The sequence below is a fragment of the Blautia sp. MCC269 genome, from assembly GCF_018785655.1.
Lineage (GTDB): Bacteria > Bacillota > Clostridia > Lachnospirales > Lachnospiraceae > Blautia_A.
Genome location: NZ_WQQE01000025.1, coordinates 1 through 115,343 on the forward strand (window position 1 = coordinate 1; position 115,343 = coordinate 115,343).

Sequence of the window (115,343 nt, forward strand, 5' to 3'; positions counted from 1 at the left end):
TGGGGCGGAGCAAGCTTGCTTGTGGAGAACCATTTATGATGCAGACTGAACATTTGCGAAGCAAATGACATCGAACGACGGAGTCGTGAGATGACCACCGCTGGAGTAGCCTACAAAACAGGCGATGCAGCTTTAGCTGCGAGCCCGTGAAAAAAAGGCAAATCGGCACGCAGGTTAAAATTGATTCAAAACGATTAACCATCAACAAACATGTATGTAGTTTTGAGAGTACAATGTAAGAGAATTTGTGGCCAACAGCCACTTTTTCTTGTATATAGGGGATTGGTCAAATGGTATGATAGGGGTCTCCAAAACCTTTGGTGGGAGTTCGATTCTCTCATCCCCTGCTATGATAGAAAGCTGGAAAGTCTTGTTAAATCAAGATTTTTCAGCTTTTTTGTTTTATCAGAGAATATTAATACGAAACTGGACGGCAGGAACCGTGTATGTTATATTGATTTTATAAAAATAACAGTACATAACGAAAGAAAAACAGGTGAACGATGAAAACAAAAGCAAAAAAAGTCATAAAGATCACAGGAATTATTTTGCTGGCACTTGTTATTGTGCTGGCGGCGTATATTATTTATCTTTATGCAAGTTATCACAGGATTCCTGATAATCAGGAGCTTCAGGTGGAAGAAATCTCCCAAAACACAGAAGCAGGAAATGAGCTGACAACAGAGAAAAATTACTCCGCACTTACATATAATATTGGATTCGGAGCTTATACGCCGGATTTCAGTTTCTTCATGGATGGTGGAAAATCTTCCTGGGCTAAGAGTAAGGACAGCGTAAAGGAAACGATTAAAGGTGCCGGTGAGTTAGTTGCGTCCAAAGATCCGGATTTTGCGCTGGTCCAGGAGATCGATCTGGATGCTACCAGAAGTTATCATGTGAATGAGTATTCTATATTGAAGGAAAACATCCCGGCTTATAACTGCGTATTTGCACAGAATTATGATTCCGCGTTTCTGTTTTATCCGTTTACACAGCCTCATGGAAAAAGCAAAGCCGGACTTGCCCTGTTTTCGAAATATCCGATTACGGGATCTCTGAGAAGAAGTTTTCCTATATCAACATCTTTTACGAAATTTTTTGACCTGGACAGGTGTTACAGTATTTCTAGAGTGCCGGTAGATAACGGAAAAGAGCTGGTAATCTTTGAGCTGCATATGTCTGCTTACGGAAACAGTGATGCCATCCGGGAAGGACAGATCCGGATGCTCAGTGAAGACATGCAGAAGGAATATGAAGCTGGAAATTATGTGATCTGCGGCGGAGATTTCAATCATGATCTAAAGGCTGCGGATACACAGTCAAAAGCATCCGATGCAAGTAACAATACCCAAACAGATTCCGGGGATTCCGCAGAACCTGAATCCTGGGCTTACCCATTTCCACGTTCAGAACTCCCGGAGCATTTTTCCTTCTGCCTGGATCAGCTGTCTGAAGATGAAAAAAACAATCTCTGGAACAGTGCCCGCAACGCAGATATGGAATATGTACCCGGTGAGACCTATACCGTGACGCTGGACGGATTTATCATTTCCGATAATGTGGAATGTACAAAATACGAAAATGTAAATACCGGCTATTCCTATTCAGACCACGATCCTGTATATATGGAATTTCAGTTGAAAAAATAAAAAATGACAGTAAATATTTTTATTCCAGATAACCGAAACTGCAAAGCAATTATTCGCAGCTCATTGACTTTCCCGGGAAAAAGGCTTAAATTAGATGAGAAAAATAATCATATATTGCAAATAAGGAATGGAGGCTTTTTAAAATGTCTGGAGTAGCGGAGGACAGTCATTTGCAAAGTAACAAAAAATTACCGGTGATCAGAGGAGAACTGGCTCTGGTAATCGTGATTCTGATCAACAGCCTGGGAGTAGTGCTTATGCTTTATTCCGGGTCGGGCATTTCGGCGATATCGAGTGTGCCCTATGCTTTTTCGGAAGTATTTCCACATGTTACACTTGGAACCTGGACGTATATTTTTCAGGGACTTCTGATTTTATCACTGATGATCATGCGGAAGAGATTCGTGGTACCGTATTTATTCAGTTTTGTTGTGGGATTTGCATTCAGTGAGATGCTGGATCTTTATGAAGCGGAGATCAATATACTGCCGACGGCAATGGGATTCAGAGTGCTTTATTTTGTGATCAGTTATCTTCTGATCTGTTTTGGAATTGCTCTTTCCAACCGGTGCGGTCTGCCGATCATCCCAACCGATCTGTTTCCGAGAGAACTTTCGGATATCACGAAATTCAAATATTCCAAAATTAAGGTCAGCTTCGATGTTACCTGCCTTGCAGTAACCGGATTTATGACAGGAATTATCCTTGGTCATCTGGACGGACTTGGGATCGGAACGATCCTTGCGGCTTTTACCATGGGAAAAGTGATCGGATTAATAGGGGACGAGTTGGATCGTCATGTGAGATTTGAGTCTTTTCTGACGAAGAAAGCATAATAATAAAACAGAAAAAAGGTCTGAATTTCAGCTTCCATAAAACAAATGGAAGCCGGAATTCAGGCTTTTTTTATATGTACCATCCTGTTTTAGCTATATCCGCCCACAAAATTGCTCGAATTATATATTTTTTTGTGAAAAACACCAAAAAACACTCGACTTTACGCTACGTTAATGCTATACTTATACAGCTGTTTAAAGCTTTAAAGTGAAAAATAAAAGTAAAAATACAGGAAAGAAGATAGAAAATGAAAATCGTTGTATGTATGAAACAGGTACCGGCGACTTCCAAGGTTGATATTGATCCGGAAACCGGTGCCATGAAACGTATGTCCGGTGAGACAAGAACAAATCCATATGACCTGTTTGCGCTGGAAACAGCCCTTGCGATCCGGGAAAAAACAGGCGGAACGGTAACCGTTCTGACCATGGGACCGCCACAGGCGGAAGAGATGATCCGGGATGCCTACACCATGGGTGCAGACGAAGGCGTGATCCTTTCAGACCGGAAATTTGCAGGAGCGGATGTACTGGCAACTTCCTATGCACTGGCACAGGGAATCCAGGTGATCGGTGGAGCAGATCTGATTATCTGCGGAAGACAGACCACAGATGGCGATACTGCCCAGGTAGGACCGGCTATTGCAGAACATCTGACCATTCCACACGCTGCATGGGTAGCAGAGATCATGGATGTCAATGAAAAAAGCATTCAGGTCCGTCAGGATCTTGTAAGTATTTCTCAGGTTTCCGAGATCCCCTATCCATGTCTGCTGACTATTGACAAGGATACCTGCGTGCCACGTCTGCCGTCCTACTTATTAAAGAAAGCAACTGCAGACCGTCCGGTACGGATCTTAAGCTTTGAAGATATGCCGGATCAGGATCTGAGCCGTTACGGACTGATCGGTTCCCCCACCTCTGTAGAAAAAATGTTTGCGCCGGAGGAAAGCGAAAAACAGGTTTATCTGGAAGGAACTGCAAAGGAAAAAGCAGACAAGCTTGTTGCTCTTCTGACCGGAAAGAAGATCATATAGGGGGAAGCGGAACATGGAATTTTTAAAATTTGATATAAACAAATGCGTGCTCTGCGGAGTATGCGTGGAAAAATGTCCTTTTGGAGCCCTTACCATAGAGGGAAAAGGAATTGTTGTAGGTGATGCCTGTCGTATGTGCGGACTTTGCGTTCGTAACTGCCCGGAAAAAGCAATCCAGTTTGAGCAGAAGGCGAAATCTTTTGACAAGGATAAATGGAAAAACTTTCTTATTTATGTGGAGCAGGAGAGAGGCGAGATCCATCCGGTTACATTCGAGCTGATCGGAGAGGCAAGAAAAATGGCAGTCAAAGTCGGTTATCAGGTCAACTGTGTGATCGTCGGAGGCGCAGGAACAAAAGAAAACGCAGAGAAACTTCTCCCATATGGCGTAGACAATGTGTATGTGTATGAGCACGAAGGTTTTGAAGGTTTCCGCGCAGACTGTTACACGGATGCAGTTGCAGACTGTATTGCAGCCAACAAACCAAGTTCTGTTCTGATCGGAGCCACTGCTCTGGGACGTTCCCTTGCACCGAGACTTTCCACCAGATTCCATACAGGACTGACTGCAGACTGTACCACACTGGATATCCGTTCCAATACCGATATGATTCAGATCCGCCCGGCTTTTGGCGGAAATATCATGGCGCAGATCGGAATCACCAAATCAAGACCGCAGTTTGCCACTGTCCGTTATAAAGTTATGGATAAGGCAGAAAAGGTAAAAGATCCTCACGGACAGGTAGTTGTATGTCCGGTAAATGAAAAGATGGCAGATTCCAGGATCAAAATTCTTTCATCCAAAGTTATTGATAAGGTAAAGAGCCTTGAGGAAGAGGATGTTCTGGTTGTTGCAGGCCGTGGCGTCCGGAACGAAAAAGACGTGGAAATGTGCCGGGAACTGGCAGAAGCCCTTGGAGGCCAGCTTGCTTTTACCCGTCCGATGGTAGAAAATGGATTCGGAGATGTTGCCCATCAGATCGGACTTTCTGGAAGAACCGTCCGTCCGAAGCTGATTATCACCTGTGGTGTATCCGGAGCCATCCAGTTTACTTCCTGTATGACAGGATCAGACTGTATCGTAGCGATCAATAATGATCCGGAAGCACAGATCTTTAATGTTGCGGATTACTGTATTGTAGATGATCTGTATCAGGTTGTGCCGGAGCTGACAGAACTGATCAGGAATCGGAAGGAGGATTAAGTCATGGCATATCCATATAAAAAAATGACATCAGAAGATTTTGACTACATCCGTTCTGTGACTGCTTCAGATCGTGTATGGGTCGGCGATGAGATCGCAAAAGAATATTACCGTGATGAGATGCCGGAGTACGGAGTTTTTCCTCCGGAACTCTATGTGGAGGTTCTGAATAAAGAAGAGATCTCTGCCATCATGGCTTACGCATACAAAGAAAATATTCCGGTTGTATGCCGTGGAGCAGGAACCGGACTGGCAGGTGGAGCTACTTGTAAATATGGCGGAATCATGCTGTCCGTCATGAGAATGAACAAGATTTTTCCAATTGACAGAAAGAACCAGACCATCACAGCTGAGCCGGGAGCACTTCTTATCGATATTCAGGCGGCAGCAGCGGCAGGCGGACTTTTTTACCCACCGGATCCGGGCGAAAAAACAGCTTCCATCGGCGGCAATGTTATCACAAATGCTGGTGGTATGAAAGCGGTACGATATGGACTGACCAGGGATTTCGTCCGCTGTATCGAGGCAGTTATGCCGGATGGTTCCATCATGAATTTTTCATCCAACGTTGTGAAGAACACAACGGGATATGATGTAAAAGATCTGGTGATCGGCTCAGAGGGAACCTTATGTATCCTGACTCAGGTAACGCTGAAGCTTCTTCCCGCACCGACCTGCACCTGTACTCTTGTAATGCCGTTCAGGAGTCTTGAGGAATGTGCAGACATGGTCCCGAAGGTTCTGGAGCTGCCGTTTGTGCCAACAGCCATCGAGTTTCTGGAAAGAGAACTGATCGATATCGTAGAACGTAATCTGAACAAAATGTTCCCAGTAAAACAAGGAGAAGCAGTGCTGATCGTTATGTATGATGCTTCCAGTAAGCAGGAACTTGACAACGCAGTAGAGGCAGCAGCGGAAGCAGCTCTGGCAAACGGAGCCCTGGACTGCTGTATCGCAGGAACGCCGGAGCGTGCCGGAGCCGTATGGAGTGTCCGGGGCGGGATCCTGGAAGGAATGAAAGCAGATTCTGTCGCACAGGAGGAGTGTGACGTGGTTGTTCCGCGTGCAAGGATCGCAGAGTATGTAAAAGCAGCCAAAAAGATTGCAAGTGCACATGGTATCCGTGTAGAGCCCTGCGGACATTGCGGAGACGGAAACATCCATACAGAGATGCTCCGTGGACCGGAAATGAGTGACCAGGAGTGGAAGGAAGCCACTCACGCAAGTCTGGTAGAGCTGTATGCACTGTCCAAGGAACTGGGCGGACAGCTTTCCGGTGAGCATGGCATCGGAAACGGACGTCTGGAATTTCTGGAAGAATTTGCGGGACCGAGAATGATCGCTCTTTATAAAGCCATCAAACTGGCTTTCGATGATAAACTGATCCTGAATCCGGGAAAAGTCATCGAATATAATAAATAAAAAATGGGGGAAAGAGAGATGAGTCAGAATAAATCATTACAAAGTAAAATGCCTCTGGCTATGGGACTTGCGTTCGTCGCATTTACCACACAGTTCGGAGGCGGATTCGCATCAGGAGCGCAGATCTATCAGTACTTTATCAACTACGGTATCTGGTGTCTGATCCTGCCGGCAGTGACACAGGGATTGTATGCATTGTTTTTCTGGTATGGAATGCGCTATGCTTATAAACACAAAACCTACGATTACAGAAGCTTTTCCGACAGTCTTTACGGAAAAACGAAACCGGTTATGTCCAATCTCTATGAGATCTGTTACCTGATCATGATCGGAACTGCATCTGCAGCAGCCTTTGCAACCGGCGGTTCCACACTGCAGACACTGTTCGGGATCCCATACTGGCTCTGTACACTGATCATTGCAGCATTTATCTTTGTGATCGCGCTTTTCGGAACCAATGTTGTAAGAAAATGTGCTTCTACCTTAAGTGTGCTGATCATCATCGGTCTTGTACTGGTACTTGTTCCGAATATCATTGCACAGTGGGGAGATATCACAGCTTCCATCCATACTATGTCTTCCGGAGAAATGACTGTACTTTCCTCCGAGAGCGGAGCCTTTGGACCGGCGCTCTATTCAGCAGTCCTTTATTTCTTCTTCCAGCTGGCATCTGTTTCTGTTATGTACCAGCACATGGAGGATGTAACGGACGAAAAACAGATCAACAAAGCAGCGATCTGGATGTTTGTATGCAATTTCTGTGCAATGGAGCTTTCCATCCTCGGACTTCTTGCCATTGCATATGTAAATGAACTGGCATCTGCATCGGTACCGATGCTGGTACTGGTCCAGAACGGTGTAGGCGCCGGTATCCTGACACCGATCATTTCTCTGCTGATCATCCTTGGAGCTATCTCCACAGCAGTAAATATGATCTCCGGTATTGTGACCCGCTGTGTAAATGCAGTGGAGCGCCGTATGGACAGCTCGGCGAAAAAAGCGCAGGGACACCTTGGAAGAAATGCAGTTTTTACAGCGATCTTTACATTCCTGGCATTTGCCATTGCACAGTTCGGTCTGATGACAGTTGTTAAAAAGGGATATGCATACCTTGGATATGCGGCGTTTATTACATTGTTTGTACCGTTTGTTGTACATGCCGTTGCGACAAAGGGAAAAGAGATCTGAAGAATAAAAAGCTGAACAGAAAATCCCCCGTTGATCCGTATGGCAGGATCATCAGGGGATTTTGTCAAAGTTCACAAAAATATTATAAATATTTTATTAAATATTCCAGATAGACAACATATATTTTTTCTGATATTATTACGTACAGTTATTAAATAGTTACGAATCAGAAGGATTGTTACTGAAATATTGATTTATCGTCAGGCAAGACCTTATAGTAGTATAGGAATAGGTTTTCTATATACTGTAATGGTCTTTTTTTATTTGTTTGGCAGCGGGGGAACAGGACTATGGTTATCCATAAGATTTTGAATAATAATCTGATACTGTCCAGGGATGGACAGGGACATGAAGTTATTGTAAAGGGCTGCGGAATTGCCTTTCAGAAAAAGAAAGGACAGCAAGTGGAGGAGTCCAGGATCGAGAAGATCTTTACTGCGGAAAATGCCCAGATCAGCAAGGAGATACAGGGTTATCTGACTGCTATTCCGGAAAAATATCTGGATTTTGTGGAAGCTTTTGTAAATGAAGTGAAGGAAAAAGAGGGGATGAAATTAAATGACAGTATTTATTTTTCCCTTAGCGACCATATCATGGGTGCGATCTCCAGACTTGAAAACGGGATCCGCCTTCAGAATATGCTGCTTCTGGATATCAAGCAGCTTTATCATAAGGAATATGAGATCGGCTTGGAATTACTGAAAAAGGTAAATGAGATGTTCGAGGTAGATCTTTCTGCAGATGAAGCAGGATTTTTTGCATTGCATTTTGTGAATGCGGAAGATGGCGGCAAGACGGACAGCTATCAGATTTCCATTATCGTACATCAGATCCTGGACATCGTGGAGAAGTATTATGACAATATGGAATTTCAGGAGGATAATCTGTATTATCAGCGGTTTCTCACGCATCTGAAATATTTTGCCCAGAGATTCCTTCATAAAGAGCTTCACTATGATGAGAATCAGGAGCTTTTCAAGATCATCAAGGAGCAGTACAGAGAAGCTTACGGCTGTGTAAAAATGATCTATCTTATGATGGAAGAGGAATATAAATACGCTATGACTGAGGATGAAATGCTGTATCTGACGATTCATATCCAGAAGATCACAGAAGACCATAAACGTCTGAAAAATCTGTGAAAAGAGATTGTTTTATAAATTAGGTGTTAATGGATTGTTACTGAAATACGTGCCATGTGCGTATCTTTTCAGGCAAGACCTTTAATATAAATTTCAATATTTATTATTAAAGGAGGTCCCCAAATGAAAAAGGACTATGCAAAAACTGCAGACACACTGATTGCAGCGCTGGGCGGAAAAGATAATATCACCCGTCTGTTCCACTGCATGACAAGGCTTCGTTTCTATGTGAAAGACAGATCGAAGATCAACGAGAAAGAGATCTTAAAGCTTTCTGAGATCTCCGGCGTTAACTGGCATGAAGATCAGTTCCAGGTTATCGCAGGAAACGAAGTAAACGCTGTTTACAAGGCATTGGAAGACAAAGGCGTTCCTACCGATGATGCACCGGCAGCGAACTCTGACAGCTCAAAGAGTGTTGTTTCAAAAGTTATCGATGCCATCACCGGATGTATGACCCCGATGATCCCTGCCCTGACTGCAGCCGGTATGATCAAAGTTGTACTTACCCTGCTGACAACTTTTCATCTGGTATCAGAAACAAGCAGTACCTACCAGGTGATCAGTTTTATCGGAGATGTTACTTTCTACTTCATGCCGTTCCTGATCGCAGCAAATGCTGCCAAGGTTTTCCGCGTGAACCAGTCACTGGCGCTGTTTATTGCCGGTGTTTACTTAAGCCCTACCTTTGTAACTATGGTAGCTGGTGATGCGGCCATCACACTGTTTGGTCTGCCGATCACAAAAGCAACTTATTCTTATTCCGTTATTCCGGTTATCCTGATGGTATGGATCACACATTATATTGAGATTCTGGTTGATAAGATCACACCGAAAATGGTAAAACTGATCCTGAACCCGACACTGGTAATTCTGATCAGTGCACCGATCGCCCTGATCGTAGTTGGACCGATCGGAACAATTATTGGTAACGGACTTGCGGTAGCCATCAACTTCCTGTCCGTAAAACTTGGTTTCATTATTGTAGGTATCCTTGCAGCAACCTTCCCGTTCATCGTTATGACCGGTATGCACCATGCGCTGACACCGATCGGACTGAATGCTATTGCAACCGGTGGTACCGATACACTGATCTTTGTATCTCAGGTATGCTCTAACCTTGCACAGTCCGGAGCTTCTCTTGCAGTAGCTGTAAGATCCAAGGACAGCAACATGAAACAGCTGGCAAGTGCAGCAGGTGTTTCCGCTCTTATGGGTATCACAGAGCCTGCTCTGTATGGTGTTACACTGAAACTGAAAAGACCGGTTGTAGCAGCTTCTATCGCAGCCGGAATCGGTGGTATCGTAGGAGGACTTCTTCAGGTTTCTCTTTACATTGCACAGAATTGTATCATGGCGATCCCGGCGTTTATCGGCGAGAAGGGATTAATCAATCTGATTTATGGAATCATTATGATCGTGGTATCTTTTGTAGCTGCTTTTGTTCTTACGCTTATCTTCGGATTTGAGGATGTAAAGGCTGAGACAGAGGATGAAGTACAGAACACAGATACAGAAAAACAGCCGGCACAGCAGAACGCTCCGCTTGTAGATAAGATCGAGCTTTGTGCACCGGTAGCAGGAACTGTAAAAGCACTTTCCGATGTTCCGGATAAAACTTTTGCGGATAAGGTTTTAGGTGACGGAGCAGCAATCGTTCCATCAGAAGGAAAGGTTTATGCACCGGCAGATGGTACGGTGGCAAATATCATGGACAGCAAACATGGAATCATGTTTGTGACAGAAAGTGGAGCAGAAATTCTGATCCACATCGGACTTGATACTGTAAATTTAAATGGTAAATATTTTAAATCCCATGTTTCTGATGGAGATAAGGTAAAAAAAGGAAAGCTTCTTGTGGAATTCGATATGGATGCCATTAAGAAAGAAGGATATGATCTGATCACACCGGTTGTTGTGACCAATATTTCTGATTATATCAAAGCAGTATGCATGGAAAAAGAAGATGCAGCTGTAAATGCAGGAGATAAATTCCTGACTATTGTATAAGAATAACAACGAAACATCAGGCGGAGATAACAGATCCGCCTGATGTTTATAAAAAGGAGAAAATTAAAATATGAAAAATTATAACCGTATGCCGGAAAACTTTCTCTGGGGCGGAGCAACCGCTGCAAACCAGTATGAAGGCGGTTGGGATGAGGATGGCAGAGGCCCGTCCATTGCAGATATCCTGACAGGAGGAAGTGTGGATAAGGAACGTCGTCTTACACCGCCGGCACCGTTACCGGAAGAATTTTATCCCAATCACCAGGCGACTGATTTTTATCATCACTGGAAAGAGGATATTGCTCTTTTTGCAGAGATGGGATTTAAGGTATATCGTTTTTCTATTTCTTGGTCCAGAGTGTTCCCAAATGGGGATGAGGAAACTCCAAATGAGGAAGGCCTTAAGTTCTACGACAATGTGATCGACGAACTGAGAAAATATAACATTGAGCCGCTGATAACGATCTCTCATTATGAGAATCCCCTTCATCTTTCTCTGGAGTATGGCGGATGGAAAAATCGTAAGATGATCGATTTCTATCTTCGATTTGCAAAGGTTTTATTTGAGAGATATAAAGGTAAGGTAAAATACTGGCTGACTTTTAATGAGATCAATATGCTGACGCAGGACTTTGGTGCGGTATTCTGTGCAGGAATGCTGGACCCGAAGGATGTATGTGAGCAGAGCCGTTATCAGGCAATGCATCACCAGCTGGTAGCAAGTGCACTTGCAGTTTCCATGGCTCATGAGATCGATCCGGAGTTTATGCTTGGCTGTATGCTTGCTTATCACAATGGTTATCCATATACTTGCCATCCGGATGATATCTTATATGCACAGCAGTTTGGGCAGATCCACAATTCCATTGCCGGTGATGTTCATGTAAGAGGATATTATCCGGGATTTGCAGCGAGATACTTTGAGGAGCACGGAATCCAGCTGGAGGTTCTTCAGGAGGATAAAGAGATCCTCAAGAAGGGTACGGTGGACTTTTTCACTATCAGCTATTATTCCAGTAGCTGTGTCAGCGTGACAAAGGACGGAGAGAAAACGGCCGGAAATGGAAGTGACAATCTGAAAAATCCATATCTGAAAGCTTCCGACTGGGGCTGGCAGATCGATGCAACTGGTCTTCGCTATGTTCTGAACCAGATCTATGACCGCTATCAGATTCCGATCATGATCGTGGAAAATGGTCTTGGGGCGGTGGATCAGCTGACAGAGGATGGAAAGATTCACGATGATTACCGTATTGAATATATGCGCCGCCATATAGAGCAGATGAAGGAAGCAATCCATGACGGAGTAGATCTGATCGGCTACACCTGCTGGGGCTGTACAGATCTTGTCAGTGCCTCCACTGGAGAATTCAAGAAGCGTTATGGGCTTATCTATGTAAATAAAAATGATGACGGGACCGGAGACTTTTCCAGAATCCGCAAAGATTCTTTTTACTGGTACAAAAAAGTGATTGAATCCTGCGGGGAAGAGATTTAACTGAATCAACTGCGAAGCAGTTATCTGGTGTAGAATTATGTAGCGAATGCGGTTGCTTTTATCCGGTTGACGACAAAATCCTGGAGTATGACAATGTACTCCGGGATTTTTTTGAAAGGTTGACTTTTACACGGTAAAGTGTAATACTTATTGTAAGTGACGAATGTGAGGAGTGTTTTTTATGCCGGATGAAAAAGTACTGCAGGTAGCGATACTTATATGGGGATGTGCATTTTGTGCCATAGCTGCATTATGTATATTTCTGAGCAGTAATTATGACAGGGAAAAGCGTCGGTATCTTATCCTGATGGAGAGTTTTGCTTCTCTATTATTGCTGATGGATGCCATGGCGCATATTTTCATCGGATATCCCGGAGTTCCGGGCAGTATGATGGTCCGTATCTCGAGTTTTCTCGTATTCCTTTTAAGTGACGTAGTCCTGCTGTGTTTTCACATTTATGTGTGTGTTTATCTGTTTTCGAAGAGGGAGCGGAGAACATTAAAAAGAGTAAAAGCCGGATATGTTATTGCTGCCGCAGAGGTTGCTTTTGTGGTGATCTCGCAGTTTACTCACTGGTATTATTACATAGATGGGGATAATTGTTATCATCGGGCACCGTTATATATTATGTCAATTCTTCTTTCGGCAGCAGGCTTGCTCATTGATCTTACGCTTCTGCTCCAGTACAAAAAGAGAGTCAGCAGGAAGCTCCTGTTCTCTATGCTGTCATGCATTGTACTTCCGGCAGTGGCGGCAGCTGTGCAGGCATTCTGGTATGGAATATCGCTGATCGAGTTTTCTGTTGGTATCTCCATGATCATTATGTTTATCGTGACGATGACGGAGCTGAATCAGGAAATGTATGAGCTGATAAGCAGAGAGGGCAAGATAAAGGAAAGACTTGAGATCGCAACGATACTGAATAAATGCATTGCTGAGTTGATATCAGGAGAAGATGAAGATGCGGCAATCTCCAATCTGCTGCGTATTATCAGTGGGTATTTTGACGGAGATCGCAGTTATATTGTTCAGATCGATGAAAAGAGGAATGTCTGTACAAATACCTATGAGTATGCCATGAACGGAGTGACTGCTGAGAAGGATAATCTTCAGGAGGTTCCCATGGAAATGCTGGATATCTGGATGGACAGCTTTCGGAAAAATGGCCTGTATTATATTCCGGATATTGAGGAGGAGCAGGGGCAGCCGTATTATGAGACTCTGAAGATGCAGGACATTACCAGGCTGCTGGCCGTTCCTTTAAACAGTGACGGAAAGATCATAGGATTTCTCGGGGTAGATAATCCGAGGTTGCATTATGAGGATCATACGCTGCTGTCATCCATACAGTACTTTTTAACGGACAGCCTGAAAGCCAAGGAGCGTAAGGCGTGTCTGCAGTACATGAGCTACCGTGATATGCTGACGACCTTGTATAACAGGAACAGGTATATTCAGGTTTTGGAAGGCATGCAGGCAAAAACAGTGATAAAAACAGGCGTAGCATATATTGATATCAATGGTCTGAAACGGGTGAATGATCTTTACGGACATGAGGCCGGAGACAGGCTGATCATAAATACAGCGCGTTCCATGCTTGCGATTCTGCCGGAAAATGCTTACCGGGTAGGTGGCGATGAATTTGTACTCATCTGTTTTGATATGGATGAGAAGATTTTTCGGAGTAAGGTTCGGGATATCTGTGACAGCATTGCTGCTAAAAGGATCAGTGTTTCTGTTGGCGTTGTCTGGGAGGAAAGCTCTTCGGAGCTTGAGACAATGCTGAGAAGAGCAGATGATCTTATGTATGCGGAAAAAAAGAAATATTATGAAAAGCATGGAACGATGTGAAGGTATGCAGCAGAGTGTAAGAGGAGGTCAGAAGAAAATTCTGACAATGCTGTGCCCGGTATTTTTATACCGGGCATTTCGTTTGTGCTAAAAGAAACACCGGAATAAAAATATCGGACGAAATTTTGAAAAATTTTCTGTAACATTTTTGAGATCAGTGCGTCTTATAAGTGAGAAGGGAGGAAAGAGAAAAACCGATGAACATAGAGGAACTTTACCGGACATATTTTGACATTGTATATCGGTATATCCGTTCTGTCTCACGGGATGGAGCGCTGGCTGAGGAAGTGACCCAGGAGACATTTTTTAAGGCGCTGAAAAAAGCAGATCAGTTCCGTGATGACTGCGATGTGCGGGTGTGGCTTTGCCAGATTGCAAAGAATACGTTGTACGACCATCTGAAAAAGCAGAAAAAGCAACTTCCCGGAGAGGAGCAGCCGGAAACAGCAGAAAGCCATGGTGGAGAAATTTTTGAGGAAAAGCTGGCACAGCGGAGTCAGGCTATGGAGATCCACAAAGTTTTGCATGGCCTTTCGGAACCGTATAAAGAAGTTTTTTCCCTGCGGACATTCGGAGAGCTTAAGTTTAGTGAGATCGGAATGCTTTTTGGAAAAAGTGAAAACTGGGCGAGGGTGACTTATTATCGTGCAAGAGTAAAGATCAGAGAGGAGCTGGAACATGAAGATCACATGTGATGTAATACAGGATCTGATGCCGTCTTATATAGATGGGATATTAAGCGAAGACAGTCGGGCGCTGGTGGAAGAACATATGGGAACCTGTCAGGAATGCAGAAAAATGTTGGAGATCATGAAAGAGGAGCAGGGAAAAGAGCAGGCTCGGATAAAATCATCTGTAGCCTCCACAGCAGGATATGGAGCCGGCAGGACGGAAAATACTGAAAGTAATGCAAATGCCGGAAGCGTTGCCGCACTGAAAAAAATTCGAAAAAAACTTCTGGTACGCAGAGTTCTGACAGCGGCAGTGGCCGTTGTCCTGACACTTATCGTTGCGGCAGCAGGCTACAACCACTGGTATTTCAACGAAAAATATATGACCCTGGAGGACAGTGGAATGTACGTAAAAGACAACTGCCTGTATTCTTCCAATAATCTCATCAACCGAATGAAAGTACAATACACAGAAGATGGAAAAACAGAGTTTGTCTACGCCATTGACGCACCCTATGCAGGAACTCTGGAACTGAAAGGTAATGATATGCTGCTTCAGGATTTTTCCAAAAAGACAGAGGAGCTATCACCGGAGGATGACAGCACCCCGGAGACGGTAAAAGAAGTTTATTATATGAGCGAGGAAGCCCAAAAGAAGAGCCTGGAATTAACGGAGCTGGAAGCAAAAGGGGATCTGGATGCAGCGGAGAAAATTGTGGATGAGATGAAGCAGGAATCGGAACTGATCTGGGCGGAATAACAGGATAGAAAAACATCAACATCTATGTTAAAATAAACCTCAGACAGCACTGGGAAAAAGTTCCATAAAAATTCCATATTCCATGCTGTAAGTAAAAAACAGACAGTAGTGATTTCCATATTTACTGCTGAAAGACAGGGGGACATAACATGTTATTTGTATGCTATCCAAAATGCAGTACCTGCAAAAAAGCCCAGAAATGGCTGGACGAGAGTGGCGCAGAATATACGCTGCGTGATATTAAAACGGACAATCCAACAGCGGAGGAACTGAAAACCTGGTGGGAAAAAAGCGGCCTTCCGCTGAAGCGTTTTTTTAATACCAGCGGAAATATTTATAAAGAGATGAAACTGAAAGATAAACTTCCGGAGATGAGCGAAGAGGAACAGCTTGCACTTCTTGCAACAGACGGAATGCTTGTGAAACGTCCGATTCTTGTAGCAGAGGATAAAATTCTGGTCGGTGCCAAAGAAAAAGAGTGGGAAGAGTATCTGATGCCATGAAAAAGAAACTGAATTATATAAATATCATCAAAGAAACGGTGATTCTGACCGTGGCAGTGGTGATCATCGCAGCGGCGGTATATTTTTTCCTGGTACCAAGCCATACATCAGTCAGCAGTATTTCCGGTCTTGGAATCGTGCTTTCCAACTTTGTGCCGCTGCAGCTGTCGGCTATTACCATGATCCTGAATGTGGTATTGCTGATCATTGGATTTATTACCTGTGGAAGAGAGTTTGGAGTTAAGACGGTTTATACCAGTGTGATGCTGCCGTTGTTTCTGGGATTGTTTGAGATCATTTTTCCAAATTTCGGTTCCATGACAGATAGTCAGGAACTGGATGTTCTGTGTTATATTCTGGTAGTGAGTGTGGGACTTAGCATTCTTTTTAACCGGAATGCATCCTCAGGCGGACTGGATATCGTGGCGAAGATCATGAATAAGTATCTCCACATGGAGCTTGGAAAAGCCATGTCCCTTTCCGGTATGTGCGTGGCACTTTCCGCGGCGCTTGTGTATGATAAAAAGACGGTAGTCTTAAGTATTCTGGGAACGTATTTTAACGGAATCGTTCTGGATCATTTTATTTTTGACCATAATATCAAACGGCGTGTCTGCATTATCACGAAGAAGGAAGAGGAGCTGAGGCAGTTTATCATCCACGACCTGCACAGCGGAGCCACGATCTATGAAGCCATCGGAGCTTATAATATGGAAAAACGCCGTGAGATCATCACCATCGTAGATAAAGGTGAATATCAGAAGCTGATGAAGTTTATAAACCAGGAGGACCCGAAAGCGTTTATCACGGTTTATAATGTATCGAATATGCGGTATCAGCCGAAGAAATAAAAATATTTTGCTGGAATAAAAAAACTCCCGGGACAAAAGGCCCGGGAATTTTTTTGCCATATTTTACAGGAAAATATATTTCAGGATAAACAGCACTGCCAGTACATACATCAGAGCACTGATCTTCTTTTCTTTGGCTTTGCCTGTGATCAGGTTGATGGCTACGTATGTGATAACTCCCATGGAGATACCTTCGGAAATGCTGTAGAAGAACGGCATTGCGATGATACATACATAACACGGGATCGCTTCGGCCATGTCGCTGAAGTCAATGCTGATTACGTTGCTGAGCATGTACAGACCAACGATGATCAGTGCCGGAGCTGTGGCGAAGGACGGGATTGCCAGGAAGATCGGGGACAGGAACAGGGACAGACCAAATAAGATGGCTGTTGTCACTGCGGTAAGTCCGGTTCTTCCTCCTTCAGATACACCGGAAGCACTCTCTACGAAAGTTGTAGTTGTGGATGTACCAAGAACTGCACCAGCAGTTGTAGCAACTGCATCTGCAAGAAGAGCACCCTTGATGTTCGGGAGCTTGCCTTCTTCGTCCAGCATGCCGGCTTTGGAAGATACACCAACGAGAGTTCCAAGAGTATCAAAAAGATCTACAAATAAAAACGCAAACAGGATAACAAGGAAATCCAGTGAGAAAACTCCGTCAAACTGCAGTTTTGCAAAGATCGGAGAAAGACTCGGGATGGAAAGTCCGTTGCTGAAATCCGGAAGCAGGTTGTAGAAACCAATCTCCGGGTTCGGAACATAAAGTCCGGCGAACTGACAGATGATGCCAAGACCCCATGTGATCAGGATACCCCAGAGGATGTTTCCTTTGACATTTTTTACAACAAGGATTCCTGTTACGATGATACCGATCAGAGCCAGGATAACGGTGATTCCAACATTGTTAAAGGAAGCCTCCACGCCTTTGGCTGCGTTATAACCTTCTACGGAGAAAAGCTGCAGCAGTGTGGAACCGCCGATTACGATGTTGGCGTTCTGTAATCCGACAAATGCAATGAAAAGACCGATACCAACACTGACTGCGGATTTCAGGTTCATCGGGATTGCATTGAAGATTGCTTCACGGATGTTAGTAAGTGAAAGAATGATAAATACGATACCTTCTGCAAAAACTGCAGTCAGTGCATACTGCCAGCTGTATCCCATTCCGATAACAACGGTGTAGGCAAAGTATGCGTTCAGTCCCATTCCGGGTGCCAGTGCGAACGGGTAGTTGGCGAAGATTGCCATCAGCAGCGTTCCAAGGAAGGCTGCCAGTGCGGTAGCTGTGAATACAGCTCCGGAATCCATGCCGGTCGCAGACAGGATGTTCGGGTTAACTGCCAGGATATACGCCATTGTCATGAAGGTGGTGATACCTGCCAGAACCTCAGTTTTGGCGTCCGTTTTGTTTGCGGACAGCTTGAAGATTTTTTCTAACATATTTCTTTCCCTTTCTTAAATATGTTTTTGGACAACATGTCTATTTTATCATATAAAAATTTTGTGTGCAATCGTTAGTGCTTAACAGATAATGTTATGTAAGGTGATTTTTGGCAAAATACTTTTACAAGCAGGCAATTTGTGTGTAAAATACAGGAAAGAGAGTATTCGATCTGCAGACAGGTTTATTTTGTGATGAAGGGAGAGTGGATAATGTCTGAGAAAAAACTGCGGAATATTACAGATGTGCTCTGTTTTCTGATGATCCTTGGGTACGTGATGTACCTTGTAGCTACCTGGGGAAATCTGCCGGAGAGGGTGCCGATCCATTTTAATGCGCATGGGATCCCGGACCGGTATGGGAAGAAGGGCAGCCTTCTTCTGGAGCCGATTTTGGGGCTGCTGATCCTGGCACTTCTGATGTTCTGTCAGAGATTTCCACAGTGGTGGAATTATCCGGTTGAGGTGACAGAGGAAAACAGAGAGCATATCTTTGAAATCGCGTCAAAAATGATGTCTGTGATCAAGCTGTTATCCATTGGAGTATGTCTTGATGCCGGGATCAGCGGGAATCTGGGAACGGCACCTATGTGGCCGGTGTGGATACTGATCACAGGGATTTTCGTGACATTGATCCTGGGGATCCGGGGGATATATAAGGCTGGTAAAGAAACTGGCATGGATGAGGATGATAAATCGTGAAGCGGTTACGTTTGTGATCATGCAGAAGAGTGGAAGGGAAATGTTCGATTTATTGTACTGAATATGGATGGAACCAGCGAAAGCGGATCGCGAATATCCGCTTGGCGAAATTATAATAAAAACAGGAAAGGAATCTCAGGAGCATATGGCAGATACAAGAACAGATGAGCTTTACAGAGCGCTTCAGTATAAGGGCTATCCCGATGAGCTGTGCCGGGAAATCGCCTATAAACATATGAATACCGATTACACAGCTACACGGATGCTGGGGTATTTATACAGGGTGACAAGTCCCAGAGTGGAGGATGTGATCGATGAGATGCTGGCGATCTTAAGTGACAGGGAAGCCATCGTCCGGAAGAAAGAGCTGGAGCACGCCCAGGCTACGATCAACAGCGTGTATCGGGAGGGTTTGTAACGGAAATCCCGGAGCTGTGCCAGTGCTGGCGGATCAGAAGCTTCATCCTTTAAGGAAAATCAGGAGATCATGGCTCTGGAGCATCATCTCCTTCCGCAGAAATTCATCATTGATAACTACATCAATATGAACGCACACTTTAATTTTATCCGTTTCTTTTAAACAGTATTGTTATTACGGTAGTGATTACTCTGATCGTAATTTATGCAAGTAATTGAAGATGGACAAAATAGTAATTGTATTAACTGATAAACCATAGTATAATACAAATATGAACACAACATATAAATCAAACAACAATGTCGTCTATTCCTGTAAATACCACCATGTAGTATGGTGTCCAAAGTATAGACGAAAAGTATTAATTAACGGTGTGGACGTCCGGCTGAAGGAGCTGCTCACAGAGTATGCTGCAAATCTTTCTGTAGACATTCTGGAGATGGAGATCATGCCAGACCATGTTCATATGCTTTTGGAAGTAGATCCTCAGTTTGGCATCCACAAAGCTGTAAAGTCATTTAAAGGCTATACGTCCAGAATTTTAAGACAGGAATTTCCCTATCTTAAAACGAAAATGCCGACTCTCTGGACAAACAGCTATTTTGTATCGACGGTAGGCGGTGCTCCGCAGGAAACAGTAAAACAGTATATTGAAAACCAGAAAACATCGCAGAGACAAAAGGATAAGATGGGATAATGCAAAAAGGAATTAAATTTAGGATCTACCCGAACAGAGAACAGAAAAACTTCATCCATCAGACCCTGGGATGTTGCCGGTTCATCTACAACCGGGGACTTGCCATGCGTAAGGAAGGCTATGAAAATGGGGAAAAGATCGGCTATTCCCAGACTTCCGCCATGCTGACTGAACTGAAAAAGCAAGAGGAGTTTGCCTTTCTGAAAGCAGCAGATTCCATTGCATTACAGCAGTCTTTGCGGGATCTCGACCGGGGATTTGTGAATTTCTTTGAGAAACGGGCTTCCTATCCAACCTTCAAAAGCAAACATAACCGGTTCCAGTCATACAGAACGGTAAATCAAAAAGATAATATTCGTATTGTGGGAAGATATATCAAACTTCCGAAACTTGGATTTGTTAAAATACGGCAGTCGATGGAAGTGGAAAAGATTAATCACGTGATCATTGAGCACACACCGGCTGGAAAATATTTTGCGGTTTTAAATGTTGATTTTGAACCGGAACCACGCTCAAATGCTGGCGGAACGATAGGGATTGATGTCGGGATCAAAGCGTTCTACTCCGACAGTAATGGAAATACGGTATCAAATCCCAGATATCTGGAACGCTCAATGCGAAAACTCATAAGAGAACAGCGCAGGCTTTCCCGAAAACAAAAAGATTCCCATAACCGCGAGAAGCAGCGGATCAGGGTGCCAAGAGTGTATGAGAAAGTAACCAATCAGCGGAATGATTTCCTGCAGAAACAGTCAACGATGCTGGTGCGTGAAAACCAAACCATCTGTATTGAAGATCTGAATGTTAAGGGGATGATCCGGAATCATAAACTGTCAAAATCGATAGCGAGTGTTTCCTGGGCAAAATTTTTTGAAATGCTGGAATATAAAGCTGGCTGGTATGGAAATGAAATTCACAGAGTACCAACGATGTATCCGAGCAGTCAGACCTGCAGCTGTTGTGGCTACAGAAATCCACGGATAAAAAATCTGGGCATTCGTATCTGGGAGTGTCCCAAATGCCATGCGGTTCATGACCGGGATACGAATGCAAGTATCAATATTCTGAAAAAAGGACTGCAGATGCAGTCTGCATAAAGATAAAAACTGTACCGTAGGGCATACGGGAACAGTATAAATATAGCTTGTGGACACTGTGTAAGACATTGCAGTACGGAGTGTCAAACAGGTCTGCGCTATGAGGGCGGAAGAATGGTGGATATGTACCGTACTCTGGACAGTATCCCGGTTCTTGCAAAAGCAGGCGGTATTCTGGTGATGACCGATGAGATCCGTGGAACAGAGGCGGAAAAGAATCCGGAAAGCCTGAATATCCGGGTATTCCCGGGTGCTGACGGAAGCTTCAGATTGTATGAGGATGACAACGAAACCTGTGCTTACGAAAATGGTGCCTGTGTATTTACGGAAATGGATTATAAGGAAAAGGATCAGGGAGTGTTTACCATTCATCCCGCACAGGGAAAAACAGAGCTGATCCCGGCAAAGAGAGCTTATACCGTGGAGTTCTGTAATTTTGCAAAAACAGGAACAGATACTGTGAAGGTTCTGGTTAACGGAGCAGAGACTGAGGCTGCTGTAAAATATGAAGAGAAGCTTCAGAAGATCTGTGTGGAAGTGGAAGCAGACACAGCGGCAGAGGTGCAGATCATTCTCGCTGGCGAAGTGGCAGATAATCAGACAAAAGAGCGTGTCTTTGATTTCCTGAACCAGGCAGAGATCGGTTTTGTACTGAAGGACAGATTATATCAGCTGATCACAGCAGGAAAGAAGCTGCCGGTTCTTTTATCTGAGCTTCAGTCCATGGAGCTGGACAAGGATCTTTATGGAGCACTGATGGAGATACTGACTGCGTAAAATATGAATAAAATCGCGTTTCCAAACCATACTATCATTATTATCAAAAGAAAGGATGATCATAATGATATTAAAGGAAAAAGAGCGCACAGTGATCCAGGATCTTCAGACACAGGAAAAAAGCTGCATTGAAAAATATGGAAAATATGCACAGCAGGCCAGGGATCCGGAGCTTAAAAGCTTATTTCAGACTCTTCAGAAAAAAGAGCAGGAGCATTACGATTCCCTGAGCCAGGTGCTTTCCGGTACAGTTCCACAGGTAAACTGTAATGACAGTGACGGCCGTGATTACCAGCCCAAGGCTGCTTACACATCGGTGATGTCCTCAGAGGATAAGGAACACGATGCTTTTCTTGCAACAGACTGTATCGGAACAGAAAAGCTGATTTCCGGAGAATACAACTCGGATGTTTTTGCTTTTGAAGACAGTGGTGTGCGGAAGCTTCTGGCAGATATCCAGGTGGAAGAGCAGAACCATGCGGAGATGCTTTACAAATATAAGACTGTGAACGGAATGTTCTGATATATAAAAAAGAGGGAGGATTTCAGTAATGGAATTCTTCCTTTTTTTGTTATATAATCAGGAGAACAGCAGGGAGAAATACTTTCCTGCAAAGAGAGGAGAATAAATATGAAGGGAACCAGCTGCGAATACTGTGCAAACTATACATATGATGAAGAGTGCGACGAATATTACTGTGATGTCAATCTGGATGAGGATGAATATTATCGTTTTGTGAGCAGTGATTACAAGGAATGTCCGTATTATCGTTCCGGAGATGAATATAAGGTGGTACGTCATCAGATGTGATACAGAGTAACGGAAAAAATAGAGCAGAAGATAATGTGATAAGACAAATGCAGGTTTTCCACGAAAAGGAATGCGAGTTTTGTGGAAAATCTGCATTTTGATGTTTTGATATGTGTAAAAGGATTCAAATTTGTAAAAATTGGCGTGTTTACATTTGAAAAAAATATCTTTATAATAAAAATATTGGTCTGACAGGTGGAACCTTTATATCATCCAGACGATGATAATGCTACAGGATTTTGTCTGAGACAAAATTTCGGGTAAGCGTCTGACAGACTTATAATAGATTTTTTGATTTGACGGAGGATGTGACAGATTGGATATTATAAAGAAATTCGGGGATATGGTGGGAGAGAGATCCATCAGGGATCCGGAAAAAGCACGAAAACTTCTTCTCACTGGATACCGGCTTCAGGAAAAACGTCTGCAGCTTTTTCCTGACAGGAAGCTTCCGGCTTCGGGACAGTATGTAGCCCGTGTAGTCATGCAGAATATTATCAAAGCCCTTGCAAAACCGGACGATACCGCTCTGGTGAGCATTTTTGTACCAGGAGAGCTTCTGACAGCAGCAGGGATCACTCCGTATTCCGTGGAGGCAATGTCCTGCTTCATCGCCGGAACCAGATGTGAGCAGGCATTTCTGGCACAGACGGAATCAGAGGGCTTTCCGGAAACCATGTGCTCCTATCACAGAGTTTTTCTGGGAGCGTCCATGACAGGATTGGTACCGAAGCCCAAATGTACCATCTACACAAACCTTGCCTGCGATGGAAACATGATGACGTTTCCTTATCTGAAACAGAAATATCAGATCCCGGGCTTTTATATTGACGTACCCTATGAAAAAAATCAGGATTCCATCAGCTATGTTGCAGATCAGCTCCGTGAGCTGAAGAAATTCCTGGAGGATGTAGGCGGGAAAAAAATCTCCGAGCAGTCGGTACAGCGTGCAGTTGCCAACAGCAATGAAGCGGCCTCCTATTACAGTAGCCAGCTTGCCCTCAGAAAGGATCACGATCCGGTGACTTCCCTGACAAATGAGCTGTATGCGATCTTTATGTGCCATCTTCTGGCGGGCTCAGAGGAATCCCTGAAATACACAAAAATGCTTCTTGAGGATGTGAAGAAGGCACCAAAGGGGGAAGGTCTTCATATTTTGTGGATGCATATGATGCCGTTTTTGCAGGAGCCGGTAAAGGATGTATTTAATTACAGCCAGAACGTGCATATCCGTGCCTGTGATTTTGTTGCAGACGGTTTTCAGCGGATGCAGGCCTCGGATCCTTATGAGGCCCTTGCGGAAAAAATGGTCAACTGCATTTACAACGGAAGTGTGAAGCAGAGGATCCGGCGTGCCCAGGAGCTGGCGAACCTTACAGAGGCAGACGGCGGGATCCTTTTTGCGCATTGGGGCTGCAAGGGAACCATCGGAGCTTCCAGCCTGATCAAAAATTCTCTGGAAAATGCAGGACTTCCAACCATGGTCCTGGACGGTGACGGCTGTAATCCGGCCAATTCCAGTGACGGCCAGGTATCCACACGACTTCAGGCATATCTGGAAATGCTGTCAGAAGGTAAGGAGGAAAAACGGTCATGATACATTACGTCTGTAAATATACACCGCTGGAGCTGTTTAAGGGCTTTGGCGAGGAATGTGCGGTTCTTGAGGAAATGCCGGAGAATTTTGAGCTTTCGGACCAGATCGCCCATGCTAATCTCTGCGGCTTCGGAAAATCTGTGATCCAGGCAGTGCTGGAGGGAAAGGTAGAGCAGCTTGTTCTTGTTAACTGCTGTGATTCCATGCGCCGTGTGTACGACATTGTGGAAAGTACCGGTAAATGTAAATTTCTGTACATGCTGGACATGCCTCATGAGGATAACGACTGTGAAAAGGTGAAGCTTGCCCAGGGCATCCACCGTCTGAAGAAAGCTTATGAGAAATTTTCGGGGAAAACCTTCGACAGAAGTGGATTTCTGAATGCTTTTTCCCATGAGCCTGTGGATAACCAGCCGTATATCGGTGTTCTGGGTGTCCGTGTCAGCGGCATCCTGGAAAAAATGATCCGGGATAATATCCGCATGGATGTGGAAAACCTGACCTGTACAGGTGGAAGACGTCTTGCAGTGATCCGTGAGGAGCTGGAAAAAATGGAAGACGATGCCATGTTCCTGGCTTATGCGGATGCACTTCTTTCCCAGATGCCCTGCTTTCGTATGAACAACAGCACCCGAAGAAACCGGCTGTATTTGGATCCGAACCTGAAGGGAATCATTTATCATACTATTAAATTCTGCGACTATTACGGATTTGAGTATGCAAGCATCAAGCGTGATATCAAGGTTCCGCTTCTGAAGATCGAGACAGATTTTACAAGCCAGAGTGCAGGACAGCTCCTTACCAGAGTGCAGGCTTTTGCGGAGACCCTGGAAGGCTCTGAGGATATGGACCCATCAAAAGGAATCAGCGAGGAGATAAGGAAAAAAATGGAATCAGGAGTTTATTATGTGGCAGGGATCGACAGCGGTTCCACAAGTACGGATGTTGTGATCCTGGATAAAGACGGAAAAATTAAATCGACCATGATCATTCCCACAGGCGGCGGCGCTATGATGAGTGCAGAGAAGAGCCTGGAGATGGCCGTGGAAAAAGCAGGGATCAGGAAAGAAGATATCGTGCGTATCGTTACTACCGGATATGGACGTGCCTATATTGACAGTGGTGATGACAGTATCACAGAGATTACCTGTCACGCAAAGGGCGCCCATTATCTGAATCCGAATGTGCGTACAGTTATCGACATCGGCGGTCAGGATATCAAGGCGATCAGCATTGACGAGAACGGTGCGGTAAAAAATTTCCTGATGAACGATAAATGTGCAGCAGGAACCGGACGATTCCTGGAAATGATGGCCCGTACTCTTGGACTTTCCCTGGAGGAGATGAGTACCCGTGGCCTGGAGTGGAAAGAGAACGTAGTGATCTCAAGCATGTGTACTGTATTTGCAGAGTCCGAGGTAGTTTCCCTGGTTGCCCAGAATAAGGACGTGGCAGATATCATCCATGGTCTGAATGTATCTGTTGCTTCCAAGGTAGGAGCTCTTGCAGCCCGCCTTGGCAAAAAGAATCCGGGGGAATACATGATGACCGGTGGTGTTGCCAGAAATAAAGGTATCATCCAGGCACTGGAGGAGAAGCTGGGTGCGAAGCTTTATATCTGTGATGAGGCACAGCTTTGTGGTGCGCTTGGTGCGGCACTGTTTGCTTATGAGAAGTGTAATGCGGCACGGTGATCAGATCAGACAAGTTGCCTGCGCAGTAAATGCAGAGTGTGAATATCCTTTTGGTCAGGGGCGGCGTGCCCACTCACTAGGCGAACAGCCACAGTTCTTTCGGAAGTACCGGCTGAAGTGTGAGAGATTTGAAAATCCGCACAGCAGAGCAACCTGTTGAACAGGCAGAGCTTCGTTGGTGAGCAGATTTTTGGCTTTTTCCAGACGGAGCAGATTCAGGTCAGCATGAGGGGTGCTGTCAAAAAAATTCCGGTAACAGGAATAAAACTGACTTTTTTCGAGATTAGCCATGGCGCAGAGCTTTTCTGTTGTCCATGGCTTTTCGTAATTTGTAAGCATTTCCAGACGGATTTTTTGGAACAGGCTGCAGAGCTCCGAGTCTGAAGACTTGCTTGTATCTGTACTGCGGAGTTCCCGCGAGGCTGTGATCATCAGTTGGCAGAGCAGGGCATACTCGTAGTCCCGGGAAAAAACTTCTCTGTTCAGATATTCATGCTGCAGCTTCTGGATACAGTGATCGATCTCCTGGCAGTCACTGGGGTAAAAAATTTCGTTGCAGGGAAGTCCGAACCGTTTTGCCAGGTTTTCTCCGCAGGAAAAATGGACATAACTGTTCCGGAATTTTCGCACAGCCTGATAATGCTGGGGATTTCCCGGAATATAAAAGATGCAGGCATTATCCCGGGTGACAGTAAGCTGACCGCCCAGATAAACCTTCATTGGTGTTTTAAATAAAAGAAAAAGAAAATCTCCGCTTCCCTCCGGCCGGAAAATCCTGTCGTAATCGGAGTTGGAACGGTTGTATTCGCAGAAATTTAAGGTGAAATCCATGAAAATGCTGCGCTCCTTTCATTACGTAGATCAGACAATCCGACTGTGGCATTATAAAGAACTTTCTGTCTGGAAGTATAAAGTAAAGTGACAGAGGGACGTCCGTCTGGTAAGATTGTCTTTACGATAAATCTTACCGGAAAAAAAGTCAACTGTTTCGGAAGATAATCACTGGTATGGATAGAACAGGATGGTAAAATGAAACATAGAAACGGTTGATTTCCGCTGAGAGTGTATGAGCGAACAGAGGCGTAAGAGCCGGTATACGGCGGAATCGGAAACAGAGCTAAATGCGGTAGCAGCAGAAAATAATAATTTACAGGAGGATTTTTACAATGAAAAAAGCGCAGATCATCGTGGACAAATATTTCCTCACCGGAAAAACAGACAAAAGGATCTATGGTTCCTTTATAGAACATCTCGGACGTGCGGTTTATGAGGGGATTTATCAGGAAGGCAGCCCTCTTTCTGATGAGCAGGGATTTCGGAAGGATACTCTGGAGCTGGTAAGGGAGCTTCAGGTACCGATCGTTCGTTATCCGGGCGGAAATTTTGTATCCGGATTCCGTTGGGAGGATAGTGTCGGGCCGAAAACTCAGCGTCCGTCCAGACCGGAGCTGGCCTGGGGTGTCATCGAGACAAACCAGTTTGGACTCAATGAGTTTGTGGACTGGTCCAGAAAAGCCGGCAGCGATGTGATGATGGCAGTAAACCTGGGAACAAGAGGACCGGAGGATGCGAAAAATCTTCTGGAATACTGTAACTTTAAGGGAGGTACCTATTACAGTGATCTCCGTAAGGCTCACGGCTATGAACAGCCGCATGATATCAAATTATGGTGTCTCGGAAACGAGATGGATGGTCCGTGGCAGATGGGACATAAAACTGCGGCAGAGTACGGAAGAGTTGCAGCAGAGACTGCCCGCCTGATGAAATTTATGGATCCGGAGGTTGAGACTGTTGCATGCGGAAGCTCCAGTCTGGAAATGCCTACCTTTGGCTCCTGGGAGTATACGGTTCTTGACGAGGCTTACGATCAGGTGGATTATCTTTCCCTGCATCAGTACTATGGAAATGCATCGGGAGACACTGCCGATTTTCTGGCAAGCTCCAAGGGTATGGATGATTTTATCTCAGGAGTGGTTTCCATCTGCGATGCTGTAAAAGCAAAGAAGCATGGAAAAAAACAGATCAATCTTTCCTTCGACGAATGGAACGTATGGTACCACAGCAATGAACAGGATAAAAAGCTGGAAAAATGGGTACAGGCGCCCCATCAGCTGGAGGATGTTTATAACTTTGAGGATGCACTTCTTGTGGGAAGCATGTTGATCACACTTCTCCGTCATGCAGATCGTGTAAAGATCGCCTGCATGGCACAGCTGGTAAATGTTATTGCGCCGATCATGACATCTGATACAGGCGCATGGCGTCAGACGATCTTTTATCCGTATATGCTGACAAGTGTGTTTGGAAGAGGAACCGTCCTTAATACACAGGTTCTCACACCTATATATGAAAGCAAGACTTATGGAGAAGCTCCATATCTGGATTCTGTGTGCGTCTGGGATGAGGAAAAGGATACGCTGACGATCTTTGCAGTGAATAAGAGTCTGGATGAGGATATGGAAGTTTCCTGTGACTTGAGACAGTTTGAGGGATATAAGATCGTAGAGCATATCGTGCTGAACAATGATGATCTTCAGGCAGTCAATACAGAGACGCAGCCCGAGAATGTAGTTCCTGTAAAAGCCAGTGCAGAATGCTCAAAGCTGGACGGCGGAAAACTGGAAGCAGTTTTTGCAAAACACAGCTGGAATATGATCCGTCTTGCAAGATAAACGTGGGTGAAGTATAGTAAAAGCAGTAACAGAAAATGTAAATCATGCTACATTATGGGAGGTCTTTTTTATGTACACACCTGCAAAGGAACGCTACGAAACTATGGAGTACAACCGCTGCGGTGAAAGCGGTCTGATGCTTCCGAAAATGTCTCTTGGATTATGGCATAATTTCGGAGATACTTCTGATTATGAAAACATGAAGCAGCTGTGCTTTACAGCTTTTGACAATGGTATCACACAGTTTGACCTTGCCAATAATTACGGACCTGCCTATGGAAGTGCGGAACGGAATTTCGGCAAGATCCTGAAAGAAGAACTGATGCCATACCGTGATGAGCTGATCATCACAACAAAGGCAGGCTATGATATGTGGGAGGGCCCTTATGGAAACTGGGGCAGCCGCAAGTATCTTCTGGCAAGCCTTGACCAGAGCCTGAAGCGCATGGGTCTGGAATATGTGGATATTTTTTACCATCACAGAATGGACCCGGAGACTCCGCTTGAGGAGACTATGGGGGCGCTGGCAACAGCGGTTCAGCAGGGCAAGGCCCTTTATGTGGGACTTTCCAATTATGATGGAAAAACCTTAAGTCAGGCGGCAGCGATCCTGAAGGATCTGAAATGTCCCTTTGTGATCAACCAGAACCGGTATTCCATTTTTGACAGAACTGTGGAAGAAAACGGTCTCAAGAGAACCACCGGCATTTTGAAAAAAGGTCTGATCACCTTCAGCCCTCTTGCTCAGGGACAGCTGACAGACCGTTACCTGAACGGGATCCCGGAGGACAGCCGTATCCGCAAAGATGGAAGATTCCTTAAGGAAAGTGTGCTGACGCCGGAGCGTCTGGATCAGGTCCGGAGACTGAACGATCTGGCAGTCCAGCGTGGAGAGAAGCTGGCTGATATGGCACTTGGCTGGCTGCTTCAGCATAAGGAAGTTACCAGTGTTCTGATCGGAGCTTCCAAGCCGCAGCAGATCCTTGATAATGTGAAAGCGATCCACTGTGCACCGTTTACAGCTGAGGAGCTACGTCTGATCGACGAGATCTCAAAATAAGATTTATATACTTCCTGTTTTACTATGAAAAGTAGTGAAGCAGGGAGTTTTTTATGTCGAAATAATTGTTTAACTGAATTAGGAAAGTTTCCGGGTTACTGTTTACTGGTAATATTCCGCGAGGTGTTTTTTGTGAGCGAAGGTCACAGAAAACCCGAGACATACCGCGCGAATTTATGCGATTAGCATAAATTCTGTGCATCGCGAAGCGTGTTGCTGAGAACGGAGTGAACAGTAACGTCTCCGGCGGGAGTGCAAAGAGCAATAAGCAGTGGAGGTTTGACAACGGGATAGGTGTGTGCTATATTGAAAAACAGAAAAGAAAAGAGCCAGCGGGAGCTTGTGTGACAGGCTGAGAGGAAGATAGATCTTCGACCGTACCTGATTTGGGTAATGCCAACGGAGGGATTGTGATCTGAGAGCGTGTCTCCGTGGAGTTTGCCATGGGATGCGCTCTTTTCGGATGCAGGAATGGAACTGGAATGGTCTGACAATGGGGGGATGTGAAAGTGACAGAGACTGCATGTGGAGCTTCTGCGAAAGAGCGGGCAGGAAGGGGAGCGCCTTAATGTCTGGCAGGAGAGTGATATTCCGGAGGATTTTTCCGGAAGGATCATGTAAGCGATGGGAATCCGTGTTTTCGGAGTGAGAGGAAGTAAGGGAACTTCGACCGCCAAAATCTAAGGGCAGACTGCAGCAGACGGGAAGCTTTTGCCCGGATCTGACAGGGTTCTGCCTGATATTTCAGGGAGGAAAAACACTATGGAAAAACAAAGGATGCACACGCTTCGTATGGTAATGCTGGCAATGATGGTTGCGATCGGTGTCGTTATTTCACCGATCCTGAGGATTGAGGGAATGTGCCCCACGGCGCATCTTGTCAATATCGTATGCTCGGTTCTGATGGGACCGTGGTATTCCCTTCTCTGTGCGACCATGATCGGCGTGATCCGTATGATGTTCATGGGAATCCCGCCACTTGCACTGACCGGTGCAGTATTTGGCGCATTCCTTTCAGGTGTGTTCTACAGACTTTCCAAAGGCAAGATCATCTGCGCGGTGATCGGTGAGATCTTTGGAACGGGTATCATCGGATCCATGGTTTCTTATCCGGTGATGGCATTCCTGATGGGAAGAGGCGGACTGACAGCATTTTATTATACGCCGATGTTCCTTGCAGCAACCACAATGGGAGGATGTGTTGCCTATATTTTCCTGAAGGCTCTGAGTAAAGCAGGTCTTCTGGTGAAATTCCAGGCAGCTTTGGGTTCAAAAACATATGAGACAAAGAATTTTACAACTGCGAAAGCGAATTAAAGAAGAAAAGCCGCTGATCCATTGCATCACCAATCCGATCTCGATCCATGACTGTGCCAACGTGGTCCTTGCAGTAGGTGCAAGGCCGATCATGGCGGAGCATCCGGCAGAGGTGACAGGTATTACGGCATCGGCTGGTGCGTTGATGCTGAATCTCGGGAATATTACCGATGCCAGGATCGAGTCAATGAAGCGTTCTATGAGAACAGCGATGGAAAATAAGATTCCGGTTCTTCTGGACCTGGTAGGGGTTGCCTGCAGTGATCTCAGGCTGGATCTGGCACGGGAGCTTTTAAGGATCGGTCATCCGGCAGTGCTGAAGGGAAATATGTCAGAGCTTCTGGCTGTTTCCGGGCTGCCGTCTCATGCGATCGGAATCGATGCGGGTGTCGAGGATGCTCTGACTGAGGAAAATATCGATGGAGTCAGTGAAGTGCTTAAGGCTTTTTCCAGAAATAATCAGGCAATCGTGCTGGCTACCGGGAAACAGGATTTTGTTACGGATGGTGAACGGGTTGTTCTGGTACAAAATGGCAGTGCGGCGCTGTCCGGGATCACAGGAACCGGCTGTATGGTCGGTGCACTGACTGCGGCGTTTTTGCCGGGGTGCGAAGATAATATTGCGAAAGAGATGACGGATAGTATAGAGGCAGGTGTCTGGTCTGGCGTTGAGATGGAATTAAATGGGAGATCCGGGAATTATCTGGCTGCGGCAGTGCTTGGTACTGCACTTATGGGTATCGCCGGCGAGGAAGCGGAGAAGATTTCCCGCGGTCCGGGAAGCTTTCAGGTAAATCTGCTGGATGAGATCTATGGGCTTTCGGATCGACAGCTGCTGGATCTGTTGAAGATTGAAATGTACTGAAAAAGAGGGGATTAGGATGGATAGAAAAGATTTGGATGTAACGTTGTATCTGGTGACGGATAGTTCTTATCATACGGAGGAGTCTTTGCTCCGTACGGTTGAGGAGGCTTGTAAGGGTGGTGTGACTCTGGTCCAGCTTCGCGAGAAGAATAAGGGTGGACGGGAGTATCTGGATAAGGCTTTTAAGGTGAAGGAGATCACAGATCGTTACAATGTGCCGCTGATCATTGATGATCGTGTGGATGTGGCGCTGGCCTGTGATGCGGCTGGTGTGCATGTTGGAGCTTCTGATATTCCGGTTGCTGTGGCAAGGAAGCTGATGGGACCGGATAAGATCGTGGGGGCTACTGCCAAGACGGTGGAGGCTGCTGTGAAGGCTTATGAGGATGGTGCGGATTATCTTGGTGTGGGGGCGATTTATCCTACCACTACTAAGGTTGTGACGATCCTTACCAAGGTTTCTACGTTGAAGGATATTTGTGAGGCGGTTCCGATTCCGGCGGTTGCGATCGGGGGATTGAATGCCGGGAATATGGATGTGCTTGAGGGCGCCGGTATGAGTGGTATGGCGGTTGTTTCTGCGATCATGAAGGCGGAGGATCCGAAGAAGAATGCGCGGGAGCTGAAGGAGAAGATTGTTGCTTTGATGGGAAAGTGATTTAGGAAATGAATGGAGAGCAGTGGTGGATTTGAGGTTCATTGCTGTTCTTTTTTTGTTGAAATACGGACGCCCGTGAGGCGTGTGCTGCCTGTCGCCGGGGCTTCGTCGGGGGCTGGCTTCTAGGCTGCCGGAATTCTGCTAAAATCGTTTTCCAAAAGTCCGAACTCGCGTCTTGCAGCCGCTCAGACAGCGGACTTTTGAAAAACAACGCAGATTTCCGCCAGCCAAGAATCAGCTCCCCTCCTGCAGAGTCCGGCGACAGGCAGCACACGCCTCACGGGCTGGTTTTTCAAGGCGGCAGGGGAGGGTGGTTACTCCACCGGCAGATCTCTGTGTTCTACGCTGGTGGAGAATACGATCTGTGTTTTGGTGCGGCCGAACTGCTGGAGTTCGTTGATGAAGTGGTCCAGTTCCATGGTGGAGCGGAAGGCTACTTCGATGAGCATGGAGTAATCGCCGGTGACGCAGTTGCATTCGATGACGTTTGGGATGGACTGGATGAAGGGATAAAAGTCTTTTTTTTGGTTGGGTTCTACTTCCAGGTTGATGAATGCTTTTATATGATAACCGAGAAATATTGGGTTGATCTGGGCGTGGTAGCCTGTGATCAGCCCGTTTTTTTCGAGGTGTTCGATCCTGGCGGAGACAGCGGGGGATGAGAGGAAGACTTCCTTTGCGATTTCCTTTACCGGGGTGCGGGCGTTTTTCTGAAGCATTTCGATGATCTTTCGGTCGATGTTGTCGAGTTTGTGTTCCATGTAGAATGTCTCCTTTCGATGAAAAAATGTCATTTGTAACTGGTACAGAGCTGCGTAGGGAAGTGGATTGAAAATAGGTATTTCTGTATTGATTATACTGCGTGTGTTATCACAACACAAGAAACGACTTAATAAAAATAAGAAAAATAAAAGAAATTCTTAAAAAGATTAATGTAAACTATTGAAAAACACGGATAATCGTGGTTTTCCATTAAAAGTATTTACAAGCTACAAAGAAAGTGTTAGTTTCTTAGGCATCAGAAAAACAGCTGCTGATAAAAATGAAAATAACAGAATGATTTGTAAACAGTGAACATCCGTCGGACTGAAAAAATGAGATCAGAGGGCGGAGCAAATCAGATGTGCACAGGATCAGAAGAAAGAAGAGGGATGACAAAATGACAACAGAAACAAGACTGGAAGCAGATTCGATCGGAACTATGGAAGTGCCTGCAGAAGCTTATTACGGAGTTCAGGCTTTAAGGGCAAAACAGAATTTTCCTATTACAGGTACAAAGCTTCATCCGGTATTTATCAGGAACCTGGCACAGATTAAAAAAGCAGCAGCTATCACTAATAATAATGCAGGGCTTCTTCCGGAGGATAAGGCAGATGCCATTGTCAGAGCCTGTGATGAAGTGATCGCAGGAAAATTGGCTGAGGAATTTATCGTAGATGCCATTCAGGGTGGTGCCGGAACCAGCGCAAATATGAATATGAATGAGGTGATCGCAAACAGAGCCGGTGAGATCCTCGGATGTCCGAAGGGTAGCTATAAAATGGTCCATCCAAATGATCACGTAAACATGGCGCAGTCCACCAATGATGTGATCCCGACGGCCGGTAAGCTTACCGTTCTGGATCTCCTTGCACCTCTGGAAAAAGCACTGGTAAGACTTGAGAAGGAGCTTGCAAAAAAGGCAGAGGAGTTCGATGATGTGATCACTATGGGACGTACACAGCTTCAGGATGCAGTTCCGATCCGTCTTGGTCAGGTGTTCCACGGTTATGCGTCCATGGTTTCCAGAGACAGGAAACGTATCGAAAAGGCTCACAGGGAAATGTACACCGTAAACCTTGGAGGAACTGCAGTGGGAACTGCTATCAATGTTTCCGATTCTTATTTTTATAAGATCGTGCCAAATCTGGAAAAGCTTACAGGCTATCCGCTGAAACAGGCCGAGGACCTTTTTGACGCAACAGAAAATCTGGACGGCTTTGTTGCCGTATCCGGTGTAGTAAAAACCTGTGCGGTGAATCTTTCCAAGATGTGCAACGATCTTCGACTGATGTCTTCCGGCCCGAAAACCGGATTTGGGGAGATCAATCTTCCGGCAAAGCAGAATGGGTCTTCCATCATGCCAGGTAAGGTAAATCCGGTCATTCCGGAGGTAGTAAGCCAAGTTGCTTTCCACATCGTAGGACATGATACCACCATTACCATGGCGGCAGAAGCCGGACAGCTGGAACTGAATGCTTTTGAGCCGGTAGTTTTCTGTAACCTGTTTGAGTCCATTACCACTTTGGAAAAAGCAGTGGATACCCTGATCGTAAACTGTATCACAGGAATCACCGCAAACCGCAAACACTGCAAAGACTTGATGGAAAGCAGTGCAGGAATCGCAACGGCTCTCTGCCCGCATATTGGCTACAAGGCGTCTGCAACCATCGCAAAAACTGCAGTAAAAACTGGCAAGTCTGTCTGGGAACTTGTTCTGGAACAAGGGATCATGACTGAGAAAGAGCTGGAAGAGGTTCTTGATCCGTATCTGATGACAGAAGTCGGAGAAGAGCGGAAAGAGGATGAAGCAAGAAGGAAAGCCTGCTGAGAAAGTTATCTGTACCAACGTATGACGGGAACGTCTGATGCAGCAATTCATTTCAGAGCAGCTGAACCTGATGCGGGATTTTATGGAAATGCTATAGGCAGATCAGGAATGAGATATCAATGAGTACTATAAGGAGACTTGTCACAGTGCAGGTCTCCTTTTATAATGGAAGAAACGCGATAAGAAAAGAAGGGAAAGATACATGCTTAAACGAACAGCCATCCGGGCACTTTGTAATACAACGGCATATCAGAGAGGTCTTGATATTTATCGTACCGGAAAGAGGATCCAGTCGCTGGATATTAAGTCGGAAGGAGCTGTGGATAAAATATCTGCAGCAGTGAAGGGAAGTGGGCGTAATGTATACAATACAGGCTTTCAGTATGATACAGAAGCGGACCGCATAAAAGAAGCATACTGTGACTGCCCGGCTTTTCGCAGCTATTCCGGGATCTGTAAGCATTGCGTGGCAGTGCTTCTGGAATATGGAGACCGTAAGGCCTATGAGCGTGTGGAAATCCGCAGACAGCAGGATGAGGAACAGAAGCAGGCAGAGTTATTCAGCGGAACAGCATTTCCGGTTGCTTTATCCGGACCAGGGCAGCCTGCAACGAAAACCACCGTTGAGCTGAAAAGCCTCCTTAATCGCCAGCTATACAGCCGTATGCTTCCGTTTTCCGGGGATCCGTATTTTGGCAGGGTGGAGCTGGAAACCTGCCTGAAATTTAATTCTGTGAGAAATTGTTTTACCGTGGAATTCCGCGTTGGCTGTGAGAAAAAATATATCCTCAAGGATGTGTTGGCCTTTGTGTGGAATCTGGATCATAATGAGAAGGTTTCTTATGGAAAAAATCTGGAATTTATCCATTCCGATGAAGCCTTTTCAGAAGGATCCAGAAGCGTGCTGGCCTTTATCCGGGAATGGGTCGAGAATCATCACGGTACTTACATGTCCAGATATGAACAGCTGAAGAATATAGCTGTGGAAAAGGTGAGGGATCTTACCGTTGACAGAAAAGAACTTGAAAATCTGCTTCTTATACTTGGCGAAAAAAGTTTCAAGTTCAAAATGAACAATGATCCGGAAACAACATGGCATTCTGCCAGAGAAATTCCGGACAGGACGCTGATGATCCGGAAGAAGGATCAGGGGTTATCTCTTGAGATCGCGCCGGTATACAGTGTGACAGGCATATGGTATCATATGTATTTTGATAATGCGAAGGTATATCTGGTTTCCAGGCAGGAGCTTGGAGCAGTGGAGGAATTTGTTGCCTGTCTGGAGCGGCTTCCTGCAGGCCGAGGCTTTATTGATGAACCGGATGTGCCTGCGTTTGTGCGTGAGCTGCTTCCTTCCCTGAAAAAATTTTTCCACTGTGATCTCAGGGATTTCCCGGAAGAAACAGGTCTTGAATGCTACAAGGCTGCATATGAGATCTATCTGGATGCGCCGGAGCGTGACTGGATCACCTGTAGGGCATTTTCTGTTTACGGGAAGGATAAATTTTCGGTTTTTGACCGAGATGTGTCTGCCCGTACCAGGGATATTCCGGGAGAGCTTGGTGTGTTTGCGTTGCTGTCAAAATATTTTAACGGATATGATGACCAGCGGATGGAGCTGGCATTGGATTGTCGTGCCGAGGAACTGGAATCTTTGTGCAGGGAAGGTTCAGGGAAGCCCGACAGTGTGAAAGCTTCCGAAGAAAAGCTCTACCAGCTTCTTACTGAAGGAATCCCCGCCATGCAGAAAGTTGCAGCTGTCTATATTTCCCAGTCCATCAAACAGATGAGGGTGACAAAGCTGCCAAACATTCGTCTTGGCGTTTCTCTGTCAGCCGGACTTCTGAACCTGGATCTGGATGTGGAGGGGATGGATCAGGCGCAGCTTTTTGATATTCTTTCCAGGTACGATCGCAGGAAAAAATATTTTCGCCTGAAGGATGGCAGCTTTCTGGATGTTTCCGATGGTCAGCTCAGGGAGCTTTCTGCTCTGAAAAATGGACTGCAGATCAGTGATCGTGAACTGAAAAAAGGAAAGACTCAGGTTCCGGCCTATCGTGCTATGTATCTGGACAGTCAGCTGAAGGGCGGCGATCTGATCAAGGTAGAGAAGGACAATGCCTTTCGTGCGTTGATCCGGAACATGCAGACAATGGAAGAACATAAATTTCAGATTCCCAGGGAGCAGGAAAAAATCCTCCGGGGCTATCAGAAAGAGGGCTTTTACTGGATCAAAACTCTGAAGCATAATCAGTTTGGAGGGATCCTGGCAGATGATATGGGACTTGGAAAAACCCTCCAGGTGATCACTTTTCTCTGGTCAGAATTTCAGGAATCTGCGCCGGGAGAAAACAGACGTGCTCTTGTGGTAACGCCAGCATCACTGGTATTTAACTGGATGAACGAGATCGAACATTTTGCACCGGGACTTCCGGCTACTGTTGTGACTGGTGATGTGAAGGAGAGGAAAGCACTGATCAAAAATGCGGGAGAACGGGAGGTTCTGATCACTTCCTATGACCTTCTGAAACGGGATCTGAAGGCTTATCAGAACCTGGATTTTGCTGTGCAGATCATTGATGAGGCGCAGTATATCAAGAATCACGGAACTCAGGTGGCAAAGGCTGTGAAGGAGATCCGGTCGGAATTCAGGCTTGCGCTGACCGGTACACCGGTGGAGAACAGGCTCAGTGAGCTGTGGAGTATTTTTGATTTTCTGATGCCGGGATTTTTGTATTCTTATGAGAAATTCCGCAAGGAAATAGAGCTTCCAGCTGTGCAGTACAGCAATTCCGATGCGATGGAGCGTCTGCAGAAAATGATCCGTCCTTTTGTGCTGCGGAGATTGAAGAGGGATGTGCTGAAGGATCTTCCGGATAAGCTGGAAAAAGATATGTTTTCCCCGTTGGAAAGCGAGCAGAAGGAGCTGTATGAGGCCCATACGGAACGGCTTCGCCTGATGCTTGGGATGCAGTCGGATGCGGAGTTTCGCACTTCTAAACTGCAGATCCTTGCAGAGATCACGAGGCTGCGGCAGATCTGCTGTTATCCGGGACTTGTATATGAAGGATACAAAGGGAATTCTTCCAAGCTGGAGATGTGCATGGAGTTGGTTCAGAATGCGGTGAATGGCGGACATAAGCTCCTGTTGTTTTCCCAGTTTACTACCATGCTGGATGTGCTGGCTGTCCGTCTGAAAAAAGCAAAAGTTTCTTTTTATATGTTGACCGGATCGACTTCCAAGGAAAAACGGGCGCAGATGGTACATGCATTTAATGAGGATGATACTTCTGTTTTCTGCATTTCATTGAAAGCAGGAGGAACAGGCTTAAATCTTACTGCGGCAGATATCGTGATCCATTATGATCCCTGGTGGAATCTTGCCGTGCAGAATCAGGCAACAGACCGTGCCCACCGCATCGGTCAGCAGAACGTTGTCAGTGTCTACCGCCTCTTTATGAAAGACACCATAGAAGAACGAATCCGGGCTCTTCAGGAAAGAAAACGGGAACTGGCTGATGAGATCTTAAGCGGCGAGGGAATCGGCCAGGCTTTGATCAGCAGAGAGGAAGTACTGGAGCTGCTAGGCAGGTAAAATTCTTAACTGGATCAAGTAAGTTCCCTGCTTCAATTACGAAAAGCAATACGCGGTGAGGGGACTTGCTTGTATCGGGAAGAATGCAGGCTGTGAATATCCGCCTGACTCAACAAAAACACCCCCGATGGAAATCGCGTGTGTAAATCACATACGATATCCGTCAGGGGTGTTTTATTTTATGCAAAAAACTTATCGTACAGACCAAAGAAGAAGATAAACAGAATGATCAGCGGCAGGATATAAGTGATGTATCCGCGCATCCATTTCCGGATCTTCATGCCTTTTCCGGTGTTGGCTTCTTTTGTGAAGTTTTCCCAGCCCCAGCCCCGTTTGGAAACACAGAAAAGCAGGTATACAAGAGAACCAAGCGGGAGCAGAATGTTGCTTACCAGAAAATCTTCAAGGTCGAGAATTGCGCCGCCGAATACCTTGAGCCAGTCCCAGGACCATACATTGTATCCAAGTACGCATGGCAGAGACAGAAGGATGATGGCGATGGCATTTACAAGACTGGATTTTTTTCGGCTCCAGCCGGTAAGCTCCATACCGCAGGAAATAATATTTTCAAATACAGCCAGGATGGTAGAGAAAGCTGCAAATGACATAAAGATGAAGAACAGGCTTCCCCACAGTCTTCCAAGCGGAATGTGGTTGAAAATATTCGGCAGTGTGATGAAGATCAGGCTCGGTCCGGAAGTCTGGTCAACATTGAATGTGAAACATGCCGGGAAAATAATAAGTCCGGAGGTGATCGCAACAAAAGTATCCAGAAGCGCAATATTCATGGATTCACCAAGCAATGCATGATCTTTTCCGATGTAGCTTCCGAAGATAGCCATAGCACCGATACCAAGGCTGAGAGTAAAGAATGCCTGGTTCATAGCACCGGTAATGGTAGAAATAATACCGATCTCTTTCATACGCTCGAAATCCGGGATCAGGTAGAATTTCAGTCCCTCTTTGGCACCATCCATGGTAAAACTGTTGATGGCAAGAACAACCATGATCACCAGAAGAGAGATCATCATAACCTTGGTAACTTTTTCAAGGCCGTTCTGAAGACCGCGGGAGCAGACAAAAACACCTGCAATAACAACAACGATCATCCAGAATCCCATAGTAACGGGCTGGCCAAGCATGTTGGTAAACTGTCCTGCAACACCGTCGGAATCAAGTCCCTGGAATTTACCGGTGGCTGTCATATAGAAGTAATTCAGCATCCAGCCTGTAACAGTGGTGTAAAACATCATCAGGAGATAACATCCGATCAGAGTGATATATCCATGGATGTGCCATTTCTGTCCTGGTTTTTCCAGTGCGTAATATGCTTTGACAGGACTCTTCTGGCTGGCACGTCCAACAGAAAACTCCATAGTCATAACAGGAAGTCCAAGAAGGGCCAGGAAGATCAGGTAAAACAGTACGAATGTGCCGCCACCGCCCTGTCCGGCCATGTAAGGAAATTTCCAGACGTTTCCGATTCCGATGGCACAGCCAGCAGAAATCAGAATGAATCCCAGACGGGATCCAAGTTTTTCTCTTTCTTTCATAACTCACCTCATTGTTGCAGTTTGGTAAACTGCTATTTGTATAAAGTCGCAAGTTTTATCTTAACACATTCCTCGATATTGCACAATAAAAAGAACTTGCATTTTGCATAAAACATATGTTAAAATAAAACATTATTTTAACAAGGTAAAGTGGTGGATCGTTACACTTTAAAGAAATAAAAACATCAACAGAATCTGAATGTCCGCTTTAATAACTATTCTCTTCAGTCAGGGATACGAAATTTTTCGGAGAGATCCCGTAATATTTCCGGAAACATTTACTGAAATATCCGGAATCAGAAAATCCGCATAAAGAAGCTACATTTTGAATGGAAGGGCTGTCTTCCAGAAGAAACTGTCTGGCTTTTTTCATGCGGCAGACATTGATATATGAGGTAAGTGTAACTCCGGATTCCTGACTGAATACAGTAGAGAGATGCTGGGGATTGACAAAAAAATGGGAAGCAATGGTTTCAAGACGAAGATCCGGCTGATTAAAATTCAGACAGATATATTCCTGAACCTGGGATACAAGAGCTGACTTCCGCGGATTTTTTTCATCAGCAAGAGAATCCAGAACTGCCTTGCAGGTAGACTGGAGCAGTTGTTTTAACTGCAGGGCACTCTGGCAGTTCTGGTAAGTATTCAGGGCGTTTTCCAGAAGAGGAAAAAGCGTTTCACGCTGACTGCACTCCGTGATAAAACCGTCAAGTACAGTAAGAAAAGCAGCAGCTACACTCCAGGTCTGCCGGATATGGATTTTTTTGGTGATGATATCGTTGAAATATTCATCAATATATTTACAGAGAGCCGGTGAATTTTGCTGGCGCAGAAAGATCAGGATATCATTATAAACCAGAGGCTTTAATGTAAAATCACCGGAATGGGACTGGGGCGTGAAATAAAGAAATCCGGAAGAAGACGCAGTTCTGTTATGAAAAACAGAAAGAGCCTCTTCATAGGAATAGCGGATTCCTTCCACGCCTTCATGAGGTGTTCCACAGCAGAAAAAAGTGGAAATCTGTGCGATATTATCATATATCCCGGCAAGTCTGAGACAGGATTGTTCCAGATCGGTAAAAGAAAAATCAGAGCTTTTTTCCATGATGATATACTGTCTCATCTGAGAATAGTCAATGTAAATAAGCTCTTTGCACACAGGCTGTAAGATTTCCCTGCATATATTTTCCAGGATGGTGTGGAGCAGAGAAAAATCACCTTTTTCATCCCATATTTCCGGATTGGCATTGTGGATCTCCATAAGAATGGTAAGATAATCGGAAGTTTTATGAACCGGAATTTTTTCCAGATCATCCGGGGAAATGGTTGTTCCACTGATCACTTTCTGGAAGAAATTAAGCTGCATTTGTCGTGTATACAGATCGCGGAACTGAAAATAATTATTCACATAACTGTTTCTGGAATTTTCCTGATCGATCTCGTCACTTACTTTCTGGAGTGTCTCCATAAGCTCCCGGTGATCCAGTGGCTTCAGGAGGTATCCGCGGACCTGAAGAGAGATGGCTTTTTTGGCATAGTCAAAATCTTCGTATCCTGTGGAAAGGATGAATCTGGTATGACAGTCTGTTCCAAGAGCTGCAATCATATCCAGACCGCTCATAACCGGCATGGATATATCCACAAGGGCAATATCGGGTTTGACATTTTCAATAAGCTGGATTCCGGCCTGTCCGTTATTAGCTTCCCCTGCAATGTTATAAATGTTTTGTTTTTCAAGAAAATTGATCAGAGATTTTCTGAAAAAAATTTCATCGTCAATAATTACGAGTGTTTTCAATTTATATTTCCCCCTCAATCAGATTTTTTTGTCAGGTATTACTATGGTTACAGTGGTTCCCTTTTCAGGTGAACTTTCGATGGTGAGTCCGTAATTCTCACCGTAGAGAAGAGCAATCCTGTGGTTGATACTTGGAAGCCCGAAAGAATGTCGGGCAGTTTTGAAGTCTCTGATAGAACGGTTAAGTTCGGCAAGTTTTTCCGGCGGGATACCGGAACCATTATCAGAAACAGAAATACAGATGGTACCATTTCTGATAGAAACATTTAAGTGAATATGGCATATCTGGCTGGTAAGTCCGTGGACAAAAATATTTTCCACAACAGGCTGTATGGTCAGCTTGGGTATCTCTGCCCCATGATCCTCCCAGGACGGCTCATAGGTGATCTCGTAATCAACAAAATCCATATACCGCAGATTCTGGATATAAAGATACTGTTCTGTAAGAAGCAGCTCCTGGCGCAGAGGAATGATAAACTGTCCCTTTGAAAGAGAGTTTCTGTAGAAAGATGACATGGAAGACACTGCTTTTACTGCAGTATCATTCATGTCAAGTTCTATGAGAGACTTGATGGTGTTTAAAGTATTATAAAGAAAATGGGGATTGATCTGGGACTGTAAAAGACGTACTTCCATTTTCTGTTTGGCATTTTGTTCCTCATAGATATCGTTAAGTAATGTCTGGATCTTCTGCATCATAAGGTTAAACTGGTTATAGAGAACTGCAAGTTCATCATTTGAAGAGTAACTGGCAGAAATATTCAGCTTTCCGGCAGACGCAGATTTCATTTTTTCTACAAGTTTCTGTATAGGTGCGGTGACAGTACCTGTACATAATATGGAAAAAAATACAGATAAAATAAACACTACAATGCTGATCAGAAGAATGTTGTGCAGGATCACCATATGATCCAGAGTCAGGCTTTCCAGAGGAATCAGGTTGATCACATTCCAGTTCAGGTCAGGATAGGATTTGCAGATAAAAAGAGTGTCAGTGCCGTCTACGGAAAAAAACTGCCTGTCGGTTTCTGTCAGGGTTTTATAATTCTCTGAACTGATTTTTGTATAGGATGAGAAGTCTTTATAAATACCTCCGGATGAAGAAGAGGAAAGTATCTGTCCATTTTCATCAGTAATATAGAAATCCCTGGAAGAGCTGTCCGGAAGGTCGCGGAATGCAGAGGAAATATTTGTTTCTCTGATCAGAAGGACCAGGGCGCCCAGATATTTGGTGTTATCAATGTTTGTAATACTTTTTAAGGCTACAAAGGTTGGCTCCCCACTTATCTGGAAGGGTCCGAGAAACTGAAAGGCCAGATTAGTCTGAAGGCTGTCAAGGACTTCGGGACCTAAAATGGAATCAAGCTGATCTGTTTCTGTGGTACTGCTGTGAAACCAGTGGTTTTCTGTATCCAGGATATCCCAGGCATAGATGTTTTTGTGAAGTCCGATGATACGCTGGGCCTGGTCTGTAAGCTCGGAATTTACCAGAAAATGTTCCAGTGTGTTTTCGGGAACTGTGGGATTTTCTTTTAAAACATCGGCGATATTGCTGTTGATGGAAAGGGTGATGGCATAGTTTGATATATTATCGATCTTTTCTCCAAGGTTGCTGGTGATCAGGGATAGCTGCTGCTGACTGGAAAGTGCGGCACGCTTGATCAGTACTTTTTTGGATGCAGTATAAAAAAACACGGAAGTAAGCATGAGTATCAGAGAACTGAGCAGCAGATATGTAATAAAAAGCCTGCGTTTCAGACTGATTCCTAAAAATAAGTGAAACACCTTTTTTTTCAGATTTTCTATCATGGAATCCCCCCTCTGGTTTTATTGGCTACATTATATAATAAGGGAAAAATTCTCACAAGTGTGGGGGAAAGATTGGAGAAAATATTCCAGGTACAGCGAAGATTTTCCATGTATTTTTCCGGACGGATTTAATATAATGGTCTCATCGATAAGGAAAGCGGAACAAAATATTCAATCCGGATGAATAGAAATGTACCAAAAGGAGGACGAAAATGAAATTAAAAAAAGTGATGGCTGCTACACTTGCCACAATGATGTGTCTCTCTTCATTCAGCATGATGAATGTGTGGGCAGATAAAAAAGAGGATTCCGAACCACTTGTGATCAATTATATCAGTGCCAGGGGCGAAACAGATGCGGCACTGAAAACATTGAAGAAGCTTGCAGAAGATTATAAAAAAGATCACCCGGATTTTGAATTCAATGTAGAGTCTATTGCAGACAGAGAAACATATCTTCAGAAGATCAAGATCCTTGCATCCAGCAATGAGCTGCCGGACTGGTTTGACGCAGATCCGGAGGCATTTTTTGAAGGACTTTGCAAAAAGGATCTGATCTACAGTGTGGATGACCTTTATGATGAACTGGGTATCAAAGACAAGTTCTTTGATATTGCACTGAATTATCCGAAACTCAGTGACGGAAGCAATTACCTTATGACCTGGCAGGGAAATGTAGAGTATTTCTGGTATCACAAAGACATGTTTGAAAAAGCCGGAATTACTGAAACACCTCAGACACTGGAAGACCTCCTGGATGTGTGCAAGAAGCTGAAAGATGCGGGAATGACCCCGATATCCGCAGGAAATTACGACATGATCATGCGTTATCCTGCATTTAAGGCTTTCAGACTGGAAGGAAATGACTTCATTGACAATGCAAGAATGGGAAAAGAAAAATTTAATTCTGAGACAGGTATCGCAACAGCCCAGTATACACAGGATATAGCCCAGTATTTCAGTGAAGGATGGACAAGTTCAGATGCTACCGCACAGATGGATCTGTTTCTGAACAGTGGTGCGGCAATGTTATACACCGGAACATGGGATACACCGGATCTTACAGATGATGAGGGAAATCTTAAAGATGACATTTCCATGTTCAAACTTCCTGTAGACAGCGAAGGAACCGCTACAGGAGAAAATGATTACTATGCGAATTGTGGAATCGGAACTGCCATTCTCAAGGATTCCATGAGTGATGAGATGAAAGATTTCATCAGTTATGTATGGGATAATTTTGCTGATACGGCAATGTATGAGTTCAATATGCTTCCATCCATGATGCCAAGTGATTTGGAGAAGCTTCCGGAGCTTACACAGCAGATTTTAAGTGATCTTGAGAACTGCGGCACTTTTGCCCAGTGCTGGGATGTTCGTCTGGATCCTTCTACAAACGAGGTTTACAGAAAAGAGTTGGCAAGCCTTGGAATGGGAGAATCAACTCCTGAAGAGTTCTGCGAAAACATGGACAAAGCTGTAGAACAGTATGCATCTGATTATTTTGACACTGAAGAATAACTGAGAGAATACGCAGATGCGGAATTTTATCTGCATCTGCGTATGAAAGGGGAGAGGATATGAAGCCCAGAAATAAAATCCAGCCTTTACCGTTTGTTCTTCCTGCACTGTTCGTATATATTCTTACTGTTATCATCCCAATTCTGTGGTCAATGGGTTACAGTCTTTTTTCCTGGAATGGAATCGGTGATATGAAGTTTATCGGACTGGAAAATTATGTGAGGATGTTTCAGGATGAGACATTTCGTGAGGCTGTTGTAAATAATCTTAAATTTGTTGTATTGGGAAGTTTGTTCCAGTTATGTGCAGGACTGATCCTGGCAATTTTGCTTACACATATTTCCAAAGGTGGAAATATTCTGCGGGTTATTTATTTTATTCCATGTATCATTTCATCTATGGCGATCTGCCAGATTTTTTCCAAAATGCTTTCTGTCCAGCCCCAGGGCCTGGTTTGCTATGTGATGGAAAAACTGGGAATGGAACCTATCGCTTTGCTGGCAAATTCCCATACAGCGCTGATTACCATAACCCTGATCGATGGATATAAATACTGTGGTCTGTACATGATCATTTTTTATTCCGCATTTGTATCCATATCAAAGGATGTGATCGAGGCATCTACAATGGATGGCTGCAATGTTTTTCAACAGTATCGTTACATAAAGCTTCCACTGGTGAAAAATATATTCAGCATTGTCATTGTAATGCTTGTAAATGGTTGTCTGAAAACCTTTGATGTATTCTATATTCTTGACAATAAATCCAGATCAACAGAGATGGTGGCAACTTATATGTATAAAACCGCTTTTAATTCGGCTGACTTTGGCTATGGAAGTACACTGTCCGTTTTTCTGGTCATTGAATGTCTGGTAGCAGTAGGGATTATACAGAAATGCCTGGGATCGGCGAAAGGAGATGGGTCAGAATGATAAAATCAAGAAAAAATATACCTATTCGTGCTGTGTTCTATGTAGTGATCCTTATTTTTGTCATGATACAGGTCTACCCTATTTTCTGGGTTATCTGCTCCAGTCTGAAAACACCGGATGAAATGACATATACTGCACAGTATGCCCTGCCATCAGGATTTTATCTTGGAAACTATATCAGCGCACTGACGATCTCATCCATTCCAAGATATTTTCTTAACAGTACGGTTGTGGCAGTTCTCACACTTCTTGGCATCGTAGTCCTGGGATGCCCGGTTGCATTTGTGATCAGTAAGGTAAAGGTAAAATATGCCAATGCACTGATGGCATTTTTCCTGTTTGGAATGATGGTGCCTATTTTTTCCTGCCTTGTACCCATGTTCCAGATTTATAACAGGATCGGACTGAGAAATACATACTGGGCACTGGTGCTTCCGCAGATCGGGTTCGGACTTCCAATGTGTATCTATCTTTACACCGGATTTTTTAAATTTATGCCGGATTCTCTTCTGGAAGCGGCAGTTATTGACGGTGCCACAATGGGAACCACATTCCGCAAGATCGTGGTACCTATGGCTAAAAATACTACAATGACAGTTCTTACATACAATTTTGTTTTTGTATGGAATGAATTTACCTATGCCAATACGTTTATCTCATCTTCTGATATGAAAACTCTGCCAATTGGCCTGAATGACTTTGTGGGGCAGTTCGGAAGAGTGGACTGGGGAAGTACATTTGCGGCGATCGTAATATCGATCTTGCCTACACTGATCGTGTATTTTATTCTTAACAGGAACATAATCGAAGGTATGGCTGCAGGTGCGGTCAAGAGTTAGGAGGCTGAAATGGAAACAAGGATTGAATTGAAACAAGGATGGAAAATTTTGCAGGATGTTCATGATACAGGGGAAAAGATCGGGCTTTATGCTGCCAGGGAAGCAGATACTTCCGTAGGTTCCCAGGTGTCTGAATGGGAGGAACTGGAGGAACTGAAACATCTGCAGCTTATCTATGCCAGACAGCCATATTTCGGGCGTGAACTGAGATATTTCAATCAGGCACCCTGGTGGTACAAAACAGAGTTTGAAGTTCCGGATCAGAAAGTTACGGATGCTGTCCTTAAATTTACCAATGTGGATTATTATGGAAAAGTATGGCTTAACGGAGAATTTCTTGGAGAGCATGAAGGATATTCCGCTCCATTTTCCTTTAATGTAAAAGATAAGCTTGTTTTTGGAAAGAAAAATTATCTCATTGTAAAGGTAAGTTCTCCATGGGATGATGAGGTGGAGCTGGATGCACAGGATTCCAGAACCACCCTGGTAAAAAGAAATATGGTAAAAGGTACCTACGAACATTCTGATACATTTATCCAGAGAGATGTAAATCCTGTAGGAATCTACGGAAAAGTGGAGCTGATCCTGACAGAAGAAGGTGTTCTGGAAGATCAGACAGATCTGAAGTATGAACTGGATCCAGATGGAAAGAAAGCAGACGTATATGTGGAAACTGAAGCGCGAGGTCTGAAATCCGGGGAGACATATGATTTTAATGTAAAGATCCGGGAAAAAGAGTCCGGTCTTATAAAGGCAGAAAAAACTGTTCAGATAATGGCAGAGAAAGCAGAGACAGGCTTTAAATGTGAGCTTAAAGTGGAAGATGTCAGACTGTGGTCCACATGGGATCATGGTTATCCCTGGATGTATCAGGCAGAACTTACGTTAAGCAGGGGAAAAGACATACTGAGCAGCAGAACAACGAATTTTGCTTTCCGGGACATTCAGATTGAGCGTAATGAAAAAATAACAAGATTCTGGCTTAATAACAGGAAACTGTATATAAGAGGAACCTCTTATTTTCCGGATTGTTATATTTCCGCAATGACAAGGGAACGGTACCTGAGAGATCTTCTTAATGTAAAGGCGGCAGGTTTTAACCTGGTACGAGTACATGTCCACACAGAGCAGGAAGTTTTTTATGATCTGTGTGACGAGCTGGGAATTGCAGTTCTTCAGGATTCGGAGTACAATTGGACGCATCCTTCAACAGATGAATGGGCGCAGAGATTTGCAGATGTTTACAGAGAAAATGTGAAACTTCTGAAGCATCATCCGTCTCTGATCTGCTGGATCATTATGAATGAACCGGGATGTGTTGATCCGGATGGAAATGTGAGAAGGAGATTTATGGAGGAAAATCCGGGACCTGCTCTGTATAGGGAGGTACAGAAGATGGATCCGGGCAGACCGATCATCAAGGGTTCTTTCTGCGAAGATGATCCGCTTAGCGGGGACAGCCACAATTATCTGGGTTCTTTAAGCGGTGGAGAATATGCAGATATTTATGAGCAGACAGAAAAGCTGAATACAGAGTACGGATTTGATGCACCGGGCAGCAGTGAAAATCTGAAAACTGTTCCGGCGGTATATCATCGTCTGGAAAAACTGGTGGATGATATCCCGAAGATCCAGGAATATCAGTATAAGCTTCTGAAATATTATACAGAGCATTACAGGATCCAGAAATATGAACCTTGCTCAGGATATGTACAGTTTATGTTTATCGACCTGTGTCCTCAGAGCTTCTACGGTTTATATGACTGGTGGGGAATTCCCAAAAAGGGTCTTCAGGCTATACTGGAAAGCAACGCACCAGTGGGTGTTTTTGCAAAGCACAAAGACCATCTGGACAGTCTGTATATTGTAAATGATACAGATGGAGCTCTGGGAGAGTGTGAACTTACATGGATCATTACAGAAACATTGAACGGAGAACTGGTGGAAAAGGGAAGTGTTAAAGCAGAAGTTCCGGCAGACAGCCGTGTCATGGTAAAAACCTTTGAGAAAGAATACGGAAAAGGCAAGAAGTGGAACCTTACACTAATTCTTTCTGATAATAGCGGTAAATGTATGGCAAAGAATACCTATCAGGATATCTGTACTTTGCTTTCAAGAGTTGATGGGCATCCGGACCGTATGAGCCATGAGTTTGGAATGAGACTCTACTGGGCCTGAGCTATCTGCAGCTCACAGGCACTTTCATCCTTGACTTGTACCAAAAATCACAACATGTTATACTTTGTGTATAAAGGAAGATTTTCGGCGTGGAAGGAGCGATATTATATGCGTTTACAGAAAGTACAGGATGCTCTGAACAAAAAAAATATCAAATTCGAATACACAGAGGAAGATGGTTGCGGAAGTCTGGATTTCATGTTCCGTGGACTGAAATTCCATGTATGGGAATACGAGGACAACGGTTGGGGTGCCGAGACCAATATTTATGCGGCTGGAAGAAGTGAGGACATTGACGGAGATTATGAAGAGAAGATTTCTGCAGAGATTCTTTCCTGGCCGGATATGATCAATAACTGAATATAATAATATTGAATAAAGTGGCTGTAACTGAACGAATACGCTCAGTTACAGCTACTTTTTATCGGAGAAAAGTTTTCTGAAGAACTATAGCTGTACGTTCAGGTATTCACTGGGAAACATCTGACAGTTCTTTTTAAAAACCTTGCTGAAGTAATTTCCATTGCTGAAACCAAGATGCCAGGCAATGTCGTCGAGAGTTATATCCGTAGACTGCAGAAGCCGTTTCACCTCGGTGAGCTTTAACTGCATAGCATAGGAAAAAAGATTCTGACGTTTTTTTAAAACAATCTGGACAGATGCTCCTTACTTAGAAAAAAGATTCTGCAATATCGGCCAGGGAGATATTTTCCAGATAATGTGCATTGATATAATCAAAAACATCACTGATTACCCTACTGGTGAATGCAGAGCAGGGTTCGGGTGATGAAGCAGAATCGGAAGTCCCAGTTTTGCCTGCTTCACTTTCCAACTGAGAAATTGTGGCTGAAAGCGCATTGTTCAAATTCTGGGGATCAACAGGCTTCAGTATGTAATCAATAACACCAGCCTGGATCGCAAGTCTTGTATATTTGAAATCGCTGAATCCGCTGATCACACTGATTTTGCTGTCGATGTGAAGTTCTTCCGGCTTTTTTTAGAGCTGTATTCCGTCCATGACGGGCATTTTCATATCTGTGATAATAATGTCAGGATGCTCTTTGAGAATGATCTTCAGGCCATCTTCGGCATTATCTGCTTCCAGAAGATCACTGTTTGCTCGGATTTATCCCATGGTGTTTTGAACTTCCGGATAAGGAATATGAAGAAGCTTGGGAGCAGATTATGAATGTCTGTGGAACGGTCCATCTTAGCCATTTTCAACGACACAGACACAGACAGCAATGGCAAATCTTCTGAAAGATTATCCGCAGACTTATGTGACAAATATGGTCTATCCGTAAGGTTTTTGGTTGTTACTGAAAAAGATTTCATGGTTCAGGATTCCACATCAGTGACATTGATCTCATCCTGGAATCCGTCCGTATAATGCAGTTTATAATCTTCTGTGATAAAAACGGCCTGCACTCCTTTTTTCTCCGCAAATTTCAGTCCGTCCTCCAGACCAAGGGCGAAACAGGTGGTGCTTAAGGCATCGCCGTCCACAGACTGGTCGGAGATGATCGTCACAGAAATCAGGCCGTTATCATAAGGATAGCCGGTTTGGGGATTCAGGATATGATGATATAATTTACCGCCCTGCTTAAAGCACCTCTCATAAATTCCGGAGGATACAACAGATTTTCCGGTGATATCCATAACGGCTTCGGTTTCGTTGCGATCTGCAAAGGGCTTCTGGATGCCTACTTTGAAGGGAGTGCCGTCAGGCTTCGAGCCGATGCAGAGGACATTGCCGCCAAGGTTGATGATAGCACTGTTTACGCCTTTTTTTACCAGAAAATCTTTCAGGCGGTCTGCAATATAGCCTTTGGCAATGGCGCCTACATCGAACTGGATGTCATCAGAGGGAAGTGTGATATCCTGCCCGTCAATGGTGACGCCGTCGGAGCTGCACAGGGGGAGAACTTTCTGAATATCTGCATCATCCGGAACCTTCGGATCTTCTGCTGTGAAATCCCAGAGAGAGGTCAAAGGCGCAATGGCGATGTCAAAGGCACCGTCGGATTCCCTGGTGATATCGAGTCCTTCGGAAAGCAGAGCAGCAAGGTATTCGGATATATGCCAGGTGTTTGTGGTGCCATTGACCTGGTAGGGAGTGGTCTGAGTTTCAATGGTTTGATTTGATACAACGGAATCTGATATCCGGTGATTTAATTTATAAAGCTCGCTGTTCTCATTTGTCCGGCTGAAGATCAGCTCATACCTATCGCACAGTGCCAGACAGTCATCCAGGAGGGACTTATCCTGGGAATCGTAAATGGTGATCTGTATGGCTGTGTTCAATTTGATGCTGCTGATGCTGATAGGCTCCTTCTCGGTGGCAGTGCTGGTGCCAGTGGTATTCTGGCAGCCTGTGAAAAGGAGCATTGGACAGACAAGAACTGTGCACAATATTAAATAGAAGAAACGGGAATGCGAGCGGCTTCTTTTGGAATGAAAAAAATAAGTTGACATAATATTCTCCTGTTTTCTGATTGACTGACTTAACTGAAGAGCATTTATTTGATGCAAATCTATGTAGTACATGTGGATGGGGTTATTCACTTAACCGGATCAAGCAGCGACGCGGATTGCGGATATACGCTTGACCGACATCGGACAGATTTATGAAATCTCATTATACCATGTATTTCTGAAATCAGAAAGGCATATGCCTGTCGCAAAAATCATTGTATTTTGCAATAATATAAGATATAATTTCTCCGAAAAAAGGACATATTTGCTATGGATCCGAATGATTGACCGGAATTTTTACAGATAAAAGGAGAAATTTTTCATGATAAAAGTAATTGCAAGTGATATGGATGGCACACTTCTTGGTGATGACCATAGAATCGCACCGGAAACCCTTGCGGCGGTCAGGCGTGCCTGCGATGCGGGAATCCGCTTTATGGTTGCCACCGGCCGGAATTTCCCCGGTGCCATGGAGGAACTGAAGGGAACAGAGCTGACCTGTGATTATGTGGTGAGCAGCGGTGCTGAAGTACGGAATCCGCAGCAGGAGGTTGTAAAGAGTACACCGATCTCTATTGAGCTGTGTGAGGAGGTCTACAATACGGCAAAAAAATACCCGGTATCTGTAGCATTTTTTACGGATCGCTATGATTACCGTATTGGAACAAAGAAGGAAATTGAAGACGGGATCATTCAGCAGATCCGTCTTTTCAATATGGACATAGATACCAGCGAGGAGATTGTACGGAAATCCCCGCAGTACCGCAGAATCGCCGGAAACACGAAAGGGATTTCCGATATCCGTTCCCTGGAGAGCAGCGGTGCGCCGATATATAAGATCTTCATTTTTGCGGCAGATGTGGAGCAGCTGGAGAAACTCAGCGATGAGCTGAAAGAAAATCTAGCCGTTGCAGTGGCTTCTTCCTTTATATATAATCAGGAGATTACAGCAGTAGAGGCGCAGAAAGGCCCGGTGCTGAAAGAATATATCGAGTCTCTGGGTTATACCATGGATGAGGTGATGGTCCTTGGTGACAGCCTTAATGATTATTCCATGATTTCCATGGATTTCGGCGCAACTGTTGCAATGGAAAACGCAGTTCCGGAGATTAAAAGAGCAGCAAAATACATCACAAAGAACAACAATGAATTTGGTGTGGCCTATGCTATTGATCAGGTTCTGGAACGCCAGGGAAAATAGTTTTTCCCCCTTTTGAAAAAGTGTCATATATATTATAATGTAGAAAGATGAATACAGAAAAGCGAAAGGCTTGCATTCCGGTGTATGAAGCAGAGTGGAATGAGAAGTTTCGCTTTACAAAAAACACAGACAAAGAGAGGAAATCACGATGGAAAAAATGAAAAATGTTTATATTATGGATCACCCGCTGATCAAACACAAAATTTCAATGCTCCGTGATAAAAATACAGGAACAAACGAGTTCCGTAAACTGGTGGAGGAAATCGGAATCCTGATGGGATATGAGGCGCTTCGTGATCTTCCTACAGAGGAAGTGGAAATCGAGACACCGATAGAAACCTGTAAGACACCGATGATCTCAGGTAAGAAGCTGGCAGTGATCCCGGTCCTCCGTGCAGGACTTGGAATGGTAAACAGCATTCTCACACTGGTACCGTCTGCAAAGGTCGGACATGTGGGACTTTACCGTGATCCGGTAACACATGAGCCCCATGAGTATTACTGTAAGCTTCCTGAATCTATTGACGAGCGTATTTCAGTGATCGTTGATCCGATGCTTGCAACCGGCGGTTCTGCCGAAGCTGCCATTGATTTTGTTAAGAAACAGGGCGGAAAGAATATCAAGTTTATGTGCATCATCGCAGCTCCTGAGGGACTGAAACGTCTCCATGAGGCACATCCGGATGTACAGATCTACTGCGGTTCCCTTGATAGAGAGCTCAATGAGAACGCTTATATCTGCCCGGGACTTGGTGATGCCGGTGACCGTATTTTTGGTACTAAATAATTTTGAAAAAATCTTAAAAATACTTGACACACTCGGCACTGTTATGGTATTGTACCTAAGAACGCTGCCGAAGACAGTAGGTGCCGTAAGGCATAAGGATCAAAACGCCTACCGAGGTCCAAGTATTCTGAGTTAAGATTACACAAGGCCTTATTGCGAAGCAGTAAGGTCTTTTTTTAAACAGATTGACTTATTGCGACGGCGGTATACAAAATCTATAAGGAGGTGTACCATTTCATGGCAAAAGTAGAACTGAAACAACCAATCGTAGAAGAGATCTCTAACAGCATTAAAGACGCACAGTCTGTTGTACTTGTAAACTACAGCGGTCTTACAGTTGAGCAGGATACAATTCTTCGTAAAGAGTTAAGAGAAGCTGGTGTTCAGTACAAGGTATACAAAAATACCATGATGCGTCGTGCATTCGAGGGTACAGCATTTGAGAGCCTCAGTGATCATTTACATGGCACAAATGCGATCGCTATCTCCGAGACAGACGCAACTGCTCCGGCAAGAATCCTTGCTAAATATGCAAAACAGTTCCCGGCACTGGAGCTGATCGCAGGTGTAGTTGAGGGTAACTACAATGATCAGGCCGGAATTCAGGCACTGTCCACAATTCCTTCAAGAGAGGAACTTCTTGGAAAACTGCTTGGAAGCATCCAGTCTCCGATCACCAACTTCGCTCGTGTGCTTAATCAGATCGCAGAGCAGAATGGCGGAGCTGACGCAGCAGCTGCTGAGTAATTACAGCAACGTGCAATTGGCGGCATAACAGACCGCATGATATTTAATTAAAATTTTTAAATGGAGGGAAATTAAAATGGCAAAATTAACAACAGAAGAATTTATTGCAGCAATCAAAGAATTATCTGTATTAGAGTTAAATGACCTTGTAAAAGCTTGTGAGGAAGAGTTCGGCGTTTCCGCAGCAGCAGGTGTTGTTGTAGCAGCAGCAGGTGCAGCAGGCGAGGCAGCTGAGGAGAAAGATGAGTTTGACGTAGAGCTTACAGAGGTTGGCGCTAACAAAGTTAAAGTTATCAAAGTTGTTCGTGAGGTTACAGGTCTTGGACTTAAAGAAGCTAAAGCTATCGTTGATGGTGCTCCGAAGGTTGTTAAAGAGGGCGCTTCCAAAGCTGAAGCTGAGGACATCAAAACTAAACTTGAGGCTGAGGGAGCTAAGGTTACACTTAAATAATCCAATCAGATCAGAAGTTTTAAAAGGCTGTTGTGCCTGCCGGTTTACCGGCAGCACGGCAGCTTTTTTTGTGTCAAGGGCAGATGTTATTCAAAACGAAGAATCTGTGATATACCTTGCTTTTCGCGGTTAAATAGGTGATAATAAAATAAGAAGGAATGCAAGGAGGAGAAATATGAACAGAAAAATTGCTGCCTGTTTTCTGGCAGGAATTCTGAGTATAACAGCGGTTCCGGTTCCGGCAGCAGCACAACAGACAGTTTCCGGAAAAAATCTGTCAGAAGAACCGATGGACGCAATTCGCGCACAGGAAATTGCAATGGAAAAACAGGAAGAACTTGAGGAAGAGGAAAATATGCCGGCAGAGGAACCGGATCCGTTGGTGTTGGATGAGGACGGAAAAGTGGTTCCGGCGTCTGCGGCTTCCTGGACAGAAGAAACACAGGAACCAGAAAATGCTAAAACAGCAGACGCGGCATTGCCGGATGATTTTTCTGACGGAAATCCTGATGGAAATACAGAGGAAATTTCCGATGCTCCGACGGATGGTGACAAACCGGAAACAGAAGAGGAATCTCTGGAGACAGAAGAGGAAGGCACCGGTACACTGTCTGAGAATGATGAAGGTACAGAACTGGTTCCGGAGCAGAACGCCATGGAGGATACCCAGGATGAAATTCAGCTGGAAGATGGGGCAGAAAATGTAACAGAAGGGGAGAACACCACAGGTGAACTTTCGGATAATGCAGAGGAGGAAACATTTACTTCTGAGGAAGCGGACAGATTCTCAGATGGAAGTGCCTCCGAAGGGGAACTTGGAACTTATCAGACAGTGACACTGGAAATTGAAGACGGACAGGATATCACGGCTCCGTTAAATACCTTGTTTCTGCAGCTGAAAGAACAGGTGTCAGACGAAACTCCCTGTAAAATTATAATTCCACCGGGAAATTATAAACTCACAGGAACGCTGTGTATGTACAGCAATATGTACCTGTACGCAAAAGGTGCAACAATTACAAAAACCTCACCGACCAAACATCTGATTCTTCGACTTGGAAATACAAAAGAATCAGAAGGGGGATATGAAGGCTACCGAAATGTTATCATTGATGGTGGAACCTGGGATTTTAATTATCAGTGCGTGGCAGAAAAAGATGAACCAGGTGGATTTGTGGGATTCTGTATCGGACATGCCACCAATGTCACCATCAAAAACGCAACATTCCTGAATAATCTGAAATCTCATTTTCTGGAGTTCGGCGGAGTAAAAAATGCCAAGATTACCGGATGTACATTTCACGGGTATTATAAGAATTATGTAAAAGGCGGACAGGAATGCATTCAGATTGACTGTTGTACAGATGAAGATAATGTTTTTCCACAGTATATGCCATACGATGGAAGCACCTGCGAGGATTTTGTTATTGATGGAAATGTGTTTGAGGACGTTTTTGCAGGGGTGGGAACCCATAGCATGATGGCAGGAAAAACATATAAACGGATTACCGTTACCAACAACACCTTCCATAATGTAAAAAAACGATGCATAGAATTTCTGAATTATGAAGATTCCACAGCAGAAAACAATACCATGGTAAATGTAGGGCTTGGGGTGGAAGTCTCAGCTGTGAATAAGAAAAATACACATTTGACACAGGGATGCAGTGGAGAACCGGATGCGAAGAAGAACAGAAATATCCGGGTAGCAGGAAACTATGTCAGCCTTGCAAAGACTTCCAGCATCGGAGGCATTGCGTGGATCTGCAGTGGCGTTAAAGTTATAGGTTATAATATGAAGAATTCGGGAGAAGTGATTCCGGAAGGAATATATCCGGTAAAGGGAGTAACTGTAAAAGATAATCAGATTTCCGGATATGGAAACGGTATCAGTATTACTCTTGCAGATACGGATACCGTGACGGATAATCAGGTAAAAATGAAAAAAACTTCCGCATATTCCAATCTTGGTATTTATGCGGAAGATTCCAGAGGAAGCATTATCAAAAGGAATCAGGTTTCCGGAACTGCAAATACAGGAATTTATATGAAAGATTCTTCCTATGCGGCAGGATCAAAACAGAAAAATCTGATAAGCGGAAATACGGTTGCATCACCGGGAGGAGATGGAATTTATCTGCAGTCTGTAAATGCAACCTCCACAGCAGAAAAAAACACATCAAAATCCACGACTGGCTCCGGAATTCGTGTGAAATCCGGAAAAAATATCAGTGTTCTTAATAATTCCTGTTCTTCAAATAAAGAACATGGTGTCAAAATTGAATATGCACAAGGTGGCATCCGTGTAAAAAGTAACCGCCTTGTTTCCAACGGAAAGAGCGGAATTCTGCTGTGGAAATCAAAAGCAACAGAAGTTTCCGGAAATACGGTTGCAAAAAATAAAGGAAATGGTATTTACGGATATGGTTCTGTGATATCGGCCATGAAGTCCAATGCTTTCAGCGGAAACGGAAAAACGCAGGCAGTATATATGAAGGGCTGTAAAGGCTGGACCAATATTGAACGTCCTTCCTGCAAAAAAATCACAGCACAGAGCACATCCGTAACAGGAAGCGCGGTCGGCGGCCAGAATGTTATTGTTTATGCACAGAGATCCGGAAAAAGCATACGTCTGGGCTATGCAGCTGTAAATAAGAAGAAACAGTTTACAGTAAAAATAAAAAAACAGAAAAAGAACACTGTGCTGAAAATTGTATCAAAAGATAAATATGCAAACACAGTAACTGTGAATTATACTGTGAAATAAATAAAAGCTTTTGTTCCACACATCGTATGTATAAAAGGAACAGAAGCTTTTTTTGAAAAAATGTAAAAAAATTCGAAAAAAGTGCTTGACACGCTTTTTTTCTTATGTTAAAGTGGAGGATGCTATATTATGGCTAGATATGCCTGCCTAAAGGTCAGGCGGGATCATGTTGTAATAAATAATAAAAAAACAGGGGTGAAACGTCAATGGAAAAAAACAGAATTCGTTCTGTAAAAACTGGAAAAAGCATGCGTATGAGCTACCAGAGACAAAAAGAAGTCCTGGAAATGCCAAACCTGATCGAAGTTCAGAAAGATTCCTACCAGTGGTTTCTTGACGAAGGTTTAAAAGAAGTATTCGATGATATTTCTCCGATCGCAGATTACGGCGGAAAGCTCAGTCTGGAATTCATCGATTTCACATATGATGAAAAAGATGCAAAATATTCCATCGAGCAGTGTAAAGAACGTGACGTGACTTATGCCGCACCTTTGAAGGTTCGAGTAAGGCTGATCAATAAGGAAACAGAAGAGATCAACGAACACGAGATTTTCATGGGAGATTTACCGCTGATGACTGCAACAGGTACCTTTGTTATTAATGGTGCTGAGCGTGTTATTGTCAGCCAGTTAGTACGTTCCCCTGGAATCTACTACGCAATCGCTCATGATAAACTTGGTAAGAGACTGTTTTCCAGTACCGTAATTCCGAACAGAGGTGCATGGCTGGAGTACGAGACAGATTCAAATGATGTATTTTATGTACGTGTAGACAGAACAAGAAAGGTTCCGATTACTGTTCTGATCCGTGCACTGGGCATTGGAACCAATGCTGAGATCATTGATCTGTTTGGTGAAGAGCCGAAGATCCTTGCCAGCTTTACAAAGGATACCTCCACAAACTACCAGGAAGGTCTCCTTGAGCTGTATAAGAAAATCCGTCCGGGCGAGCCGCTTGCAGTAGAGAGCGCAGAGAGCCTGATCATGGCAATGTTCTTCGATCCGAGAAGATATGACCTTGCCAAAGTTGGACGTTACAAATTTAATAAGAAACTTCATTTCAACAAGCGTATCGTAGGCCACAAGCTTTCCCAGGATGTTGTAGACACAACAACAGGTGAGATTCTTGCAGAGGCTGAGACTCTTGTTACAAGAGAGCTTGCTGATACTCTTCAGAATTCCGCAGTTCCGTATGTATGGATTCAGGGTGAGGAGAGAGAGATTAAAGTCCTTTCCAGCCTTATGGTTGATATCCGTCATTATCTTCCGGAGCTTGAGGATCCGAAGTCCCTGGGTGTTACAGAGTTAGTATACTACCCGGTACTCGAAAAAATTCTGGAAGAAAATGACACATTTGAGGACAGATGTGAGGCAATCAAACGTGATATCCACGACCTGATTCCGAAGCACATCACCAAGGAAGATATCCTTGCGTCCATCAACTACAATATGCATCTGGAGTATGGCCTTGGAAACGATGATGATATCGACCACCTGGGCAACCGTCGTATCCGTGCTGTCGGTGAGCTGCTTCAGAACCAGTACCGCATCGGTCTTTCCAGACTTGAGCGTGTGGTACGTGAGAGAATGACAACACAGGATGCAGAGAGCATTTCTCCGCAGTCCCTGATCAATATCAAACCGGTAACTGCAGCAGTGAAAGAGTTCTTCGGATCTTCCCAGCTGTCACAGTTCATGGACCAGAACAACCCGCTTGGAGAGCTGACTCACAAGAGAAGACTTTCCGCACTGGGACCTGGCGGTCTGTCACGAGACAGAGCCGGATTCGAGGTTCGAGACGTACATTACTCCCATTACGGAAGAATGTGCCCGATTGAGACTCCTGAGGGACCGAACATCGGTCTTATCAACTCCCTTGCATCTTATGCAAGAATCAATCAGTACGGTTTCGTAGAGGCTCCGTACAGAAAGATCGACAAGAGCGATCCTTCCAACCCGCGTGTAACCGATGAGGTTGTATACATGACAGCGGATGAGGAAGATAATTATCATGTAGCACAGGCGAATGAGCCTCTGGACGAAGAGGGACACTTCCTTCATAAGAATGTCTCCGGTCGTTACCGTGAGGAGACTCAGGAGTACGAGCAGCACATGTTTGATTACATGGACGTATCTCCGCGAATGGTATTCTCCGTTGCTACAGCCCTGATTCCGTTCCTGCAGAACGATGATGCGAACCGTGCGCTGATGGGATCAAACATGCAGCGTCAGGCCGTTCCGCTTCTTACAACAGAGGCTCCGGTTGTTGGTACAGGTATGGAGACCAAAACAGCCGTTGACTCCGGTGTATGTGTTGTTGCGAAAAAAGCAGGTACTGTACTTCGTTCCACATCTACAGACATCACCATCAAGAACGATGACGGAACAAAAGATGATTACCATCTGACCAAATTCATGCGAAGCAACCAGAGCAACTGCTACAACCAGAGACCGATCGTGTTCCAGGGTGAGCACGTTGAGGCAGGACAGGTTATCGCTGATGGCCCGTCTACATCCAATGGTGAGCTTGCACTTGGTAAGAACCCGCTGATCGGATTTATGACCTGGGAAGGTTATAACTACGAGGATGCCGTTCTGCTTAGCGAGAGACTGGTACAGAATGATGTTTATACATCTGTCCATATTGAGGAATATGAGGCAGAATCCCGTGATACCAAGCTGGGACCGGAAGAGATCACACGTGACGTTCCGGGTGTCGGCGATGATGCTCTGAAAGATCTGGATGAGCGTGGTATTATCCGTATCGGTGCTGAGGTACGTGCCGGTGATATCCTTGTTGGTAAGGTTACTCCTAAGGGAGAGACAGAGCTTACTGCTGAGGAGCGTCTCCTTCGTGCCATCTTTGGTGAGAAGGCAAGAGAGGTACGTGATACTTCCCTGAAAGTACCGCACGGTGAGTATGGTATTATCGTAGATGCCAAGGTATTTACAAGAGAGAACGGCGATGAACTGAGCCCTGGAGTAAATCAGGCAGTACGTATTTATATTGCACAGAAGAGAAAGATCTCCGTTGGTGATAAGATGGCTGGTCGTCATGGTAACAAGGGTGTCGTTTCCCGTGTACTTCCAGTTGAGGATATGCCATTCCTTCCGAACGGACGTCCGCTCGATATCGTGCTGAACCCTCTGGGTGTACCTTCCCGAATGAATATCGGACAGGTCCTGGAGATCCACTTAAGCCTTGCTGCCAAAGCACTTGGCTTCAACATTGCAACACCAGTATTCGATGGCGCCAACGAGGTTGATATCCAGGATACTCTGGAGCTTGCCAACGATTACGTTAATACGGAAGACTTTGAGGAATTCCGTGAGAAATATAAAGATATCCTTGCACCGGATGTTATGCAGTACCTTGACGAGAACAAAGCTCACAGAGCACTCTGGAAGGGCGTTCCTATTTCCAGAGATGGTAAGGTAAGACTTCGTGACGGACGTACAGGTGAGTACTTCGACAGCCCTGTAACCATCGGTCACATGCATTACCTGAAACTGCATCATCTGGTAGATGATAAGATCCATGCACGTTCCACAGGTCCATACTCCCTGGTAACACAGCAGCCTCTGGGTGGTAAAGCTCAGTTCGGTGGACAGCGTTTCGGAGAGATGGAGGTTTGGGCACTGGAGGCATATGGTGCTTCCTACACACTGCAGGAGATCCTGACAGTGAAGTCTGATGATGTGATCGGACGTGTTAAGACCTATGAAGCAATCATCAAAGGTGATAACATTCCTGAGCCAGGTATTCCTGAGTCCTTTAAGGTACTTCTTAAAGAGCTTCAGTCTCTTGGTCTGGATGTACGTGTACTCAGCGAGGACGGAGAGGAAGTTCACATTATGGAGACTTCTGATTACGGAGATACGGATCTTCGTCACGTCATCGAGGGAGATTCCAGAGGACGCAGAGATGAGGAGTCCTTCGGTAAACACGGCTATACCAAGCAGGAGTTCAGTGGAGAAGAACTTGTCAATGTAGAAGAAGATGAAGACATTGAAGAAGACGAGGACATGATCGAGTTTGAAGAGTCCTTTGATGATGAGGAATAAGAAAGGGGAAAGAATACATGGCAGAAACAACGAACGCCAATGAAACATATCAGCCAATGACTTTCGATGCCATCAAGATTGGACTGGCGTCCCCTGAGAAGATCAGAGAGTGGTCACACGGTGAGGTTTTAAAACCTGAAACAATCAACTACAGAACCTTGAAACCTGAAAAGGACGGTCTTTTCTGCGAAAGAATTTTTGGACCGAGCAAGGACTGGGAGTGCCACTGTGGAAAGTACAAAAAAATTCGCTATAAAGGCGTTGTCTGCGACAGATGTGGTGTTGAAGTAACCAAATCTGCCGTTCGTAGAGAGCGTATGGGACACATCGAGCTTGCAGCTCCGGTGTCTCATATCTGGTACTTCAAAGGAATTCCGTCCCGTATGGGTCTGATCCTTGACATTTCTCCGAGAACACTGGAGAAAGTGCTTTACTTTGCAAACTATATCGTTCTGGATCCTGCTGATTCCGGACTTATGTACAAACAGGTACTCACCGAGCGTGAGTACCAGGAAGCACGTGAGTCTTACGGAGAGGGATTCCGTGTAGGTATGGGTGCCGAGTCCATCATGGAGCTTCTGAAAGCGATCGATCTTGAGAAAGATTCCGTCGAGCTGAAAGCAGAGCTTCAGGATGCAACTGGCCAGAAACGTGCAAGAATTATCAAACGTCTTGAGGTTGTGGAGTCCTTCCGTGAGTCCGGCAACCGTCCTGAGTGGATGATCATGACCGTTATCCCGGTTATTCCGCCAGATCTTCGTCCTATGGTACAGCTGGACGGAGGACGTTTTGCAACATCTGACCTGAATGATCTTTACAGAAGAATCATCAACAGAAACAACCGTCTGAAAAGACTTCTGGAGCTTGGTGCTCCGGATATCATTGTCCGCAACGAGAAACGTATGCTGCAGGAGGCTGTAGATGCCCTGATCGATAACGGACGCCGTGGACGTCCTGTAACAGGCCCTGGAAACAGAGCTCTGAAATCCCTTTCCGATATGCTGAAAGGTAAATCCGGACGTTTCCGTCAGAACCTTCTTGGTAAACGAGTTGACTATTCCGGACGTTCTGTAATCGTCGTAGGACCGGAGCTGAAGATTTATCAGTGTGGTCTTCCGAAAGAGATGGCTATCGAGCTGTTTAAACCTTTCGTTATGAAAGAGCTTGTTGCCAACGGAACTTCCCACAACATCAAAAATGCCAAGAAAATGGTAGAGAAACTTGAGCCGGCAGTATGGGATGTCCTCGAGGACGTCATTAAGGAGCATCCGGTTATGCTGAACCGTGCACCTACACTGCATCGTCTGGGTATCCAGGCGTTCGAGCCGATCCTTGTAGAAGGTAAGGCGATCAAGCTTCATCCACTTGTTTGTACTGCGTTCAACGCTGATTTCGATGGTGACCAGATGGCCGTACATCTTCCGCTTTCCCAGGAAGCACAGGCAGAGTGCCGTTTCCTTCTGTTATCACCGAACAACCTTCTGAAACCGTCAGATGGTGGTCCTGTAGCCGTTCCTTCACAGGATATGGTCCTTGGTATCTACTACCTGACTCAGGAGAGACCTGGAAACAAGGGTGAGGGCAAGTTCTTCAAGAGTGTCAACGAGGCAATTCTTGCATATGAGAACAAAGTCATCACACTTCAGACCAAGATCATTGTACGCTGCCATAAGACAATGCCGGATGGCACTGTGTTAAGCGGCAATGTTCATTCCACACTTGGACGTTTCCTGTTCAACGAGATCCTTCCACAGGACCTTGGATTTGTAGACAGAAGCGTACCTGGAAACGAACTGCTTCTTGAGGTTGACTTCCTTGTAGGCAAGAAACAGCTGAAGCAGATCCTTGAAAAAGTTATCAATACTCACGGTGCAACAAGAACAGCTGAGGTACTTGACTCCGTTAAGGCTATGGGTTACAAATACTCCACACGTGCAGCCATGACCGTATCCATTTCCGATATGACCGTGCCGCCGCAGAAGCCGGAGATGATCAAGCAGGCCCAGGATACTGTTGACCGTATTACAAAGAACTACAAACGTGGTCTTATCACAGAGGAAGAGCGTTACAAAGAGGTTGTTGATACCTGGAAGAAGACGGATGATGAGCTTACAAAAGCACTTCTTACCGGTCTTGATAAGTACAACAACATCTTCATGATGGCTGACTCCGGAGCCCGTGGTTCCGATAAGCAGATCAAACAGCTTGCCGGTATGCGAGGACTGATGGCTGATACAACTGGTCATACAATCGAGCTCCCGATCAAGTCAAACTTCCGTGAGGGTCTTGACGTACTGGAGTACTTCATGTCCGCTCATGGAGCACGTAAAGGTCTTTCCGATACCGCTCTTCGTACAGCCGATTCCGGATACCTGACAAGACGACTTGTTGACGTATCCCAGGATCTAATCGTTCGTGAGGCAGACTGCTGTGAGAACAGAGCAGAGATCTCCGGTATGGAAGTTCGTGGATTCATGGACGGAAAAGAAGAGATCGAGAGCCTTCAGGAGCGTATCACAGGACGTTTCTCCTGTGAGACAGTTAAGAATAAAGACGGAGAAATCCTTGTTAAAGCAAACCACATGATCACGCCGAAACGTGCAGCACGTATCATGAAAGAGGGCGTAAGCAACGTGACAGGCGGACCGATCGACAGACTGAAGATCCGTACCATCCTTTCCTGTAAGTGCAAGGTTGGTGTCTGCGCGAAATGTTATGGTGCGAACATGGCTACCGGTGAGCCGGTACAGGTTGGTGAGTCCGTTGGTATCATCGCAGCACAGTCTATCGGTGAGCCAGGTACACAGCTGACCATGCGTACGTTCCATACCGGTGGTGTTGCCGGTGGAGATATCACACAGGGTCTTCCTCGTGTCGAGGAGCTTTTTGAGGCAAGAAAGCCGAAGGGTCTTGCGATTATCACAGAGATCCCAGGTGTTGCCACAATCAACGACACTAAGAAGAAACGTGAGATCATCGTAAATGATCCGGAGACAGGTGATTCCAAGACTTACCTGATTCCATACGGTTCCCGTATCAAAGTCCTTGACGGACAGGTTCTTGAGGCCGGCGATGAGCTGACAGAAGGTAGTGTAAATCCGCATGATATCCTGAGAATCAAGGGTGTGCGTGCAGTTCAGGATTACATGATCCGTGAGGTTCAGCGTGTATATCGTCTGCAGGGTGTTGAGATCAACGATAAGCATATCGAGGTTATCGTTCATCAGATGCTGAAGAAGATCCGTATCGAGGATAACGGAGATACAGAGTTCCTGCCAGGAACACTTGTTGATGTCCTTGATGTTGAGGAAGTTAATGAGAAACTTGAGGCAGAGGGCAAACAGCCGGCAGAGGGAAAACAGGTTATGCTTGGTATTACCAAAGCATCCCTTGCTACAAACTCCTTCCTGTCAGCAGCATCCTTCCAGGAAACAACAAAAGTCCTGACAGAGGCTGCTATCAAAGGTAAGATCGATCCGCTGATCGGTCTGAAAGAGAACGTTATCATCGGTAAGCTGATTCCTGCAGGTACAGGTATGAAGCGTTACAGTGAGATCAGTCTTGACACAGGAATGCCGGAGGTAAAAACAGCTTCCGAGGAGCCTGAGGATACAGAGGAAATTTCCGTAGAGGAAGAGAAGACTGAGACTGCTCCGGAGGAAGAGACCATTGCTGTTGAAGAGACAGCAGAGGAAACTGCACCGGTAGAAGAATAAGTCGATATACCTTGCTAATATAAATAAATCTCCCCCCGGAAATCCGGAGGGAGATTTCTGTTTATAAGCAGGGATTTTCTGAGAGAGGAGGGATTGCGATGGACAAGGAACTGCCAATTTCCCCGTGGCCGGAATGGAAGATCGTAAGCAAGATCGGGGAAGGCTCTTTTGGAAGAGTGTATAAAGCTCAGAGAACTGAGAAGGGACGTTCTTTTTACTCGGCAATTAAGATAATCACAATCCCCGCCAGTAAAGGGGAGCTGGACAGTGTGCGCTCAGAATCCGGTGATGAAAAATCCGTCCGCGGATATTTCGAAAATCTGGTGGAAGAGTGTATTCAGGAAGTAAGCACCATGGAGTATTTCAGAGGAAATTCCCACATTGTGTCGGTAGAAGATTACAAGGTGATGGAATATCTGGATGAGATCGGATGGGATATTTTTATCCGCATGGAATATCTCACAAGCTTCATGGAATATTATGCGGGAAAAAATCTCACAGAAAAAGAAGTGATGAAGCTTGGCATAGACCTTTGTAAATCACTGGAATACTGCGGGCAGCTTCACATTATTCACAGGGATATCAAGCCCGAGAATATTTTTGTATCCAGATTCGGGGATTTCAAGCTGGGAGACTTTGGAATCGCCAGAGAGCTGGAAAAAACCATGAGTACCCTTTCCAAAAAGGGAACCTATTCCTATATGGCACCGGAGATGTACAGGGGAGAAAAGTACGACAGCAGAGTGGATATCTATGCGCTTGGCCTGGTGATGTATAAACTGATGAATCATAACAGACTTCCGTTTCTGAATCTGGAAAAACAGCTGATCACATACAGGGATAAAGAAAATGCACTGACAAGGAGAATGTCAGGTGAAACACCGCCTGCGCCGGCAGATGCGGGAGAAGCTTTTGGCGCGGCTATTTTAAAAGCCTGTGCCTATGAGGAAAAAGAACGGTATCAGACGCCGCAGGAACTGAGACAGGCGCTGGAGCGAATCCGGTATGAGGGTACAACTCCTCCAAAACCGAAAACCACCGGGGAAAGACCGGTTCCGGAGTCCATGCCGAAATTTCTTCAGGAAGGTGCCGCCAAACAGCTGGCCAGAACAAGTCAGCTGAATACAGATGCGATCCGTCAGGCGCGGAAAAATTTCGGGCAGGTGTCTGTACAGACTGAAAAACGTTCCCCAGGAGAAACGGCAAAAAATACAGTGCAGAATACGGCAAAAGTGCAGAGTGTGGTACAGAGTCCACAGAAATCTGCACCTGGAAAACCGGTATCCAGAGCGGTAAAGCCAAAAGTCACTTCTATAACCGATCTGGAAGACAGCCGTGACCAGGATCTGCGGGAGTGGGAAGAACCTGTAACAGAGTATGACGGAAGTGTTTCTGAAGGAAAGAAGCGGAAAAGCTTTTCCAGGATCATCATTACAGCTGTCATACTTATTGTGCTGATTGGTGGAATCCTTGTAGCACGTAATGTTCTGGATTCTGCAGATGGTGGAAAAGATACGTACGTAGATACCGATGATTCGGATGCTCTGAATAAAGGAAACTTCGGAACTGCAGACAGTTCAGATAAGAGTTTTGCCCAGGCAATGGAAACCATACGAGAACATGCGACAACCATAGAGGATGCTCTGGACAGTTATAAACGCGAAGGCACAGAGGGGGATCGCCTGCGTTTTTATAATGGGTCAGGAGAAATTGCTAAAGTGCTTGTATATCCGGACAGTTCCGCTGATGGTGTTTATGAGGAATATTTTTACTGGGGAGAGCAGATGTTTTATACTTATGTATGGGACGGAGACGAGAAACAGTATTTCTATTATCAGGACGGCCTTTTGATCCGATGGATTGATAAGGATGGAAAGGTCCATGATAAAGAGAGCGATAACGATGAATATGTAGAACTGGGAGACAAATACTGGAGTAATTCGGTAATGGAGCTTCAGCAGTAATGTCGAAAGGGTTTTTACGAAAGGAAAAAGAATGGCCTATCAGATTGATTATGCATACACATGCCACACCGGAAAGGTGAGGGCAAATAATGAGGATAATTTCTGGTGCTGCGGTGTGCGCCTGCCGGTGCACAACCAGGGAGTTGACGGAATCCTGGCAGGTCATACACAGCATTGGCAGCTTCCCGTTCTGGCTGTTTTTGATGGTATGGGAGGAGAAAGCTGTGGAGAAATGGCGGCTTCTGCTGCGGTGGAAGCACTGGGCAGTTTTTATGAAGAAAACCGCAGGAGCCTGAAAAAGGAACCGGTGGCTTTTCTGACAGGAGCCTGCGAAAATATGAATGAAGCAGTATGTCGTTACAGCAGAGAAAACTGTATCAACAGCATGGGAACCACCATGGCATTGCTGTCTTTCAGTGAAAAAGCTATTTATGCCTGTAATCTTGGAGATAGCCGTATTTACCGGCATTTTCAGGGAAAACTCCGCCAGATATCCACAGACCATGTCATTGGCGGGAAAATGCTGGGAAAAGCCCCTCTGACACAATATCTGGGCTTTCAGGAAGAAAATATGGCTCTGGAGCCGTCTATTGTGGAAATCGGATATCAGACCGGAAGCAGTTATCTGATCTGTTCGGATGGAGTTACGGATATGCTTTCTGATGAGGAAATCCGGGAAATCCTTGGGAAAAACAGTACAGCAGAGGAGAAAGTAGAGGAACTGCTGGAAATGGCGCTGGCCAAAGGCGGCAGAGATAATGTAACCATGGTTCTTGCACAGATCAGTGGCTACGAAGAAAGGAATCCTCTCAAACGATGGGCAGAACGGTATAGTACCGGGCGGTAGAAAATCTGCAGCAAAGGGTGTTCATACTGCTGTTTGGACAACTCTGCCGGAGAGGAATTTAAGGGATAAGGAGAATTTACGATGAGAAATCGAATGCAGGATCTTGATTTTGAACAGACAGTTGCCTTCGATTCTGTGAAGGACTTTGAATTTACAAGAAAGGCGGCGCAGAAGTTCCGCCAGGTTGTCAGTCTGGATTCTTTTGAGGATGAGGATGCGGACGTTATTTTTCATTATCTTTATAAAGAAATGGAACTGGTTTCTTTCGGCGATTATCTGAAACGATATGTTTACGAGCGTGCAGAGTTGGAAGAGCCTTTTTCCCAGGTACCCCAGGAGGTTTACAGGGATATTGTGGTGGAATCTTTCAAGGAAACTTATACACCAAAATCCATGTCTCCAACTTCGGCCAAACTGAGTTCTCTGGTGAACAACTGGCTGACACAGGCGTCTGTAAAGCGTGAAACCGTTTTTCTGCTGGGATTCGGGCTTCGAATGAGTACGGAGGATGTATCCGACTTTCTGACCAGGGTGCTCCGGGAGCAGGATTTTGATTTTCATAATCCGGAAGAAGTGATTTACTGGTACTGTTACCGGAACCATCTTGGTTACTATAAAGCTGAAGAATACAGAGAAACCTACAAAAAGCTGACGCCTGTGGAAAAAAAGACAGGTGAAGTTGTATATGGCACAGGTCTCTGTCTGGACAGTGAGGAAAAACTTCTGGAATATCTGGCATTTCTCAAAGGCAGATGCGATGATCCGAAATCTGAAAAGAGCCAGGCTTTTCAGGAATTTATGATCCTTGTGGAGCGTGCAAAAAAGATTATTGCAGCCATGTATCAGGAGGATGAAGAAGAAAACGGCGGTAAAAAAATCTGGAAACCTGAAAACATCAGTGCATCTGATCTGGAGAAAGTGATATGCAGCGGAATTCCCATTAACAAGATGGGAAACCTGAAAAAAATGTCCGCTTCCATTCTGGCAAAACATTTCAGCCAGAAGCGTTTCAGCCGTCAGAGAATCAATAATATCCTGAATCACAAGTTTCCGGTGGAACGTTTTGATTTGATTACGCTGGAATTTTTTGTAATTTCCCAGGAGATGGCAGATGACGATCCGTATACCAGGTACCGTCATTTTCTGGAAGAAATCCAGGAGATTCTGGCCCGCTGTGGAATGAGTGAAATTTACATAGTAAATCCATATGAATGTTTCCTTCTGATGTGTCTTTTGACAGACTGCCCGCTGGCAGTATTTTCTGAGATATGGGAGAAATCCTACGAAGAAGGGGAAGAAAAAAGCTGAAAAAAAGGATGATGCGTATCTGGCGCGTCATCCTTTTTTGTCTGTGCTTTATTCGTTGTAATAACCGTAAATGGAACGGCTGGTCTGAGCAATGGTATTCTGGGCTGCGGCAGTATCATTAAGATCCTGGGACATAAAGCAGACAACAAGATCAATACCTTTGGCTGTATCGTAGATGATACCGGCATCATTTTCTACGGTGTCAAGTTCACCGGTTTTGTTGGCAACTTTTACGCCCTCCGGCATCTGTGCCGGAATTTTGTTTGTTCTTGTCTGCATTTTCAGAAGATGATACATATATTCCGCACCTGCAAGCGTGTCATCGGTGGAAGTACCTTTATCAATCTGATAAATGGTTTTCAGGAATTTTCCACAGTCTTTTACGGAGGTGTAATTATCTCCATTGGAGTTGTCTGCAAGAAGGAGACGTCCCATGGAAGTACTGGTATATCCGTGATCCTGGCAGAACTTGTTGACGCGGGCCATTCCGGCAGCATCATCACCACCGCCAAGATAATTGACAAGGGTATTGGCAGCATCATTGTCGCTGACTGTAATCATGGAATTCAGATTATCATCCAGTTTATCTTTTCCGTAGGTGGCGGAAAGACTGTCATAATCTTCGTATACAGCGCCCATGATATAGAGCTTGATCAGGCTGGCAGCCTGCATCTGCTGGTCATTGATGGAACCTTCGGTATTTTTTGCAAGGTTACATACGTATACAGACCAGGTACCGTTGCCGGAAGGAAGAAGGGACTGTACCTGATTTAGAAGATTGTCCATGCTGGAATCAGAATTATCTGTAAAAGTACTGCTTCCACTGGAAGGAGAAAGAGTACCTTCTTCCTGAGAAGAGCTGTCCTGACTGTCAGAAGACGCGGATGGGCCTGCAACTTCTCCGGAATTCTGAGAATCAGACTGTACGCCTGCGGTAGCAGCGGCGCTGGCAACGGTAGGATCATCTGGATAGAGGGCATCCAGTTGGTCTGCCTTGGTGCTTAATTCTGCAGCAGAATCCGAAACTTCCTGTACGCTTTTCTGCAGTTCGTTGACCTTGGACTGAAGGGATGCAAGTTTGTCCAGGGAGCGGACATTCAGTGCGCCAAGTCCTGCCAGAGCAACGGCAAGGACTGCAATCACAATATATAAGAAAACATTTTTTTTCATAAAAGTTACTCCTTTTTACTGAAAATAAGCATCAATTCCATTGGCGATTCCTTCTGCCATTGTCTGCTGGAAGGAAGAATCTGCCATTTTCAGATCATCGTTCTGATTGGTCATAAATCCCATTTCCACAATGGTCACCGGTATGGTACTCCAGTTGATACCTGTCATGGTATCTGTGTAGATAATTCCACGGTTCTGAAAACCGGTAGCTGCACAGTAGGAATCAACAATACACTGGGAAAGTCGGTTGGAACTGTCATAGAGACTGGAAACATAAGGATTCTGCTGGGACGGGCACATGGTAAGAGCTCCGGAAACAGAAGAAGAATCATCACCGTTTGCATGAATACGTACGCAGATTTCCGCACCCTGGGAAGCAACCAGCTCTGCACGTTCCTTATTGCTGATGGCAGTGTCATTATCAGTTCTTGTCATTACTACCTGGTATCCACGCTGTTCCAGAATATTTTTTAGAAGAAGGGATACATCCAGGTTCAGCTGATATTCCGGAAGGCCGCTGTAGGAACCTCTGGTTCCGGTAGAAGCTTTTGCCTTCATGGTGGAGGAACCGGGACCATTTGGTTCGGTGGCACTCATATCAACGTTTTCACCCTGATGTCCAGGATCAATTCCTACGATGTGGCCATTTGCAGCAGAAGCAGTGGTATCGCTGCCTCCGTCAGAGAATCCCTCACCACCGGCTTCACTGAAAACAGAAGGTTTGGAACTTTTCTGGCCGTTTTCGGATTCCGGTGCGCGTTCGTGTTCGCCGGTGTTGTTCTTTACTGCCTGTTCAGTCTGGGAGCGTTGCTGCAGATATTTGTCGGCTGCCTGTTTCTTTTCGATCTTGGCTGTATAAAGGTCAATATCTTCTTTCATGGCTTTCTGCTTCGTTTTGACCGGTTCGATGACGGAAGTCATTTTCTGGTCTGCGGCATCAATTTTCTGATAGGTTTTGTAACTTAAGCCAAAAAGCAGTCCAATACAGATAAGACCCGTCAGAAACAGGACGATCGCCATCAGATGGGGCTTTTTTTCCATAAGATCATGTCCTTTCTGGGAAAATAGTTTGTATTTGTAAAACATTATAAAGAAGGACTTCGGAAAAAGCAATTGCGAAATTCTCCTTGACAAAAAAGAAAAGTATGATACTATATATGTAAAATAATTATATATAAAAATTTTATATATAAAATAATTACATAAAGGGGTGAGCGTATGTATTACTATCCGGTGTCAGCTGTGCTGACGGAATGCCTGATCCTCTCTGTTGTGGAACAGCAGGATTCCTACGGATATGAGATTAGTCAGACTGTGAAGATGGTAGCATCGATTAAGGAATCAACTCTGTATCCTATTTTGAGGAAGCTGGAGACAGGCGGATATCTGACAACTTATTCCGAGGAGTTCCAGGGAAGGAAGCGCAAGTATTATTCCATCACAGAGGAAGGACGCAGTCATCTGGAATATCTGAGGAAAGAGTGGAGAGAATACCGCGATACCATAGATGATATTGTGGAAGGGAGACTTCGAAAATGACGAGGAAAGAGTATATGGAGCAGCTCAGGAAATATCTGAAGCGGCTTCCGAAAGAAGATTATGAGAATGCCATTGAATATTTTTCGGAATATTTCGATGAGGCAGGTCCGGAGAATGAGCAGCAGGTAATGGAGGAACTTGGCGAGCCGAAGGAAGCAGCCAGGGAACTGCTTCTGAATCTTCTGCAGGAGAGTGTGGGAGACGGGAAAGACAGTACCGGAGAAAAAGAGACGGAACTGCCGGCAGAAGGTTCCGGCAACCGACGGAGTGCAGCAGGACAAAATACAGCTGCTTCAACCAGTGATTCTACAAAGAAGAAACGTTCTCCGGGTAAGATCATCCTCCTTGCAATTCTTGTCCTCTGTGCGTCACCGGTAAGTCTGGCACTTATGTTCAGTGTGCTGGCAGTATTGTTTGCCGTAGTAGTTGTGATCGCAGCCGTGATTTTTTCCCTGGGTGTGGCCAGCATCGCAACCATAGCCGGAGGAATCATGGTAGCCGGTTTTGGAGCCACACTGATCCTGAAATCTGTGGCAGCAGCCTGCATGATAGTTGGCGGCGGATTTCTTATGGCAGGAGCCGGAATCCTGGTCGGTGTGCTTACCATATATATCTGTAAATGGTGTGCAACAGGAATCGGACGTCTGGTAAACCGATTTGTAAGAAAGAAGGTGCAAAGAAATGAATAAGATCGCAAAAACAGCATTGATGACAGGCACAGCGCTCTGTGTGGCGGGAGTCGTTCTTTCTACAGCAGGATATTTTGCCGGGGGAAAAGATTTCACATATGCTTCAGATCATGTGTATGTATCCGGAGGAAATTCTTCTGCTCATAAAAACCTTGCAGTTATGAAAAAAGAACAGATCGATGATTTTACAAAACTGAATGTAGATTTTGAGGATCTTGACCTGGATATCCGGACTTCGGATGATGACCATTATTATATGGAATATAAACTTGAGAAAAACGGAAAGAAAGATCCCCTGACCTGGGAGGATAAAGACGGAGAACTTACACTTAAGGAGTCCGAAGGAGGAACGGGAGGTTATTTTATAACATATGATCTGGGAGTCTTTCGGACACATATAGAGCAGACCCAGAAAGAAGATGCGGTAAATACAGTGATTCTCTATGTGCCGGAGAAAGCGCAGCTTCTGGAAGCTGAGATTCAGCTTTCGGACGGAGATTTTACTGCCGATCAGCTTTTATGTGAAAAAATGACAGCGCAACTTTCCGATGGAGATCTGATGCTGGACAAAGGCGTGTTTGAAAAATTTGAGGCAAAGCTTGGCGACGGAGATCTGGATGTAAAAGAGCTTCAGTGTACGGATAACATGCAGCTGAAATCCGAAAGCGGAGATGTGAGCATAAAAAGAGCAGATCTTACAGACGGCCAGATTTCTCTTGATGATGGTGAGCTTCAGATGGGCAACAGCAGTTTTAACGGAGATATGGAAATCACCAGCTCCAACGGAGATGTTTCCATCCAAATGAAAAAGAGCAGCGTGGATAAAACCAACATTTATCTGAAAACCACAGACGGGGATGTGGATACCAGAGATCTTTCCCGGGGAAAATCCAGCAATGAGGAAGACCTCTCGGTTTATGAGAACAAAGTGGGCGCTTCCGCACCGACTTTAAATGTAAACAGCAGCGACGGAGATATTACATTAACCGAATCCGCCAGATAATAAAAGAATAATCCAGTAAAAAGAAATCTTCTGAACAGCAGCAGACAAAAACACTGCTGTTTGGGAGATTCTTTTTGTTGTAAATAAAATAGCAGGATGGTAAAATATACATTTGATACAACGTTACACTGAGCAGGAGAAGGTTAAAAAAATCAAATGATAAAAAAAGATAATACTTCAAAACAGATCAGGATCTACTGTCTGGTCGTGGGGATCATTTCCTTCTTTATAGTATCCGTCTGTGGACAGCTGCTCAACAGGAATACTGTAAATGAAGAGAAAATGCGAGCTGCTTTTACAGCGGAAACAACCGTGAACCGGATAAAATCACAGCTTAACCGATATCTTGATGTTTCAGAATTCTTTCAGAATATAATTGGATCCGGACATCAGATGGACAGCAAAGAATTTCAGGCTCTGTCGCAGATGATCTCCGATGATTCTCAAATTATAAAAGTTATTGAACAGGCACCGGACGGAGTAGTTAAGGATATTTATCCTCTGAAAGGAAATGAGGCAGCTTTTGGAATTGATATGCTAAATAATCCGGCCCGTAAATATGAAGCGAATCTGGCAATGAAAAGCGGCCAGTATACCATAGCCGGTCCTTATGAGCTGAATCAGGGAGGCCTTGGCTCACTGTTGTTTGAACCGATTTATATTACAGATAAATCCGGGGAAAAATCCTTCTGGGGATTCTCAATCCTGGTACTTGACTGGAACCGATTTCTGGAAGAACTGGAACTGGATAAGCTTACCGATGCTTCCTACTGTTATCAGATGTGGAAAAAAGACGGAAATTCCGGAAAGAAAACCATCATCGCCCAGGGTGGAGATGCGATTCACAAAGGAGCTGTACAGATCAGCTGTAAGGTTCCAAATGACACCTGGTATTTTGAGATTATTCCACATACCGGATGGGTTACCGTGAAACAGCAGGCACTGGTTTTTCTGGTTGCTATAAGCATAGCGGTTCTGGCCACTGCGATCTGTTATCTGATGCTTCACAGAAAACAGAGAGAAAAACTGTATACAGAAGAAATCCGGAAGTCCGCGGAAAAAGCCAGAAAAGCAAATGAGGCAAAGACGAGATTTCTCTTTAACATGAGTCATGACATCCGGACACCAATGAATGCCATCGTAGGATTTTCCGGACTCCTTGAAAAAAGCATTCATGACGAAAAGAAATCTCTTGATTATATAAAAAAGATCAGGGTTTCCAGCGATATTCTGCTGACGATCATCAATCAGGTTCTGGAAATGGCCCGTATCGAAAGTGGAAAGATCACTCTGAATCCGGAAAGTGTAAATATCCGTGAAATGGTGGAAGCCATGAACACCGTTTTTGAATCATCCCTTACAAAAAAATCTCTGGAATATCAGTGCAGCCTGAATGTGGTCCACGATCAGATCCTGTGTGATAAAACAAAGATGGAGGAAATTATTCTGAATGTTGTCAGCAATTCCATCAAGTATACCAATCCTCATGGAAAGATCACAGTATCCATTGATGAGCTGGATTCTGAGGATGAGAAAAACGCAAACTATAAAGTTGTTGTAGAAGATAACGGGATTGGAATGAGCCAGGATTATCTTCCACATATCTTTGAGGAATTTTCCAGGGAACATACTTCTACGGAAACCAGAGTTGCAGGCACAGGACTTGGACTTCCAATCGTAAAATCTCTGGTTGACCGGATGGGTGGAACCATCGAAGTAGAAAGTGAAGAGGGAAAAGGTACCCGCTTTATTATGAAATTTTCTTTTCCTGTCAGTTTAGAAAACCAGGTTCGGGAAAAAGAGAAACAGAATATTCCGGATATTACAGAGAAGCTTGAAGGAAAACGGATTCTTCTTGCGGAAGATAATGAACTGAACGCGGAAATTGCGGAGACTGTTCTGGTCGAAGCTGGGATAGAAGTGAAACGGGTGGAAGATGGCCTTCAGTGTATTGAAGAACTGAAAAAAATGCCGGAGAACTATTATGATGTGATCCTGATGGATGTCCAGATGCCAAATATGGATGGTTACACGGCAACACAGAGGATCCGGGATTTGGACGATTCGAGAGCTGAGATCCCGATCATTGCCATGACTGCCAATGCCTATGATGAAGACAGACGAAAGGCACAGGAAGCAGGGATGGATGGCTTTCTGGCGAAGCCGCTGGACGTGGATGAGATGATGCGTCTGCTTGGGAAAATTACAAAAACAGAATAAATGAAACAGTACGAAACGCAGGATTTTTCTGGAGAAAAATTCCTGCGTTTTTTTATCTGAAATGTATTGACAAATCCCTGTACTATGATATAATTCAATCAAATCACAGAAAACATATATAGTTACTAGGAAATAGGGAAATAGAGATAGGGAATTAAGGAGGATATCACCATGGGTAAAATTTACGGAAGCGCACTGGAACTGATCGGAAACACACCGCTTGTAGAGGTTAAGAACGTAGAGAAGTCTGAGGGACTTGAGGCTACCGTTCTTGCCAAGCTTGAGTATTTTAACCCGGCAGGAAGCGTTAAGGACAGAATCGGTAAGGCAATGATCGAGGATGCAGAGCAGAAAGGCGTTCTGAAACCAGGCGCAACCATCATCGAGCCAACATCCGGTAACACAGGAATCGGACTTGCAGCTATCGCAGCTGCCAAGGGATATAAGACAATCCTCACCATGCCGGAAACCATGAGTGTTGAGAGAAGAAACATCCTGAAGGCATATGGTGCAGAGGTGGTTCTCACAGACGGAGCCAAGGGAATGAAGGGTGCCATTGCCAAGGCAGAGGAGCTCGCTAAGGAGATTCCGGGAAGCTTTATCCCGGGACAGTTCGAGAACCCGGCTAACCCGAAGGCACATGCAGCAACAACAGGTCCTGAGATCTGGAATGACACAGACGGAAAGGTAGACATCTTCGTAGCAGGTGTTGGTACAGGCGGAACGATCACAGGTACAGGTGAGTATCTGAAGAGCCAGAACCCGAATGTGAAGGTTGTAGCTGTTGAGCCTGCAACTTCTCCTGTACTTTCCGAGGGAAAAGCAGGCCCGCATAAGATCCAGGGTATCGGCGCTGGTTTTGTTCCGGATACACTTGACACCAAGGTTTATGATGAGATCATCGCAGTAGAAAATGAGGATGCATTTGAGACATCCAAACTCCTCACCAAGAAAGAGGGAATCCTTACAGGAATTTCTTCCGGTGCAGCTCTCTATGCAGCAATCCAGCTTGCAAAACGCCCGGAGAACAAGGGTAAAGTGATCGTAGCACTTCTTCCGGACAGCGGAGACCGTTACTACTCCACACCACTGTTTACAAAATAATTGATCCGAAGACCGCTTCTTTTGCCCCGAAGCGTACTTCTGCGGAATTATTTACGGCGCTCCTGAATGCCTGTCCAAGCAGGCTGCCGGAGCGCCGGTTTTGTTCTTAATTCCATTGTATCCCGTAGTTTTTTCGGGTATAATAAAGAAAACGAATAAAACCTATTAAGAATATACAGAATAAAGTTTACAAAGATAAGAATTGAAGTATTGGAGGTAAATATTACATGAGGATTTCTACAAGAGGAAGATATGCGGTGAGACTGATGCTGGATCTTGCCACAAACTATACAGGCAAGCCTATCCGTCTGAAGGACGTAGCCAAACGCCAGGAGATCTCCGACAAATATCTGGAGCAGATCATTTCCATCCTGAACAAAGCTGGTTTTGTCCGCAGCGTCCGCGGCCCTCAGGGCGGCTATGCACTGCAGCAGACACCGGATAAATACACCATCGGCATGATTCTCCGCCTCACAGAAGGAAGCCTTTCCCCTGTGGAATGTCTGGACGACAACGGGGCCATCTGCGAACGGGAGGAAAACTGTGTTACACAGATCCTCTGGAAAAAACTGGACGATGCTATCAAAGGTGTGGTAGACAATATAACGCTGGAAGACCTGATGAACTGGCAGGCCGTGAAGGCGGATGAGTACGTTATCTAGTGAAAAGAGCTGCTTCGGCAGCCTTTTTTTTACTCAAATTTTACAAAACCGCGATTTTATATTTTACCTTCCGTTCCTATAATAACACCTGTATTTAAGCAGTAAGCAAGTAAAAATGATCATAGAAATGAGGAGAAAAAAATCATGAAAAAAAGAATCGCAGGTATCTTAACAGCAGCACTTATCGGAACTACAGTAATGGGAACCGTTGTAATGGCAGCACCATCCGGAGCAATCGACGTAATTTCCCGTGAGGACGGATCCGGAACACGTGGAGCATTCGTAGAGCTGTTTGGGATCGAAGAAGAAAAAGACGGCGAGAAAGTAGATATGACAACACAGGAAGCAAGCATCACAAACAACACAGATGTAATGCTTACCACAGTAGCAGGCGATGAGAACTCTATCGGATACGTATCCCTTGGTTCCCTCAACGATACAGTAAAAGCAGTAAAGATCGACGGAGCAGAGGCAACAGCAGAGAACGTTGCAGATGATACATACAAGGTAGCACGTCCGTTCAACATCGTAACAGGCGACAAGCTCAGCGATGCAGCACAGGATTTCATCAACTACATCATGAGCTCTGACGGACAGGACATCATCGAAAAAGAAGGCTACATCAAAGTAGATGAAAAAGCAGAGGCATACAAAGCCGGAGATGCAAAAGGCAAAGTCGTAGTTATGGGATCTTCTTCTGTAGGACCTGTAATGGAGAAGCTTGCAGAGGCATATCAGAAAACAAACAAAGACATCACAGTAGAGGTTCAGGTCAGCGACTCCACAACAGGAATCAACAGCGCAACAGAGGGTGTATGTGATATCGGAATGGCATCCCGTGACCTGAAGGATGAGGAAACAGAGAAAGGTGTTAAAGCTACAGAGATCGCAAAAGATGGTATCGCAGTCATCGTAAACAACGCCAATGATCTTGAGGAGCTTTCAAGTGACCAGGTAAAATCCATCTTCACAGGTGACATCACAGACTGGGAAGACGTGACCAAATAAATTCCCGGATAAAAAACGATTGAAGTATCTTACAAAGAGCGGCGATCATGACAAGGTCAGGAAAGCCGCTCCGTTATATATCAGCACAGTGGATATCCACTGGGACAGAGAGAAAGGTGTCTTATGAATCATTTAGGAGAAAAGGCCATGAAGGTCGTTTTCCTCATTGCGGCCTGTGCGTCGGTTCTTGCAGTATTTCTTATCTGCGTGTTCCTTTTTGCAAACGGTCTTCCTGCAATGGGAAAGATCGGTCCCTTAAAATTCCTCTTCGGAACAGAATGGAGACCAACAAACGATAAATTCGGAATCCTGCCAATGATCGTGGCAAGTATTTATGTAACTGCAGGAGCAATCCTTATCGGAGTGCCGATCGCACTTTTTACATCCGTATTTATGGCAAGATATTGTCCGAAAAAAATCTATAAACCACTGAAATCCGGTATTGAGCTTATGGCAGGCGTTCCATCCATCGTATATGGCTATTTTGGCCTGGTTCTCCTGGTACCGCTGATCCGCCAGCTGTTCGGAGGAACCGGAAGCAGTATGCTGGCAGCATGTATCCTTCTGGGAATCATGATCCTTCCAACGATCATCGGAGTTACGGAATCTGCAGTACGAAGCGTTCCGGAAAGCTACTATGAAGGTTCACTTGCACTTGGCGCAACAAAAGAAAGAAGCATTTTCTTTGTTATGCTTCCGGCAGCAAAATCCGGAATCCTGGCAGGCATTGTCCTCGGGATCGGACGTGCCATCGGTGAGACCATGGCCGTGATCATGGTAGCCGGAAACCAGCCACGTATGCCGAAGGGACTTCTTCAGGGTGTCCGTACCATGACTGCAAACATCGTAACAGAGATGGGATATGCATCAGGACTTCATAGAGAAGCACTGATCGCAACAGGAGTTGTGCTCTTTGTATTTATCCTCATCATCAACTTAAGTCTTTCACTGCTGAACAGGAGGGCGGAACATGCAAACTAATGTATCAGTAACCGCAGATCCTGCGGTAGAAACAAACATGAAAAAAAGAAATACACTTACCATAGGAGACCAGCTGAAGTCCTATGCAAGACATCCTGGTGCAGGAGTCCTGGGATTCCTCACACTGCTGGGAGCAGTGATCACTTTTGCACTGCTGTTCTTCCTGATCGGCTATGTGCTTGTAAAAGGTATTCCCTATCTGAACGCAAGTCTGTTCAGCTTTACCTATACCTCAGAGAACGTTTCCCTTCTCCCGTCACTGATCAATACCCTGATCATGACACTGGTATCTCTGGCGATTGCCGCCCCGGTAGGAATTTTTGCAGCGATCTTCCTTGTGGAATATGCAAAAAAAGGCAGCCGCTTTGTAAAGCTGATTCGTATTACCGCAGAGACACTTTCCGGCATTCCCTCCATCGTATATGGTCTGTTCGGTATGCTGTTCTTTGTAACTGCACTGCATTGGGGCATGTCTCTTCTTTCCGGTGCCCTGACCATGGTGATCATGGTACTTCCCCTGATCATGCGTACCGCTGAGGAAGCGCTGAAATCCGTTCCGGATTCTTACCGTGAGGCAAGCTTCGGACTTGGAGCAGGCAAGCTCCGTACTATTTTTACTATCGTACTTCCCTCCGCAGTTCCCGGAATCCTGGCAGGTGTGATCCTGGCCATCGGACGTGTGGTAGGTGAGACAGCGGCACTTCTTTATACCTCCGGTACTGTTGCGGCAGTTCCAAACAGCCTGATGGGTTCCGGACGTACCCTGGCACTTCACATGTATGTGCTTTCCAGCGAGGGACTTCATGTAAACCAGGCATCTGCAACAGCCGTAGTCATTCTGGCTTTTGTACTTGTTATCAATGGCCTGTCCGGTCTGGTAGCCAGAAAAATAGCGAAAGGATAATGAACTGATCATGAGTGAAAAAACAAAAATTCTGATAGATAATATGAATCTTCATTACGGAAACTTTCATGCACTGAAAGGCATCAATATGGAGATCCCGGAAAAAGAGATCACAGCTTTTATCGGGCCCAGCGGTTGTGGTAAATCCACACTTCTGAAATCCCTCAACCGTATGAACGATCTTGTAGAGGGATGTACCATCACAGGAAAAGTAGAGCTTGACGGCGAAGACATCTACGGAAACATGGATGTGAACCTTCTCCGCAAACGTGTAGGTATGGTATTCCAGAAGCCCAATCCGTTCCCGATGAGCATTTATGATAATATCGCATACGGACCAAGAACCCATGGCATCCGTTCCAAAGCGAAACTGGATGACATTGTGGAAAAATCTCTCCGCGACGCAGCTATCTGGGATGAGGTGAAGGACCGTCTGAAAAAAAGTGCTCTTGGTATGTCCGGCGGACAGCAGCAGCGTCTCTGTATTGCCCGCGCCCTTGCCGTACAGCCGGAAGTACTTCTGATGGATGAGCCCACATCTGCTTTGGACCCGATCTCCACATCCAAGATTGAGGATCTGGCAGTAGAGCTGAAAAAAGACTATACGATCGTCATGGTCACACATAATATGCAGCAGGCAACCCGTATTTCCGACAAAACAGCATTCTTCCTTCTGGGTGAGGTTGTGGAATTTGCGGATACCGACAAGCTGTTCTCCATGCCAGCGGACAAGCGTACCGAGGATTATATTACAGGAAGGTTTGGTTGATATTATGTCAGAACGTTTTGTAAGACAGTTGGAAGAGCTTCACGTGGAACTGATCACCATGGGAAGCCTCTGTGAAAAAGCAATTTCACTTTCTGCCAGAGCCATTCAGGGTGAAGGCGGGATGACCCTCATTGGTAAGATCTTTGAAACGGAAAAAGAGATCGATGCACAGGAAAGAGAGATCGAAAACCTCTGCATGAAACTTCTTCTTCATGAGCATCCCGTAGCCGGTGACCTGAGATCTATCTCTGCAGCGCTGAAGATGATCTCCGATATGGAACGTATCGGTGACCAGGCGGCAGATATTGCAGATCTGTCCAAACATATCGAGGACAAAGCAGTTACCGGAAACAGCATCAACATCCGGAAGATGGCTGAGGATACAGTCCGCATGGTGACAGAAAGCATTGATGCTTTTGTAAAGGGTGATCTGGAACTCTGCAGACAGGTGATTGATGATGATGACAAGGTAGATAATGCGTTTAATGAGATTAAAGAAAAACTGGTTGAAATCTTAAGCAGCGGAAGCCCGGATGCAAGATTAGGGCTTGACATTCTCATGGCTGCGAAGTATTTTGAACGTATCGGCGATCACGCAGTAAACATTGCGGAATGGGTAGAATACTCCATTACCGGAGTCCACAGAAGCAGTGCCAGTCACACGGACAATTATCTTACCGGAGAATGATTATTTTGAGTAAAAAAATATTTAAGTATATTATGCTGGTCTCATCCATGGTTACCGTGCTGGGACTGGCATTTGTCATTGGAATCCTTTCTCATTCCTTCCAGCATCAGCTGATGAATGAGCTGAAAAAAGAAGCGGTTTATATTTCCAGAGGAGTAGAAGCGGCAGGGACAGATTATCTGGAACAGCTGAATAACATAGATTCCAGAGTCACCTATGTGGATGAAAGTGGAAAAGTCCTCTATGATAATGAAGCTGATGTGGAAAGTATGGGAAATCATGGCCACAGAAAAGAAATCCGTGAGGCAGAGCTTAACGGAGAGGGGGAAGATGAGAGAATGTCTTCTACACTTTCCGAAAAGACCATATATTATGCGATACGTCTGGACAATGGAAATGTCCTTCGTGTTTCCGGCACTCAGGACTCGGCGCTTGCACTTGTCTGGCAGCTGGTACCATCCCTTTTGGGCGTGCTGTTTCTGATCCTTGTTCTTTCTGCGGTATTTGCCTCCAGACTTTCCGGCAGGGTGGTGGAACCTCTCAACAACCTGGATCTGGAACATCCGGAGGAGATCAATGTGTATGAAGAGGTGGAACCTCTTATCAGCAAAATCTACCGCCAGAACCGTCAGATCCGTCTGCAGCTTGAGGCAGCCAGAAGGCAGCAGAAAGAGTTTTCCATTATTACGGAGAACATGCAGGAAGGTCTTCTTGTGATCGACCGTTACACCATGGTGCTTTCCGTTAACTCCAGTGTGGGAAAACTTCTTAAGGTAAACGAAGTCCGAACAGGAGAAAGTGTGTATCTGCTGAACCGTTCCGAAGAATTCCGGGGCGTTGTGGAGCAGGTTCTTGAAGGAAATCATGAGGACAAAATTCTTCGTCTGGATGGCAGTGATATCCAGGTGATCGCCAACCCTGTCACAAGAGAAAACAAGACAGAAGGTGCGGTAATTCTTCTGGTGGACGTAACTGAAAAAGTAGAACGGGAACAGCTGCGCAGAGAATTTTCCGCCAATGTTTCCCACGAGCTGAAAACACCGCTGACTTCTATTTCCGGCTTTGCAGAGATCATGCAGGACGGATTTGTGAAGGATGAAGATGTGAAAGTTTTTGCAGGGCGTATCTATAAAGAGGCGCAGAGACTGATCCGTCTGGTTGGAGATGTGATCCGGATCTCCCGTCTGGATGAAGGCGGCCTTCCCTATCAGTGGGAAGAACTGGATCTTTACAGTATGGTTCACGATATTTTTTCCACCTTACATGAAGCTGCCGGGAAGCAGGAAGTGCATATGTATATGGAAGGTGGAAGTACCGTGCTGGAAACCGTGCCGACGATTATGGAAGAAGTTCTCTACAATGTCTGTGATAATGCTATCAAATATAACCATCAGAGTGGAGAAGTTTTTGTACGGCTGAAGGATGAAGGAGACGTAGTTCGTGTAAATGTGCGGGATACGGGAATCGGTATTCCGAAAGAAGATCAGGAACGCATCTTTGAGCGTTTTTACCGGGTGGATAAAAGTCACTCCAAGGAAATCGGAGGAACCGGTCTTGGCCTTTCCATTGTGAAGCACGGGGTAAAAACTCTGAACGGCAGGCTGTGGCTGAACAGTGAGCCGGGACAGGGAACCGAGATCATTATGGAATTTCCGAAACATCATATGGAAAATAAAGAGGCAGCAGAGTAAAAATGCTGCTTCTTTTTGTATCAGGCTGGAGAACCGGCTTCCCAGTTTGACAGACCGGATGGCTTATGCTATCTTAAGTAGTAATAATTCGAAATACAAGACGGGAAAGCGGATTAGTAGTCCGCTTTCTGTATTATAACCGGTTCGGAATACTTCCGGACGACTATACTGAGGGGAATAAAAAGATGATACAGGCAATTATTTTACTGGTGTTCCTGATCTTTCTGAACTCTGTATTTGCAGGCGCGGAGATTGCGGTTCTGTCCATGAATGAACCGAAGATGAAAGAGATGGCAGAAGAGGGAGATCACCGGGCGCAGATTTTGATGAAAATCACAGAACAGCCGGCGCATTTTATGACGGCGATCCGTGTAACCATAACTACAGCGGGATTTTTACAGAGTGCTTTTGCGGCAGAATATTTTGCACAGCCTATGACAGCGGCGCTTTTGAAAGCAGGCGTGGATGTATCACAGAATGTTCTGAAGATCGTATGTATGATCATCGTAACAATATTGCTTTCTTACGTGAGTCTTCTGTTTGGAGAGCTGGTGCCAAGGCGCCTGGGAATGAAGAATCCGGATGAACTTTCCCTGAAGCTTGCAGGAATGCTTAAAATTGCGCTTCTTGCAGTATGGCCGGCCACTGCGCTTCTGACAGCTACTACCAACGGAGTACTGCACCTTATGGGAATCCGTCCGGAAGAAAAAGAGGATCAGGCCACAGAAGATGAGATCCGCATGCTTTTAAGTGAAGGAAATGAACAGGGAAGTATCCAGCAGGAAGAGAGCGAGATGATCCAGAATGTTTTTGATCTGGATGATACCGACGCAGACGAGATCTGTACCCACAGACGGGATGTTGTTGTTCTTTATATGGAAGATTCGGACGAAAAATGGGAACAGGTGATCCGGGATAACCGTCATACTTTTTACCCGATATGTGGGGAAAATGAGGATGATATTGTATATATTCTGGACACCCGAGATTATTTCCGTTTAAATAGCAGAGAAAGGGAAGTAGTTCTCAAAAAAGCCTGTTATCCGCCGTTTTTTGTACCGGAGTCCATGCGTGCCAATCTGATCTTCCGGGAAATGCGGGAAAAACGTGATTATTTTGCGGTAGTGCTGGATGAATACGGATGTTTTGTGGGAATCGTTACTTTGCATGATCTGGTGGAGACACTGGTAGGAGATATTGATGACCGGACAGATCTGCCGAAACCGGATGATATAGAGAAGACGGGAGAACATGTCTGGAAAATACAGGGCGGAGCGATCCTGGATGACGTGGCAGAGGCTATTAATGTAGAACTTCCTGTGGAGAAATATGATACATTCAGTGGATTTGTGTGTGGTGTGCTGGAACGTGTACCGGAGGACGGAGAGCAGTTTCGGTGCAACTGGAAAAATCTGGACATTGTAGTAGAACAGGTCAGAAACCATACGGTTGCGGAAGGTATTGTTCATGTTCAGCCGGAGAAAAAAGTACAGGAACCGAAAGAAGAAATCTGACAAAATTTTTTGCTTTTTATGGATATTTTCGATCATGTTGTTGCTTGAAAGAGTGTTATTTTTATGACATAATAAGGAAACAGCCCGAGGAAAGTTTGTGATGGGGGAGAGGAAATGCCAGGTTTTACAAGACAGATTATATTGCAGACATTGACGGAACTTATGAATGAGAAACCACTGTCCAAGATCACAGTGAAAGATATCGTGGAGCGCTGTGGCGTGAACCGGAATACATTTTATTACCATTTTCAGGATATTCCGGATGCGGTGGAAGCCATGGTACGGGAAGAACTGGACGAGATCCTGACCAGTCAGCAGGCTCCGGAATCTGTCAGTGAATGTATGGAAATTCTTGTCAATGCAGTTCAGAAGAATAAAAAAGCCATGGTTCATCTGTACCGTTCGATCCAGAGAGATGTGTTTGCAGATTATCTGGACCACGCTGCCGAACATGTGGTGGAGAAACTGATCAGACGGGCAGTTGGAGACTTTGAAATGGATGAAGAGGATAAGCGTCTGGTGATCCGGTACTATAAATGTGTATTTGTGGGAGTGATCCTGGACTGGCTGCGGCATGATATGGAGTATGATATCCTGTCAGATATGCATAAACTGGAACATATTTATCAGAGAAGTCTGGAAAGAGATTATGAACATATGAAGGAAGCATTTTGATATAATTGGTTAAAATGGAGCTGGTGCCTGAAATTTGGGCACTGGCTCTTTTTTGTCTGTTTTTTTACACAACACGGTGATATATAATCCGTATTAATGAGAAAAAACAGTTGTTAAGGAGGAGACGTATGGATGACTTGAAACAGCTGAAGATCGTAAAAAATGTCTACATCATCATGTCATTGCTGTTCTGTGCACTGGGCATCTTCCTGATGGCGAAGCCGGAAAGTTCCGTGAGAATGCTGTGTGTACTGATGGGAACCATGTTGATCCTGTACGGAATCATTAAGGTCAGCGGCTATTTTACAAGGGATGCTTTTTGCCTGGCTTTTCAGTTTGATCTGGCATTCGGAATACTGCTGATGGCAGTAGGTGTGATCATGATCGCCAGGAAGAATTTTGCGGTGGATCTGATCTTTTCTGTATTCGGGATTCTGATTCTGGCAGATGCCTTATTTAAGATTCAGATGTCCGTTGACGCAAAACGTTTCGGACTGGTTCAGTGGTGGCAGATCCTGATCGTGGCACTGGCCACCGGAGTAATCGGGGTGCTGGTTTTTATCCGGCCATTTGATGCAGCGGCGACCATGATGATCCTGGTAGGATTTTCCATTTTTCTGGAAGGACTGCTGAATTTATGTGTGGCACTTCTGACGATCCGGATCATTAAGAACCGGCTGTAAACATAAGATAAAATAATCATAACTACTTCAGAGGACAATAAGAGGAGGAAACAGAGATGGGAATTTTTGACAAAGCAAAACAGGCTGCTCTTACAGCTACAGTAACAAAAGCACTGGATTATCTTGAGAAGGATCCGGAGGCCAATATACCGAAGATCATGGAAATGGTTGATAAAGTAACACCGGATGACTGGTATGCAGGACAGAGAAACGCCATCCGTCATTCCATCGAGGCAAAGGATAACTGGTATCAGCTGATCCTTCGTATGTATCAGCTGGATGCAGGTGTACGCCAGACATTTTTCCGTAACTTTATTGTAAATGCCAGTCTTAAGGGAAGCGCAACACAGGAAAGGGTATCAGAAGAGAATGACTGCAATGTACCGTGGGCAATCCTTCTTGATCCTACCAGCGCATGTAACCTTCACTGCACAGGATGCTGGGCAGCAGAGTATGGCCACAAGCTGAACCTGGATCTTGAGACTATCGATTCTATCGTAAAACAGGGTAAAGAACTGGGAACCTATATGTACATCTATACAGGCGGTGAGCCGCTGGTCCGCAAAAAGGATCTCATTAAGATCTGTGAGATGAATCCGGACTGCGAGTTCCTTTCCTTCACAAACGGAACTCTTATTGACGAAGAATTCTGTCAGGAAATGCTCCGTGTGAAAAACTTCGTTCCGGCTATCAGCCTTGAGGGAACAGAGGCAACTACAGACGGACGACGTGGAGATGGCGTATACCAGAAGGTTATGCATGCCATGGAGCTTTTGAAGAGCCACGGACTTCCGTTCGGTGTTTCCACATGCTACACATCTGCAAACGTAGATGCAGTAAGCAGCGAGGAGTACTTCGATCATCTGATCGAGTGCGGAGCTTATTTTGCATGGTTCTTCCACTATATGCCGGTTGGAAATGATGCGGCAGCAGATCTTCTTCCCACACCGGAGCAGAGAATCAAAATGTACGACAGCGTCCGCAGATTCCGTGCCACAAAATCTCTCTTCACTATGGACTTCCAGAATGATGCAGAGTATGTAGGCGGATGTATCGCAGGTGGCCGCCGTTACCTTCATATCAATGCAAACGGAGATGTGGATCCTTGTGTATTCATTCATTTCTCCAATGCGAACATTAAAGAATGTACACTTCTTGAGGCGCTGAAGAGCCCGATCTTTATGGAGTATCACAAGGGACAGCCGTTCAACAAGAACATGCTTCGTCCATGTCCTATGCTTGAGAATCCGGAGCTTCTCCGCAAGATGGTTGAACGTGCAGGAGCGAAATCTACAGATCTTCAGTCTCCGGAAACAGCTGAGCATCTCTGTGCAAAGTGTGATCACTATGCAGAGGTATGGAAGAAACAGGCAGATGAGCTCTGGAGTGAGAGCCAGGTAAAAAAAGCTGCAAAAAAATCAACAACTTGTTAATTAATACTTGATATAGATGGTGGGATACTGTATAATGAACCCGTTTTTCAGGAGTCTGAAATAACAGTTCAGATAAGAGTGTCGAAACAGAAGAGACATGATACGTGTACTGACAGATAACAGGGCGGTTATATTCAGCAGTGGGTATAACTGCCTTCTTTTTTATGTTATCGTCAGGACATAGGGAAAGAAAGGATGGATTCATTATGGAAAAACAGGAGAAAAACACAGCCAGCCCTTATGAGCTGGACGGACGCCCACCTCTTAAGGTGGCAATTCCCCTTGGACTGCAGCACGTGCTTGCCATGTTTGTGGGTAACCTTACCCCGCTTCTTATCATCACGGCAGCCTGCGGAATTGAAGCAGGAGGGGATCTTCAGGTTGCATTACTTCAGAATGCAATGCTGATCGCAGGAATTGTTACACTTGTACAGGTCTTTACGATCGGACCGGTCGGTGGCAAGCTTCCTATCGTTATGGGAACAAGTTCAGGCTTCATCGGCGTATGTCAGAGCGTTGCCGGAGTCATGGGAAATGGTATCGTTGCTTATGGCTCGATCATGGCAGCATGTTTTATCGGCGGTCTTTTTGAGACTGTACTGGGAAGCTTTCTGAAACCTTTGAGAAAATTTTTCCCGTCTGTTGTAACAGGTACGGTTGTACTTTCTATCGGTCTTTCACTGATCGGCGTGGGAATCAGTTCTTTTGGAGGCGGAAGTTCCGCAAAAGATTACGGTTCTCTGGAAAACCTTTTCGTAGGTTTTGTGGTCCTGATCGTGATCATTGCGCTGAAACATGGTACAAAAGGATTTACAAGCTTTTCTTCAATCCTCATCGGTATTATTGTGGGATATATTCTGGTAAGTATCATGGCTGTGGTACTTCCCACAACATTTACATATGTAGATGACACAGGTGCTACTGTGGAGGCTACAAAGGCCTGGGTCCTGAACTGGGATAAAGTTGCTCAGGCGAAATGGTTTGCAGTACCGGCACTTATGCCTGTGAAATGGGTATTTGACGCACGTGCGATCGTGCCGATCCTCATTATGTTTATTGTAACTGCAGTGGAAACTGTCGGTGATATTTCCGGAATCACAGAGGGTGGTCTTGGAAGAGAGGCTACCGATAAAGAGCTTTCCGGTGGTGTTATGTGTGACGGTCTTGGTTCTTCCTTTGCGGCACTGTTCGGTGTACTGCCGAATACTTCATTCAGCCAGAACGTTGGTCTGGTTGCCATGAATAAGGTTGTAAACCGTTTCTGTATCGCTACAGGAGGAATCTTCCTGATCGCCTGCGGATTATTCCCGAAACTTGCGGCGCTGATCTCTATCATGCCGCAGAGTGTTCTGGGCGGCGCTGCTGTTATGATGTTCTCATCGATCGTTGTCAGTGGTATCCAGCTGATCACCAAATGGCCGGTTGGACCGAGAAATGTTACCATCGTTTCTGTTGCGCTGGGTCTTGGTTATGGACTTGGTTCCAATACAGCGATCCTTGCACATCTGCCGCAGGCCATCAGCCTGATCTTCGGCGGTTCCGGTATTGTTCCGGCGGCGGTGTTTGCGATTATCTTGAACATCGTTCTTCCTAAGGATGAGAAGACGGATGTTGAGAGAGCTGAGGAGATGCTTGAAAAAGTTAAAAATAAATAAAAGGGATTTTTCTTTTTTAGAGACTGTTGGACGTATTGACGTTCGATGGTCTCTTTTTATGTGGGAATTTGTTTTTTATGATTTTTTTGATAAAGGTTCTGCCTTTTGGAAGGCGGTAATTTGCGAGAAGGGGAAGCACTCGGAGTTAGCGAAGGCCGTCTCCCCTTCTCGCGCTCTTCCCCTCCTGGCCACGCAGTTGTTCAGCGTTGTGGTGGGCGTAAATGCACTGACGGGATGTGGGATTCGGGGGTGTTGGGGATGGGAGGTTGTGTCTATTGGTGGTTGTGGACGGGAAGGAGGCCCACTTGCGGGCCTGTTCCCTGAGAGTGGTGGGCGAAATGTGTTGATGGTGGGGCCAGGTTGTGCTGCTCATTTTGTCAGAAAGATATTGTATAGCGTGAGCCGGCAATGTATTCCCGGCTGATGTATAGGGGAGCTCCGTCCGGACTTTGCATATAGGAATCCAGGATCATCACAGGGTCCCCCGGTGCAAGGCTTAAAGTCTGGGCCATGTCTGCGGATGCGGTAGTGACTGAAACGGTGCTTCTGCTGGAATCAGCGATGGAATAGCTGTAAGCAGATTTCAGATATTCAAAAAAAGATCCGTTTTCCACAGCCTTGGGATCAAAATCCGGAAAGAGCCGGACTGGCAGCCATGTGTGCACATTGATAATGGGAATCCCGTCAGCCAGGAGAAGCCTTTCCAGGAAGAAAACTTCTTCATCAGGAGCGAGCTGGAGGAAATCAGAGGTCAGACTGTCTGAAGACTTCCTGCAGAAAGCCAGTACATGGGAACCGGGAACACGACCGCTTTGACGGCAGGATTCAGAAAAACTCATATTTTTCTGAGATTCAAATTTCCGGAAGATCATAGGGGATTTTACGAAGGTTCCTTTTCCCTGATGCTTGACAAGATATCCCTGGGTACAAAGTTCCTCTACAGTACGCCGCACTGTGATTCTGCTGACCTGGTAAAGCTCAGCCAGTTCCGGCTCTGTGGGGATTTTCTCTCCAGGCTTATATGTGCCATTTTTTAACTGGCCGGTAATAATATCCATAAGCTGCTTGTAAAGCGGCTGGATTGAATTTTTATTTAACATGAAAATGTCCTTTCTGATGTATTCATAACCAGTATTTTACTATAGTATAACTGGGTTTGTCCAGCAGGATGAAGAGCATAGCGGGGTATGCTGCCGGTCACAGAGTGAACAGTAACAATGTATATAGATGAATAATTAATCATAAATAATGAATATACTCTTTACTATAACGTTATAATATGTTATATTCTTTAAAAAGGTAAACTGTAAAAGCAAAAGAGGAAAAAACAAAGTTAGAAAATCTTTCAGATCCTGAACTTTCAAAGGATTTTTAGGATTTTCAGACTGGACATCTCAAAACAGGAGGATAAAAAATGGACGCAGAAAAAATTGTAAATAAGATCACCAAAGAGCATGGAACGATCAAAAACGTGTATTTTCTTGCATGCGGAGGCTCTCTGGTAGATTTATATCCGGGATATTATTTCTTGCGTGCGGAATCAGCAGTGATGGATGCACAGTGGATCCCGGCAAGGGAGTTTGCCCTGACACCGCCCAGGAAGCTTGGAAAAGACAGCCTTCTGGTCATCTGCTCACACAGCGGAAAAACAAAGGAATGTCTGGAAGCCGCAAAAGCGGGAATGGAAGCAGGCGCAGCCGTTGTGACCATGACACATGCACCGGGATCTGCCTGCGATACCGATGAGTGGATTTCCATTGTATACGACTGGGCACCGGGAGTAAAAGAGGCAGAGAAGCCACAGGGAATCGTTCTCCGTCTTCTTAATGAACTTATGAAGATACAGGAGCCGGGTTATGGGCTCTATGACAAGATTGCGGAAGGTTTTGGGAAGATCGATGAGATCATTGCAGAAGCAGTTAAAGATCAGCAGAATGCAGCATGGCTTTTTGCAGAAAAATATTCAGAGGAACCGAATCTTTATATCATGGCATCCGGAGCATCCTATTCTCAGGCATACGGTTTTGCCATCTGCTCTCTTCAGGAAATGCAGTGGATGGACTGCGGATATCTGAACAGCGCAGAATATTTCCATGGACCCTTTGAGGTGACAGACGAGGATCATCTGTACATTCTGATGATGAGTCGCGGAAGAAATCGTATGATGGATGAGCGAGTTCTGACTTTTCTTGAGAAATATGGAAGAAAATATGAAGTGATCGATGCAGATAAACTTGGCATGGCAGCGATTGATGACAGCTGCGTGGAATATTTTACACCAATGCTCTTCTACACCATGACAACGGTTTACCGTACTGCGCTGCAGGATAAACGCCGCCATCCGCTGGATATGAGAAGATATATGGGAGTTGTGGAATATTAAGAATGTTGCTGTGCCTCGGCACAGAGAAAGGGGAAAAATGAGCAGATACAGTGCAAAACTCCTTGGTTTTGGAGACAATGTTGTGGATATCTATGATCATCTGAAAACCATGTATCCAGGTGGAAACTGTGTAAATGTCAGTGTCTACGGAAAAATGGCCGGTTGTGAAAAAACAGCATATATGGGATATTTCGGAGATGATGACAGAGCAGAGCTGATCATGGATACACTGGGAAAAATCGGCGTGGAAACGGTAAAGTGTAAACAGCTGCACGGCGAGAATGGCTATTCCAGGATCACGTTAAAAGACGGAGACCGTCAGTTCCTGGATTTTAATGAAGGCGGCATCCGCGGAAAAACACCATATGTTCTGGATCGGTTTGACCTGGAATACATGAAAGGCTTTGACGTGGTACACAGTGGAAATTATTCTTTTACAGAGAATGAACTCCACAAGATCAAAGAGGCCGGAATCCCGGTTTCCTTCGATTTTTCGGATGATTCCACAGAAGAGTATTATGAAAAAACAGCACCGGATGTTACCTATGCGTTCTGTTCTTTTGATGGAACCGATGAGGAAGCAGAAGCCCATCTGAAAAAAATCATCTCCATGGGTCCGGAACTTGCCATGGCTTCCAGAGGTGCAAAAGGATGTATCCTTTATGATGGTGAGAAGTTTTTTGCCCAGGCGGCAGCTCCGCTTGCAGAAGTAAAAGACACTCTCGGTGCAGGAGATTCCCTTATTGCTTCTTTTCTTACCGGATATATCGGAAAAACCAAAGCCGGCGTGGACAGGGAAACAGCAATCCGCGAAAGCCTTGCGGAAGCAGCTGCTTTTGCGGCAGGGATCTGCGGTATGGAAGGTGCTTTCGGATACGGAAAAAAATATGAATAACAGGAGGGGAAAACAATGAGACGCTATGGAAAAAGCAGAGCGTTTATCTGTTTTGTAATGTGCATGATCATGGCTCTGCCGGTATATTTCAGCAGTGCGGTGGCAGTAAAAGCAGCAGAGCAGCAGACCATCATTGTGGGAACAAATGCAGAGTATTCACCGTTTGAATACCTGGATGATGATGGAAATATCACAGGATTTGACTACGATCTTCTGGAGGCCATCGCCAAAGAAGAAAATGTAAAGCTGGTATGGAAAGACATGCCTTTTGATTCACTGATGGGTTCCATGGAAGCCGGAGATGTGCAGGTGATCGCTGCCGGAATAGGACCTACAGAGGATCGAAAAAAGAGTGTGGATTTTTCCGATGTTTATTACACCGGTACCCAGTGCATCATCAGCCGTAAGGATAATCCGATCAAAGATTTTGAGGAGATGTCCGGAAAAACTGTTGCAGTTCTGGAAGGTGCCCAGAGCGATATGATCGCATCCGGTGAGACAACGGATTATGGCGAAGTAAAAGATGCAAAAGTGAAACGATTTAAAAACGCCTCCAGTGCAGTAATGGAGCTGAAAAACGGCGGTGCAGATGCAGTCCTGATCGATAATATCATGGCTGAGATCTACTGCAAACAGAATTCGGATCTGCAGTATGAATCTGTGCCAAGTACAGCAGAGGACACTGTTTTCTGTATTGAAAAAGGAAACACAGAGCTTGTTCAGATCATCAATGACGGACTTGCAAAGGTTAAAAAGTCCGGTGTTTATGATGATCTTTACCAGCAGTATTTCGTAGATACGGTAGAAAGCAGTGAGGATGTGACTGATGTAGCTGCAACCGATGGCTTCCTGGGACTTTTAAGCTTTATTTTCCTTCAGGATAATCGCTGGAAATTTTATATCAACGGTCTTGGAATTACACTGATCGTTTCCCTTCTGTCTGTGATCGTAGGTATTCTGATCGGTCTTGTGGTGGCTCTGGTACGTCTTGGAGCTGCGAAAAAAGGCAGAAGAACCATTCTTTCTACGATCGCGGATATTTATGTTGACGTGATCCGGGGAACACCGTCCGTTCTTCAGCTGATGATCATTTATTTTGCAGTATTCCACAGCCGCCTGGGATATGTGGCAGCAGTGGTCAGCTTCGGTATCAACAGTGGTGCGTATGTTTCCGAGGTTATCCGCGGAGGTATTTTATCTGTAGATAAAGGTCAGAGCGAAGCAGGCCGTTCTCTTGGCCTGGGATATAAAGATACTATGCGTTTTATTATCATTCCGCAGGCAGTAAAAACAATCCTTCCGGCAATGGGTAATGAGTTTATCCAGCTGATCAAAGAGACGTCTATTCTTGGTTATGTGGGGATCATGGATCTGACAAAAGCGGCAAGCTATGTTTCTTCCCGTACCTATCAGATGTTCATTCCGCTGATCGTTGCAGGTATCATGTATTACCTGATCGTGAAGTGTCTGAGCATTCTTCTGAGGAGATTTGAAAGGAGACTGAGAGAAAGTGATTGATGTTAAAAATCTGAAAAAGTCCTTCGGGGATGTACATGTATTAAAAGGAATCACAACTCATGTAAATAAAGGTGAGTGTATCTGTATCATCGGTCCGTCCGGCTCCGGAAAATCTACGTTTCTGCGCTGCCTGAATCTTCTGGAAAAACCGGAGGAAGGCGAGATCACCGTAAACGGACAGCAGATTCTGGATCCAAAGCTGGATGTAGATAAATTCAGGGAAAATGTGGGAATGGTTTTTCAGCATTTTAACCTGTTTCCAAATATGACAGTACTGAAAAATATCACTCTTGCACCGGTACGCCTTGGCAAATGGAATGCGGCAGAGGCGGACCAGAAAGCAAGGGCTCTTCTGAAAAGAGTCGGCCTTGAAGAAAAAGCAGATGTCCATCCCGGGAAGCTTTCCGGCGGACAGAAGCAGAGGGTTGCCATCGCAAGAGCCTTGGCAATGAATCCGCAGGTGCTGCTGTTCGATGAACCAACATCAGCCCTTGACCCGGAAATGGTCGGGGAGGTTCTTGAGGTTATGAAAGAGCTTGCAAAAGAAGGCATGACCATGCTGGTTGTTACCCATGAGATGGGATTTGCAAGAGAAGTCAGCGACAGAGTGCTTTTTATGGACGACGGAGTGATCCTTGAAGACAGAAAGCCGAAAGAACTCTTTGGCAATCCAGGGGAGGAACGTACAAAGGAGTTTCTTTCCAAAGTATTGTAATTTAAAAAAATATGATGCGGAGAATCCTTTCTCTGAAAAAAGTACCAGTTTCGGGAAAACCGATCCTGGTACTTTTTTTATCTTATCAATATTTTATCATATCGGACAAGCTTATAAAAGCAGAATATCAGGAAGGTAAGTTTTACAAAATATGAATTTGCAGGTATAAAATAAAAATAAATAAAAAAGAAAAAAAGGAAATTATTCCAATAAGAGACGTGATTTTGACAGTTTCTGCAAAATGGATAAGTTAAAGGCGTATAATGAAAGAAAAATATTATTTCAGGAGGAAGAGAAAATGAACTACAAGAAATTGACAGCAGTATTTATGGCATTGGGAATAGCAGCAACGTGTTTTTCCGGATGCGGACTGACAGAGGGGAATGGAGGAACATCTGCTTCGGAACCGACCAAGGCGGCGGCCACAGCAGCACCGAAGGATACAGCTACGCCAACTCCAAAAGCCACAGCAGCACCAAAACCTACGAAAGCAGCTGCGCAGACAGGCTCAGGGTCTCAGTCCGGCAATACAGGAAACACATCTTCAGAAGCGGAAAAAGAAATTACATATATAAACGGAGTTTTAACAGATTCCGATGAGGACAGTGTAACAATCGAGTATGGATCTGACGGGGATTTTAATCAGACAACTTTTGATATCAGTAATGCGGATATTCAGATAGGCGAAAACAAGAAACAGGGGGGACCTTTAGCGGCAAATCTGAATCTTAAAATTGGATATTATGTGGAGAATGGAGATTACATTGCTGTTTCTGTATATGGAGACGGAAGTGAAAGTATGACCCCAAGCTGGGTTTATAATTATGAAATGAAGTCCGTCAGCGGAAATGTAAGATATAACGATGACTCTACCATGACAATAGAGACAGGCTCTGATGGAGATTTCTATGAAATGACTTTTGACATCAGCAGTGCAGAGCTGGATATTCAGGTAGATGAAGTGATCGGAGTCAGTGGTCTTAGAACAAGCCTTAATGTAGATGTAAATTATTATGTGAAAGATGGAGTGAACATTGCTACTTATGTATACAGCGATGGGACAGAATATTTTTCACCCAGTCAGCTGTATAATATGGAACAGAGAAATACCCAGGCAGAAGAGGATACGCAGGAGTATGAAGAATCCGGGGATGCAGATTATATAGACGAGGAAGAGGAAACTTCTGAGGATTATTAACAGGGAGGGCAGAATCAAAGGAAAATCATCATTTACAACAGGGGAAAGAGAAAAATGAGATACAAAAGAATGACAGCATGATTCATAATGCTTGGGATATTGCTGGCAGGTCTTCCGGGATGTGGACAGTCCCCGAATAATAAAGAGACCTCCTCTTCTGAGAGCAGTGCTGCCGACGAACCAGAATCGGAAATCATATATATAAACGGAGTCCTTACAGAATCTGATGAGGACAGCGTAACGATGGAATATGGTTCGGAAGGCAATTTTACACAGACTACCTTTGATATCAGCAATGCCGATATTCAGATAGGAGAAAGCCGGAAACAAGGCGGACCACTGGCAGCGAATCTGAAACTGGAAATTGGATATTATGTGAAAGACGGAAAGTACATTGCTGTTTCTGTATACGGAGATGGAAGCGAAAGTATGACGCCCAGCTGGATTTATAATCATGAACAGCAGACTATGGAGGGAAAAACAAAGGAATAAAACAGATATTAAAAAGGGGATGTGAAAAAACTCGATTGAGTTTTTTCGCATCTCCCTTTTTGTACCTGTTGTGTATAAATGACTGAAATGTTAGAATTACTTCAGACGCTCAGTAGTTATAAGCCCCCTCATAAGCATTACATCGCTCCTTCCGATGTCCCTGCTCCACACAGGAGCTGCACCGGTCACAAAATTCCTGTTCATAACAGGTAGAACAGACACACCCCTTACAGGCATCCCGGTTATAAGCCGGTGTGCAGGTAAAAGGAAGAGTATCCTTCGTAGTTTCCGTACTCATAAAAATCACGCTCCTTTTTTCTACATTATAGCTCCATCAAAAAAGTGTTTCAATATAAATAATCAGAAAATATAAAAGATATACTTTAAAAGTCAGTCATAGATTAAACCCTACACATCTATTCACCCATTCCACACCCAGGGAACAGGAACGTAAGTGCCACATTCCCGTCCACATCTTCGCTAAAATCGGCATAGTGTTTCATATCCAATACAGCAGAATCCATCTTCTTGTCAGTAAAGAATCACATTCCCACAACGCAGAACAACTGCGTGGCCGGAGGGGAGGAGCGCGAGGAGGGGAAATGGCCTTCGCAACTATGAATGCTTCCCCTCCTCGCAAAAACGCCCGCAGCCAAAGCGTCCCACCCGGAAAGGGAACTCCGCCCACTGCGAAAGTGCGTACGTCAGACGCCCGACAATGTACAATATCTAGTACAATTTTATCATTAATTTTATCAATAATACCATCCCTTGTATATTATAAAAAACATACTTCCAATCTGTTGACTTTAAAATCTGAATCTGGTATCTTATGGTCGTCATGAGAAATGTTATATATTACTAACTGTGCGGGCAGTGAACGAATAATCATCGAAACAGAACAGAGAAAGGATGTGCAACAAATTGGCAAAAGTTAATTTCGAGCAGTGGAACGGATTCAAAGGCGATCGTTGGAAAGAGAAAATCGACGTTCGTAACTTCATCAGCATGAACTACACACCATATGACGGAGACGCTTCTTTCCTGGAAGAGCCGACAGAGGCAACTGATAAACTCTGGGGCAAACTTCAGGAGCTTCAGAAAGAGGAGCGTGCCAAGGGCGGCGTTCTTGATATGGAGACAGAGGTAGTAACAGGAATCACAGCATACGGTCCTGGATATATCGATGAGGAGCTCAAAGACCTGGAGCAGGTTGTAGGTCTTCAGACAGACAAACCTCTGAAACGTGCTTTCATGCCATACGGCGGAATCAAAATGGCAGAGCAGGCATGTGAGACTTACGGATACCATGTAAGCGACAAGATCAAAGATGTTTTCAACAACTATGAGTTCAAAACACACAACCAGGGTGTATTCGATATCTACACACCGGAGATGAAGAGAGCACGTCACAACAAGATCCTTACAGGACTTCCGGATACTTACGGACGTGGACGTATCGTAGGTGATTACAGACGAGTTGCTCTTTACGGAATTGATCATCTGATCGCAGGTAAAGAGAAAGATTTCGCAGCATGCGACCGTCAGGGTATGAGACGTTATGACTTCCAGCTTCGTGAGGAGATCGCAGATCAGATCCGTGCTCTGAAGAAGATGAAAGAAATGGCTCAGATCTATGGCTTTGATATTTCCCAGCCGGCTAAGAATGCAAAGGAAGCATTCCAGTGGCTGTACTTCGGATATCTTGCAGCGATCAAGACTCAGAATGGAGCTGCAATGAGTGTTGGACGTATCTCCACATTCCTTGATATCTATATTGAGAGAGACCTTGAGAACGGAACTCTTACAGAGAAAGAGGCACAGGAGCTTGTTGACCATATCGTAATGAAATTCCGTATGGTTAAATTCGCTCGTATCCCGTCTTACAACCAGCTCTTCTCCGGTGACCCGGTATGGGCAACTCTGGAAGTAGCAGGTATGGGACAGGACGGACGTTCCATGGTAACAAAGAACGACTATCGTTTCCTTCATACACTTGAGGATATGGGACCGGCTCCGGAGCCGAACCTTACAGTTCTCTACTCTTCAAGACTGCCTGAGAACTTCAAGAAATATGCAGCAGACATCTCTGTTACAACAAGTTCCATCCAGTATGAGAACGATGATGTTATGCGTCCGGTATGGGGCGATGACTACAGCATCTGCTGCTGTGTATCTGCTACAGAGACAGGTAAAGAGATGCAGTTCTTCGGCGCTCGTGCAAACCTTGCAAAATGCCTTCTTTACGCGATCAACGGCGGTGTTGATGAGAAGACAAAACAGCAGGTAGGACCGCAGTACCAGCCGATCACTTCCGAGTACCTTGACTATGATGAAGTAATCGCAAAATACGATCAGATGATGGACTGGCTTGCACATCTGTATGTTGGAACATTGAACATGATCCACTACATGCATGATAAATACTACTATGAGGCAGCTGAGATGGCACTCATCGATACAAAGGTTGACCGTTCTTTCGCAACTGGTATCGCTGGATTCTCACATGTAGTAGACTCCCTTTCCGCTATCAAATATGCAAAAGTTAAAGCAATCCGTGATGAGGACGGAATCACAACAGACTTCCAGGTTGAGGGTGACTTCCCACGTTATGGTAATGATGATGACAGAGCAGATGAGATCGCAACAACACTGCTTTCCACATTCCTTGAGAAACTGAAACACATCCATACCTATCGTGATTCCAAGCCGACCACATCCATCCTTACCATCACATCCAACGTTGTTTATGGTAAAGCTACAGGATCTCTTCCGGACGGAAGAAAAGCCGGCGAGCCACTGGCACCGGGAGCTAACCCGTCTTACGGTGCAGAGCAGAACGGACTTCTTGCTTCCCTGAACTCTGTTGCAAAACTTGACTATGAGGATGCCCTTGACGGAATCTCCAATACTCAGACAATCAACCCGGATGCCCTTGGACATTCTGAGGAAGAGCGTACAGAGAACCTTGTAAACGTACTGGACGGATACTTTGACCGTGGTGCACATCACCTCAATGTAAACGTATTCGGTAAAGAGAAACTTATCGATGCTATGGAGCATCCGGAAAAAGAGGAGTATGCAAACTTCACCATCCGTGTTTCCGGATATGCTGTTAAGTTCATCGACCTTACAAGAGAGCAGCAGCTTGACGTTATCGCAAGAACCTGCCACGAAAGGATGTAATAAAAAATATGGACGACCAGAAAAAAATCACTGGCTACGTCCACTCACTGGAGAGCTTCGGCTCTGTTGACGGACCAGGAGTCCGGTATGTGATTTTTTTGAGCGGCTGTGCCATGCGCTGCCAGTTCTGCCACAATCCGGACACCTGGCAAATGAAAACAGGAACGGAGTACACAGCAGATGAGCTGCTTGAAAAAGCCTGTCGATACCGCTCTTACTGGGGAAGTAAGGGCGGTATTACTGTGAGTGGAGGCGAGCCACTGTTACAGATCGATTTCCTCACTGAACTTTTTAAGAAAGCCAAAAAACAGGGAATCCACACAACTCTTGATACCAGCGGCAATCCTTACACAGAAGAGGGCCCATGGCATGAAAAATGGGAAGAGCTGATGAAATATACAGATCTTGTCATGCTGGATATCAAACATATTGATGAGGAACAGCATAAGATTCTCACAGGATGTACCAACAAAAACATCCTTGCCATGGCGCAGAAACTTTCGGATATGGGTGTATCCATGTGGATTCGTCACGTGCTGGTACCGGAGCGTAATGATCGTGACGATTATCTCCATCGCCTGGCTGATTTCATCGCAACCCTGAAAACTGTTGATAGAGTGGAAGTTCTTCCATATCATACACTTGGAATCTTCAAGTGGGAAAACCTTCATCTTGATTATCCACTGAAAGGGATTAATCCGCCAACAAAAGAGCGGATTGAAAATGCAGAGAAGATTTTGGGTGCAGGAGCACATTAATGTAAAAACCATATCACATGTCGAAAAATAGACATGGATATGGTTTTTTTTGTCATTTCTTACTATACTTTGAAAATAAATAGTGATATCATTATGTAATAATAAGAAGAAGAAAAAAGATTATCAAGGTAACGTATAAAGTGAAGGAAAAAAAATGGAGCTAAAGGATATCATGACAATGCAGGAAGTACAGGAGATGAAGCAGCAGCTGGAGCAGGTTTTTTCTATTGTACGTCTGCTGGATGGAGAAACACTGGAAACAGGAGAGGGAATAGAGCCCCCATGTCAGTGCTATTCCATATGGGGTAAGGACGAAAGATGTACTAACTGTATTTCCAGAAAAGCACTGAAAGAAAAACGCCAGAAAACAAAAATAGAAATAGTAGACTCTAAAGTTTATCAGGTAATTTCCAAATATCTGAATATTGATGGCAAACCATATATCATGGAAATGATCAATAATCTGGAAGATGACGATATCATTGATTCAGAAGACAGAGAGAATCTTCTCGCAGAACTCAGTGGATATGCGGATAAATTGTATAAAGACGCTCTTACAGGTGTTTTTAATCGAAGATATTATGAGGATAAGGTCAGAAATCTGGAGAGTTCTGCCGGCGTGGCTATGGTGGATCTGGATGATTTTAAACTTTATAACGATACCTATGGACATGATGCAGGTGATAAAGCATTAAAGGTAGTTGTGGAGGTTATCCGTCGACATGTACGTAAGACAGACAAGGTTGTTCGTTTCGGAGGAGATGAATTTCTTCTGCTGATACCGGACATCAATGTGGATAATTTTACCAAGAAACTGAAGGAAATCCAGGAAGAAGTTCATGCAGCCAGAGTTCCTGGATATTCTCAGCTGAAGTTGTCAGTAAGTATTGGCGGAGTACTTTCTACCGGAGAAAAACTGGGAGAAGCAGTACTTCGTGCGGATAAGTTTATGTATCGTGCGAAACAGCGCAAAAATATGGTCGTGATCAGTGAAAATGAGATTGCAGGAAGAAACAGCGCACAGGAGATCCTTCTGCAGGATAAAACAAGGCTGACGATCCTGATCGTAGATGATTCCGAGATGAACCGCTGCATTTTGTCGGAAATGCTTGGAGCAGATTATGACATTCTGGAAGCGACTAACGGAGAGGAAGCCATTAAACTCCTGAGACAGTATGAAACAGGAATTTCTCTGGTACTTCTTGATCTTGTTATGCCGGTGCTGGACGGATTTGGAGTACTGAGCTATATGAATGAAAGAAACTGGCTTGAGGATATTCCGGTTATCATGATTTCCGGTGAAGATTCCGTTTCCTACGTGAGACGTGCCTTTGATCTGGGAGTTGCGGATTATATCAAAAAGCCATTTGATGCCCAGATTGTATACAAACGTGTTTACAACACCATTACATTATATGCAAAACAGAGAAGACTGCTGGTTCTTGTTACAGATCAGATTTATGAAAAAGAAAAGAACAACCGTATGATGATCAGCATCTTAAGCCAGATTGTAGAATTCAGAAATGGTGAAAGTGGTGCCCATGTTCTGCATATCAATATTATTACAGAACTGATTCTGGAGAGACTGATACAGAAAACGGATCAGTATGATCTGTCCAGCTCTGTAAGAAGAATGATTGTTACAGCGTCTGCGCTTCATGATATCGGAAAGATCGGTATTGATGATAAGATTCTGAATAAGCCGGGCAGACTGACCAAAGAAGAATTTGAGGTGATTAAGACACACAGTGCTATTGGTGCTTCCATGCTGGAGAGCCTGGAATATTATAAAAACGAACCGCTGGTCCGGATTGCCCATGATATCTGCAGATGGCATCACGAACGTTATGATGGAAAAGGCTATCCGGATGGCCTGAAGGGAGAAGAAATCCCGATTTCTGCCCAGGTAGTTGCACTGGCTGATGTATACGATGCGCTGATCAGCGAACGTGTATATAAGAAAGCTTATTCTCATGAGAAAGCTGTTGAGATGATCCTGAATGGAGAGTGCGGTACCTTCAATCCGCTTCTTCTGGAATGCCTGAAAGATATTCAGAGCCGTCTGAAAGAAGAAATGATCTCAATGGCAGAAGAGCGTACGGAGACTGAAGATAAGGGAAGTGCTACCTCAGAATTTGACGGCTACGAAAAAACAAAAGAACAGTTCTTTAAATCCGTGTCTGAAGACATAAAAAAAGAATACATGGATAACGTCCCGACAATGGGGGGGGAACAGACGTTCCTGAAAAATAAAAAAGAATCTGTATAGATCAGAAAAGCTGGTGTGAAACATTGCTCACACCAGCTCTTTGTTTTTGATAAGCATTTCTTTAATAATGCTCTGAGTATACGCACCCAGGTGACGCTGAGTATCCCGGTCAAGCTCAGATGGAATGATCGGTTTGCCATATTCAATTACCACGTGGGTAGGAGACATTTTTGGAAAATTGGCCTCCCAGATATTGGCGGAATTGCTGATTGCAATAGGAATAATCGGGCTTTTGGCTCTGGTTGCAATCTTGAAGCTTCCGTCATGAAATGGCAGCATATCGGTTTCGTCAGCATTTTTGTTTCTGGTTCCTTCCGGGAAGATGCACACGGAAATGCCGGATTTTACATAGTCTGCCGCCTGAAGGATGGTTTTCAGCCCCTGTTTGATGTCTTCTCTGTCAAGGAAGAGGCAGTAGAGATTACGCATCCAGTTGGAAAGCAGCGGATAACGTTCCATTTCTTTTTTGGCAACATAACCGGTACGGATCGGGCAGCGGCTGTAGGTCAGCAGAATGTCAAAATAACTTCTGTGGTTTGCCACATAGAGAACGGCCTGATCTTTCGGAACATTTTCTTCACCGATGACGGTGACTTTGGCACCAGTGATCCACAGGATAAATTTAAATATGGCCTGTACCATGCGCAGGGAACTGATATCCTTGGTCATTGGAGAGAACTTGCCGATGATCCATTCCACCAGAAGAACCGGGATCGTCAGCACCAGATAAGCGATGACAACGATACAGACAAGTATAAATCGAATCATGTCTTTTGTCCTTTCTATATTTTGATGCAGCTTCGCATCCTGATACCATTATACGAAGAATTTCCGATAGTTGCAATAAATCTTTACCGGATTACATAGAATAAATACTGAGTAATGCAGGCTGCTGATAAAAGAGGGAATTATGAAAAAATCAGTTTTTCTGCTGATTGCTGTAGTAACAGCTTTTCTGCTTTCCGGCTGCCGGTTTGTGCGGATTGAGGAAGAAGATCGAAAACCGGTTTCCTATACGGTAGTGGAACATTCGGATATCCCGGAAGAACTTTCCAGGATCATGGAAGAAAAAAAGGAAAAAGAATTTCAGCTAAGCTACGAAACAGGGGAGGATCTGTACCTGGTAAAGGGATATGGCCGTCAGATGAGCGGCGGGTACAGTATTCAGGTAGAAGAACTTGGAGAATCCGGAAACGGTCTTTTTTTTATTACGAGACTTCTGGGACCAAAGGATCTGAGCGAAGCCGGAGTTCCCTCATATCCTTCCATTGTAATAAAAACCCGGCGCCAGAAAAAGCCGGTAACTTTCCGGGAAGGCAGCAGGAAATCAGAAAAAGTATCTGAGAAAGGGGATTAGACTGTGGAATTAAAAAAGGAAAGTATGCAGATACTCAGAGAAAAAAGCAGGGCGAAAAGCCAGGTTACTTTTGATGAGGATTTTAATGTACCGGATGCAAAACCGGATGTGGGAAGACTGATCCAGCATAAGGGACGGATCATTATGGAGGATGTACGCCTTGCAGATGGAAAAGGGATTCTGCGTGGAGATCTGCAGGTAGATGTTCTTTATGTGGGGGAAGAAAGCGGAATTATCAGCAGTCTTACAGCAAAATTGCCTTTTGAGGAAACATTAAACCTGAAAGATATTGTAAATGGGGATAAAATGTGCCTGAAGTGGGAAATAGAGGATCTTACGCTCCGGCTGATCCATTCCAGAAAGCTGAATATCAAAGCCCTGGTAACTTTTTATGCAGCTGTGGATGAGACGGAGCAGATCCGGCTTCCGGTAGCGCTGGATGTTACGGACATTTCTGTGAGAAAGAAGCAGGTACGTTTCCTGGGACTTACTGTACATAAAAAAGACACCTTCCGGATCAAAGATGAATATACCATTGCTTCCAACCGCCCGGATATTTCCGGACTGATCTGGTATACCATGGATGTACGGGGGCTGGAGCTGAAACCGGAAGAAAATATCGTAAAAGCAAGAGGTGAGCTGTCAGTTTTTGTGCTGTATGAATCGGAAGATACAGAAGCACCGGTGCAATGGCTGGAATACGCCCTGCCCTTTTCCGGGGAAGTGGAATGCCCGGACTGTACGGAGGAACTGATTCCGGATATTGAAGTGTCTGTAATGCACCAGAGCCTGGAAGTAAAGCCGGATGCAGATGGAGAAGAAAGAATTTTTGTATCTGATGTAGTGCTGGAACTGGATATGAAGTTTTTCCGGGAGGAAGAATGTTCAATGGTTACAGATGTGTATACACCTCTTCGGGAATGCATTCCGGAAGGAAAAAATGAAGTCCTGGAAAGACTGCTGGTGCGGAATTTTTCCAGATGCCGGATCAGTGACCGTATTCAGGTAAAAGAAACCCAGGGAAAAATTCTTCAGCTTTGTCACAGCCAGGGAAAAGTAAAAATCGATAAGACCAGGATTGTGGAGAACGGAGTGCAGGCAGATGGAGTGGTCATGCTGAAGATTCTGTATATTATCGGAAATGACAGGATGCCTTTTTATTCCATGGAGGCTATGATCCCGTTTTCTCATGTGGTGGAAGCAAGAGGTATCCGACCGGACAGCAGCTACCGGTTAAAGGCGGAACTGGAACAGCTTTCTGCATCCATGGCAGACGGCAACGAAATCGAGATCCGGGCGTCAGTGGGCCTGAATCTTCTTGCGGTGATCCGGGAACCGGTATTTATTATTGATAAAGTGGAAGAAAAACCTCTGGATATGAAAAAAATCCAGGCCATGCCGGGAATACTGATTTATATGGTGAAACCGGGAGATGCGCTGTGGGATATTGCAAGAAAATATCATACATCCATTGAAGAAATCTGCACTCTGAACGGGCTTAAGGAAAACCAGGAGCCATCTCCGGGAACACCGCTTCTTGTGGTGAAAAAAGTAGAAGGACAGATTAAATGAGAAAAAAACAGCAGAAAATGAAAAAAGCTGGAAAATTTTGCTGTTGAAAAGACTGTGAAAATCATATAAAATATACATATAAATACTGTATACAAAGTACAAATGGAGGGGCTTATGCGTTTAAAAGCAATGGCAAAGATCAATCTCGGACTTGATGTTCTGGGGAAGAGAGAGGACGGCTATCATGAGGTACGCATGATCATGCAGACCATCCGTATGTATGATATCCTGGATATCAGAAAGACGAAACGGCCGGGAATCGTGCTGACCACCAATCTTCCGTTTATTCCCACAGACAGCCGGAATCTTGTATATAAAGCAGCACAGATGCTGATGGACGAATTTGGAATTGAAGAGGGACTTTCCATTAAACTTCGCAAGTTTATTCCGGTAGCAGCAGGTATGGCAGGCGGAAGCTCTGATGCTGCGGCCGCATTTGTAGGTGTGAACCGGATGTTTCATCTGGGCCTGACGGAAGAGCAGCTGATGGAGCGCGCAGTGAAGGTAGGAGCAGATGTTCCGTACTGCATTATGCGTGGAACAGCCCTTGCGGAGGGAATCGGTGAGAAGCTGAAGCGACTTCCGAAAGTTCCGGAATGCTATGTGCTGGTAGGAAAACCGGGAATCAATGTTTCCACAAAAACTGCCTACGAAAATCTGAATCTGGCGGGAATCGGGAAACATCCGGATATTGATGGCCTTATCAGGGATATTGAGTGCGGTGATCTTTATGCCATGGCATCAAAAATGGAGAATGTATTTGAGCCTGGAATTATCCGCCAGTACCCTGTAATTGGAAATATCAAAGAACTCATGGAAGAAAAGGGAGCGCTGAAAGCGATGATGAGCGGAAGCGGTCCAACGGTATTTGGTATTTTTGATAACAGAGATAAGATGGCGGCGGCAGCCAGAAGTCTCAGAAAGAGCGGACTGGCAAAAACAGTATTTGCCACGGATATTTACAACAGGGATGGAGGAGTTACAAATGACAAGTGATTTTTCTGTGGATATGAATGAATATCTGCCGCTTCGGGATGTTGTTTTTAACACCTTGAGGCAGGCAATTCTGAAAGGAGAACTGAAACCGGGGGAAAGACTTCTGGAGATCGCTCTTGCAGAGCGTCTGGGGGTCAGCAGAACACCGGTGCGTGAGGCAATGCGTAAGCTGGAGCAGGAAGGTCTTGTGGTAATGATTCCGCGCCGGGGAGCCCAGGTTGCAAGCATTACTGAAAAAGATCTGAATGATGTTCTTGAGGTGCGTATTGCACTTGAGAACGTAGCTATAGAAAAGGCATGCAAGCTGATTACAGAGGAGGAGCTTGGACGGCTCTGGGTGGCAGCCAAAGAATTCGAAAAAACAAAAGCAGAGGGAAATCTTGTTCGTCTTGCGGAAGCGGATGTGGCGTTCCATGAGATCATTTACCAGGCCTCCGATAACAAGCGCCTGAACCAGGTACTGAATAATCTCCGGGAACAGATGTACCGTTACCGCGTGGAATATCTGAAGGAAGAGCAGACCAGAAATCTTCTTGTCAGCGAACACGAAGAACTGGTAAAAGCGATTCGGGAGGGTGATGTGCAGAAAGCACAGGATATTTCTTTTCACCATCTGGAGAATCAGAGAATGGCAATTATCCGTACCATCCGCGCGGAGAATGCAGCCAGAGAATCCGAGAAAAAAGAATAAGAACCGGATATCCGGGGATATTAAGAGAGATGCCACTGGCATCTCTTTTTTTATTGGAAAAGGACGGTGAAACTGTGGAAGAAAAAAAGATTTCAGTATCTCTCCATGAAAATGAATCTTATATCCGGAAGCGCTGCGAAAACTGCGATGATATTCTGATACGGCCCATGCGCCTGGGAGAGGGTCATAAAGTGGACTGTCTGATGGTTTATATTGAAGTGGCAGTTTCCAACATGATGCTGGACGATTCTGCCATTGGAAAGATGATCAATCATTTCTGGGAAATCCCGGAAGAAAAGATTCGGGAATTTATCAGGAGAAACAGTCTCGGAATTGCGGATGTGGAAGAACTTTTTTCCATGGAAGAAGTCTTCGGGGCTGTTCTTTCCGGAAATGCGGTTTTCTTTATGGATGGTTATGATAGGGCCATGAAGATATCCAGCAAAGGCTATCCGGGGCTGGATGTATCAGAAGCGGAAACGGAAAAAGTGCTGCGGGGTTCCAAAGAAGGCTTCTGCGACAGCGTAAAAACCAATGCGGCCCTTGTGCGGAAGCGGATCCGGGATACCCGTCTTAAAGTAGAGCAGCAAAGCATCGGGGTGCGTTCCAATACAGTGGTGCAGCTTCTGTACGTGGAAGATCTGGTGCACGAAGAACTTCTGACCGCAGTGAAAGAACGGCTGGAATCTTTTACTGTGGACGGAATTCTGGATAGCGGAATGCTGGAACAGCTGACCGAAGAAGCATGGTATTCGCCGTTCCCTCAGTTTCAGACAACCGAACGTCCGGACCGGGCGGCACAGGAACTTCTCAATGGAAAAGCCGTTCTGCTCTGCGACAACTCACCGGTGGCACTGGTGATTCCAGGTGCATTTAACAGTTTTATGGAAAGCAGTGAGGACTGGTACAACCGTTTTGAAATGACTTCATTCCTGCGTGTGCTGCGGTATCTGGCTATGGCTGTGGCAACGTTGCTTCCGGGACTTTATCTGGCTGTGATACGGTTCCACACTCAGATTCTTCCGGCCAATCTGATTCTTTCTTTTGCACAGGCAAGGGAAGGCGTACCGTTTTCCAGCGTGGTGGAGCTGGTGTTCCTGGAGCTGTCTTTTGAGCTGATCCGGGAGGCGGGCGTGCGGATTCCCGGAGCTCTTGGAAATGCCATCGGGATTGTTGGAGGCCTGATTATTGGACAGGCAGCTGTGGAGGCTAATCTGGTAAGCCCCGTGGTGGTAATTATTGTGGCATTAACGGCGCTTGGATCTCTGGCGATCCCCAATGAGGAATTTGCGTCTGCGTTCCGGCTTCTGAAGTATGGATTTCTTTTTCTGGGAGGATATCTTGGCATCTTCGGAATTGTGCTGGGACTGTATCTGACAGCGGCACATCTGGCAGGACTTTTAAGTTTTGGTGTCCCATATCTGGTACCCTTTGTAGAAAAAAACGGCCAGGCGGAAACAGGAGGAAGAATTTTGCGCCAGCCATTCCGGAAACGGAAATTCCGGCCGTTGTATGCAAGAGATGACCAGAAGCGCAGACTGCGGACAAAGCCGTGGAGGCAGAAAGGAAAAGGATTATGAGATTTGCAGAAAACAACAGGATTTCCCACAGACAGCTTTTCCGGCAGATCATACTTGTGTTTCCGGCGCCTTTTCTTCTGTGCCTTTTTAAAAACGGAGAAATGCTGGGAGTGAATGCTATGGCAGGGACGATCCTGGCGGCGGTGCTTCTTTCATTTTATGTGATCTGGCTGATCCGTCTTGCTCCTGCTTATGGAGAACTTTCCAGAATGACAGGAAATATTACTGTACGGTTTATTGGACTGTTCTTTCTTTTATATGTAATCTTAAGTACGGCTTTTCTGGCGGATCTTCTTGCAAAAGTAATTCCACAGAGTCTGATCAGCGGGATTTCCGGGAAATGGCTGTCTCTGCTTGCTGTGGCAGCATGCAGTCTGGGAACGCACCGGGGAATGCAGAGAAGAGGAAGGATTGCGGAAATTTCCGGAGGGATTTTTCTGGCAGGGATTCTCCTTCTTATGATTTTGAGTGCAGGACAGGGAAAAGCGGAATATTTTCTGGAAACCGTGGAGGGTACCGGTAGCAGGTTTTCCGGGAAATGGATGATCCGGGATGTGTATGCATTTCTCTGTGTTTTTTCCGGAGTGGGGCTTCTGCCTTTTGGGCTTGAAAAAGTAGAAAAACAGGGAAGTGCCAGAAAGCCGGTGATCCTGGCCTTTCTTACCGTGTGTGGAATTGTCCTTGGTATGCAGGTTCTGCTTCCTGCTGTATTTGGAAAAAACAGGCTTCTGGCGGAAACATATCCGGTGCTGCCTCTTCTGGACGGGGCAGATCTTCCGGGAAATGTGCTGGCAAGATTTGATGTGATCTGGATGGGATTTCTGGTGTTCGGGCTTCTTTTTTCTCTGGGAAGTCTTTTCCATTACGGGAATCAGATTGCGGAGAAAACGAAGCTTGGAAGTGGACGGTACTGGATTCCGGCAGCAGGATGGATTCTTTCACTTTATGAAAAAAATGGCACCGGGATAGAAACGTATTATGGCTGGTATCTGGCATATATTTTTGTGCCGCTGCTTCTTGTGATCCAGATTTTTCTCAGTGTGGAAAATAGAGGCCGGTGGAAGAAAAAAATGGTGTCTGCGAGCCTGTTTTTCTTCATAAGCTTTATAGGAACCGGGTGTGCGGCAGTGGAACCGGAAAAAAGGATGTATCCACTGGCACTGGGCGCGGGTGTTTCGGAAGAAGGTTTTGTGCTGAAGTATGCCATGCCGGATATGAATGTAACCACCGGACAGGAGAAGCCGGAGGAAGATCCGGTTTCTGTACTGACTCTTGCAGGTGAAAACTTTCATGAGATTGAAAAAGTTTATAACCGGTCCCAGGAAAAATTTCTGGATCTGGGACACCTTCAGGTAGTAATTCTGGATGAAAGTATGATGACAGAAGAAAACAGAAAGATATTTCTTGAATACCTGAAGCAGGAAGAACATGTGGGAGAGGATGTGTATATGTTCCGGACAGGAATGCTGGGAGAGGTTTTTCGCTGGAAGGGAGCAGAGGAAAGTTCTGTGGGTGAATATCTTCAGGGAATACAGGAGAACCGTACTACCGGGCAGCAGAAAAAAGGAGTGACTTTAAGAGAGGTGTATCATCAGTTTTACCAGGACGGAACACTGCCGTGGATTCCGTCTGTATGGGTAAACGGGGATCTTCTGGAGGTGGATTACGGGAACCGTGAATAAACAAAGGTCCGGTTGTTAATAATCCTGATATCCATCAAAAAGATATCAGGAGGGTTTGATTATGAATGCGATAAAAACAGGAAAGTATATATTAAAAAGAACATGGGGGATTTTTCTTCTGGCAGCCATAATCATTGCCGGCGGCACCTGGGAAAAAAGAATTACGGATTTTGAAAACCCGAAGGTTTATGCATGGTGGGGAACCATCTACCCGGAATTCTGCTTTGAAAAAGTGGAGGATAACGGGGAAAATAAGCCGGTGAAGATCTCCTTCTGGCTTGCGAAAGCGCTGGATTGGTGATACAATATTCCAACGAGTAATTATAGCGCTCGATTAATTATTTCAGGAGAATAAGATCAATGAATATAGACAGAAACGCACCGGTTGGTGTGTTTGATTCCGGTATCGGAGGATTGACCGTAGCCCGGGAAATCATGCGGAATCTTCCCTCGGAAAAAATCGTATATTTCGGAGACACAGCCCGGGTTCCATATGGAAGCAAATCCAAAGAAACGGTTATCCGTTACTCCCGCCAGATCATTCATTTTCTGCAGGAACAGAAGGTGAAGGCCATTGTTGTAGCCTGTAATACAGCCAGTGCTTTTGCTCTGGATGAGGTGAAAGATGAGCTGGATATTCCTATTCTGGGAGTGATCGAGGCCGGTGCCAGAGTGGCAGCCCAGGAAACCAGAAACAAGCGTGTTGGTATCATCGGTACGGTAGGTACCGTAGGAAGCGGCATCCATGCTTCTTATCTGAAAGAACTGGATCCGGAGATTACAGTCATCGGAAAGGCGTGCCCCTTATTTGTACCGCTGGTGGAAGAAGGATGGTATCACGATCCGGTTACAGAGGAAGTAGCCAGAAGATACTTAAAGGAGCTGCAGGATCAGGAGATCGATACGCTGATCCTTGGCTGTACCCATTATCCGCTTCTGCGATCTACGATCCGGAAGATTATGGGTGAGGAGGTCCGCCTTGTAAACCCGGCATATGAAACGGCGCTGGAACTGAAGAAGCTTCTGGCCGGGATGGATCTTGCCAGTGATGAAGCTGCACAGGAAGAATTTCCATACCGCTTTTATGTAAGTGACCTTGCCGAGAAATTCAAGGATTTTGCCAATTCCATTCTTCCATATAATGTAGAAAAGACACAGAAGATCGATATTGAGAAATATTAGGAGAAAAAAATGCAAAAAGAAGTTTTGATCCATGTAAGAGGGCTTCAGATGATGGACTCACAGGGAGACCAGGAGCCGATCGAGATCGTTGTGCCGGGACAGTATTATTTCCGCAACGGTTCCCATTATCTCAGATATGAGGAACTTTTGGATGAAACTGCCGAACCCACAATCAATTACATAAAAATGTCAGAAAAAGGCCTGGAAGTAAGCAAAAAAGGCCTGGTAAATGTCCATATGGTATTTGAACAGGGAAAGAAAAACATGACCTATTATACTACTCCATATGGAACACTTCAGATGGGAATTGCAGCTACAAGCCTGGAGCTTAAAGAAAGCGAAGAGAATCTTCAGATGAAAGCAGATTATGCGCTGGATATGAATGAGGAACATGTGGCAGACTGCTACCTGGCAATTCAGGTGCAGCCAAGAGACTGTAAGGATTTTGTCTTATAATACCAGCATCATAAAAAATAACCGCCGTACATCAGGAAAATCCTGAGAGCACGGCGGTTGTTTTGTATTCGGATTATTTACGGAATCTTGCGAGGAAGCCTTTTTTCTTCTTCTGTGGTGTTTCAAGAGAACCACGGATTCCTTTTACGCCAACGATGTAAAGACCGCTGACTTCAGCTTTGATCTCTTTCTTAACCGGGATCAGATCAAAGACTTTCTCATCTGCAATGAGGATGCTGATCTTCGGACCAACTTTAGCTTTTACGATCGGAAGTTTGGAACGACGCATAAGCTTCGGTGTCTGGTCAATGACCATCTGTGGAAGTCCGGAATCTTTCAGTGGCATCCGCTTTTTATCGATGATCAGCATGGAAACTGTCTGCTTGTTGGCCTGGATCTGAGCCTGCTGTTCGTCCTGTTTTTTCTGAGCCTTCTTTCCGAAGAAGTAGAGTGCGACTAATGCTGCGATCAGAATAACGAGGATGACCAGAAGAACAATGGTAACTGTACTCATTTGAGAATCCCCCTGTATGTATATTTGTTTCGCAATCGGTTACATTACGTACAAAACATTTTAGCATTGTTTTCCCAAAAAGGCAAGATAAAAGAAAAGTGAAAAAGACAGGAGGAATGGTGGAAATTTCAGCGTTTACAAGGTATAATGATTATGCTGTGGTCCACAATATATACCAGATGGATTGCAGAAACAGGGTGATCTTTGTTTATACGTAAGAAACGAAAGAAGACCAGAGATGGAGGAAATTGGTATGGAAGAGAACAGGCCCCGGAGATCCAGACCAGAAATGGGAACTCCGGAGTATGAAGAATGGCGTAAATGTATGCTGGAACGCCGCAGGAAGCGCCTGCAGCGGGAACGCAGAAATCGTCTGATCGCTATAGGAGCAGTAATTTTGCTTGTCGCCGGAGGCATATCCGCCGGTGTGACAGCTTTTAAAGAAAAAAATACAGCAGTCTCTCAGCAGAAAAAAAGCGCATCTGCTACAAAAGAATCAAACAAAACAGAAAATCAGAAAAATTCGCAGGATGAAAGTTCCAAGCAGAACGTTCTGACAGAAGCTGCCGCATCAGAAGAAACCGTATCCGGTGATACTCTTGCAAAGGCAGATTTTCTGGCACAGCAGTATAATTATGATAAGGCAATAGATCTTCTGAAAAACGATCCGGATTACGGTTCCAGCCAGAAGATGCAGAATGCAGTAAAAAAATATGAAGAAACAAAAGCAACATGTACGGCATGGCCACTTGAAGAAGTGACGCATGTCTTTTATCATATTCTGATAAAAGATACATCCAAAGCTTTTGACGGAGATTATAAAGAAGCAGATTATAATCAGGTTATGACTACCATTGATGAGTTTAATAAGATTACGCAGACCATGTACGATAAGGGCTATGTCATGGTAAGCATTAAAGACATGGCAAAGGTGGATGAAAACGGCAATATCACAGAAGGAGAAATTCTTCTCCCACCGGGGAAAACACCGTTTGTCCTTTCGCAGGATGATGTATGTTATTATCATTATATGGATGGAGATGGTTTTGCCACAAAACTGATTGTGGATGAAGAGGGGAAAATCCGCAACGAATATGTGGAAGATGATGGCAGCGTATCAGTAGGAGATTACGATATGGTACCATTGATTGACCGTTTTGTGGAGCAGCATCCGGATTTTTCCTACCGGGGAGCCAAGGGAATCGTGGCACTTACCGGGTACAATGGAATTCTGGGATACCGTACAGACGAAAGTTATGAAACACGTCCTGCAGATCTGGATGCAAATAAAGTACAGTGGCTGGACGAACATCCGGATTTCAGTCTGGAGGAAGAACGGGCAGCCGCAAAAAAAGTTGCTGATGCTATGAAGGCAGAAGGCTGGGAATTTGCGAGCCATACCTGGGGACATCAGAATGTAGGACAGATTTCCCTGGAGAAACTGCAGTCCGATACCGAAAAATTCAAAAAAAATGTGGATCCGCTGATTGGGGGAACGGATATCATTATTTTTGCTTTTGGAACAGATCTTACAAATGCAGCAGATTATTCCGGCGATAAATTCGAATATCTGAAGGGACAGGGCTATAATTATTACTGTAATGTAGATTCCAGTCAATATTTTGTACAGATCCGTGACCGCTATTTCCGACAGGGAAGAAGAAATCTGGATGGATATCGTATGTATTATAATCCGGAGCTTCTGGAAGATCTTTTTAACGCAAAAGAAGTTTTTGATTCTGCAAGACCGACACCGGTACCGCCGATGGGATGATCCGCAGATAAAAGATACGAGGGGACTTAAAAGAAAGGGGCTTATTATTTATGAAGAAAAAAATTGCAGGTGTACTGACAACAGTACTTGCAGCGTCACTTCTTGTGGGCGGAAATTCTTCCGTTACCGTTGAGAAGGACAATATGATTGCCCAGTCACAGG

The 115,343-nt window shown here is 44.9% G+C and carries 98 protein-coding genes, 1 tRNA gene, 1 riboswitch and 1 other annotated feature (1 of these 101 running past the window's edge); of the genes, 83 read left to right on the forward strand and 16 right to left on the reverse strand.

Annotated elements, in window-relative coordinates; translation table 11 throughout:
- The first annotated feature begins 276 nt into the window (after window positions 1–276).
- The 15 genes from GPK88_RS08735 (at window position 277) to GPK88_RS08805 (ending at window position 16,623) form a co-directional block, all read left to right on the forward strand.
- Window positions 277–347 (forward strand) — tRNA-Trp (locus GPK88_RS08735).
- A 156-nt stretch (window positions 348–503) separates the two neighbouring features.
- Window positions 504–1,649, forward strand: a complete 1,146-nt coding sequence (locus tag GPK88_RS08740) for an endonuclease/exonuclease/phosphatase family protein (RefSeq protein ID WP_148446355.1) — start codon at window positions 504–506, stop codon at window positions 1,647–1,649.
- A 143-nt stretch (window positions 1,650–1,792) separates the two neighbouring features.
- Window positions 1,793–2,485 (forward strand): DUF6198 family protein, encoded by a 693-nt coding sequence (locus tag GPK88_RS08745; RefSeq protein WP_148446353.1) that lies wholly within the window; start codon window positions 1,793–1,795, stop codon window positions 2,483–2,485.
- A gap of 248 nt (window positions 2,486–2,733) precedes the next feature.
- Window positions 2,734–3,522 carry an electron transfer flavoprotein subunit beta/FixA family protein gene (locus GPK88_RS08750; RefSeq protein WP_173772615.1) on the forward strand — a complete coding sequence of 263 codons (789 nt, stop codon included), beginning with the start codon at window positions 2,734–2,736 and terminating at the stop codon, window positions 3,520–3,522.
- A 13-nt stretch (window positions 3,523–3,535) separates the two neighbouring features.
- A complete protein-coding gene (locus GPK88_RS08755; protein WP_118061709.1) occupies window positions 3,536–4,726 on the forward strand; it encodes an electron transfer flavoprotein subunit alpha in 1,191 nt (396 codons plus the stop codon).
- 3 nt (window positions 4,727–4,729) lie between these two features.
- Window positions 4,730–6,148, forward strand: a complete 1,419-nt coding sequence (locus tag GPK88_RS08760; protein WP_173772613.1) for an FAD-binding oxidoreductase — start codon at window positions 4,730–4,732, stop codon at window positions 6,146–6,148.
- Between the two features lie 18 nt (window positions 6,149–6,166).
- The gene (locus GPK88_RS08765; RefSeq protein ID WP_173772605.1) at window positions 6,167–7,336 is read left to right on the forward strand and encodes a YkvI family membrane protein; all 1,170 of its coding nucleotides are present in this window, start codon (window positions 6,167–6,169) and stop codon (window positions 7,334–7,336) included.
- Between the two features lie 290 nt (window positions 7,337–7,626).
- Window positions 7,627–8,478 (forward strand): BglG family transcription antiterminator LicT, encoded by an 852-nt coding sequence (licT, locus tag GPK88_RS08770; RefSeq protein ID WP_059086637.1) that lies wholly within the window; start codon window positions 7,627–7,629, stop codon window positions 8,476–8,478.
- 123 nt (window positions 8,479–8,601) lie between these two features.
- Window positions 8,602–10,488, forward strand: a complete 1,887-nt coding sequence (locus tag GPK88_RS08775; RefSeq protein ID WP_021650624.1) for a beta-glucoside-specific PTS transporter subunit IIABC — start codon at window positions 8,602–8,604, stop codon at window positions 10,486–10,488.
- Between the two features lie 70 nt (window positions 10,489–10,558).
- Window positions 10,559–11,986 carry a glycoside hydrolase family 1 protein gene (locus GPK88_RS08780; protein ID WP_178809010.1) on the forward strand — a complete coding sequence of 476 codons (1,428 nt, stop codon included), beginning with the start codon at window positions 10,559–10,561 and terminating at the stop codon, window positions 11,984–11,986.
- Window positions 11,987–12,167: 181 nt separating this feature from the next.
- A complete protein-coding gene (locus GPK88_RS08785; RefSeq protein ID WP_173741711.1) occupies window positions 12,168–13,838 on the forward strand; it encodes a sensor domain-containing diguanylate cyclase in 1,671 nt (556 codons plus the stop codon).
- A 197-nt stretch (window positions 13,839–14,035) separates the two neighbouring features.
- Window positions 14,036–14,533 (forward strand): RNA polymerase sigma factor, encoded by a 498-nt coding sequence (locus tag GPK88_RS08790; RefSeq protein ID WP_215707703.1) that lies wholly within the window; start codon window positions 14,036–14,038, stop codon window positions 14,531–14,533.
- On the forward strand, window positions 14,517–15,269 hold the full coding sequence (locus GPK88_RS08795) for a zf-HC2 domain-containing protein (RefSeq protein ID WP_215707704.1): 753 nt from the start codon (window positions 14,517–14,519) through the stop codon (window positions 15,267–15,269). Before GPK88_RS08790 ends, GPK88_RS08795 begins: the two co-directional genes overlap by 17 nt.
- A 149-nt stretch (window positions 15,270–15,418) precedes the next feature.
- A complete protein-coding gene (locus GPK88_RS08800) occupies window positions 15,419–15,772 on the forward strand; it encodes an arsenate reductase family protein (RefSeq protein WP_178687592.1) in 354 nt (117 codons plus the stop codon).
- Complete coding sequence (locus GPK88_RS08805; protein ID WP_215707705.1) at window positions 15,769–16,623, forward strand: YitT family protein; 855 nt, start codon at window positions 15,769–15,771, stop codon at window positions 16,621–16,623. Before GPK88_RS08800 ends, GPK88_RS08805 begins: the two co-directional genes overlap by 4 nt.
- Before the next feature lie 63 nt (window positions 16,624–16,686).
- On the opposite strand, the gene GPK88_RS08810 is transcribed toward GPK88_RS08805, so the two are convergent.
- On the reverse strand, window positions 16,687–18,069 hold the full coding sequence (locus GPK88_RS08810) for an NCS2 family permease (protein ID WP_118061720.1): 1,383 nt from the start codon (window positions 18,067–18,069) through the stop codon (window positions 16,687–16,689).
- Between the two features lie 213 nt (window positions 18,070–18,282).
- On the opposite strand from GPK88_RS08810, the gene GPK88_RS08815 reads away from it, so the two are divergent.
- The 9 genes from GPK88_RS08815 to GPK88_RS08860 all read left to right on the forward strand — a co-directional run bounded on the left by GPK88_RS08815 (window position 18,283) and on the right by GPK88_RS08860 (window position 25,862).
- Window positions 18,283–18,771 (forward strand): DUF1648 domain-containing protein, encoded by a 489-nt coding sequence (locus GPK88_RS08815; protein WP_059086644.1) that lies wholly within the window; start codon window positions 18,283–18,285, stop codon window positions 18,769–18,771.
- Window positions 18,772–18,916: 145 nt separating this feature from the next.
- Window positions 18,917–19,189 carry a hypothetical protein gene (locus tag GPK88_RS08820; RefSeq protein WP_215707706.1) on the forward strand — a complete coding sequence of 91 codons (273 nt, stop codon included), beginning with the start codon at window positions 18,917–18,919 and terminating at the stop codon, window positions 19,187–19,189.
- 271 nt (window positions 19,190–19,460) lie between these two features.
- Window positions 19,461–19,886, forward strand: a complete 426-nt coding sequence (gene tnpA / locus GPK88_RS08830) for an IS200/IS605 family transposase (RefSeq protein WP_215707707.1) — start codon at window positions 19,461–19,463, stop codon at window positions 19,884–19,886.
- Complete coding sequence (gene tnpB / locus GPK88_RS08835; RefSeq protein ID WP_215707708.1) at window positions 19,886–20,983, forward strand: IS200/IS605 family element RNA-guided endonuclease TnpB; 1,098 nt, start codon at window positions 19,886–19,888, stop codon at window positions 20,981–20,983. Before tnpA ends, tnpB begins: the two co-directional genes overlap by 1 nt.
- 114 nt (window positions 20,984–21,097) lie before the next feature.
- Window positions 21,098–21,760, forward strand: coding sequence for a DUF5110 domain-containing protein (locus GPK88_RS08840; protein ID WP_118368595.1), 663 nt, complete (start codon window positions 21,098–21,100; stop codon window positions 21,758–21,760).
- 64 nt (window positions 21,761–21,824) lie between these two features.
- Window positions 21,825–22,283 (forward strand): ferritin-like domain-containing protein, encoded by a 459-nt coding sequence (locus tag GPK88_RS08845; RefSeq protein WP_044961927.1) that lies wholly within the window; start codon window positions 21,825–21,827, stop codon window positions 22,281–22,283.
- A gap of 108 nt (window positions 22,284–22,391) precedes the next feature.
- Complete coding sequence (locus GPK88_RS08850) at window positions 22,392–22,571, forward strand: DUF6472 family protein (RefSeq protein WP_015526328.1); 180 nt, start codon at window positions 22,392–22,394, stop codon at window positions 22,569–22,571.
- Between the two features lie 316 nt (window positions 22,572–22,887).
- Window positions 22,888–24,168, forward strand: a complete 1,281-nt coding sequence (locus GPK88_RS08855) for a 2-hydroxyacyl-CoA dehydratase subunit D (RefSeq protein WP_110103610.1) — start codon at window positions 22,888–22,890, stop codon at window positions 24,166–24,168.
- A complete protein-coding gene (locus tag GPK88_RS08860; protein WP_021652226.1) occupies window positions 24,165–25,862 on the forward strand; it encodes an acyl-CoA dehydratase activase in 1,698 nt (565 codons plus the stop codon). Before GPK88_RS08855 ends, GPK88_RS08860 begins: the two co-directional genes overlap by 4 nt.
- Before the next feature lie 54 nt (window positions 25,863–25,916).
- Here GPK88_RS08860 and GPK88_RS08865 read toward each other — a convergent pair whose 3' ends face one another.
- Window positions 25,917–26,693, reverse strand: coding sequence for a helix-turn-helix domain-containing protein (locus tag GPK88_RS08865; RefSeq protein ID WP_173722209.1), 777 nt, complete (start codon window positions 26,691–26,693; stop codon window positions 25,917–25,919).
- Window positions 26,694–27,028: 335 nt separating this feature from the next.
- Here GPK88_RS08865 and arfA point away from each other — a divergent pair, with 335 nt between their 5' ends.
- The 5 genes from arfA (at window position 27,029) to thiE (ending at window position 32,434) form a co-directional block, all read left to right on the forward strand.
- On the forward strand, window positions 27,029–28,534 hold the full coding sequence (arfA, locus tag GPK88_RS08870; protein WP_215707709.1) for an arabinosylfuranosidase ArfA: 1,506 nt from the start codon (window positions 27,029–27,031) through the stop codon (window positions 28,532–28,534).
- 70 nt (window positions 28,535–28,604) lie between these two features.
- Window positions 28,605–29,594: an aldo/keto reductase gene (locus GPK88_RS08875; RefSeq protein ID WP_215707710.1), complete on the forward strand. Its 990-nt coding sequence runs from the start codon at window positions 28,605–28,607 to the stop codon at window positions 29,592–29,594.
- Window positions 29,595–29,916: 322 nt separating this feature from the next.
- Window positions 29,917–30,019: riboswitch (TPP riboswitch) on the forward strand.
- A 337-nt stretch (window positions 30,020–30,356) separates the two neighbouring features.
- A complete protein-coding gene (gene thiW / locus GPK88_RS08880) occupies window positions 30,357–30,911 on the forward strand; it encodes an energy coupling factor transporter S component ThiW (RefSeq protein ID WP_015526323.1) in 555 nt (184 codons plus the stop codon).
- Entirely contained in the window at window positions 30,874–31,776 is a 903-nt protein-coding gene (thiM, locus tag GPK88_RS08885; RefSeq protein WP_118609114.1) for a hydroxyethylthiazole kinase, read from the forward strand. The genes thiW and thiM overlap by 38 nt, the downstream gene beginning before the upstream one ends.
- 16 nt (window positions 31,777–31,792) lie before the next feature.
- On the forward strand, window positions 31,793–32,434 hold the full coding sequence (gene thiE / locus GPK88_RS08890; RefSeq protein WP_015526321.1) for a thiamine phosphate synthase: 642 nt from the start codon (window positions 31,793–31,795) through the stop codon (window positions 32,432–32,434).
- 314 nt (window positions 32,435–32,748) lie between these two features.
- Here thiE and GPK88_RS08895 read toward each other — a convergent pair whose 3' ends face one another.
- Window positions 32,749–33,195 carry an Lrp/AsnC family transcriptional regulator gene (locus tag GPK88_RS08895; protein ID WP_215707711.1) on the reverse strand — a complete coding sequence of 149 codons (447 nt, stop codon included), beginning with the start codon at window positions 33,193–33,195 and terminating at the stop codon, window positions 32,749–32,751.
- Window positions 33,196–33,593: 398 nt separating this feature from the next.
- Here GPK88_RS08895 and GPK88_RS08900 point away from each other — a divergent pair, with 398 nt between their 5' ends.
- Together GPK88_RS08900 and GPK88_RS08905 are read left to right on the forward strand one after the other, a co-directional pair.
- The gene (locus GPK88_RS08900; protein ID WP_215707712.1) at window positions 33,594–35,024 is read left to right on the forward strand and encodes an aspartate ammonia-lyase; all 1,431 of its coding nucleotides are present in this window, start codon (window positions 33,594–33,596) and stop codon (window positions 35,022–35,024) included.
- A 202-nt stretch (window positions 35,025–35,226) separates the two neighbouring features.
- Window positions 35,227–38,619 (forward strand): DEAD/DEAH box helicase, encoded by a 3,393-nt coding sequence (locus GPK88_RS08905; protein WP_215707713.1) that lies wholly within the window; start codon window positions 35,227–35,229, stop codon window positions 38,617–38,619.
- A 179-nt stretch (window positions 38,620–38,798) separates the two neighbouring features.
- Here GPK88_RS08905 and GPK88_RS08910 read toward each other — a convergent pair whose 3' ends face one another.
- The 3 genes from GPK88_RS08910 to GPK88_RS08920 all read right to left on the reverse strand — a co-directional run bounded on the left by GPK88_RS08910 (window position 38,799) and on the right by GPK88_RS08920 (window position 43,779).
- Window positions 38,799–40,172 carry a sodium-dependent transporter gene (locus GPK88_RS08910; protein ID WP_021652213.1) on the reverse strand — a complete coding sequence of 458 codons (1,374 nt, stop codon included), beginning with the start codon at window positions 40,170–40,172 and terminating at the stop codon, window positions 38,799–38,801.
- Between the two features lie 208 nt (window positions 40,173–40,380).
- A complete protein-coding gene (locus GPK88_RS08915; RefSeq protein ID WP_173734169.1) occupies window positions 40,381–41,970 on the reverse strand; it encodes a response regulator transcription factor in 1,590 nt (529 codons plus the stop codon).
- Window positions 41,971–41,988: 18 nt separating this feature from the next.
- Window positions 41,989–43,779 carry a sensor histidine kinase gene (locus GPK88_RS08920; RefSeq protein WP_021976597.1) on the reverse strand — a complete coding sequence of 597 codons (1,791 nt, stop codon included), beginning with the start codon at window positions 43,777–43,779 and terminating at the stop codon, window positions 41,989–41,991.
- Between the two features lie 212 nt (window positions 43,780–43,991).
- Here GPK88_RS08920 and GPK88_RS08925 point away from each other — a divergent pair, with 212 nt between their 5' ends.
- The 5 genes from GPK88_RS08925 (at window position 43,992) to GPK88_RS08945 (ending at window position 49,608) form a co-directional block, all read left to right on the forward strand.
- Window positions 43,992–45,299 carry an ABC transporter substrate-binding protein gene (locus GPK88_RS08925; RefSeq protein ID WP_215707714.1) on the forward strand — a complete coding sequence of 436 codons (1,308 nt, stop codon included), beginning with the start codon at window positions 43,992–43,994 and terminating at the stop codon, window positions 45,297–45,299.
- A gap of 59 nt (window positions 45,300–45,358) precedes the next feature.
- A complete protein-coding gene (locus GPK88_RS08930; protein WP_015526310.1) occupies window positions 45,359–46,231 on the forward strand; it encodes a carbohydrate ABC transporter permease in 873 nt (290 codons plus the stop codon).
- On the forward strand, window positions 46,228–47,070 hold the full coding sequence (locus tag GPK88_RS08935) for a carbohydrate ABC transporter permease (protein ID WP_021976595.1): 843 nt from the start codon (window positions 46,228–46,230) through the stop codon (window positions 47,068–47,070). Before GPK88_RS08930 ends, GPK88_RS08935 begins: the two co-directional genes overlap by 4 nt.
- Before the next feature lie 9 nt (window positions 47,071–47,079).
- Window positions 47,080–49,248: a glycoside hydrolase family 2 protein gene (locus tag GPK88_RS08940; RefSeq protein WP_092069699.1), complete on the forward strand. Its 2,169-nt coding sequence runs from the start codon at window positions 47,080–47,082 to the stop codon at window positions 49,246–49,248.
- 108 nt (window positions 49,249–49,356) lie between these two features.
- The gene (locus tag GPK88_RS08945; RefSeq protein WP_044961921.1) at window positions 49,357–49,608 is read left to right on the forward strand and encodes a hypothetical protein; all 252 of its coding nucleotides are present in this window, start codon (window positions 49,357–49,359) and stop codon (window positions 49,606–49,608) included.
- Between the two features lie 87 nt (window positions 49,609–49,695).
- On the opposite strand, the gene GPK88_RS19590 is transcribed toward GPK88_RS08945, so the two are convergent.
- The 4 genes from GPK88_RS19590 to GPK88_RS08965 form a co-directional block, all read right to left on the reverse strand.
- Window positions 49,696–49,899, reverse strand: coding sequence for a helix-turn-helix domain-containing protein (locus GPK88_RS19590; RefSeq protein ID WP_227945655.1), 204 nt, complete (start codon window positions 49,897–49,899; stop codon window positions 49,696–49,698).
- Between the two features lie 19 nt (window positions 49,900–49,918).
- Window positions 49,919–50,206, reverse strand: a complete 288-nt coding sequence (locus tag GPK88_RS08955) for a response regulator (RefSeq protein ID WP_129975543.1) — start codon at window positions 50,204–50,206, stop codon at window positions 49,919–49,921.
- Window positions 50,207–50,245: 39 nt separating this feature from the next.
- Window positions 50,246–50,374 (reverse strand): response regulator, encoded by a 129-nt coding sequence (locus tag GPK88_RS19765; RefSeq protein WP_084449174.1) that lies wholly within the window; start codon window positions 50,372–50,374, stop codon window positions 50,246–50,248.
- A gap of 212 nt (window positions 50,375–50,586) precedes the next feature.
- Window positions 50,587–51,723 carry an FAD:protein FMN transferase gene (locus tag GPK88_RS08965; protein WP_173745856.1) on the reverse strand — a complete coding sequence of 379 codons (1,137 nt, stop codon included), beginning with the start codon at window positions 51,721–51,723 and terminating at the stop codon, window positions 50,587–50,589.
- A gap of 322 nt (window positions 51,724–52,045) precedes the next feature.
- On the opposite strand from GPK88_RS08965, the gene GPK88_RS08970 reads away from it, so the two are divergent.
- The 10 genes from GPK88_RS08970 to GPK88_RS09015 all read left to right on the forward strand — a co-directional run bounded on the left by GPK88_RS08970 (window position 52,046) and on the right by GPK88_RS09015 (window position 69,575).
- On the forward strand, window positions 52,046–52,924 hold the full coding sequence (locus tag GPK88_RS08970) for a Cof-type HAD-IIB family hydrolase (RefSeq protein WP_173745855.1): 879 nt from the start codon (window positions 52,046–52,048) through the stop codon (window positions 52,922–52,924).
- Window positions 52,925–53,081: 157 nt separating this feature from the next.
- A complete protein-coding gene (upp, locus tag GPK88_RS08975) occupies window positions 53,082–53,711 on the forward strand; it encodes a uracil phosphoribosyltransferase (protein ID WP_044961929.1) in 630 nt (209 codons plus the stop codon).
- A 49-nt stretch (window positions 53,712–53,760) separates the two neighbouring features.
- Window positions 53,761–53,897: a sequence feature (ribosomal protein L10 leader region), on the forward strand.
- A gap of 51 nt (window positions 53,898–53,948) precedes the next feature.
- Window positions 53,949–54,458 (forward strand): 50S ribosomal protein L10, encoded by a 510-nt coding sequence (rplJ, locus tag GPK88_RS08980; RefSeq protein ID WP_215707715.1) that lies wholly within the window; start codon window positions 53,949–53,951, stop codon window positions 54,456–54,458.
- Between the two features lie 76 nt (window positions 54,459–54,534).
- A complete protein-coding gene (gene rplL, locus GPK88_RS08985) occupies window positions 54,535–54,909 on the forward strand; it encodes a 50S ribosomal protein L7/L12 (RefSeq protein ID WP_015526302.1) in 375 nt (124 codons plus the stop codon).
- 175 nt (window positions 54,910–55,084) lie between these two features.
- A complete protein-coding gene (locus GPK88_RS08990; protein WP_215707716.1) occupies window positions 55,085–57,676 on the forward strand; it encodes a right-handed parallel beta-helix repeat-containing protein in 2,592 nt (863 codons plus the stop codon).
- Between the two features lie 206 nt (window positions 57,677–57,882).
- Window positions 57,883–61,740, forward strand: a complete 3,858-nt coding sequence (gene rpoB / locus GPK88_RS08995) for a DNA-directed RNA polymerase subunit beta (protein WP_215707717.1) — start codon at window positions 57,883–57,885, stop codon at window positions 61,738–61,740.
- A 17-nt stretch (window positions 61,741–61,757) separates the two neighbouring features.
- Entirely contained in the window at window positions 61,758–65,456 is a 3,699-nt protein-coding gene (gene rpoC, locus GPK88_RS09000) for a DNA-directed RNA polymerase subunit beta' (RefSeq protein WP_215707718.1), read from the forward strand.
- 98 nt (window positions 65,457–65,554) lie between these two features.
- Window positions 65,555–67,420 carry a serine/threonine protein kinase gene (locus GPK88_RS09005; RefSeq protein WP_177291033.1) on the forward strand — a complete coding sequence of 622 codons (1,866 nt, stop codon included), beginning with the start codon at window positions 65,555–65,557 and terminating at the stop codon, window positions 67,418–67,420.
- Window positions 67,421–67,451: 31 nt separating this feature from the next.
- Complete coding sequence (locus GPK88_RS09010) at window positions 67,452–68,267, forward strand: PP2C family protein-serine/threonine phosphatase (RefSeq protein WP_148446290.1); 816 nt, start codon at window positions 67,452–67,454, stop codon at window positions 68,265–68,267.
- Between the two features lie 81 nt (window positions 68,268–68,348).
- Window positions 68,349–69,575: a hypothetical protein gene (locus GPK88_RS09015; protein ID WP_148446288.1), complete on the forward strand. Its 1,227-nt coding sequence runs from the start codon at window positions 68,349–68,351 to the stop codon at window positions 69,573–69,575.
- Window positions 69,576–69,623: 48 nt separating this feature from the next.
- Here the strand turns inward: GPK88_RS09015 and GPK88_RS09020 are convergent, their stop codons facing one another.
- Window positions 69,624–70,745: a serine hydrolase gene (locus tag GPK88_RS09020; RefSeq protein WP_173762962.1), complete on the reverse strand. Its 1,122-nt coding sequence runs from the start codon at window positions 70,743–70,745 to the stop codon at window positions 69,624–69,626.
- Window positions 70,746–70,760: 15 nt separating this feature from the next.
- Window positions 70,761–71,786 carry an N-acetylmuramoyl-L-alanine amidase family protein gene (locus tag GPK88_RS09025; protein WP_244092614.1) on the reverse strand — a complete coding sequence of 342 codons (1,026 nt, stop codon included), beginning with the start codon at window positions 71,784–71,786 and terminating at the stop codon, window positions 70,761–70,763.
- A 177-nt stretch (window positions 71,787–71,963) separates the two neighbouring features.
- Between GPK88_RS09025 and GPK88_RS09030 the strand changes: the two genes are divergently transcribed.
- From GPK88_RS09030 to GPK88_RS09110, 17 genes are all read left to right on the forward strand, one after another.
- Window positions 71,964–72,284 (forward strand): PadR family transcriptional regulator, encoded by a 321-nt coding sequence (locus tag GPK88_RS09030; protein ID WP_118061753.1) that lies wholly within the window; start codon window positions 71,964–71,966, stop codon window positions 72,282–72,284.
- Window positions 72,281–72,973: a DUF1700 domain-containing protein gene (locus tag GPK88_RS09035; protein WP_173762963.1), complete on the forward strand. Its 693-nt coding sequence runs from the start codon at window positions 72,281–72,283 to the stop codon at window positions 72,971–72,973. Before GPK88_RS09030 ends, GPK88_RS09035 begins: the two co-directional genes overlap by 4 nt.
- Window positions 72,966–73,976, forward strand: coding sequence for a DUF4097 family beta strand repeat-containing protein (locus GPK88_RS09040; protein WP_148446282.1), 1,011 nt, complete (start codon window positions 72,966–72,968; stop codon window positions 73,974–73,976). Before GPK88_RS09035 ends, GPK88_RS09040 begins: the two co-directional genes overlap by 8 nt.
- 156 nt (window positions 73,977–74,132) lie before the next feature.
- Window positions 74,133–76,196 (forward strand): sensor histidine kinase, encoded by a 2,064-nt coding sequence (locus GPK88_RS09045; protein ID WP_173762203.1) that lies wholly within the window; start codon window positions 74,133–74,135, stop codon window positions 76,194–76,196.
- 171 nt (window positions 76,197–76,367) lie between these two features.
- Complete coding sequence (gene cysK, locus GPK88_RS09050) at window positions 76,368–77,300, forward strand: cysteine synthase A (protein WP_119248087.1); 933 nt, start codon at window positions 76,368–76,370, stop codon at window positions 77,298–77,300.
- 227 nt (window positions 77,301–77,527) lie between these two features.
- Window positions 77,528–77,962 (forward strand): RrF2 family transcriptional regulator, encoded by a 435-nt coding sequence (locus GPK88_RS09055; protein ID WP_118609101.1) that lies wholly within the window; start codon window positions 77,528–77,530, stop codon window positions 77,960–77,962.
- A 144-nt stretch (window positions 77,963–78,106) separates the two neighbouring features.
- Entirely contained in the window at window positions 78,107–78,970 is an 864-nt protein-coding gene (locus tag GPK88_RS09060; protein ID WP_022427026.1) for a substrate-binding domain-containing protein, read from the forward strand.
- Between the two features lie 123 nt (window positions 78,971–79,093).
- Window positions 79,094–79,951: a phosphate ABC transporter permease subunit PstC gene (gene pstC, locus GPK88_RS09065; RefSeq protein ID WP_118512708.1), complete on the forward strand. Its 858-nt coding sequence runs from the start codon at window positions 79,094–79,096 to the stop codon at window positions 79,949–79,951.
- The gene (gene pstA / locus GPK88_RS09070; RefSeq protein WP_022427024.1) at window positions 79,941–80,855 is read left to right on the forward strand and encodes a phosphate ABC transporter permease PstA; all 915 of its coding nucleotides are present in this window, start codon (window positions 79,941–79,943) and stop codon (window positions 80,853–80,855) included. The genes pstC and pstA overlap by 11 nt, the downstream gene beginning before the upstream one ends.
- 10 nt (window positions 80,856–80,865) lie before the next feature.
- Window positions 80,866–81,624, forward strand: coding sequence for a phosphate ABC transporter ATP-binding protein PstB (gene pstB / locus GPK88_RS09075; protein WP_173762204.1), 759 nt, complete (start codon window positions 80,866–80,868; stop codon window positions 81,622–81,624).
- A gap of 4 nt (window positions 81,625–81,628) precedes the next feature.
- Window positions 81,629–82,312, forward strand: coding sequence for a phosphate signaling complex protein PhoU (phoU, locus tag GPK88_RS09080; protein ID WP_173762205.1), 684 nt, complete (start codon window positions 81,629–81,631; stop codon window positions 82,310–82,312).
- 5 nt (window positions 82,313–82,317) lie between these two features.
- Complete coding sequence (locus tag GPK88_RS09085; protein WP_330596837.1) at window positions 82,318–84,003, forward strand: sensor histidine kinase; 1,686 nt, start codon at window positions 82,318–82,320, stop codon at window positions 84,001–84,003.
- Window positions 84,004–84,188: 185 nt separating this feature from the next.
- On the forward strand, window positions 84,189–85,517 hold the full coding sequence (locus GPK88_RS09090; protein ID WP_244092615.1) for a hemolysin family protein: 1,329 nt from the start codon (window positions 84,189–84,191) through the stop codon (window positions 85,515–85,517).
- Window positions 85,518–85,631: 114 nt separating this feature from the next.
- Window positions 85,632–86,192, forward strand: coding sequence for a TetR/AcrR family transcriptional regulator C-terminal domain-containing protein (locus GPK88_RS09095; RefSeq protein WP_173762206.1), 561 nt, complete (start codon window positions 85,632–85,634; stop codon window positions 86,190–86,192).
- A gap of 128 nt (window positions 86,193–86,320) precedes the next feature.
- Window positions 86,321–86,875, forward strand: coding sequence for an HdeD family acid-resistance protein (locus GPK88_RS09100; RefSeq protein ID WP_173762207.1), 555 nt, complete (start codon window positions 86,321–86,323; stop codon window positions 86,873–86,875).
- A gap of 56 nt (window positions 86,876–86,931) precedes the next feature.
- Window positions 86,932–88,308: a radical SAM/SPASM domain-containing protein gene (locus GPK88_RS09105; protein ID WP_174095575.1), complete on the forward strand. Its 1,377-nt coding sequence runs from the start codon at window positions 86,932–86,934 to the stop codon at window positions 88,306–88,308.
- 206 nt (window positions 88,309–88,514) lie between these two features.
- Window positions 88,515–89,963, forward strand: coding sequence for a uracil-xanthine permease family protein (locus tag GPK88_RS09110; RefSeq protein ID WP_174095576.1), 1,449 nt, complete (start codon window positions 88,515–88,517; stop codon window positions 89,961–89,963).
- Window positions 89,964–90,340: 377 nt separating this feature from the next.
- On the opposite strand, the gene GPK88_RS09115 is transcribed toward GPK88_RS09110, so the two are convergent.
- Window positions 90,341–91,063 (reverse strand): GntR family transcriptional regulator, encoded by a 723-nt coding sequence (locus GPK88_RS09115; RefSeq protein ID WP_173762210.1) that lies wholly within the window; start codon window positions 91,061–91,063, stop codon window positions 90,341–90,343.
- Window positions 91,064–91,377: 314 nt separating this feature from the next.
- On the opposite strand from GPK88_RS09115, the gene GPK88_RS09120 reads away from it, so the two are divergent.
- The 6 genes from GPK88_RS09120 to GPK88_RS09145 all read left to right on the forward strand — a co-directional run bounded on the left by GPK88_RS09120 (window position 91,378) and on the right by GPK88_RS09145 (window position 97,164).
- A complete protein-coding gene (locus tag GPK88_RS09120; protein ID WP_174095577.1) occupies window positions 91,378–92,346 on the forward strand; it encodes a phosphoheptose isomerase family protein in 969 nt (322 codons plus the stop codon).
- Between the two features lie 37 nt (window positions 92,347–92,383).
- A complete protein-coding gene (locus GPK88_RS09125) occupies window positions 92,384–93,241 on the forward strand; it encodes a PfkB family carbohydrate kinase (protein ID WP_173762212.1) in 858 nt (285 codons plus the stop codon).
- 15 nt (window positions 93,242–93,256) lie between these two features.
- Entirely contained in the window at window positions 93,257–94,759 is a 1,503-nt protein-coding gene (locus GPK88_RS09130) for an ABC transporter permease subunit (protein ID WP_174095578.1), read from the forward strand.
- Window positions 94,752–95,474 (forward strand): amino acid ABC transporter ATP-binding protein, encoded by a 723-nt coding sequence (locus GPK88_RS09135; protein WP_148446260.1) that lies wholly within the window; start codon window positions 94,752–94,754, stop codon window positions 95,472–95,474. The genes GPK88_RS09130 and GPK88_RS09135 overlap by 8 nt, the downstream gene beginning before the upstream one ends.
- A 298-nt stretch (window positions 95,475–95,772) precedes the next feature.
- Entirely contained in the window at window positions 95,773–96,672 is a 900-nt protein-coding gene (locus GPK88_RS09140) for a hypothetical protein (protein ID WP_161285678.1), read from the forward strand.
- 87 nt (window positions 96,673–96,759) lie between these two features.
- Entirely contained in the window at window positions 96,760–97,164 is a 405-nt protein-coding gene (locus GPK88_RS09145; RefSeq protein ID WP_117849435.1) for a hypothetical protein, read from the forward strand.
- A 109-nt stretch (window positions 97,165–97,273) separates the two neighbouring features.
- Here the strand turns inward: GPK88_RS09145 and GPK88_RS09150 are convergent, their stop codons facing one another.
- Window positions 97,274–97,462, reverse strand: a complete 189-nt coding sequence (locus GPK88_RS09150; RefSeq protein ID WP_110103587.1) for a hypothetical protein — start codon at window positions 97,460–97,462, stop codon at window positions 97,274–97,276.
- 626 nt (window positions 97,463–98,088) lie between these two features.
- Here GPK88_RS09150 and pflB point away from each other — a divergent pair.
- The 3 genes from pflB to GPK88_RS09165 all read left to right on the forward strand — a co-directional run bounded on the left by pflB (window position 98,089) and on the right by GPK88_RS09165 (window position 103,377).
- Window positions 98,089–100,350 (forward strand): formate C-acetyltransferase, encoded by a 2,262-nt coding sequence (gene pflB / locus GPK88_RS09155; protein ID WP_243278921.1) that lies wholly within the window; start codon window positions 98,089–98,091, stop codon window positions 100,348–100,350.
- Window positions 100,351–100,358: 8 nt separating this feature from the next.
- The gene (gene pflA / locus GPK88_RS09160; RefSeq protein WP_147603121.1) at window positions 100,359–101,108 is read left to right on the forward strand and encodes a pyruvate formate-lyase-activating protein; all 750 of its coding nucleotides are present in this window, start codon (window positions 100,359–100,361) and stop codon (window positions 101,106–101,108) included.
- Window positions 101,109–101,262: 154 nt separating this feature from the next.
- Complete coding sequence (locus GPK88_RS09165; protein WP_173771919.1) at window positions 101,263–103,377, forward strand: diguanylate cyclase; 2,115 nt, start codon at window positions 101,263–101,265, stop codon at window positions 103,375–103,377.
- Window positions 103,378–103,404: 27 nt separating this feature from the next.
- Here the strand turns inward: GPK88_RS09165 and GPK88_RS09170 are convergent, their stop codons facing one another.
- Window positions 103,405–104,145: a lysophospholipid acyltransferase family protein gene (locus GPK88_RS09170; RefSeq protein ID WP_173762217.1), complete on the reverse strand. Its 741-nt coding sequence runs from the start codon at window positions 104,143–104,145 to the stop codon at window positions 103,405–103,407.
- 142 nt (window positions 104,146–104,287) lie between these two features.
- Between GPK88_RS09170 and GPK88_RS09175 the strand changes: the two genes are divergently transcribed.
- The 9 genes from GPK88_RS09175 to GPK88_RS09215 all read left to right on the forward strand — a co-directional run bounded on the left by GPK88_RS09175 (window position 104,288) and on the right by GPK88_RS09215 (window position 112,893).
- Window positions 104,288–104,734, forward strand: a complete 447-nt coding sequence (locus GPK88_RS09175) for a protease complex subunit PrcB family protein (RefSeq protein ID WP_173762218.1) — start codon at window positions 104,288–104,290, stop codon at window positions 104,732–104,734.
- 24 nt (window positions 104,735–104,758) lie between these two features.
- Window positions 104,759–106,306 carry a DUF3794 and LysM peptidoglycan-binding domain-containing protein gene (locus tag GPK88_RS09180; RefSeq protein WP_173762282.1) on the forward strand — a complete coding sequence of 516 codons (1,548 nt, stop codon included), beginning with the start codon at window positions 104,759–104,761 and terminating at the stop codon, window positions 106,304–106,306.
- A 114-nt stretch (window positions 106,307–106,420) separates the two neighbouring features.
- Window positions 106,421–107,302, forward strand: coding sequence for a 4-(cytidine 5'-diphospho)-2-C-methyl-D-erythritol kinase (gene ispE / locus GPK88_RS09185; protein WP_147603125.1), 882 nt, complete (start codon window positions 106,421–106,423; stop codon window positions 107,300–107,302).
- Window positions 107,292–107,993 (forward strand): GntR family transcriptional regulator, encoded by a 702-nt coding sequence (locus tag GPK88_RS09190; RefSeq protein ID WP_021976976.1) that lies wholly within the window; start codon window positions 107,292–107,294, stop codon window positions 107,991–107,993. Before ispE ends, GPK88_RS09190 begins: the two co-directional genes overlap by 11 nt.
- Before the next feature lie 29 nt (window positions 107,994–108,022).
- Window positions 108,023–109,573 carry a spore germination protein gene (locus GPK88_RS09195; RefSeq protein WP_148446249.1) on the forward strand — a complete coding sequence of 517 codons (1,551 nt, stop codon included), beginning with the start codon at window positions 108,023–108,025 and terminating at the stop codon, window positions 109,571–109,573.
- Entirely contained in the window at window positions 109,570–111,255 is a 1,686-nt protein-coding gene (locus GPK88_RS09200) for a GerAB/ArcD/ProY family transporter (RefSeq protein WP_173762219.1), read from the forward strand. Before GPK88_RS09195 ends, GPK88_RS09200 begins: the two co-directional genes overlap by 4 nt.
- A gap of 61 nt (window positions 111,256–111,316) precedes the next feature.
- Window positions 111,317–111,556 carry a hypothetical protein gene (locus GPK88_RS09205; RefSeq protein ID WP_173762220.1) on the forward strand — a complete coding sequence of 80 codons (240 nt, stop codon included), beginning with the start codon at window positions 111,317–111,319 and terminating at the stop codon, window positions 111,554–111,556.
- A 59-nt stretch (window positions 111,557–111,615) separates the two neighbouring features.
- Window positions 111,616–112,437, forward strand: coding sequence for a glutamate racemase (gene murI, locus GPK88_RS09210; RefSeq protein WP_147603129.1), 822 nt, complete (start codon window positions 111,616–111,618; stop codon window positions 112,435–112,437).
- A gap of 9 nt (window positions 112,438–112,446) precedes the next feature.
- Window positions 112,447–112,893 (forward strand): YwiB family protein, encoded by a 447-nt coding sequence (locus GPK88_RS09215; RefSeq protein ID WP_148446243.1) that lies wholly within the window; start codon window positions 112,447–112,449, stop codon window positions 112,891–112,893.
- Window positions 112,894–112,966: 73 nt separating this feature from the next.
- Here GPK88_RS09215 and GPK88_RS09220 read toward each other — a convergent pair whose 3' ends face one another.
- Window positions 112,967–113,407 carry a hypothetical protein gene (locus tag GPK88_RS09220; RefSeq protein WP_148446241.1) on the reverse strand — a complete coding sequence of 147 codons (441 nt, stop codon included), beginning with the start codon at window positions 113,405–113,407 and terminating at the stop codon, window positions 112,967–112,969.
- 253 nt (window positions 113,408–113,660) lie between these two features.
- Here GPK88_RS09220 and GPK88_RS09225 point away from each other — a divergent pair, with 253 nt between their 5' ends.
- Both GPK88_RS09225 and GPK88_RS09230 read left to right on the forward strand, forming a co-directional pair.
- Window positions 113,661–115,181 carry a polysaccharide deacetylase family protein gene (locus GPK88_RS09225; RefSeq protein WP_330596839.1) on the forward strand — a complete coding sequence of 507 codons (1,521 nt, stop codon included), beginning with the start codon at window positions 113,661–113,663 and terminating at the stop codon, window positions 115,179–115,181.
- 50 nt (window positions 115,182–115,231) lie between these two features.
- Window positions 115,232–115,343: the 5' portion of a polysaccharide deacetylase family protein gene (locus tag GPK88_RS09230; protein ID WP_148446239.1), read on the forward strand. The gene runs 1,385 nt beyond the window's last position; 112 of the gene's 1,497 nt are visible here — the first part of the coding sequence; the start codon lies at window positions 115,232–115,234; the stop codon falls past the right edge of the window.

Bases quoted from the DNA above. Each gene is read 5' to 3' on its own strand.
- GPK88_RS08740 (WP_148446355.1), top strand. From the start codon at position 504: ATGAAAACAAAAGCAAAAAAAGTCATAAAGATCACAGGAATTATTTTG.
- GPK88_RS08745 (WP_148446353.1), top strand. From the start codon at position 1,793: ATGTCTGGAGTAGCGGAGGACAGTCATTTGCAAAGTAACAAAAAATTA.
- GPK88_RS08750 (WP_173772615.1), top strand. From the start codon at position 2,734: ATGAAAATCGTTGTATGTATGAAACAGGTACCGGCGACTTCCAAGGTT.
- GPK88_RS08755 (WP_118061709.1), top strand. From the start codon at position 3,536: ATGGAATTTTTAAAATTTGATATAAACAAATGCGTGCTCTGCGGAGTA.
- GPK88_RS08760 (WP_173772613.1), top strand. From the start codon at position 4,730: ATGGCATATCCATATAAAAAAATGACATCAGAAGATTTTGACTACATC.
- GPK88_RS08765 (WP_173772605.1), top strand. From the start codon at position 6,167: ATGAGTCAGAATAAATCATTACAAAGTAAAATGCCTCTGGCTATGGGA.
- licT (WP_059086637.1), top strand. From the start codon at position 7,627: ATGGTTATCCATAAGATTTTGAATAATAATCTGATACTGTCCAGGGAT.
- GPK88_RS08775 (WP_021650624.1), top strand. From the start codon at position 8,602: ATGAAAAAGGACTATGCAAAAACTGCAGACACACTGATTGCAGCGCTG.
- GPK88_RS08780 (WP_178809010.1), top strand. From the start codon at position 10,559: ATGAAAAATTATAACCGTATGCCGGAAAACTTTCTCTGGGGCGGAGCA.
- GPK88_RS08785 (WP_173741711.1), top strand. From the start codon at position 12,168: ATGCCGGATGAAAAAGTACTGCAGGTAGCGATACTTATATGGGGATGT.
- GPK88_RS08790 (WP_215707703.1), top strand. From the start codon at position 14,036: ATGAACATAGAGGAACTTTACCGGACATATTTTGACATTGTATATCGG.
- GPK88_RS08795 (WP_215707704.1), top strand. From the start codon at position 14,517: ATGAAGATCACATGTGATGTAATACAGGATCTGATGCCGTCTTATATA.
- GPK88_RS08800 (WP_178687592.1), top strand. From the start codon at position 15,419: ATGTTATTTGTATGCTATCCAAAATGCAGTACCTGCAAAAAAGCCCAG.
- GPK88_RS08805 (WP_215707705.1), top strand. From the start codon at position 15,769: ATGAAAAAGAAACTGAATTATATAAATATCATCAAAGAAACGGTGATT.
- GPK88_RS08810 (WP_118061720.1), bottom strand. From the start codon at position 18,069: ATGTTAGAAAAAATCTTCAAGCTGTCCGCAAACAAAACGGACGCCAAA.
- GPK88_RS08815 (WP_059086644.1), top strand. From the start codon at position 18,283: ATGTCTGAGAAAAAACTGCGGAATATTACAGATGTGCTCTGTTTTCTG.
- GPK88_RS08820 (WP_215707706.1), top strand. From the start codon at position 18,917: ATGGCAGATACAAGAACAGATGAGCTTTACAGAGCGCTTCAGTATAAG.
- tnpA (WP_215707707.1), top strand. From the start codon at position 19,461: ATGAACACAACATATAAATCAAACAACAATGTCGTCTATTCCTGTAAA.
- tnpB (WP_215707708.1), top strand. From the start codon at position 19,886: ATGCAAAAAGGAATTAAATTTAGGATCTACCCGAACAGAGAACAGAAA.
- GPK88_RS08840 (WP_118368595.1), top strand. From the start codon at position 21,098: ATGGTGGATATGTACCGTACTCTGGACAGTATCCCGGTTCTTGCAAAA.
- GPK88_RS08845 (WP_044961927.1), top strand. From the start codon at position 21,825: ATGATATTAAAGGAAAAAGAGCGCACAGTGATCCAGGATCTTCAGACA.
- GPK88_RS08850 (WP_015526328.1), top strand. From the start codon at position 22,392: ATGAAGGGAACCAGCTGCGAATACTGTGCAAACTATACATATGATGAA.
- GPK88_RS08860 (WP_021652226.1), top strand. From the start codon at position 24,165: ATGATACATTACGTCTGTAAATATACACCGCTGGAGCTGTTTAAGGGC.
- GPK88_RS08865 (WP_173722209.1), bottom strand. From the start codon at position 26,693: ATGGATTTCACCTTAAATTTCTGCGAATACAACCGTTCCAACTCCGAT.
- arfA (WP_215707709.1), top strand. From the start codon at position 27,029: ATGAAAAAAGCGCAGATCATCGTGGACAAATATTTCCTCACCGGAAAA.
- GPK88_RS08875 (WP_215707710.1), top strand. From the start codon at position 28,605: ATGTACACACCTGCAAAGGAACGCTACGAAACTATGGAGTACAACCGC.
- thiW (WP_015526323.1), top strand. From the start codon at position 30,357: ATGGAAAAACAAAGGATGCACACGCTTCGTATGGTAATGCTGGCAATG.
- thiM (WP_118609114.1), top strand. From the start codon at position 30,874: ATGAGACAAAGAATTTTACAACTGCGAAAGCGAATTAAAGAAGAAAAG.
- thiE (WP_015526321.1), top strand. From the start codon at position 31,793: ATGGATAGAAAAGATTTGGATGTAACGTTGTATCTGGTGACGGATAGT.
- GPK88_RS08895 (WP_215707711.1), bottom strand. From the start codon at position 33,195: ATGGAACACAAACTCGACAACATCGACCGAAAGATCATCGAAATGCTT.
- GPK88_RS08900 (WP_215707712.1), top strand. From the start codon at position 33,594: ATGACAACAGAAACAAGACTGGAAGCAGATTCGATCGGAACTATGGAA.
- GPK88_RS08905 (WP_215707713.1), top strand. From the start codon at position 35,227: ATGCTTAAACGAACAGCCATCCGGGCACTTTGTAATACAACGGCATAT.
- GPK88_RS08910 (WP_021652213.1), bottom strand. From the start codon at position 40,172: ATGAAAGAAAGAGAAAAACTTGGATCCCGTCTGGGATTCATTCTGATT.
- GPK88_RS08920 (WP_021976597.1), bottom strand. From the start codon at position 43,779: ATGATAGAAAATCTGAAAAAAAAGGTGTTTCACTTATTTTTAGGAATC.
- GPK88_RS08925 (WP_215707714.1), top strand. From the start codon at position 43,992: ATGAAATTAAAAAAAGTGATGGCTGCTACACTTGCCACAATGATGTGT.
- GPK88_RS08930 (WP_015526310.1), top strand. From the start codon at position 45,359: ATGAAGCCCAGAAATAAAATCCAGCCTTTACCGTTTGTTCTTCCTGCA.
- GPK88_RS08935 (WP_021976595.1), top strand. From the start codon at position 46,228: ATGATAAAATCAAGAAAAAATATACCTATTCGTGCTGTGTTCTATGTA.
- GPK88_RS08940 (WP_092069699.1), top strand. From the start codon at position 47,080: ATGGAAACAAGGATTGAATTGAAACAAGGATGGAAAATTTTGCAGGAT.
- GPK88_RS08945 (WP_044961921.1), top strand. From the start codon at position 49,357: ATGCGTTTACAGAAAGTACAGGATGCTCTGAACAAAAAAAATATCAAA.
- GPK88_RS08965 (WP_173745856.1), bottom strand. From the start codon at position 51,723: ATGTCAACTTATTTTTTTCATTCCAAAAGAAGCCGCTCGCATTCCCGT.
- GPK88_RS08970 (WP_173745855.1), top strand. From the start codon at position 52,046: ATGATAAAAGTAATTGCAAGTGATATGGATGGCACACTTCTTGGTGAT.
- upp (WP_044961929.1), top strand. From the start codon at position 53,082: ATGAAAAATGTTTATATTATGGATCACCCGCTGATCAAACACAAAATT.
- rplJ (WP_215707715.1), top strand. From the start codon at position 53,949: ATGGCAAAAGTAGAACTGAAACAACCAATCGTAGAAGAGATCTCTAAC.
- rplL (WP_015526302.1), top strand. From the start codon at position 54,535: ATGGCAAAATTAACAACAGAAGAATTTATTGCAGCAATCAAAGAATTA.
- GPK88_RS08990 (WP_215707716.1), top strand. From the start codon at position 55,085: ATGAACAGAAAAATTGCTGCCTGTTTTCTGGCAGGAATTCTGAGTATA.
- rpoB (WP_215707717.1), top strand. From the start codon at position 57,883: ATGGAAAAAAACAGAATTCGTTCTGTAAAAACTGGAAAAAGCATGCGT.
- rpoC (WP_215707718.1), top strand. From the start codon at position 61,758: ATGGCAGAAACAACGAACGCCAATGAAACATATCAGCCAATGACTTTC.
- GPK88_RS09005 (WP_177291033.1), top strand. From the start codon at position 65,555: ATGGACAAGGAACTGCCAATTTCCCCGTGGCCGGAATGGAAGATCGTA.
- GPK88_RS09010 (WP_148446290.1), top strand. From the start codon at position 67,452: ATGGCCTATCAGATTGATTATGCATACACATGCCACACCGGAAAGGTG.
- GPK88_RS09015 (WP_148446288.1), top strand. From the start codon at position 68,349: ATGAGAAATCGAATGCAGGATCTTGATTTTGAACAGACAGTTGCCTTC.
- GPK88_RS09020 (WP_173762962.1), bottom strand. From the start codon at position 70,745: ATGAAAAAAAATGTTTTCTTATATATTGTGATTGCAGTCCTTGCCGTT.
- GPK88_RS09025 (WP_244092614.1), bottom strand. From the start codon at position 71,786: ATGGAAAAAAAGCCCCATCTGATGGCGATCGTCCTGTTTCTGACGGGT.
- GPK88_RS09030 (WP_118061753.1), top strand. From the start codon at position 71,964: ATGTATTACTATCCGGTGTCAGCTGTGCTGACGGAATGCCTGATCCTC.
- GPK88_RS09035 (WP_173762963.1), top strand. From the start codon at position 72,281: ATGACGAGGAAAGAGTATATGGAGCAGCTCAGGAAATATCTGAAGCGG.
- GPK88_RS09040 (WP_148446282.1), top strand. From the start codon at position 72,966: ATGAATAAGATCGCAAAAACAGCATTGATGACAGGCACAGCGCTCTGT.
- GPK88_RS09045 (WP_173762203.1), top strand. From the start codon at position 74,133: ATGATAAAAAAAGATAATACTTCAAAACAGATCAGGATCTACTGTCTG.
- cysK (WP_119248087.1), top strand. From the start codon at position 76,368: ATGGGTAAAATTTACGGAAGCGCACTGGAACTGATCGGAAACACACCG.
- GPK88_RS09055 (WP_118609101.1), top strand. From the start codon at position 77,528: ATGAGGATTTCTACAAGAGGAAGATATGCGGTGAGACTGATGCTGGAT.
- GPK88_RS09060 (WP_022427026.1), top strand. From the start codon at position 78,107: ATGAAAAAAAGAATCGCAGGTATCTTAACAGCAGCACTTATCGGAACT.
- pstC (WP_118512708.1), top strand. From the start codon at position 79,094: ATGAATCATTTAGGAGAAAAGGCCATGAAGGTCGTTTTCCTCATTGCG.
- pstA (WP_022427024.1), top strand. From the start codon at position 79,941: ATGCAAACTAATGTATCAGTAACCGCAGATCCTGCGGTAGAAACAAAC.
- pstB (WP_173762204.1), top strand. From the start codon at position 80,866: ATGAGTGAAAAAACAAAAATTCTGATAGATAATATGAATCTTCATTAC.
- phoU (WP_173762205.1), top strand. From the start codon at position 81,629: ATGTCAGAACGTTTTGTAAGACAGTTGGAAGAGCTTCACGTGGAACTG.
- GPK88_RS09090 (WP_244092615.1), top strand. From the start codon at position 84,189: ATGATACAGGCAATTATTTTACTGGTGTTCCTGATCTTTCTGAACTCT.
- GPK88_RS09095 (WP_173762206.1), top strand. From the start codon at position 85,632: ATGCCAGGTTTTACAAGACAGATTATATTGCAGACATTGACGGAACTT.
- GPK88_RS09100 (WP_173762207.1), top strand. From the start codon at position 86,321: ATGGATGACTTGAAACAGCTGAAGATCGTAAAAAATGTCTACATCATC.
- GPK88_RS09105 (WP_174095575.1), top strand. From the start codon at position 86,932: ATGGGAATTTTTGACAAAGCAAAACAGGCTGCTCTTACAGCTACAGTA.
- GPK88_RS09110 (WP_174095576.1), top strand. From the start codon at position 88,515: ATGGAAAAACAGGAGAAAAACACAGCCAGCCCTTATGAGCTGGACGGA.
- GPK88_RS09115 (WP_173762210.1), bottom strand. From the start codon at position 91,063: ATGTTAAATAAAAATTCAATCCAGCCGCTTTACAAGCAGCTTATGGAT.
- GPK88_RS09120 (WP_174095577.1), top strand. From the start codon at position 91,378: ATGGACGCAGAAAAAATTGTAAATAAGATCACCAAAGAGCATGGAACG.
- GPK88_RS09125 (WP_173762212.1), top strand. From the start codon at position 92,384: ATGAGCAGATACAGTGCAAAACTCCTTGGTTTTGGAGACAATGTTGTG.
- GPK88_RS09130 (WP_174095578.1), top strand. From the start codon at position 93,257: ATGAGACGCTATGGAAAAAGCAGAGCGTTTATCTGTTTTGTAATGTGC.
- GPK88_RS09140 (WP_161285678.1), top strand. From the start codon at position 95,773: ATGAACTACAAGAAATTGACAGCAGTATTTATGGCATTGGGAATAGCA.
- GPK88_RS09145 (WP_117849435.1), top strand. From the start codon at position 96,760: ATGCTTGGGATATTGCTGGCAGGTCTTCCGGGATGTGGACAGTCCCCG.
- GPK88_RS09150 (WP_110103587.1), bottom strand. From the start codon at position 97,462: ATGAGTACGGAAACTACGAAGGATACTCTTCCTTTTACCTGCACACCG.
- pflA (WP_147603121.1), top strand. From the start codon at position 100,359: ATGGACGACCAGAAAAAAATCACTGGCTACGTCCACTCACTGGAGAGC.
- GPK88_RS09165 (WP_173771919.1), top strand. From the start codon at position 101,263: ATGGAGCTAAAGGATATCATGACAATGCAGGAAGTACAGGAGATGAAG.
- GPK88_RS09170 (WP_173762217.1), bottom strand. From the start codon at position 104,145: ATGATTCGATTTATACTTGTCTGTATCGTTGTCATCGCTTATCTGGTG.
- GPK88_RS09175 (WP_173762218.1), top strand. From the start codon at position 104,288: ATGAAAAAATCAGTTTTTCTGCTGATTGCTGTAGTAACAGCTTTTCTG.
- GPK88_RS09180 (WP_173762282.1), top strand. From the start codon at position 104,759: ATGCAGATACTCAGAGAAAAAAGCAGGGCGAAAAGCCAGGTTACTTTT.
- ispE (WP_147603125.1), top strand. From the start codon at position 106,421: ATGCGTTTAAAAGCAATGGCAAAGATCAATCTCGGACTTGATGTTCTG.
- GPK88_RS09190 (WP_021976976.1), top strand. From the start codon at position 107,292: ATGACAAGTGATTTTTCTGTGGATATGAATGAATATCTGCCGCTTCGG.
- GPK88_RS09195 (WP_148446249.1), top strand. From the start codon at position 108,023: ATGCCACTGGCATCTCTTTTTTTATTGGAAAAGGACGGTGAAACTGTG.
- GPK88_RS09200 (WP_173762219.1), top strand. From the start codon at position 109,570: ATGAGATTTGCAGAAAACAACAGGATTTCCCACAGACAGCTTTTCCGG.
- GPK88_RS09205 (WP_173762220.1), top strand. From the start codon at position 111,317: ATGAATGCGATAAAAACAGGAAAGTATATATTAAAAAGAACATGGGGG.
- murI (WP_147603129.1), top strand. From the start codon at position 111,616: ATGAATATAGACAGAAACGCACCGGTTGGTGTGTTTGATTCCGGTATC.
- GPK88_RS09215 (WP_148446243.1), top strand. From the start codon at position 112,447: ATGCAAAAAGAAGTTTTGATCCATGTAAGAGGGCTTCAGATGATGGAC.
- GPK88_RS09220 (WP_148446241.1), bottom strand. From the start codon at position 113,407: ATGAGTACAGTTACCATTGTTCTTCTGGTCATCCTCGTTATTCTGATC.
- GPK88_RS09225 (WP_330596839.1), top strand. From the start codon at position 113,661: ATGGAAGAGAACAGGCCCCGGAGATCCAGACCAGAAATGGGAACTCCG.